At 50.5% G+C, this 115,343-nt stretch carries 105 protein-coding genes, 7 tRNA genes and 1 riboswitch (1 of these 113 cut by a window edge); of the genes, 47 read left to right on the top strand and 65 right to left on the bottom strand.

What is annotated here, in order from left to right; genetic code table 11:
- Positions 1–215: 215 nt before the first annotated feature.
- The 4 genes from L1278_RS09230 to L1278_RS09245 all read right to left on the bottom strand — a co-directional run bounded on the left by L1278_RS09230 (position 216) and on the right by L1278_RS09245 (position 3,148).
- Complete coding sequence (locus L1278_RS09230; protein ID WP_253403120.1) at positions 216–749, bottom strand: YceI family protein; 534 nt, start codon at positions 747–749, stop codon at positions 216–218.
- 98 nt (positions 750–847) lie between these two features.
- On the bottom strand, positions 848–1,312 hold the full coding sequence (locus tag L1278_RS09235) for an META domain-containing protein (protein WP_253403122.1): 465 nt from the start codon (positions 1,310–1,312) through the stop codon (positions 848–850).
- Between the two features lie 135 nt (positions 1,313–1,447).
- Positions 1,448–2,335: a hypothetical protein gene (locus tag L1278_RS09240; protein WP_253403123.1), complete on the bottom strand. Its 888-nt coding sequence runs from the start codon at positions 2,333–2,335 to the stop codon at positions 1,448–1,450.
- 120 nt (positions 2,336–2,455) lie between these two features.
- Complete coding sequence (locus L1278_RS09245) at positions 2,456–3,148, bottom strand: VOC family protein (protein ID WP_253403125.1); 693 nt, start codon at positions 3,146–3,148, stop codon at positions 2,456–2,458.
- 193 nt (positions 3,149–3,341) lie between these two features.
- Here L1278_RS09245 and L1278_RS09250 point away from each other — a divergent pair, with 193 nt between their 5' ends.
- From L1278_RS09250 to L1278_RS09260, 3 genes are all read left to right on the top strand, one after another.
- Entirely contained in the window at positions 3,342–4,991 is a 1,650-nt protein-coding gene (locus tag L1278_RS09250; protein ID WP_253403127.1) for a catalase, read from the top strand.
- A gap of 100 nt (positions 4,992–5,091) precedes the next feature.
- Entirely contained in the window at positions 5,092–6,504 is a 1,413-nt protein-coding gene (rlmD, locus tag L1278_RS09255; protein ID WP_253403129.1) for a 23S rRNA (uracil(1939)-C(5))-methyltransferase RlmD, read from the top strand.
- A 6-nt stretch (positions 6,505–6,510) separates the two neighbouring features.
- Positions 6,511–6,882, top strand: a complete 372-nt coding sequence (locus L1278_RS09260; RefSeq protein WP_253403131.1) for a hypothetical protein — start codon at positions 6,511–6,513, stop codon at positions 6,880–6,882.
- A gap of 151 nt (positions 6,883–7,033) precedes the next feature.
- Here L1278_RS09260 and thiL read toward each other — a convergent pair whose 3' ends face one another.
- The gene (thiL, locus tag L1278_RS09265; protein ID WP_220625894.1) at positions 7,034–8,059 is read right to left on the bottom strand and encodes a thiamine-phosphate kinase; all 1,026 of its coding nucleotides are present in this window, start codon (positions 8,057–8,059) and stop codon (positions 7,034–7,036) included.
- A gap of 192 nt (positions 8,060–8,251) precedes the next feature.
- Here thiL and L1278_RS09270 point away from each other — a divergent pair, with 192 nt between their 5' ends.
- Complete coding sequence (locus L1278_RS09270; RefSeq protein ID WP_253403344.1) at positions 8,252–9,061, top strand: SDR family oxidoreductase; 810 nt, start codon at positions 8,252–8,254, stop codon at positions 9,059–9,061.
- Positions 9,062–9,199: 138 nt separating this feature from the next.
- Here L1278_RS09270 and L1278_RS09275 read toward each other — a convergent pair whose 3' ends face one another.
- The gene (locus L1278_RS09275) at positions 9,200–9,937 is read right to left on the bottom strand and encodes an SH3 domain-containing protein (RefSeq protein ID WP_253403133.1); all 738 of its coding nucleotides are present in this window, start codon (positions 9,935–9,937) and stop codon (positions 9,200–9,202) included.
- 69 nt (positions 9,938–10,006) lie between these two features.
- Between L1278_RS09275 and L1278_RS09280 the strand changes: the two genes are divergently transcribed.
- Together L1278_RS09280 and L1278_RS09285 are read left to right on the top strand one after the other, a co-directional pair.
- Positions 10,007–10,079, top strand: a tRNA-Lys gene (locus L1278_RS09280).
- Between the two features lie 57 nt (positions 10,080–10,136).
- Positions 10,137–10,209 (top strand) — tRNA-Lys (locus L1278_RS09285).
- A gap of 253 nt (positions 10,210–10,462) precedes the next feature.
- Here the strand turns inward: L1278_RS09285 and L1278_RS09290 are convergent.
- From L1278_RS09290 to L1278_RS09305, 4 genes are all read right to left on the bottom strand, one after another.
- A complete protein-coding gene (locus tag L1278_RS09290; protein ID WP_253403135.1) occupies positions 10,463–10,807 on the bottom strand; it encodes a hypothetical protein in 345 nt (114 codons plus the stop codon).
- 12 nt (positions 10,808–10,819) lie between these two features.
- Positions 10,820–12,415, bottom strand: a complete 1,596-nt coding sequence (locus L1278_RS09295; protein ID WP_253403137.1) for an FAD-dependent oxidoreductase — start codon at positions 12,413–12,415, stop codon at positions 10,820–10,822.
- Between the two features lie 102 nt (positions 12,416–12,517).
- Positions 12,518–13,177 (bottom strand): sigma-70 family RNA polymerase sigma factor, encoded by a 660-nt coding sequence (locus tag L1278_RS09300; RefSeq protein ID WP_253403139.1) that lies wholly within the window; start codon positions 13,175–13,177, stop codon positions 12,518–12,520.
- A 194-nt stretch (positions 13,178–13,371) separates the two neighbouring features.
- Entirely contained in the window at positions 13,372–14,223 is an 852-nt protein-coding gene (locus L1278_RS09305; protein ID WP_253403141.1) for a cyanophycinase, read from the bottom strand.
- Positions 14,224–14,374: 151 nt separating this feature from the next.
- Here L1278_RS09305 and L1278_RS09310 point away from each other — a divergent pair, with 151 nt between their 5' ends.
- The 4 genes from L1278_RS09310 to L1278_RS09325 all read left to right on the top strand — a co-directional run bounded on the left by L1278_RS09310 (position 14,375) and on the right by L1278_RS09325 (position 16,499).
- Positions 14,375–14,923 (top strand): DUF4142 domain-containing protein, encoded by a 549-nt coding sequence (locus tag L1278_RS09310; RefSeq protein ID WP_253403143.1) that lies wholly within the window; start codon positions 14,375–14,377, stop codon positions 14,921–14,923.
- Positions 14,920–15,264: a plastocyanin/azurin family copper-binding protein gene (locus L1278_RS09315; RefSeq protein ID WP_253403145.1), complete on the top strand. Its 345-nt coding sequence runs from the start codon at positions 14,920–14,922 to the stop codon at positions 15,262–15,264. The genes L1278_RS09310 and L1278_RS09315 overlap by 4 nt, the downstream gene beginning before the upstream one ends.
- Before the next feature lie 316 nt (positions 15,265–15,580).
- On the top strand, positions 15,581–16,195 hold the full coding sequence (locus L1278_RS09320; RefSeq protein WP_253403147.1) for a DUF4403 family protein: 615 nt from the start codon (positions 15,581–15,583) through the stop codon (positions 16,193–16,195).
- 231 nt (positions 16,196–16,426) lie between these two features.
- Positions 16,427–16,499: transfer RNA gene (locus L1278_RS09325), tRNA-Lys, on the top strand.
- 64 nt (positions 16,500–16,563) lie between these two features.
- On the opposite strand, the gene L1278_RS09330 is transcribed toward L1278_RS09325, so the two are convergent.
- The 3 genes from L1278_RS09330 to L1278_RS09340 form a co-directional block, all read right to left on the bottom strand.
- Positions 16,564–16,953, bottom strand: coding sequence for a hypothetical protein (locus tag L1278_RS09330; RefSeq protein ID WP_253403149.1), 390 nt, complete (start codon positions 16,951–16,953; stop codon positions 16,564–16,566).
- Between the two features lie 76 nt (positions 16,954–17,029).
- Positions 17,030–18,388, bottom strand: coding sequence for a hypothetical protein (locus tag L1278_RS09335; RefSeq protein WP_253403151.1), 1,359 nt, complete (start codon positions 18,386–18,388; stop codon positions 17,030–17,032).
- A gap of 56 nt (positions 18,389–18,444) precedes the next feature.
- Positions 18,445–19,206: an ABC transporter ATP-binding protein gene (locus L1278_RS09340; protein ID WP_253403153.1), complete on the bottom strand. Its 762-nt coding sequence runs from the start codon at positions 19,204–19,206 to the stop codon at positions 18,445–18,447.
- Positions 19,207–19,576: 370 nt separating this feature from the next.
- Here L1278_RS09340 and L1278_RS09345 point away from each other — a divergent pair, with 370 nt between their 5' ends.
- A complete protein-coding gene (locus tag L1278_RS09345) occupies positions 19,577–21,829 on the top strand; it encodes a TonB-dependent receptor (protein ID WP_253403155.1) in 2,253 nt (750 codons plus the stop codon).
- A gap of 137 nt (positions 21,830–21,966) precedes the next feature.
- Positions 21,967–22,048 (top strand) — tRNA-Leu (locus L1278_RS09350).
- 754 nt (positions 22,049–22,802) lie between these two features.
- Here L1278_RS09350 and L1278_RS09355 read toward each other — a convergent pair.
- The 5 genes from L1278_RS09355 to L1278_RS09375 form a co-directional block, all read right to left on the bottom strand.
- The gene (locus tag L1278_RS09355) at positions 22,803–24,374 is read right to left on the bottom strand and encodes an NFACT RNA binding domain-containing protein (RefSeq protein WP_253403157.1); all 1,572 of its coding nucleotides are present in this window, start codon (positions 24,372–24,374) and stop codon (positions 22,803–22,805) included.
- Positions 24,375–24,532: 158 nt separating this feature from the next.
- Positions 24,533–25,294: an MBL fold metallo-hydrolase gene (locus L1278_RS09360; RefSeq protein ID WP_253403159.1), complete on the bottom strand. Its 762-nt coding sequence runs from the start codon at positions 25,292–25,294 to the stop codon at positions 24,533–24,535.
- Positions 25,291–25,566, bottom strand: a complete 276-nt coding sequence (locus L1278_RS09365) for a hypothetical protein (RefSeq protein ID WP_188499640.1) — start codon at positions 25,564–25,566, stop codon at positions 25,291–25,293. Before L1278_RS09365 ends, L1278_RS09360 begins: the two co-directional genes overlap by 4 nt.
- The gene (locus tag L1278_RS09370; protein WP_007653774.1) at positions 25,567–25,950 is read right to left on the bottom strand and encodes a response regulator; all 384 of its coding nucleotides are present in this window, start codon (positions 25,948–25,950) and stop codon (positions 25,567–25,569) included. It abuts the gene before it with no gap.
- A 12-nt stretch (positions 25,951–25,962) separates the two neighbouring features.
- On the bottom strand, positions 25,963–31,173 hold the full coding sequence (locus tag L1278_RS09375; RefSeq protein ID WP_253403161.1) for a PAS domain S-box protein: 5,211 nt from the start codon (positions 31,171–31,173) through the stop codon (positions 25,963–25,965).
- 133 nt (positions 31,174–31,306) lie between these two features.
- Between L1278_RS09375 and miaA the strand changes: the two genes are divergently transcribed.
- Positions 31,307–32,239, top strand: coding sequence for a tRNA (adenosine(37)-N6)-dimethylallyltransferase MiaA (gene miaA, locus L1278_RS09380; RefSeq protein ID WP_253403163.1), 933 nt, complete (start codon positions 31,307–31,309; stop codon positions 32,237–32,239).
- Positions 32,240–32,309: 70 nt separating this feature from the next.
- On the opposite strand, the gene pfkA is transcribed toward miaA, so the two are convergent.
- Positions 32,310–33,281 (bottom strand): 6-phosphofructokinase, encoded by a 972-nt coding sequence (gene pfkA, locus L1278_RS09385; protein WP_188499643.1) that lies wholly within the window; start codon positions 33,279–33,281, stop codon positions 32,310–32,312.
- A 319-nt stretch (positions 33,282–33,600) separates the two neighbouring features.
- Between pfkA and L1278_RS09390 the strand changes: the two genes are divergently transcribed.
- Positions 33,601–34,029, top strand: coding sequence for a TerB family tellurite resistance protein (locus L1278_RS09390; protein WP_253403165.1), 429 nt, complete (start codon positions 33,601–33,603; stop codon positions 34,027–34,029).
- A gap of 10 nt (positions 34,030–34,039) precedes the next feature.
- Positions 34,040–34,375 (top strand): hypothetical protein, encoded by a 336-nt coding sequence (locus tag L1278_RS09395; RefSeq protein WP_253403166.1) that lies wholly within the window; start codon positions 34,040–34,042, stop codon positions 34,373–34,375.
- Positions 34,376–34,379: 4 nt separating this feature from the next.
- On the opposite strand, the gene L1278_RS09400 is transcribed toward L1278_RS09395, so the two are convergent.
- The gene (locus L1278_RS09400) at positions 34,380–36,140 is read right to left on the bottom strand and encodes an SLC13 family permease (protein WP_253403168.1); all 1,761 of its coding nucleotides are present in this window, start codon (positions 36,138–36,140) and stop codon (positions 34,380–34,382) included.
- 145 nt (positions 36,141–36,285) lie between these two features.
- Entirely contained in the window at positions 36,286–37,473 is a 1,188-nt protein-coding gene (locus tag L1278_RS09405) for an aminotransferase class III-fold pyridoxal phosphate-dependent enzyme (RefSeq protein WP_253403346.1), read from the bottom strand.
- 143 nt (positions 37,474–37,616) lie between these two features.
- On the opposite strand from L1278_RS09405, the gene L1278_RS09410 reads away from it, so the two are divergent.
- A complete protein-coding gene (locus tag L1278_RS09410; protein WP_253403169.1) occupies positions 37,617–37,793 on the top strand; it encodes a hypothetical protein in 177 nt (58 codons plus the stop codon).
- Positions 37,794–37,858: 65 nt separating this feature from the next.
- On the opposite strand, the gene L1278_RS09415 is transcribed toward L1278_RS09410, so the two are convergent.
- Entirely contained in the window at positions 37,859–38,947 is a 1,089-nt protein-coding gene (locus tag L1278_RS09415; RefSeq protein ID WP_253403170.1) for an MBL fold metallo-hydrolase, read from the bottom strand.
- A gap of 307 nt (positions 38,948–39,254) precedes the next feature.
- Here L1278_RS09415 and L1278_RS09420 point away from each other — a divergent pair, with 307 nt between their 5' ends.
- The 3 genes from L1278_RS09420 to pepE all read left to right on the top strand — a co-directional run bounded on the left by L1278_RS09420 (position 39,255) and on the right by pepE (position 40,733).
- Positions 39,255–39,515, top strand: coding sequence for a hypothetical protein (locus L1278_RS09420; protein WP_253403171.1), 261 nt, complete (start codon positions 39,255–39,257; stop codon positions 39,513–39,515).
- Between the two features lie 83 nt (positions 39,516–39,598).
- Complete coding sequence (locus L1278_RS09425) at positions 39,599–39,847, top strand: hypothetical protein (protein ID WP_253403172.1); 249 nt, start codon at positions 39,599–39,601, stop codon at positions 39,845–39,847.
- A gap of 151 nt (positions 39,848–39,998) precedes the next feature.
- The gene (gene pepE, locus L1278_RS09430; protein ID WP_253403173.1) at positions 39,999–40,733 is read left to right on the top strand and encodes a dipeptidase PepE; all 735 of its coding nucleotides are present in this window, start codon (positions 39,999–40,001) and stop codon (positions 40,731–40,733) included.
- A 122-nt stretch (positions 40,734–40,855) separates the two neighbouring features.
- On the opposite strand, the gene L1278_RS09435 is transcribed toward pepE, so the two are convergent.
- The 8 genes from L1278_RS09435 to L1278_RS09470 all read right to left on the bottom strand — a co-directional run bounded on the left by L1278_RS09435 (position 40,856) and on the right by L1278_RS09470 (position 47,580).
- A complete protein-coding gene (locus L1278_RS09435; RefSeq protein ID WP_253403174.1) occupies positions 40,856–41,305 on the bottom strand; it encodes a hypothetical protein in 450 nt (149 codons plus the stop codon).
- A 7-nt stretch (positions 41,306–41,312) separates the two neighbouring features.
- On the bottom strand, positions 41,313–41,747 hold the full coding sequence (locus L1278_RS09440) for a hypothetical protein (RefSeq protein WP_253403175.1): 435 nt from the start codon (positions 41,745–41,747) through the stop codon (positions 41,313–41,315).
- Positions 41,748–41,790: 43 nt separating this feature from the next.
- Positions 41,791–42,330, bottom strand: a complete 540-nt coding sequence (locus L1278_RS09445; protein WP_253403176.1) for a sigma-70 family RNA polymerase sigma factor — start codon at positions 42,328–42,330, stop codon at positions 41,791–41,793.
- A 133-nt stretch (positions 42,331–42,463) separates the two neighbouring features.
- Positions 42,464–43,417 carry a transketolase family protein gene (locus L1278_RS09450; RefSeq protein WP_253403177.1) on the bottom strand — a complete coding sequence of 318 codons (954 nt, stop codon included), beginning with the start codon at positions 43,415–43,417 and terminating at the stop codon, positions 42,464–42,466.
- Positions 43,418–43,433: 16 nt separating this feature from the next.
- On the bottom strand, positions 43,434–44,294 hold the full coding sequence (locus L1278_RS09455) for a 1-deoxy-D-xylulose-5-phosphate synthase N-terminal domain-containing protein (protein ID WP_253403179.1): 861 nt from the start codon (positions 44,292–44,294) through the stop codon (positions 43,434–43,436).
- 209 nt (positions 44,295–44,503) lie between these two features.
- Positions 44,504–44,956 carry a thioredoxin-dependent thiol peroxidase gene (gene bcp, locus L1278_RS09460; RefSeq protein WP_253403181.1) on the bottom strand — a complete coding sequence of 151 codons (453 nt, stop codon included), beginning with the start codon at positions 44,954–44,956 and terminating at the stop codon, positions 44,504–44,506.
- A 133-nt stretch (positions 44,957–45,089) separates the two neighbouring features.
- Positions 45,090–46,982: a M23 family metallopeptidase gene (locus L1278_RS09465; RefSeq protein WP_253403183.1), complete on the bottom strand. Its 1,893-nt coding sequence runs from the start codon at positions 46,980–46,982 to the stop codon at positions 45,090–45,092.
- Positions 46,969–47,580, bottom strand: a complete 612-nt coding sequence (locus tag L1278_RS09470) for a fumarylacetoacetate hydrolase family protein (protein WP_253403185.1) — start codon at positions 47,578–47,580, stop codon at positions 46,969–46,971. The genes L1278_RS09465 and L1278_RS09470 overlap by 14 nt, the downstream gene beginning before the upstream one ends.
- Before the next feature lie 390 nt (positions 47,581–47,970).
- Between L1278_RS09470 and L1278_RS09475 the strand changes: the two genes are divergently transcribed.
- Positions 47,971–48,765 (top strand): M48 family metallopeptidase, encoded by a 795-nt coding sequence (locus L1278_RS09475; RefSeq protein ID WP_253403187.1) that lies wholly within the window; start codon positions 47,971–47,973, stop codon positions 48,763–48,765.
- A 21-nt stretch (positions 48,766–48,786) separates the two neighbouring features.
- Positions 48,787–49,395, top strand: a complete 609-nt coding sequence (locus L1278_RS09480) for a hypothetical protein (protein WP_253403189.1) — start codon at positions 48,787–48,789, stop codon at positions 49,393–49,395.
- 81 nt (positions 49,396–49,476) lie between these two features.
- On the opposite strand, the gene L1278_RS09485 is transcribed toward L1278_RS09480, so the two are convergent.
- Positions 49,477–50,289 carry a 3'-5' exonuclease gene (locus tag L1278_RS09485; RefSeq protein ID WP_253403191.1) on the bottom strand — a complete coding sequence of 271 codons (813 nt, stop codon included), beginning with the start codon at positions 50,287–50,289 and terminating at the stop codon, positions 49,477–49,479.
- A gap of 11 nt (positions 50,290–50,300) precedes the next feature.
- Positions 50,301–51,680, bottom strand: coding sequence for a UDP-N-acetylmuramate--L-alanine ligase (gene murC / locus L1278_RS09490; protein WP_253403194.1), 1,380 nt, complete (start codon positions 51,678–51,680; stop codon positions 50,301–50,303).
- A 133-nt stretch (positions 51,681–51,813) separates the two neighbouring features.
- Between murC and dnaB the strand changes: the two genes are divergently transcribed.
- Positions 51,814–53,385, top strand: coding sequence for a replicative DNA helicase (gene dnaB / locus L1278_RS09495; protein ID WP_371927339.1), 1,572 nt, complete (start codon positions 51,814–51,816; stop codon positions 53,383–53,385).
- 167 nt (positions 53,386–53,552) lie between these two features.
- Here the strand turns inward: dnaB and L1278_RS09500 are convergent, their stop codons facing one another.
- Positions 53,553–54,137 carry a nitroreductase gene (locus L1278_RS09500; protein ID WP_253403196.1) on the bottom strand — a complete coding sequence of 195 codons (585 nt, stop codon included), beginning with the start codon at positions 54,135–54,137 and terminating at the stop codon, positions 53,553–53,555.
- A gap of 191 nt (positions 54,138–54,328) precedes the next feature.
- Between L1278_RS09500 and L1278_RS09505 the strand changes: the two genes are divergently transcribed.
- Positions 54,329–55,576, top strand: a complete 1,248-nt coding sequence (locus L1278_RS09505) for a PAS domain-containing protein (RefSeq protein WP_253403197.1) — start codon at positions 54,329–54,331, stop codon at positions 55,574–55,576.
- Between the two features lie 47 nt (positions 55,577–55,623).
- Positions 55,624–55,977, top strand: a complete 354-nt coding sequence (locus L1278_RS09510; protein ID WP_253403199.1) for a histidine kinase — start codon at positions 55,624–55,626, stop codon at positions 55,975–55,977.
- A gap of 60 nt (positions 55,978–56,037) precedes the next feature.
- Here L1278_RS09510 and L1278_RS09515 read toward each other — a convergent pair whose 3' ends face one another.
- Together L1278_RS09515 and hppD are read right to left on the bottom strand one after the other, a co-directional pair.
- The gene (locus L1278_RS09515) at positions 56,038–57,771 is read right to left on the bottom strand and encodes a phospho-sugar mutase (protein ID WP_253403201.1); all 1,734 of its coding nucleotides are present in this window, start codon (positions 57,769–57,771) and stop codon (positions 56,038–56,040) included.
- A gap of 555 nt (positions 57,772–58,326) precedes the next feature.
- Complete coding sequence (gene hppD, locus L1278_RS09520) at positions 58,327–59,421, bottom strand: 4-hydroxyphenylpyruvate dioxygenase (protein WP_253403202.1); 1,095 nt, start codon at positions 59,419–59,421, stop codon at positions 58,327–58,329.
- Between the two features lie 151 nt (positions 59,422–59,572).
- On the opposite strand from hppD, the gene L1278_RS09525 reads away from it, so the two are divergent.
- From L1278_RS09525 to L1278_RS09565, 9 genes are all read left to right on the top strand, one after another.
- Entirely contained in the window at positions 59,573–59,971 is a 399-nt protein-coding gene (locus L1278_RS09525) for a hypothetical protein (protein WP_253403204.1), read from the top strand.
- Positions 59,972–60,408: 437 nt separating this feature from the next.
- A complete protein-coding gene (locus tag L1278_RS09530) occupies positions 60,409–60,891 on the top strand; it encodes an SMI1/KNR4 family protein (protein WP_253403206.1) in 483 nt (160 codons plus the stop codon).
- 74 nt (positions 60,892–60,965) lie between these two features.
- Positions 60,966–61,454 (top strand): hypothetical protein, encoded by a 489-nt coding sequence (locus L1278_RS09535; RefSeq protein ID WP_253403208.1) that lies wholly within the window; start codon positions 60,966–60,968, stop codon positions 61,452–61,454.
- Between the two features lie 111 nt (positions 61,455–61,565).
- Positions 61,566–61,994: a DUF5655 domain-containing protein gene (locus tag L1278_RS09540; RefSeq protein ID WP_253403210.1), complete on the top strand. Its 429-nt coding sequence runs from the start codon at positions 61,566–61,568 to the stop codon at positions 61,992–61,994.
- A gap of 156 nt (positions 61,995–62,150) precedes the next feature.
- Positions 62,151–62,567: a DUF6157 family protein gene (locus tag L1278_RS09545; protein ID WP_253403212.1), complete on the top strand. Its 417-nt coding sequence runs from the start codon at positions 62,151–62,153 to the stop codon at positions 62,565–62,567.
- Positions 62,564–63,016, top strand: a complete 453-nt coding sequence (locus tag L1278_RS09550; RefSeq protein ID WP_253403214.1) for a DUF1569 domain-containing protein — start codon at positions 62,564–62,566, stop codon at positions 63,014–63,016. Before L1278_RS09545 ends, L1278_RS09550 begins: the two co-directional genes overlap by 4 nt.
- 96 nt (positions 63,017–63,112) lie before the next feature.
- The gene (locus L1278_RS09555) at positions 63,113–64,459 is read left to right on the top strand and encodes a hypothetical protein (protein WP_253403216.1); all 1,347 of its coding nucleotides are present in this window, start codon (positions 63,113–63,115) and stop codon (positions 64,457–64,459) included.
- Positions 64,460–64,472: 13 nt separating this feature from the next.
- Positions 64,473–65,207: a YqjF family protein gene (locus tag L1278_RS09560; protein WP_253403218.1), complete on the top strand. Its 735-nt coding sequence runs from the start codon at positions 64,473–64,475 to the stop codon at positions 65,205–65,207.
- Positions 65,208–65,278: 71 nt separating this feature from the next.
- Positions 65,279–66,118, top strand: a complete 840-nt coding sequence (locus tag L1278_RS09565) for a sulfurtransferase (RefSeq protein ID WP_253403219.1) — start codon at positions 65,279–65,281, stop codon at positions 66,116–66,118.
- An 88-nt stretch (positions 66,119–66,206) separates the two neighbouring features.
- Here the strand turns inward: L1278_RS09565 and trpS are convergent, their stop codons facing one another.
- From trpS to L1278_RS09605, 8 genes are all read right to left on the bottom strand, one after another.
- On the bottom strand, positions 66,207–67,181 hold the full coding sequence (trpS, locus tag L1278_RS09570) for a tryptophan--tRNA ligase (RefSeq protein WP_253403221.1): 975 nt from the start codon (positions 67,179–67,181) through the stop codon (positions 66,207–66,209).
- Positions 67,182–67,268: 87 nt separating this feature from the next.
- Positions 67,269–67,829 (bottom strand): copper resistance protein NlpE N-terminal domain-containing protein, encoded by a 561-nt coding sequence (locus L1278_RS09575; RefSeq protein ID WP_253403223.1) that lies wholly within the window; start codon positions 67,827–67,829, stop codon positions 67,269–67,271.
- Positions 67,830–68,225: 396 nt separating this feature from the next.
- On the bottom strand, positions 68,226–69,137 hold the full coding sequence (locus L1278_RS09580; protein ID WP_253403225.1) for a DMT family transporter: 912 nt from the start codon (positions 69,135–69,137) through the stop codon (positions 68,226–68,228).
- A 204-nt stretch (positions 69,138–69,341) separates the two neighbouring features.
- Positions 69,342–70,133 carry a queuosine precursor transporter gene (locus tag L1278_RS09585; RefSeq protein ID WP_253403227.1) on the bottom strand — a complete coding sequence of 264 codons (792 nt, stop codon included), beginning with the start codon at positions 70,131–70,133 and terminating at the stop codon, positions 69,342–69,344.
- A 72-nt stretch (positions 70,134–70,205) separates the two neighbouring features.
- A complete protein-coding gene (locus tag L1278_RS09590; RefSeq protein WP_253403229.1) occupies positions 70,206–71,123 on the bottom strand; it encodes a ribonuclease Z in 918 nt (305 codons plus the stop codon).
- A gap of 13 nt (positions 71,124–71,136) precedes the next feature.
- On the bottom strand, positions 71,137–71,514 hold the full coding sequence (locus tag L1278_RS09595) for an STAS domain-containing protein (protein WP_007657896.1): 378 nt from the start codon (positions 71,512–71,514) through the stop codon (positions 71,137–71,139).
- A 55-nt stretch (positions 71,515–71,569) separates the two neighbouring features.
- Complete coding sequence (locus L1278_RS09600; RefSeq protein WP_253403231.1) at positions 71,570–72,517, bottom strand: phosphoribosylaminoimidazolesuccinocarboxamide synthase; 948 nt, start codon at positions 72,515–72,517, stop codon at positions 71,570–71,572.
- A gap of 177 nt (positions 72,518–72,694) precedes the next feature.
- Positions 72,695–74,179, bottom strand: a complete 1,485-nt coding sequence (locus L1278_RS09605; protein ID WP_253403233.1) for an SDR family oxidoreductase — start codon at positions 74,177–74,179, stop codon at positions 72,695–72,697.
- A gap of 256 nt (positions 74,180–74,435) precedes the next feature.
- Positions 74,436–74,538: riboswitch (SAM riboswitch) on the top strand.
- A gap of 291 nt (positions 74,539–74,829) precedes the next feature.
- On the opposite strand from L1278_RS09605, the gene L1278_RS09610 reads away from it, so the two are divergent.
- From L1278_RS09610 to L1278_RS09625, 4 genes are all read left to right on the top strand, one after another.
- Entirely contained in the window at positions 74,830–76,164 is a 1,335-nt protein-coding gene (locus L1278_RS09610) for an O-acetylhomoserine aminocarboxypropyltransferase/cysteine synthase family protein (RefSeq protein WP_253403235.1), read from the top strand.
- Positions 76,164–77,222 (top strand): homoserine O-acetyltransferase, encoded by a 1,059-nt coding sequence (gene metX / locus L1278_RS09615; RefSeq protein ID WP_253403237.1) that lies wholly within the window; start codon positions 76,164–76,166, stop codon positions 77,220–77,222. The genes L1278_RS09610 and metX overlap by 1 nt, the downstream gene beginning before the upstream one ends.
- Positions 77,203–78,465 carry a homoserine dehydrogenase gene (locus L1278_RS09620; RefSeq protein WP_253403239.1) on the top strand — a complete coding sequence of 421 codons (1,263 nt, stop codon included), beginning with the start codon at positions 77,203–77,205 and terminating at the stop codon, positions 78,463–78,465. Before metX ends, L1278_RS09620 begins: the two co-directional genes overlap by 20 nt.
- Before the next feature lie 266 nt (positions 78,466–78,731).
- On the top strand, positions 78,732–79,421 hold the full coding sequence (locus tag L1278_RS09625; RefSeq protein ID WP_253403241.1) for a hypothetical protein: 690 nt from the start codon (positions 78,732–78,734) through the stop codon (positions 79,419–79,421).
- A gap of 99 nt (positions 79,422–79,520) precedes the next feature.
- Here the strand turns inward: L1278_RS09625 and lysA are convergent, their stop codons facing one another.
- The 9 genes from lysA to bioB form a co-directional block, all read right to left on the bottom strand.
- The gene (gene lysA / locus L1278_RS09630) at positions 79,521–80,666 is read right to left on the bottom strand and encodes a diaminopimelate decarboxylase (protein WP_253403243.1); all 1,146 of its coding nucleotides are present in this window, start codon (positions 80,664–80,666) and stop codon (positions 79,521–79,523) included.
- The gene (locus tag L1278_RS09635) at positions 80,659–81,990 is read right to left on the bottom strand and encodes an aspartate kinase (protein WP_253403245.1); all 1,332 of its coding nucleotides are present in this window, start codon (positions 81,988–81,990) and stop codon (positions 80,659–80,661) included. Before L1278_RS09635 ends, lysA begins: the two co-directional genes overlap by 8 nt.
- A gap of 180 nt (positions 81,991–82,170) precedes the next feature.
- Positions 82,171–86,421 (bottom strand): T9SS type A sorting domain-containing protein, encoded by a 4,251-nt coding sequence (locus tag L1278_RS09640; RefSeq protein ID WP_253403247.1) that lies wholly within the window; start codon positions 86,419–86,421, stop codon positions 82,171–82,173.
- 456 nt (positions 86,422–86,877) lie between these two features.
- A complete protein-coding gene (locus L1278_RS09645; protein ID WP_253403249.1) occupies positions 86,878–88,077 on the bottom strand; it encodes a beta-ketoacyl synthase N-terminal-like domain-containing protein in 1,200 nt (399 codons plus the stop codon).
- Positions 88,078–88,151: 74 nt separating this feature from the next.
- Positions 88,152–89,480 carry an adenosylmethionine--8-amino-7-oxononanoate transaminase gene (gene bioA, locus L1278_RS09650; protein ID WP_253403251.1) on the bottom strand — a complete coding sequence of 443 codons (1,329 nt, stop codon included), beginning with the start codon at positions 89,478–89,480 and terminating at the stop codon, positions 88,152–88,154.
- A 49-nt stretch (positions 89,481–89,529) separates the two neighbouring features.
- On the bottom strand, positions 89,530–90,099 hold the full coding sequence (locus tag L1278_RS09655; RefSeq protein WP_253403253.1) for a hypothetical protein: 570 nt from the start codon (positions 90,097–90,099) through the stop codon (positions 89,530–89,532).
- 189 nt (positions 90,100–90,288) lie between these two features.
- Positions 90,289–90,903 carry a dethiobiotin synthase gene (gene bioD / locus L1278_RS09660; RefSeq protein ID WP_253403255.1) on the bottom strand — a complete coding sequence of 205 codons (615 nt, stop codon included), beginning with the start codon at positions 90,901–90,903 and terminating at the stop codon, positions 90,289–90,291.
- Positions 90,900–92,042, bottom strand: coding sequence for an aminotransferase class I/II-fold pyridoxal phosphate-dependent enzyme (locus L1278_RS09665; protein ID WP_371927348.1), 1,143 nt, complete (start codon positions 92,040–92,042; stop codon positions 90,900–90,902). Before L1278_RS09665 ends, bioD begins: the two co-directional genes overlap by 4 nt.
- Positions 92,043–92,125: 83 nt before the next feature.
- Complete coding sequence (bioB, locus tag L1278_RS09670; protein WP_253403259.1) at positions 92,126–93,124, bottom strand: biotin synthase BioB; 999 nt, start codon at positions 93,122–93,124, stop codon at positions 92,126–92,128.
- A 311-nt stretch (positions 93,125–93,435) separates the two neighbouring features.
- Here bioB and L1278_RS09675 point away from each other — a divergent pair, with 311 nt between their 5' ends.
- Both L1278_RS09675 and L1278_RS09680 read left to right on the top strand, forming a co-directional pair.
- Positions 93,436–94,182: a multidrug transporter gene (locus L1278_RS09675; RefSeq protein ID WP_253403261.1), complete on the top strand. Its 747-nt coding sequence runs from the start codon at positions 93,436–93,438 to the stop codon at positions 94,180–94,182.
- A 54-nt stretch (positions 94,183–94,236) separates the two neighbouring features.
- Positions 94,237–95,379, top strand: coding sequence for a DEAD/DEAH box helicase (locus L1278_RS09680; RefSeq protein ID WP_253403262.1), 1,143 nt, complete (start codon positions 94,237–94,239; stop codon positions 95,377–95,379).
- A 43-nt stretch (positions 95,380–95,422) separates the two neighbouring features.
- Here the strand turns inward: L1278_RS09680 and L1278_RS09685 are convergent, their stop codons facing one another.
- The 6 genes from L1278_RS09685 to L1278_RS09710 all read right to left on the bottom strand — a co-directional run bounded on the left by L1278_RS09685 (position 95,423) and on the right by L1278_RS09710 (position 102,171).
- Positions 95,423–97,090 (bottom strand): alpha-amylase family protein, encoded by a 1,668-nt coding sequence (locus L1278_RS09685; protein ID WP_253403264.1) that lies wholly within the window; start codon positions 97,088–97,090, stop codon positions 95,423–95,425.
- A gap of 92 nt (positions 97,091–97,182) precedes the next feature.
- Positions 97,183–97,629: a GNAT family N-acetyltransferase gene (locus L1278_RS09690; protein WP_253403266.1), complete on the bottom strand. Its 447-nt coding sequence runs from the start codon at positions 97,627–97,629 to the stop codon at positions 97,183–97,185.
- An 11-nt stretch (positions 97,630–97,640) separates the two neighbouring features.
- Positions 97,641–98,708, bottom strand: coding sequence for a hypothetical protein (locus L1278_RS09695; RefSeq protein ID WP_253403268.1), 1,068 nt, complete (start codon positions 98,706–98,708; stop codon positions 97,641–97,643).
- 260 nt (positions 98,709–98,968) lie between these two features.
- Positions 98,969–100,297 (bottom strand): toxin-antitoxin system YwqK family antitoxin, encoded by a 1,329-nt coding sequence (locus L1278_RS09700; protein ID WP_253403270.1) that lies wholly within the window; start codon positions 100,295–100,297, stop codon positions 98,969–98,971.
- 35 nt (positions 100,298–100,332) lie between these two features.
- A complete protein-coding gene (locus L1278_RS09705; protein ID WP_253403272.1) occupies positions 100,333–100,863 on the bottom strand; it encodes a HEAT repeat domain-containing protein in 531 nt (176 codons plus the stop codon).
- Positions 100,864–100,986: 123 nt separating this feature from the next.
- Positions 100,987–102,171: an acetyl-CoA C-acyltransferase gene (locus L1278_RS09710; protein ID WP_253403274.1), complete on the bottom strand. Its 1,185-nt coding sequence runs from the start codon at positions 102,169–102,171 to the stop codon at positions 100,987–100,989.
- A 281-nt stretch (positions 102,172–102,452) separates the two neighbouring features.
- Between L1278_RS09710 and L1278_RS09715 the strand changes: the two genes are divergently transcribed.
- Entirely contained in the window at positions 102,453–105,359 is a 2,907-nt protein-coding gene (locus L1278_RS09715) for a S9 family peptidase (RefSeq protein WP_253403276.1), read from the top strand.
- Positions 105,360–105,435: 76 nt separating this feature from the next.
- On the opposite strand, the gene L1278_RS09720 is transcribed toward L1278_RS09715, so the two are convergent.
- Entirely contained in the window at positions 105,436–105,894 is a 459-nt protein-coding gene (locus L1278_RS09720; RefSeq protein WP_253403278.1) for a PaaI family thioesterase, read from the bottom strand.
- Positions 105,895–106,099: 205 nt separating this feature from the next.
- On the opposite strand from L1278_RS09720, the gene L1278_RS09725 reads away from it, so the two are divergent.
- Genes L1278_RS09725 through L1278_RS09735 form a run of 3 tightly spaced genes read left to right on the top strand, consistent with a single transcriptional unit; the run spans position 106,100 to position 107,338 of the window.
- The gene (locus L1278_RS09725) at positions 106,100–106,441 is read left to right on the top strand and encodes a zinc ribbon domain-containing protein YjdM (RefSeq protein WP_220624703.1); all 342 of its coding nucleotides are present in this window, start codon (positions 106,100–106,102) and stop codon (positions 106,439–106,441) included.
- 38 nt (positions 106,442–106,479) lie between these two features.
- Positions 106,480–106,917: an SRPBCC family protein gene (locus L1278_RS09730; RefSeq protein ID WP_256488538.1), complete on the top strand. Its 438-nt coding sequence runs from the start codon at positions 106,480–106,482 to the stop codon at positions 106,915–106,917.
- A gap of 10 nt (positions 106,918–106,927) precedes the next feature.
- The gene (locus L1278_RS09735; protein WP_253403281.1) at positions 106,928–107,338 is read left to right on the top strand and encodes a VOC family protein; all 411 of its coding nucleotides are present in this window, start codon (positions 106,928–106,930) and stop codon (positions 107,336–107,338) included.
- 169 nt (positions 107,339–107,507) lie between these two features.
- Here L1278_RS09735 and L1278_RS09740 read toward each other — a convergent pair whose 3' ends face one another.
- The 4 genes from L1278_RS09740 to L1278_RS09755 are packed head-to-tail and all read right to left on the bottom strand — an operon-like array spanning position 107,508 to position 110,663.
- Positions 107,508–108,014 carry a thioesterase family protein gene (locus tag L1278_RS09740; RefSeq protein ID WP_253403283.1) on the bottom strand — a complete coding sequence of 169 codons (507 nt, stop codon included), beginning with the start codon at positions 108,012–108,014 and terminating at the stop codon, positions 107,508–107,510.
- Between the two features lie 51 nt (positions 108,015–108,065).
- The gene (locus L1278_RS09745; protein WP_253403285.1) at positions 108,066–108,674 is read right to left on the bottom strand and encodes a TetR/AcrR family transcriptional regulator; all 609 of its coding nucleotides are present in this window, start codon (positions 108,672–108,674) and stop codon (positions 108,066–108,068) included.
- Positions 108,675–108,726: 52 nt separating this feature from the next.
- Entirely contained in the window at positions 108,727–109,695 is a 969-nt protein-coding gene (locus L1278_RS09750) for an aerotolerance protein (protein ID WP_253403287.1), read from the bottom strand.
- Positions 109,692–110,663, bottom strand: a complete 972-nt coding sequence (locus L1278_RS09755; protein ID WP_253403289.1) for a VWA domain-containing protein — start codon at positions 110,661–110,663, stop codon at positions 109,692–109,694. Before L1278_RS09755 ends, L1278_RS09750 begins: the two co-directional genes overlap by 4 nt.
- A 320-nt stretch (positions 110,664–110,983) precedes the next feature.
- Between L1278_RS09755 and L1278_RS09760 the strand changes: the two genes are divergently transcribed.
- The 3 genes from L1278_RS09760 to L1278_RS09770 all read left to right on the top strand — a co-directional run bounded on the left by L1278_RS09760 (position 110,984) and on the right by L1278_RS09770 (position 111,403).
- Positions 110,984–111,070 (top strand) — tRNA-Ser (locus L1278_RS09760).
- Between the two features lie 114 nt (positions 111,071–111,184).
- A tRNA-Pro gene (locus L1278_RS09765) sits at positions 111,185–111,258 on the top strand.
- A gap of 71 nt (positions 111,259–111,329) precedes the next feature.
- Positions 111,330–111,403: transfer RNA gene (locus L1278_RS09770), tRNA-Arg, on the top strand.
- A 221-nt stretch (positions 111,404–111,624) separates the two neighbouring features.
- Here the strand turns inward: L1278_RS09770 and pbpC are convergent.
- Positions 111,625–113,973, bottom strand: a complete 2,349-nt coding sequence (pbpC, locus tag L1278_RS09775; protein ID WP_253403291.1) for a penicillin-binding protein 1C — start codon at positions 113,971–113,973, stop codon at positions 111,625–111,627.
- A 37-nt stretch (positions 113,974–114,010) separates the two neighbouring features.
- Here pbpC and L1278_RS09780 point away from each other — a divergent pair, with 37 nt between their 5' ends.
- Positions 114,011–114,337, top strand: a complete 327-nt coding sequence (locus L1278_RS09780) for a GIY-YIG nuclease family protein (protein WP_371927341.1) — start codon at positions 114,011–114,013, stop codon at positions 114,335–114,337.
- A gap of 126 nt (positions 114,338–114,463) precedes the next feature.
- On the opposite strand, the gene L1278_RS09785 is transcribed toward L1278_RS09780, so the two are convergent.
- Positions 114,464–115,343, bottom strand: partial view of an alpha-2-macroglobulin gene (locus tag L1278_RS09785; protein ID WP_253403293.1) — the 3' end only. The gene runs 4,556 nt beyond the window's last position; 880 of the gene's 5,436 nt are visible here — the last part of the coding sequence; its start codon lies beyond the right edge, outside the window — the gene reads right to left on this strand; it ends in the stop codon at positions 114,464–114,466.

Raw genomic sequence — 115,343 nt, forward strand, 5'->3', positions numbered from 1 at the left:
GGAGGATTCATGCAAGCTGGCATGCTGAGGTATAGAGCGGCCATACAGCCGGATAAAGCACAAGCAAGGTTTACCGGATAGAAATACCGGTAGAGGCGCTTGCCAGGAGTTGGCGGGCTAAGCGAACGGGAGTGTTCTATTAGGGTCGGGTAAGGTATAGGGCTAATGTGGCAGCCGCACCGGCCGGGGCGCCAGTGGCCAGTACGCCTGGTATGCTATTGTTTCACGAGCTGTATCTCGCAGTGAAGGCGAATTTCGTCGCTCACCACTACGCTGCCGGCTTCAGTGACGGCATCCCAATTTAGACCGAATTCTTTTCGTTTGATCTTGCCCTCCACACTGAAACCTGCTTTGGTCTGACCGTAGGGGTCTACCACGGTGCCGTGATATTCCACATCCAGCGTAATGGGCCGTGTGGTGCCGCGGATGGTGAGGTCTCCTTGTAGCTTCTCGAAGCCTGGTTTCAGCTCATCGTAGTTTTTGCCTTCAAACCGCACCTCTCCATGATTATCGGCATCAAAGAAATCGGCCGATTTTAGGTGCGTGTCGCGTTGCTCGTTGTTGGTGCTGATCGAATTCACATCGGCTGTGAACACAATCTTTTTGGTGCTGTGAAAGTCCTCGCCATCGGTATCAACTTCCACATTGAACTTCTCGAAATAGCCGGTCACTGTCGTGATCATGAGGTGACGTACTTTGAACTGCACTTCGCTGTGCGTGGGATCTACAATCCATTTAGTTGTTGCCATAGGTATACGTGTTTTAGCTGCTCAATTAATACATGACTGCTGGTGCCTTTAACATACTGCTTACATGGTAATATGGTTATAATCTGATAGTTATTCTGTCATCGTATAGCTGGCATGTTGGGTTCTGAACCTGTCTTGAAGGTGGCCACGGCTGTTTTTTGGTGGAAGAGCGTGAGCACATCGCCCGCGATCTCGTAGGAGTCGACCTTCTTGAGCACGGCCATCAGCAGGTTTTCCTGCTCTATGATCGGGCACATGGCTCGGGTGGTGGCCAGATTGGTGAGCTGCAGGGAACCTTTATTCAGGCTATACCTGCCCATCAGGCGGTTGCAACCCGTGAAGCCCGTTAACTCATTTTCACCTGCCTCGAAGCGTATGTAAGCCGTCTGGTTTTCGGGGTTATCTTCAAACTGCTGGTCCTGCAGGGAAAGCAGTATCCAGTAAGAACTTTTGAGTTCTGTGTCTCCCTCAACGCCGTAACGTCTGTTTTTCTCGCTCAGGTTACAGGCGCTCAGGCAAACAAGAAGTAGTAACACCCAGCTGTAGTGTAATATTTTTTTCATAGTGTCTTATCAAAGAGCTTGCGCTATACCTGTGCTTTGTCCGGGTATGGAATAGCATACGCATAAGCGCACAATAAGGTAGCTTGTTGGTGTAAAGCAGGAAGTCCACCAGGCAGGTGGACTTCGCTTTAGGTTTTATTTCTGATAACCGCGAACTCCGGGTCCATAATTGGTGATGGGGGAGTTGGCCGAGTAATCAGGGCCGGAGGGGTAGCCATAGCCGCGCGGGCTGCGGCTTGGAGAGTCATCCTGGCCTGAACGGCTGTGTCTTGCCATGCGATTAGCCTCGTGGTGGTCATTGCGACCTTCGCGGTTACTGTTGCGGTGCTCGTAGTTGCTGCCATACTGCTGGCCGTAGTCATTGTCGCTGCTACTGCGGCTGTGTTCCCCACGGTCGTAGTAGCTGTCGTCCAGGTTTTCAGGATTGTCAATAGTTCTGCGTCCGTCCTGCCGGCCGTGTGCGTAGTTGTAGCGCTCATCCGTACCATACTGGTCGAAGCGACGACCGTGGCCGGTCTGGCGGTAACTGTTTTCCTGCCGCTCATAGCGACGGTTGGCATGGTCTACATCGCTCTCTCTGCGCCAATCGGTGTCGCGGTCACGCTCGTAGCCTCCCTGGCGCTTGTAATTCATGTAAGGGTTCGGGTCTCCATAATGGTAATGGTCGCCTTGCGAACTTCTGCTGCCTGAGCCATAGTTGTAGTTGTCTCTTTCACGGTTGCTGTAAGAGCTGCCGCTGTCCCACTCGTTCTGGTGCATTTGCCCCTGGGTATGGCGGTTGTCCTGGTCGCGGTTGCTGCGCCAGCTGCTGGCCCCGTAGCCGCCTCCCGGTCCGGAAGAAGAGCCGCCATAGTTTCGGCCCTGGCTACTTACGTTGCGGTACGTCTGGCCCTGGTCCGGCATGCCATAGTAATTGCCTCTGTTCTCGTAGCGGCTTTGGTAGTTCGATAGGTTATCACTGTCACCGGAGCGGTGGCCGCGGTTACGGTTGTCGCTGTCGTAATTTCTTTCGTTGTGTCTCATAGTTTTAAGTGTTTTGGGTTGATGTACCTTCTGCCTTATAAACGGGCTTTGGGCCGGAGTGTTCTCTTCGTTCGCCAATACCGGCGGCGGCTTTCCGTAAGCTGCACAGCGGTCAATTTGCTATACCTGTCTACCTGTCCTCTCTGTTTCGATCACAAAAGGCCCATGTGCTATACGGCCGGAGCCCGGAGCCTGCACCTGCATACGCAAGGGCATCGGTAGGGCCGGGTTCTGCGTGGGAAACCAAGGCCTTTGCTCCTGCACCACAATAAAAAGGCCCTCCGCATCGCCCACAGCTTCGAACAAAGCAGTGGTCGATTTCCAGCGGGGGAGATCAAATCTCTCGCGGAGTTCCTGTGCAAATCCCGCCACATCTGTTACCGGTAGCCCCACTTCGGCTATACCTGTCAGTTGCGCTGAACCAAAAGTAGTGCTGCTTGGAGGAGTAGTACGATGAGCGATGAACTCCAGCAGATTGAATTCGGGATCATAGAAATAGAGTGCATTCGCCCGCCAGCTTTCATGTTCGACTACGGGAGAAGCAGCGCCGGGAGCATGCAGGAACGCCACCCGATCCCGCAGCCACGAAGCAGCTTCCATAATCCTGTTGCCAGGTACATGAAACGCCAGATGATAGCCACCATTTTTCGGTGCTTCTGCTTCTGCAGTCCGGATGGTCAGCGTGCTATACCCTGCCTGCACGCTAAACGACTCGTCGTCTTCTGACAGCAGGGGAAAACCGAGCAATTGTGTGTAAAATGCTTTCTGCTCTTCTGGTTGGCTGGTTTTCAGTTCAAGTGCGGTTATTTTCATCACGATGCTTCATAAGGTAACAGTAGTAAGGGGTATACGCGGGATGAAGTAACTCAGACGGTGCTTCTAACAAAACGGTGTATATGTGGTTGATATGTAGAGAATAACAGCGGTTTCAATGCGAATTCATGAACCCTTCGATATTGGTTCCGTTAAATACTATCTGGAAATCAATCAAAAAAAGCAGAGAGTCATGAAGAAAGATGAAAGTAGGAAAGGCAATGGCCAGGATAAGTCAAAATACGCCAAAGCCGAAAAATCCCGTAATGCCAGCAAAGGCAGCACCCTCACCACCCGTCAGGGACACCCTGTCACCGACAACCAGAATATCAGAACGCTTGGTAGCAGCGGCCCGGCTACTATGGAGAACTACCACTTCATCGAAAAGATATCGCACTTTGATCGGGAGCGCGTACCGGAGCGCGTGGTGCACGCCCGCGGTGCCGGTGCGCACGGCGTGTTTGTGTCTTACGGCACAGTAGGCAACGACCCGATCGAGAAGTTTACCCGCGCCAAGGTGTTTAAAAAAGGAAAGGAGACTCCTACTTTCGTGCGTTTCTCTACCGTTGGTCATGGCACACACTCACCGGAAACCCTGCGCGACCCACGTGGTTTTGCCGTGAAAATGTATACCGAAGATGGCAATTGGGACCTGGTAGGCAATAACCTGAAGATTTTCTTCATCCGCGATGCCATGAAATTTCCGGACCTGATCCACTCGCAGAAGCCGGACCCAGTGACCAACATACAAAGTGCCGAGCGCATTTTTGACTTCTTTTCTGGTTCTCCGGAGGCTACCCACATGGTCACTTTTCTGTACTCGCCCTGGGGTATACCTGCCAACTACCGCCAGATGCAGGGCTCTGGTGTGAACACTTACAAGTGGGTGAACGAAGACGGCGAGGCTGTGCTGGTGAAATACCACTGGGAACCGCTGCAGGGTATCCGAAACCTGACCCAGAAAGAGGCACAGGAGGTGCAGGGCAAGAATTTCAACCACGCTACACAGGACCTGTACGAAGCCATTGAACGCGGTGATTTTCCGGAGTGGGAGCTGAACGTGCAGCTCATGAGCGACGACGACCATCCGGAACTGGACTTCGATCCGCTGGATGATACCAAACTTTGGCCTCAAGATCAGTTTCCATGGCATCCGGTAGGTAAAATGACCCTGAACCGCAATCCGGTAGACTACTTTAACGAGGTAGAGCTTTCAGCTTTCGGCACTGGTGTGCTGGTGGACGGGCTCGATTTCTCGGACGATAAGATGCTCCAGGGCCGTACCTTCTCCTACTCCGACACACAGCGCTACCGCGTTGGTGCCAACTACCTGCAACTGCCGATCAACGCGCCCAAAGTGCATGTAGCTACTAATCAGCGCGGTGGTCAGATGGCCTTCGATACGGACTTTGCTGAAGGACAGAATATCCACGTGAATTACGAGCCTTCTATACTGGGCGGGTTGAGTGAGGCACCGAAGCCGGCAAAGGAATACACTCCACGCTACGAAGCCAACCTGGTGCGCCAGCCAATTGAACGGGCCAATCCATTCAAACAAGCCGGTGAGACATTCCGCAACTTTGAGGATTGGGAGCGGGAAGAGCTGATCAACAACCTGGGCAACGACCTGGCCAAATGTGACCCGCGTATTCAGGAGAAAATGCTGGATCATTTCACGCAGGCCGACGAAGACTATGGCCGGTTGGTGCGCGAGCGTATAGAGCAGGCGACGCAGCAGATGCATAAGATGGACAAAGGTATGGATGGCCCAATGGGCAACGTGACAGGAGAGGAAGGTGTGGAAGATGCCCAGCAGAAGTCACACAAAGCCAAGCCTTACTGAGGAGTAATTTTTTAGGTATAGAAATGCCGCTTCCGAACAGGGAGCGGCCTTTTTAGTTAACTTCTCACATCTCCCGAATTTTAGTTAATTTTGCGGCACTGTGAGAAAGCAAAAGAAGAAGACAAATTTCGAGATACTCGAAAACATCCGGATTGAGGAGATGGTGGCGGAAGGTAAGTGCCTGGCCCGCCACGACAACATGGTGGTATTTGTGGGCGGCGTGGCTCCCGGCGATGTGGTAGACCTGCGTGTGACCCGCAAAAAGAAGAGCTTTATGGAGGCTGAAGCGATCAACTTCCATGCTTACTCCGATGTGCGCGTGCAGCCTTTCTGTGAGCATTTCGGTACCTGCGGCGGTTGCAAGTGGCAGCATATCGGCTACGACACCCAACTGTACTACAAGCAGAAGCAGGTACAGGATAACCTGGAGCGCATCGGTAAAGTGGCGCTTCCGCCTTTTGACCCGATCCTGGGCTCTGCCAAAGACAAATTTTACCGCAACAAACTCGAATTCACGTTCTCCAACTACGGCTGGCTGACAAACGAGCAGATCAAGTCAGGGGAGGAGCATGAGCGGCGGGCGCTGGGTTTTCACATGCCGGGTCGCTTTGATAAAATCCTTGACATTCAGAACTGTTATCTGCAGCCGGAGCCTTCCAACAGCATCCGACTGGCTGTGCGCGACTATGCCCACGCCAATAACCTGGTGTTTTTTGACAAGATGCGTATGACGGGCTGGTTGCGCAACCTGATCATCCGGACGGCCAACACCGGCGAGCTGATGGTGATTTTGCAGGTATACCACGATGACCAGGAAGCCTTGACAGGTATACTGGATCATCTGGCGGCAGAATTTCCGGAGATTACTTCGCTACAATATGTGGTGAACGGCAAAGGCAACGAAACTTTCCATGATCTGCCGGTGATCTGCTACAAAGGACTGCCTTATATACACGAGGAGATGGAAGGTATACGCTTCCGGGTGGGGGCGAAATCTTTCTATCAAACCAATGCAGACCAGGCCTACGAACTTTATAAACTGACCCGCGAGTTTGCCGGCCTGACCGGAAACGAACTGGTATACGACCTCTATACCGGAGCAGGTACCATTGCTAACTTCGTTGCCCATCAGTGCCGCGAAGTGATAGGTATAGAGTATGTGCCAAGTGCCATTGAAGACGCGAAGATCAACTCCCAGATCAACGATATTACCAACACCACCTTCTATGCCGGCGACATGAAAGACATCCTCTCGGATGAGCTGATCGAGCGGCATGGCAGACCAGATGTAGTGATCACCGACCCGCCGCGCGCAGGTATGGATGAGAAGGTAGTGGCGAAGCTGCTGCAGGTACACGCAGACCGCATTGTGTATGTAAGCTGTAACCCTGCCACGCAAGCCCGCGACCTGGAGTTGCTTTCTGAGAAATATGATGTAGCCCGTGTGCAGCCCGTGGACATGTTCCCGCAGACGCACCACGTAGAAAATATTGTTCTGTTAACAGCTAAATAAAAGCCTATGCAAAACGATCCAGAATTGAATGGCAAGTACCTCGGCACCATCTCCAGAGATTTTGTGGTGGTGGCTGAGACCCTGCGTGAAGCATCGTACCAGGTGCGTAAGCGTCATATTTCCAAGTACCCGATCTTTGTTTTTGCCCGGACGGAGGTGCCTGTTGGCTCGCTGTTCCTGGCCAAAGAAGAGCTGGCGCTCGAATGGAATATCAACGCTTCATACCTGGAAGACTTCATTAAGCACAGACTCGTAGACGAAGATAGAGTTGCGGATTTTGCAGCCGCCTATAAAGACCCGGATGAGTTCTGCTGCCTCTTTGTAGTAGACGGAGAGAGCTTCACCAACTTCGTGTTTATACCTTATCCGGAGGATTGATTTTTGGACAAAGGACTTTGTGACAAATGACAAAGGACTGCTAGTGTATTCCTGAAAATAAAAAAGAGAAGCGATACCGCTTCTCTTTTTTATTTATATCTACAAAGGGAAAGTCTTTTGTCCTTTTTCTCAATATCCTAGGTCAAAGCCCTTAAAAATGCTGCCAGCCCTGTGCCTGCAGCGGGAAGGACTGACCGTGCTTGTTGGCCAGGTTGATGCCTTCGCTCTTGTCGGTGATTTTGCCGATGATGCTGATATCCGGGTGGTTTTTCACTTTGTCGTAATCTGAAATAGGCACTGTGAACAGCAGTTCGTAGTCTTCGCCACCATTCAGGATGCAGGTGATCGGGTCGAGTTTGAATTCCATGGCTGCTTCCAATGTCTGCTCATCCACAGGCAGGTTGTCTTTATAGATTGTAGCACCCACACCGGACTGCGCACATATATGGAACAGCTCTGAGGCCAGTCCGTCTGATACATCGATCATAGCAGTTGGTTTAATGTCGCGCTCTTTCATATCGTGGATCACATCCATGCGGGCCTCCGGGCGAAGCTGACGGCCCACAATGTATTGCCTGTCTTCGAGTTGCGGCTGCATTTCCGGATCGGCCATAAAAGCCTGCTTCTCACGCTCCAGAATCTGAAGTCCGAGGTAAGCAGCACCCAGGTCGCCGGTCACGCAGATCAGGTCATTTTCCTTAGCTCCGTTGCGTAGTACAGCTTCGCCTTTGGCCACTTCACCAATCGCTGTAATGCTGATCACCAAACCGGTGCGGGATGAGGTCGTGTCACCACCTACCAGGTCTACGTTGTAGTTTTCGCAGGCCAGGCGCATACCTTCATAAAGTTCTTCCACAGCCTCCACGGTATACTTGGCACCCAAGGCAATGTTCACCGTAATCTGCGTCGGTTTCGCAAACATGGCCGCAATATCCGATACGTTCACCGCCACTGCTTTATAGCCCAGGTGCTTGAGTGGGCAGAAGGTGAGGTCGAAGTGCACACCCTCCAGCAGCATATCGCTGGTTACGACGATCTGTTTTTCACCCGGCTCCAGAATGGCGGCATCATCACCTATGCCTTTGATAGTGGATGGCTGCGTAAGCTCGATCTTTTCATTCAGGCGCTTGATCAGGCCAAACTCGCCTAATTCACTTAGTGAGGTATAGTTGCTCATCTTGTTTCTGCTTTATACCTGCAAAGGTACGCAAAATCTGAGGTATAGGCGTAATCTGCCCCTGCCGGAATTCCTGAACGATATTTAGCGCAGAAGTAGTAGTTTTGTACCTGATTCCTGCACAGTGTGGGAAGCTAACTAATGAATTGTCCGCCAGGCGATGTGGGCAAGGTATAAGCTGATCTGACAATGATGAAAAATAAGGTAGTGCTCGTTACGGGTGGTACATCAGGTATAGGCAAGGCGCTGGTGTTTGCTTTTGGTAAGGCAGGAGCGAAGGTGGCCTACTCCGGCCGTAACCAACAGAACCTCGACCAGACTGCACAGGAACTGATGGCGGCAGGTATAGATAATTTGCCTATCAACGCCGATGTGAGTGTCGAGTCCGACTGCGAGCGCATGGTGGCTGAAACGGTGAGCAGGTATGGCAAACTGGATGTCCTTATCAACAACGCGGGTATCTCCATGCGCGCACTTTTCGAAGACCTCGACCTGGACGTGTTGCGCAAGGTAATGGATATTAATTTTTGGGGGACAGTATACAGCACCAAGTTTGCGTTGCCTTATATACAGGCTGCAAAAGGTTCTATTATTGGTATTTCCTCTATCGCCGGTTACCGTGGGCTTCCTGCCCGCACCGGCTACTCGGCTTCTAAGTTTGCCATGCACGGCTTCCTGGAAACGCTCCGCACAGAGTTGCTTCACTCCGGTGTGCATGTACTGATTGCCTGCCCGGGTTTCACAGCCTCCAACATCCGCAATACTGCCCTCGCCGCCGATGGCCAACAGCAAGGCGAAACCCCGCGCGACGAACAAAAAATGATGAGCGCCCAAGAAGTGGCAGACCGCATTTTGCAAGCCACCATCAAACGCAAACGCGACCTCGTGATGACGACACAAGGAAAAATGGCCGTATGGGTAAACAAGCTCTTCCCAAGCCTGGCCGATAAATTGGTATACAATGTGATGGCGAAAGAGAAAGACTCACCATTGAAAAAATAGACAAAAGACTATTTGACAATAGAGGAAGAATTTAAGAATTCTTTAGTAAGGCAAAAGAGAAGCTCTCGGGCTTCTCTTTTTATTTATATCGATAAACCAAAATCCTTTATCAAGTAGTACTTTGTCTTATGTCAGAAACTACGGTAGTTCCAGTAAATTGTGCTTGCGCACATAGGCTTTTTCACCTTTCCACTTAATCTCGTACCAGATATCCTGCTCGCCCGTGATAGGCACTTTGTGCCCTTGAGAAACGGTGGCTACCCAGGTTGCTCCGGCCGAGGGCGCTGACATGATCGCTACCTGGTCGTTGCGGATAATGCCTGCGTCGCCGAGGTTCAGGAAATTGATGTAGTACAGGATGAAGATCAGGTATAGCATAAACCCCAATTTGAATGTCTGGCTGAACCGGTGCCCTTTGCGCCAACTTACAAACATAACCGTGACAGTCACTACAGCGACCAACAGCATCAGTTCCAGAATCCGCATGTAGTGTTTGCTGAACTGTGTTTTGAAGAACTGCAGGTCGTTGTACTCATAACCGCTCAGGCGATGTGTTTGCCCAAGCTCCTCCATCTTTTTGAGGACCGAACGGCTTGGTTGCTTCTTGTAAAAGAGATGCAGGTAATACATGGCCCCGGTATAGTCGCGCGTGCTTTCCTTGATGTAAGCCATTTTAAGGAGCATCTGTGGCGTGTATACCTGTTGGTGCTGCAACAACGAGTCGTAGAGCGTGAAAGCCTCTGTATACTGCAGGCTGTTGAAGAGGGAATCAGCTTGTGAAAGCGCTTTATTATCTGTCTGACTATAAACTGGTTCGGTGTTTAGCGCCAAAAAAAGGAGCAAAAAACCAGAGATTTTGAACCAAAGATTTTGCATTTAAACAGATAGCTATTACTTTTGCAACGCAATTAAGGGAAACGTCCCTGAGAATGCAAGTTAGTAAAAGATTCTGTAGCTCAGCTGGTAGAGCAATACACTTTTAATGTATGGGTCCTGGGTTCGAATCCCAGCGGGATCACAAATACAAGCGCTTTGTTTCGATAAAGCGTTTTTTTACCTACTAACACATAGTGCCGATTCTGTAGCTCAGCTGGTAGAGCAATACACTTTTAATGTATGGGTCCTGGGTTCGAATCCCAGCGGGATCACAAATAGAAAGCTCCATCTTAACAGATGGGGCTTTTTTTATGCTCAGCGGGATCATAACGGTTGAGAGTAAAATTGATCCTTCATCCGGTCAGTTGTATAACAAAAAGCCTACAAGTGAATAACTTGCAAGCCTTTTTATAATCCTTCTGACACTTTCTGTTACCTGAATGAAGGAAGGTATAGCGGGAGAACCAGAGACAGACTCGTTCCAAGAGCCTTGATGTTTTGTAAAAGCTTAGCTCCTTTTCCCGCTTAATTCCCGAACGCGAAAACCAGCAACAGTACAAAGCCACCCACCGCCAGCAACCCATGCCCGACGGCTAACACTTTAGGTATAGGGCGACCTGTAAGGTCCCGGGAAACCATGTACAGACCTCCTAGTGCAGCCAGCACAAAGAGTACTAAGCTCTCCCAAGGGTTAGGGCCTCCTTTGGCAATGTAAATGATCAGTAGCACCAGTCCGACGACCGCCATGGGGCCATGGGAGAAGACAATGGCCTTCGGAGTCTCTTTGCCACGGAGCACAAAGGTGAGGAGGTACATACCCAGCAACGCGGCCAGCGCGAAAAAACCAATGGAGGTATAAATCAGATTCATGGCTTTCGGAGTTTATGTGATAGGGTTATTGATTTCGCGTTCACCTGAGGTTTTGCCACCTGAATCGACTAAGTGACCGGTTCTGGGATCAATCGCTTTCCGTTCCAGATTGAGAATAGCAGGCCCCTCAATCACACTCCCATCTATCATGAAGCGGCTTCCATGGCAGGGACAGTCCCAGGTCTTCTCAGCGTTATTCCAGTTCACGATGCACTTCATGTGGGTGCAGACTGCAGAGCAGATATGCAATTGGCTATGCTCGTCACGGTACACGGCCAGCTTCTCTGAATCCACCTCTATGGTTTTGCCCTCGCCCGGCTCTATGTCAGAGAAATGGCTGGCCTGCCCGGCGGGTATGTCTTTCAGGTACTGCGCCGCAACGTTGGCATTTTCCTTGATAAACTGACCTGCAGTTGCCAGGTTGGTGCCTCTGGTTGCGTCAAATGCCCCCAGCCATGGACTTTTCTCGCCCGCTATCATTTCGGCTAATTGAATGCCGGCTACGGTGCCGTAGGTGAGCCCATCTGCGTAGAAGCCGGTGGCAATGTACGTTCGCTTCGCCCCTTTGTGGGTAAGCCCGATATAAGGTACCCCATCCCCGGAGCGGTAGTGCTGTGCCGACCACCTGAACTCCACAGAGGCCACATCAAAGTGCTGTCGGGCATAGGCTTCGAGTTCGTTGAAATAATGCTGGTACTCCTGGTGCGAAGCCTGTCCGGTTTTATGGTGATTACCGGCTATCATCAGCATATCCAGTTCCATGGAGTTAGTGCTGTGAGTAGTAATGGCGTGGTGGGTCTTGTCGTTGTGCCAGTAGTAGGCATCCGGGTAGGTACCCGATTTCAGGCGCATGGCTACTACATAACTTCGATAAGGAGCGGCCACGGTTTGCACTGTATGGATACCAATGGGAATGTGTGTGGCAATGATCAGTTGGTTGCAGGTCACCGTACCTTGTGTTGTCGTCAGCAGGCAGTGGTCATCTTCCTCCTTCAGGTCCAGCACAGTGGTGTGCTCATAGATCTGGCCGCCCATTTGAGTGGTTGCCTTTGCCAACCCCAACACATACCGCAAGGGGTGGAAACGCGCTTGTCCATTCATTCGGACAGCCCGTTTAACGCTGTCAAAACTGAGACCTGGTACCTGCGTCACAAGTTCAGCGGCCATACCTGCCTGTTGCAGTGTCTCGGCCTCCTTTTCAATGGTAGACGCCATGTCTTCCTCCTGCGTGAAGAAGTACCACGGCCGCCGCGCAAAATGGCAGTCAATGCTATACTGTTGGGCGTGCTGCTCAATAAAATTCAGGGCTGTGAACCTTGCCTGCGCAACGGTACTGGCCACCTCCTGACTTCTGGTTTTGGCGATGTGATGGAGATAGGGGCCCACGGGTACATACAGGTTGCCAGTAGACCAACCAGTGGTGCCGCCTCCCACTCTGCGGGCCTCTAATACCGCCACGCTCTTGCCTGCCCTGGCAAGCTGGTGCGCAGCAGTAATGCCGGTTATGCCGCCGCCAATAATGGCTACGTCTACCTGAAGGTCACCCTCCAGGGTAGGGTAAACAGGTCGTTGGGGAGTAGTGGCTTCCCAAAAAGATCGTGTTTCCATGGATGATTGGTAAAAGTATAAGTATAAGAATCAATATTAGAATGTATTGTCACCTTGCATTTTTGTGTCCATCCGGTTTGATCTGCCTGGCAGTCAGGGACTTCATATTCTCTGGAAAACCCTCTCTACTACCTGGTCGCAGTAGATGAGGTTGAACTCATACACTGCCGCCTTCGGATACCAGCTCTCCAGCTTCTTACGCAGCATGCTTTTCGCTCTGTTCAGACGCACTTTAACATTTGCCTCTGTGATGCTCATCACAGAGGCCGTCTCATTTACATTGAGGCCCTCCAACTCACGCAGTACGAACACAGTGCGGTACTCCGGGGCAAGCTGTTCAATGCACTCCTCCAGCACCCGACCAAGCTCACGGTTCAGCACTTCTCTATGCCCATCAGAGGACGTATTCTTCTCCGTGAAATTTACCTCTCCGGTATGGCTGACCTCCGAGAAGTCGGATTTGGATTTATGCGATTTTTCCATGGTCAAGTGATAGCACTTGTTGAGCATTATTCTGATCAGCCAGGTTTTGTAGGCGGCGCGTGACTCAAACTTCCCCAGATTCAGGTAGGCTGCAATATGAGCCTCCTGCATCAGATCCTGCACGTCATCATGCAAAAGCCCGAAAGAACGGCCCACTTTATAGAGCGCTCCGTTGTGGCGCCTGATCAGGACTTCAAACAGATCTTTCTCACCGGCCTTTATCTTCGAGACAATTTCGCTGTCCGGTGCATAGCTGACCACGGCTTCTGTTTTATGCATGATTTTTAAGATTGTAAGTGAATGTAACTGGTACTGTATCAGGTGTATACCAGAATACCACGCCCACTTATAAATAGTTGTCTTTTAGAATGAATGCTTTTTTGATTTAGAGTAAGAAGAGAAGCCATTGGTTACAAAATCGCAGCTAAGTACTTATTGCGGCTATAGCAGAAGCAATGAAGTGTGCGAAGCTTTTAGATGAGAAGGCCGGATTGTATCTCGAACTTCTTTCCTTTGGGCAGCACATGCATGATCATATTCTCCAGGCAGATCGGTTCGTCGTGCGCCAGGTGACCATAGTTATTTTCCTTTAAGTGCCTGCCGTCAAACAGTACCACCAAACCCGAGCCAATGGTCTCCAGACAATTCCCATCTGTGATGAGTACAGCAGTGTCTTCTCCCAGCCCCACTCCAATCAGGGTTGGATGGGCGGCCAGACTTTCAATCATTCTGGGAATGCGGCGACGGTTCACAAAGTGGGTGTCGATCATCACATTTTTCAGGAACCCTAATCCGTTGCCTAGCTCGACGGCCCCTTTCACCAACACGTTTTGTTCTGCGGCACCCAAAATCATGATTTCGGCCATGGCCATAGCGCCTGCGCTGGTCCCCGAGATCAGGAATTTTTCCTCCTGCCAATATCTTTCCTGTAAGATATTCAACGCCTGAGAGTCTGCAAAAACCTCCGTAATCCTGCGCTGATCGCCTCCTGTGAACATGACGGCATCTGTTTTTCGCAACCGCTCCAGGTTCTCCGGTCTGGTTATGTCTTCTTTTGTTTGCAGGTGCAAGGCGCCCACGTTGTCGCAGCCCAACAGCAGGAAACCATCAAAGTAGGCCTGGGCCATCTCTTCCGGTATATGCGAGGCTGTGGTGATGACCTCGATGCGAGTGCCGATTCCGTGCAGCTCATCATGAATGCGTTTCAGGATGCCAGTCTCAAAAAAGAGCACCTGATCACGCAGGTGGGCTTCGGCAGGCGAGGGCAGGGTGCCTTTGTCCTCGTTACCGCCTATCGCCACGATTTTGCCTTTTGGTAGTCCCATGGGTTCTTTTTAAGTTTTAGAGTGCCCATGGCAGGTATAGGTTACAACATGGGCTCTTTCCTGCACCGTCCCAAAATACGATGATCACTTTTGTAACTTATTACGAGCCAGCTACTCCAATGATTATCTAATCACTTTTAAATCAGAAAATATGAAACGTTTTGAGAAGATTACCATTAAGGCCATGGCACTTTTACTTAGCGTGTTCGCCTTGGAGTCCACGGTGCTGGCGCAGGGGAACCCGACTCTATCGGATGCAGAGGTAGCTTCGGCAGCCGTGACGGCCAACCAGATTGACATTGATTTTGCCGCTATTGCCAAAGAGAAGTCTAAGGATACCCAGATATTAGAATTTGCCCGGACCATGGCTAATGACCATCAAGCCGTAATCGATCAGGCGGTCGCGCTGACGGAAAAGCTATCCGTTACTCCTAAGGACAATGCGGTCAGCAAGCAGTTGAAGGCCGACGCGGAGAAAACCAAAGCGCAACTGCGTGCTAAGTCAGGAAAGGCTTTCGACAAGGCTTATATAGACAATGAAGTGGCTTACCATACTGCCGTTATTTCTGCGGTAAAAGATCTCCTAATTCCGGAGACAGAGAATGCAGAGTTAAAGGATTTACTGACGTCTGTGGTGCCGGCCTTGGAGGCACACCTGGAGCATGCAAAAATGATACAACAAAAAATGTCCAAAAAATGATGACCCCCATGCTGGTGGCCATGCATAGGGTACTGTTTCCGTGCGCGCTGCTTCTGCTGACGGGATTCCCCACCTTACAAGAAAGGCCTGCAACTAAAACGCACCGCTTAGAGATTGTGAGGATGAAGTTCAGCCCTTCCAATCTGAGCGTGCAGCCCGGGGATACGGTGGTTTTCATAAACCTTGATATGGTTACCCACGACGTGACTGAAGCATCCGGCAAGACGTGGAAGTCGCCGCCTCTGGCAGCCAAAAGCTCATGGAAGAAAGTTATGAAAACCAGCGCCAGTTACTATTGCAGTTTTCACCCCGTTATGAAAGGCACGATAACGGTCAAGTGATGGCAAGGGGATAGTAATTCTGTTTGTGGATGCCTGATTTGACAGATGGCGCCCGGGTGTATTATTTGGTTTTAAGGATTTAATCTTAACTTTATGTCTCGGATGTGAGGTAGCCTATTCGAGACCAGGTTAGTATATCTAAAATTTGATCATTGATTTATAAAGCTTTGTGTGCTTTAATATAATCCCAATGGGATCACTTCTAAAGAGCCTCAAACCTGCGTTTGGGGCTCTTTTTATTTCTACCGTTTTCTATCACCTCAAACCCTTTGAGCATTTTTGAGTTTAAATGCCTTTGTATACCTAAAGTCTATACATGGAAAACTTTGTCAAAATTCAGGTGCCGGTTACTATTTCTTACCCTGCTTTGGAGAGTGTGCTCAGGAAGCAATTGGTTGGCGAATACATACCCAAGCCCTCAGAAGATACAGATGCAACTCCATACGCGCAGATCCTGGATGTCGGGCTGGCCGGCAGCAGCTCCGGTACAGGTGACATTATCCTGCGAGTCAGGATCCGGATTTTGCGAACCATCCTCAAGCGCGACAATGTGGAACTCTTTGTGCAGGCAACACCCGGCTACGACAATGCCACGCAGCAGGTATACATCCACAGATTCAACATGCAGGCCCAGACTTCCAGCCGCTTTTATAATTCTTCACTCGAGGTGTTGGTCAACAAGGTGGCCTACAACCAGATCATCCAGAAGGCAAGAGTAAATCTGGCCGAAATAATTGGAGGTGAACTGATCAAGGCAAACGGTATGCTGGGAACAGGTATGGAACTGAAAGGTCTTAAGCTTACCGGTGCAGTAGAGGAGGTGCGGGTGCATGACATCACACCAAAAGCCAACCGGATGTTCCTGAACCTGGAGCTGCGGGCAAAAGTAGAAGTAGATGTGTTTGACTTGAGTGCACTGCTGCCTGCTTAACCAGTGATTCAAGTCCGGAAAAGATTTTATCCGGTATGACGCGCTTTATTTTGCTGTAGAGATATTTTTTTAGCTTGCCGGTAATTGCTTGATGCTTAGGGAGATTAAACCAAAATGAAACACCAGCGTTGTATACATTTACCGTAAGTAGAATGAATAAAGAGAGTAGGCTTTGGGAATTAAAGAAAAAGGCCTACTTTTGCACTCCCAACACGGGGAATAAAAAGTACTGATTCTGTAGCTCAGCTGGTAGAGCAATACACTTTTAATGTATGGGTCCTGGGTTCGAATCCCAGCGGGATCACTTAAAAAAAGAAAGGCTTCTTACGAAACGTAAGAAGCCTTTCTTTTTTGTTCCTATAAGGTATTCAAATATCGGCACTGGTCATATTCAGATTGGTCTTTTGAGTGGTTAGTTCCTTTGTTCCCAACTTGTCCTGCTCCACCTTTTCCAGGTATTGCACCAATTCCAAAGTGCGGTTAATTACATCCATGTCAGGACGGTATACCTGTTCATCGGGAGCACTATGCTCCTGAGGCGTAAACTCGTTGTGCAGCACTTTCAGGTACGTAATGTAGCTGTCTACCTGGCTACCGATGTAGGTGAAAAAATCCGGATTTTCGGTGGCCTGGTCCAGAAAGCCAGCCTTTTGATTTTCAGCATCCCGTATCTCTTGGTAAACCGCTTGAGCAGCTTCTTCTTTAGAAAGCTCCTTTGCTTGCAGTTCGGCTAAAAATTTGTCGTAATCGAATTCCATCTGATAGAGTTTGCCCGTGGGGTGTGTCAGGCTATTGCAATGACAATATTGCTACACACTTAGTTCGGTGTGCGGTTTATTCGGTTTTGTAAAGCGTTTCAAACAGCTTGTACTTGTATTGCTTGTACTCCTGCAGTACCGCTACCATGGCAAAAATGGTCAGGGCAATCACGACCGGGTATACCATGTACAACATGGGGTGCAGCAAGGGCAAAAACAGCAAACCCAGCAGCATGATGGAAATGAAACTGTATAGGTATGAGGTTTTGGCGCTGAAGCTCAGGATACCGCCTTTCACCATTTTAGGGCTGGTGAACGAAGCGATGATACCAATGGGAGTCAACACAAGCACGGCGGCGCTGTACATCAGCAAAATAAAGGTAGCCTGCTTGTGGTTAAAGAAAGCCACATACAGCACCACAATGGCCGCGTCTATCAGAATGGGCATACGCAGCGGCAGCAGACTGGCCTTCAGGAATTCTTTGTAGCTTCCGGTGGCTCGTTCTGTTGTCAGCCACAGGTTTTTATAGAATCCCCATACATTGTTGAACACGTAGGTATAGATCACGAGAGGACCCACAAACAGCCAGAGCGATATGTTCTTGTCGAGCATGTGGATGCCCTTGGCCGAGTATACCGTTGCGTCGATGCCGAGCATGAGCACCTTAAAGCCCAGCCCGAACAGTAGCAGTTGCTTCGCCATTTTGTGGTTTTTGAAAAGGCGCCATCCCAGGCTGCGACGGGCATCGTTGCTGTAATTCACAGTGCGGCGCTTCGGCTCGTAGGCAGCCTGCTCCAGCAGGTAGTTCGCGAGCAGGAAACAGGCAAGCGAAGCCAGGTGCACTACCAGCATCATCACAGAAGTCACTGGCTCAAACATGGGCGCGCGGGCCTCCAAGGCTATAAAGGCGCCCACCATCACCACGGCTCCCCAAAAAGCGCTGCCGCGCCAGTTGATGCGTCGCTCAATAAACACCTGCAGCGACCGCCTCGTAATGTGGGCCGTCAGAAACACCAGAAAGCTCTGCGTCAGGTGCAGCAAGGTATAGTCAGGTGACATCATGCAGAGCAACAACAGAAAGTTGAGCAGCACAAAGTAGAAGGGTGATACCAACTCCACGATCAGTTCGGTCCAGAAGCGCTTGAGCGGTTTGATGGGGTAGATGCGGTTAATAAAATCCGCTTTCGGGATATAGGCCGGGAAGAAACCGCGCAATATCGTGAACGACAGCAGCAGCAGGTTGGTGTAGCCCAGCATCTGGCTGACATCCATATTCAGGCCGCCTTCACTGGCCTGCTGTAGCAGAAATGTAATCAGCCAGGCATAGAAAGCCGACAGCACAATGCCCAGCGCAAGCAGGAGTACCCGTTGCATTTTCTTGTGCCGGAAATAGCTGTTTAGTCTCGCCTTGCAGGAATATAAAATCAGATCCATTTTTTGGTAAAAGCTGAAAGTTAAGAGCTATGAGTTGGATAACTTTTAACTCTTCACTAGTTAAGCATCCAGTCGATGTCGGCGTCGGCAGCGGTGTGGTGCGGTAGCAGCAACTGGAATAAGGCCTGGTCGATCAGCGCCTCACCGTTCATAGTAAACTCCTGTACCGATCCGTTGTACATCAACTGTCCGTCGTTGAGCACCCCGATGTGCGTGGCAACACGCTCTACATAGTTCAGGTCATGCGACGAGATAAGTACCACACGGCTTGGCGTGCTGTAGTTGCGGATCAGTTTCACCAGCAGTTGCGCCGCGATGGGGTCGAGGCCTGTGAAGGGCTCGTCCAGGATAAGCACACGTGGTTTGTGCAGAATAGCGGCTACAATGCCTACTTTCTTTTTCATGCCGGTAGAGTAGCCCGCAATATTTTTATGTAGCGACTCACGTTCCGTAAAAAAGTAATTGGTCAGGCTGTTGATGCGCTGCTGCGCTTCGTCTTCAGGCAACTTATACAGTTTCGCCACAAAGTTGAGATACTCCAATCCTGTAAACTCTTCGATAAGCGGATTGTCTTCGCAAAGAGCGCCCAGATCCTGCTTTACCTCAAGCGGGTTACTCAAGTAGTCTTTGCCAAAGAGCGAAATAGTGCCCGAGTCAGGCTTTATGAGATCGAGAATGCTGTTGAGAAAGGTACTTTTGCCAACGCCGTTTTTGCCGAGCAGGCAGTAGCACTGGCCTTGTTCTATTGTTATGTCTAGCGATTGCAATACATGTTTGTTGCCATACGCTTTGGATAGTCCCTTTATCTCTACACTCATACACTCCCTGGCTAAATATTGTAATATAACTATTCTTTATGAAGGTATAAATTTAGCTATACCCCAGGAATAGTCCAAACATTAAATGCGAAACTTAAGCTTGAGGGCACCGACATCCTCAAAACTTTATGCGCTTTGATTTTAAACCAACATTGGTAGCTATGCATAAGGTTTCGGTACTTCTCAAATGTTTCGAGTTTTTTCAAAGTTAATTCCGCAAGCCTTTCACTACCAAAAACTTGCAACGGGTATGTTGCCTAAACAACGATAAAGAAATTATGTTTTTAGAGTAATCTAAAAAATAAGTATAAGCAAATCTAAACTTTCATTTAAGTTTGTCTCGTATTAACGAAGATAAGCCTATTAAAAAATGAAGAACCTATACCTGATTTGTATCTTGTTAGTGATTCCCACCATTGTGAATGCTCAAACCGGCAAAATAAGGGGACACGCAGTGGCGGGTGAATCGCCTGCTGCCTTTGCCAGCATTGGTCTGGTTGGGAGTAATGTTGGGACTACTGCTGATGAGAGAGGGTGGTTTGAACTGGACCAAGTGCCGGCCGGCGAACAAAAAATTAGCGTATCCGCAATCGGGTTTAGGGCGCAGGAATTGGCAGTAAAGGTAGAACCTGGCGGTGTAGCGACTGTGAAAGTCCGGTTGCAGCCCCAGGATGCCCGTTTGCGCGAAGTGGTCGTATCTGGCACCATGCGTGAAACGTATCTGCTGGAGTCGCCGGTGCCGGTGGAGGTCTATACCTCCAAGTATTTTCAGAAGAATCCGACCCCGGCCATTTTCGAAGCGCTTGAAATTGTGAACGGGGTGCAGCCTCAGATCAACTGCAATGTGTGCGGCACCGGTGACATCCACATCAACGGCATGGAAGGAGCCTATACCATGGTGCTGATAGACGGAATGCCGATCGTAAGTGCCCTCTCCACAGTATATGGTCTGAGTGGTATACCAAACAGTCTGATTGAACGGGTAGAGGTAGTGAAGGGACCAGCCTCCACGCTGTATGGCTCGGAGGCGGTGGCAGGGCTCATCAACATCATCACCAAAAGTCCTGCTACGGCGCCTCGTCTTTCTGCCGACCTATTCTATACCTCACACCGGGAACTGAACGCCGATGTGGGGTATAGCAAACGCTGGAATGGTGTCTCGACCATGCTGAGCACCAATTATTTCCGTTTTGATGACCGGCGCGATGTAAACAAAGATACTTTTACGGATATACCGTTGCAGCACCGCTTTTCGATTTTCAACAAATGGAGCCTGAACCGTCCCCAGAACCGTGTGGCCAACCTGGCAGCTCGCTATTATTACGAAGACCGTTTTGGTGGAGAAATGCCCTGGCAGCCCGTGCACCGTGGGGGAGATCAGGTATACGGCGAGTCGGTGTATACGAGTCGCTATGAAGTGCTGGGTAGTTACCAGTTGCCTATACCTGAGAACTTGCTGTTCAGCTTTTCTTATAATGATCATCAGCAGAATGCCGCTTACGGCGAGACAGCTTACAGAGGGCACCAGCGCGTTGGCTTTGGGCAGCTGGTATGGGACCGTGATCTTGGGGCAAAGCAGAAGCTGCTGCTGGGTGGAACCTACCGCTATACCTGGTACGATGATAACACACCCGCCACGCATCGGGGCGAAGATGACGAAAATCAGCCTGATCGCACCTCCCTGCCAGGGGCTTTTGCCCAGCACGAGTTCAAGGCTTCTGATAAGTTTACTTTGCTTTCCGGTTTGCGCTACGACTTTCATTCGGAACACGGGGGTATTTTTTCTCCACGACTAAGCATGCGCTGGGCACCTGACGAAGACAATATCTTCCGACTGAGTATGGGCAATGGCTATCGTGTGGTCAACCTGTTCACCGAAGATCACGCCGCCCTGACGGGTGCCCGCGAAGTAGTTATCCGGAACGAGTTGAAGCCGGAGCAGTCTTACAACGCCAACCTGAATTACCAGCGCTACATTCCGCTTGGCAGTGGATTTCTGAACCTGGAAGGGTCGGTTTTCTATACCTATTTCACAAACAAGATCATCGCTGATTTCCTAACGAAAAACACGCAGATCTTCTACGACAACCTGAGCGGGCATGCCATTTCCAAAGGTATAGCCCTGAACACAGAACTGGCTTTTACGTTCCCGCTGCGCCTGCATGCTGGCGCTACCCTGATGGATGTATACCAGGTGCAGAACACAAGTGAGGGGAAGAAAGAGCGTATTCCGCAATTGCACGCACCACGTTTTTCGGGCACTTTTACCGCATCCTACCAGCTCAGACATCTCGGCCTCACGCTCGACTACACGGGCAGTGTAAAAGGCCCAATGTACTTGCCGGTGCAGGAAAAAGATTTCAGACCTGAGATGTCACCCTGGTTTAGTCTACAGAACCTGCAAGCTACCAAGACCATGGGAGAGGGGTTGGAGGTATACGGCGGCGTGAAAAACCTGTTCAATTTCATGCCCAAGCACCCGCTTATGCGCCCATTTGATCCATTTGACAAGCAAGTGGAGGTAGACAACCCTTACGTCTACAGCTTCGACACGGAGTACAACTATGCGCCTATGCAGGGTCGGCGGTTTTTCCTGGGCATTCGCTATACCTTACCGCAATAGCTATCAGCCTGACTGTTTGGGGAATAAGCTATAGACTGCGATTGAGAAGCTGATCGTGTGTTAAAAAAGTGTACTTGTGAGAGTCTGGCAGTTGCAATTCTCAATTCTGCAGTATACTTTTGCAAACCTAATCAGCTGCGCACGTGGTGAAACTGGTAGACACGCCATCTTGAGGGGGTGGTGCCTTCGGGTGTGGGAGTTCGAATCTCCCCGCGCGCACTCTAAAAGCTCTGTTCTTAACTGAATGGGGCTTTTTTGCTTTTAAGGCCTGTTCAGGTATAGCTTATGGCGCGAGCGTCCTCGCTCGTGACTATTATAGCGAGGCCTCTGGCCTAGGTATAGATTTTTAGCTTTTGCCTTTCGCAGGTATAGGAACCTATGTTGTTCTATAGCTTGCCCTGGCCGGGCGGGCCTCACTTTTTGTCTTGACACAAAAAGTAAGCAAAAAGGTCAAGACTCCCCAAACTCGCTGAACGCTCGAACAGTGGGTAGTCGTAATGGTGCACCTGGCTAAAGCTTTCTGTTTCATAGCTTAAGGGGCAAGTTAGTCTTGCTATACCTGCAAGTGGTGCGTGAAATATGTGTCAAATCCTACAGCACTTATACCTGTAAAATAGTAGTGGGTGAGATTCCCCTCTGGGGAGGGGCAGGGGTGGGTATAATCAGAAGGAGTAGCAAATTGCGGCAACTACAAAGCTATACCTGTAAGGTAGTAACGGCGGAAAGTCCCCCTTCGAAGGGGGCAGGGGGATGTTAATCGTGCACACAAAACCGGACCTACAACGCCTTTGCCTGTCAGATGGCAGCGGCAGGCTCCTTTCCCTGTTTTGGGGGTAGGGGCCCTCGATAAAAGGGCAAGGTTGGGATGGGGTGAAGTCCACAGGGGGTAGGGGCTCTATATAAAAGGAGGGTTAGGGAAGGTAATTTAATCCTGTTAATCCTTGAAGAAGGGGCCCTATGTATAGATTTTGACTTATACCTTCCTTTCGAACGGATTCTCAGGCTTCACCAGCATCACCTGTTCACGCTCTACAACTACAGCGCCTGCGGGGGCGCCTTTGGGCTTGCGAACCCATTTCTTTGGAGTATAAAGCACAGGGCAGAGCGAGTCGCTTTTGCGTTTGCTGTAGTAGGCGGCCAGTTGAGCGGCTTTTTCGAGCACGGTGGCAGGTATAGCTTTGCCAGCCTGGTACTTGATCACCACATGCGAGCCCGATACGTCTTTGGCATGCAGCCAGATGTCCTCTTTGTAGGTATGGCGCTGCGTGAGCAGGTCGTTGTTCTGGGCGCTTTTGCCAACTAGTATCTTAAAACCTTCTGTCTCAAATAGGCGGAATGGCGCTTCCTGCTGGGCTTGCTGTTTAGTGGTGAGCAGATGGGCGTACTCTTTCAGGTATAGCTTGAGCGCTTTGTAGGTCTTGGCCTCATCCAATGCCTGCAGGGCGTCTTCCAGTACAATGGCTTCCTCAAGTTTGCGCTCTTGCCGCTCCTCAAGTTGATTGATCTCCACGTGTTGCTTCTTGGCTTTGCGGTACAGGCGCTCGGCTTGTTTCTGGGGTGTCTCCGTGGCCTTGAGCTTGAACTTACGCTGTCGGTCGGTATAGAAGTCGTAGAGCTCTACTTCGGTGGCGCGCGGCGGAATATTGGTCAGATTAGCCATGATGATATCGGCGATCTGGGAGTAGGAGCGGCCGTGGCGTAACTCGTGCAGACGGGCTTCTGTTTGCTCCAGTATCGCCTGTGTGGCGCGCTGCTTTTTAAGAAGCTGCTGCTGCGTCTGTTCAAAGAGCTGTTCAAAGCCGGTTTCACTCAGGTAGCTGCGGGTAAAGCCGTTCAGGGCCTCGATTGGGTTGTCGTATACCTGCAGCACTTCACCTAATTGGAGCAGCGAGAGCCGCAACTTGCCGTTGAGTCTGATGACGTAGTATGCTTCCGGTGCCTCAAGTTGCTCGAGCATGGCCTGCACCAGTTCCCATTTTTCTTCGAGCGATGCGTTGCTATACCCTAGCTGCTCCAGGTATAGTGCGGGCAGGTCGCCGAAGGTCGGGTATACTTTCTTGAGATTTCCATCAACAGCGACAAATGCCTCAAAGTTCTGTCGGATGGGCCGGTTCATCTGCAGTGGGTTTAGCTCCAGGTCGGCACCGAATTTTTTGTGAAAGGGCTTAAGCGGCTCGTCGCCACGAAAAAGCACGATGTTAGAGCGGTTGCCGAAAAGTTTGAAAAGTAAGATATAGCCCTTGCTTAACTTCAAATAGAAGCTTCGTTCGTTCAGGTGCTGCACCACATCCTGCACGGTTTTTTCAAGTAGCTCACCAAACAGATTGATCGTATTAGCCCTGGCCCTCTTAAATTCAGTCGGAAAGGAAAGTGACGAAAAGTGCGAAGTAAGTGCAGCACGGATGTACAGCTCCTGCTCACCAGCAGCAAAACCAATGACCAATTCGTCCTTGTTCTGACTGAAGCAGGTAATCACTTCCATCCCCACCAGCTGACTTCGCAGTTGTTCGGAAAGTTGCCTTAAAAAGTAGTAATTCTGGTGCATGAGCTAAAATGACAAAGGACTATTTGACGAAAGACAAAAGATAACTGCCCGAAAAAGGAAAGTAGAAAGAATCCGATTAGACATTCTATCAAGACTTATTCTTTAATTCTTTTGAAATAGTCTTCTGTCTTATGTCAGGAAGCCAAAGAATCTCCAAACTATACCTCAATCTGCAGACCGTCGTAGCCTAGTCGGATAAAGTCGGGGAGGGTGAGTTCTACTTCGCGGTGAAGGCCCAGGAGGTGACTGATATGGGTCAGGTAGGCGCGTTCCGGTTGCAGGTCCTCGAGCAGCTCAACAGCCTCTTGTAGCGAAAAGTGCGAAATGTGCGGCTCTTGGCGCAGGGCATTGAGCACGATCACTTTGGAGCCTCTCACTTTTTCTTTTTCAGCTTCCGAAATGTAGTTGGCGTCGGTAATGTAAGTGAAGTCCCCCACACGGTAACCCAGCACGGGCAGTTTGTAGTGCTTCACCCGAATCGGTATAAAATGGACGCCTTCCACTTCGAAAGGTTCCTCCGTAATCGGGCGGAGCTCCACCCGGGGGATGCCGGGGTACTGTATACCTGAAAAGATGTAGGCAAACTCCCGTTTGAGCTGTTCCAGCACACGTTCCTCACCGTAGAGGGGCATGTCTTTGTGCTGCGAGAAGTTGTAGGCGCGGATATCGTCGAGACCGGCGGTGTGGTCTTTGTGCTCGTGGGTAAACACCAGGGCATCGAGCGTGCGGATACGTTCGCGCAGCACCTGCTGGCGGAAATCGGGACCGGAGTCGATGATGATGCTCTTGCCGTTTACCTGCAAATGCACCGATACCCGTAGCCTTTTGTCCCTGTAATCAACAGATCGGCACACTTCGCAGGAGCAACCGATAACCGGTACGCCCTGCGAAGTGCCCGTGCCTAAAAGCGTTACTTTCAATTGGTTCTTTCCTGGTTGCGAATGTCCTGGTAAAGCTGTCGGTTCTTTTCGCTCAGCAGGCTTTCATCTACCGTGATGGTTCTCAGAATGTCATACAGGCAATTGATCTTCCCCTCCAGACTGAAGTACTTGTTCACGACAGCCACCTTCATGTCTTTGAGCACACAGTAGCCCGCTTTAAAATTTCCCTTCTCGTAGCGCAGCACAAAATCCGACTCCGCAAAAATATCCTCCAGCTTATTTAAAAATGGCCGCGTGTACTTCAGCTCCATCTACAACTCGCCGGTGTGCTTCTTTACGGTCTGTACCAGCATGTCGAAATCAAGTGGCTTTGGCAGGTATTCGTTGATGCCCACTTCCTTGAAGTCTTCCATGGTATAGTTGTTGGCGTTGCCGGTCACCGCAATGATCGGAATGTTGGAGATTTGCTCGTCTTTGTGCGCGCGGATTTCCTTAGAGCACTCCATACCGTTCTTGATCGGGATGTTGAGGTCCATCAGGATGGCGTCGATCTTGTTGTTTTCTACCTGTTTGATCACTTCGCTGCCATTCTTGGCCGTGAGGATCTTGTAGTTTTGAAGCTCCAGGATTTTCTTTGTCAGGTTCAGGATCACGGAGCTGTCCTCTGCGATCAGGATGGTCTTGTTGTCTGCCATGGGATTAATAAACTATATAATGATCTCTTTATAAGTTTTGCGGTAGTTTTCGTATTGGGCCAGCAGCTTCGCAAAGTTATTTCCTACGTTATCGTACTGGTCATGTTTGATATCATGCTCCAGGATTTTGGCTAGCTCGGCCACCTGGTTGATGCCAAGTGTAAAGCCGGTTCCCTTTAGCTGATGCAATGTACTTAAAATACTTTTGTATTGTTGTGCCTCCAACTCTTTTTTGGCCTCTTCGAGCAATTCGCCGGCTTCCTGCTCAAATTCCACATACAGTTGGAGGGCAAACTCCGATCCACCGATCTCTCTGAGCTGCTCTGTTATGGCCAGGTCAATCACAGGTATAGCATCAGCCCCGGACTCATCATTAACTGCAGTAGTTAATCCGGCAGCGTCGTCGCGCCTATAATTCTGCTCGTGCCAGCGCATGATCACTTTATAGAGATCAGAGCTCTTGACCGGCTTGGAAATGTAATCGTCCATACCCTGGCTCATGAATTTCTCAGCGTCTTCACGCATCGAGTAGGCAGTCATGGCTACTATGGGCGGACAGTCCCTGCCAAGTTTCTCTTTGAGGATGGTTGTGGCCGTCACGCCGTCCATCTCCGGCATCTGGATGTCCATGAACACCATGTCATAGCCGTTGTTAAGGGCTCTGTCGATGGCCTCGTAGCCGTTGGACGCCACATCTGTGCGGCAGCCTAGTCGCTCCAGCAGCTTAAAGGCCACCTTCTGGTTGATCTGGTTGTCGTCTACCAGCAGCACGTAAGGAGAGAATTCCAGCACCTCGGCTTCGGCATTCTGCAATTGCATACGCTGCAGCTGTGCCTCCACTTCCTCATTGTTGGCTTTTTTTACTTTTATCGTGAACCAGAAGGTACTGCCATCGTTTGGTTTGGACTCTACCCCGATATCACCGCCAAGTAAGTGCGTGAGCTGCCTCGAGATGGCCAGACCGAGACCAGTGCCGCCAAAGGTTTTGGTAGAGGAATTGTCAAGCTGCGTGAAGTCTGTAAAAAGCAGTCGCTGGTCGTCTTCGGATATACCTATACCGGAGTCTTTCACGCGAACCTTCAGTTTATATTCCTGGCCGTTTTTCAATGGCTCGGCATCTACGTGTATGCTCACCTCGCCCTCGTTCGTAAACTTGATGGCGTTGGAGGTGAGGTTGGAAAGCACCTGTAGGAAGCGTGTCTCGTCAGTGAGCACGTAGCGCGGCGTTCTCGGGGTAACGGTATAGGTAAAATTCAGGTCTTTCTGCTGGGCCCGGTTCGCAAAGAGTGAGTGAATCTTATTGAGCGTGTCGTGCACATCCACACCGCTCTCGTGCAGCACGAGCTTGCCGGCCTGCATTTTCGAGAGGTCCAGTATGTCGTTCAGTATCGCGAGCAGGGCATCCGATGATTTGCGCAGCGTATCGATGTACTCTTTTTGCTCCTCGTCGCTGACGATCTGGCTTAGCAGGTCGATCATACCGATGATGCCGTTCATTGGTGTGCGCAGCTCGTGGCTCATGTTGGCCAGGAATTGTGTTTTCACCTTCAGCAGGTTTTCCGCTTCTTCCTTGGCTTTGAGCAGGGCTACCTGCGTGCGCTTCAGTTCTGACACATCGCGCAGCACACCCTCCATACCTGCCGGATTTCCCTCCTGGTCATAGGTCAGGCGTGCGTCGAGCAGTACGGTTTTGGTGGAGCCGTCCTTGCAGATCATCTCAATCTCAAAGTCACGTATGCTCTCTTGTTCCAGTACCCGCTCTTTTACCAGCACCCGGTCAGCAGCATTGGCATAAAGCTGTTCCGATGAGATACGCTGAACCTCCTGTTCGTTATACCCCAGCAAGTTGTATACAGAAGGGCTGACCAGTTCAAACGCACCGCCCATGGTGGTGCGGTAGTACACATCCTGGAAGGACTCGAATATACTGCGGAATTTCACTTCACTCTGAGCCAGTGCCAGCTGCGAGCGCTTCTTATCCGTGATATCGAGGGCTATACCTGAAATCTCTTCAAAGCTTCCGTCCTCCAGGTAGATCGGGTTGAGGTATACCTCGCGCCAGCTTTCCGGATTGTGCAGATGTATCTCAAAGTGCTGTGGCTGCCCCTGAAAGGCCTGTAAGTACTTGTCTTTCCAGAACTCAAACGAGCTTTCGTGGAAGTTGAGCACCTCGTCGTCATTCAGCTTGCTGTAAAGCTCCAGTTCATGGCCGCTTCGGTTGAAGAAGGCGGTAGCAAAGTTCTTGTTAAAGGAAGTAAGCTCAAACTCCCGGTTGAGGGACCACATGTGGTGGGTCCCGGATTCAAAGATAGCGTTGAGCCGGGCGTTCTGATTGTTGATCTGCTCCTCGTTACGCTTGCGCTCAATGGCGAGTGCCACCTGGTTCGAGATAAAGTGCAGAATCTCGATGTCGGTGTGCACATAGGCGTTCGGATCCTGGTAGTCCTGCAGCGTGATCACCCCGATGATGCGGTCGCCGATAGCCAGCGGTGAGCAGAGGATCACTTCAGGTATAGCACCGTGTAAAGTAATGTCCTGCTCTTTGGCCAGTTCCAGCAGCTCTGCCTTCTGCATGTAGAGCGGCTTGCCCGTCTCAATGATGTACTCTGACAAGCCATGCGAAAACGGCCGGCGCATCTGCGTTTTCGAGGATTTGTCCACAAACTGGTCCACCAGATAAGCGAAGTGCAGGTGGCGGTGGCTATCGTCGCAGAGGGCAATGTAAATGTTGCGTGTCTCGATGATCTTGCTCAGCTCGCGGTGGATGGCCGAGTAGAGCGAGTTCAGGTCCTTGCTGCTGATGGCCAGGTTCGCGATGCTGTAGTATACCTTCTGCAGGCGCTCCGCCTTGATGCGGTCGGTGATGTCGTGCAGGATGGCGCGCGTAGCCACCGGGCGGCCATCCTGCCAGCTGCAGGTAATGGAGCCGATCAGGTGCACGGGCTTGCCAGCCTTGGTCAGGAATACGGTCTCCATCTTGTTCACGTTCTCGCCCTTGTACAAATTGCGCAGCTGGTAGATCAGCTTGGCCTTGTAGTAAGGGTGCACAATGTCGTTGAGCGTGAGCGACTCAATGTCGTAGTCGGTATAGCCCAGTCGGTCTTTCCAGGCCTTGTTCACGAAGATGAACTTGTTGTCTACCGAGATGTTCTGGATCAGGTCATGGGCATTGTCGAAGAGGTCCTGCAGACGGATTTTGTTGTCTTTCAGGGCTTCCATCGCGATGCGCTTGTCCGTCATGTCCTTGCCCACGCTGGTCAGCCCGACCAGTTCGCCCTCCGGTCCGTATTCGAACATGCAGTTCCATCGCACGGTCTTCACCTGTCCGGACTTTGTGATCAGATCGCGTTCGTAATAAGAGTTCAGTTGCCTGGTCTCCATTGATCGCCTGAAGTCGGCAAAGCGTGCCTCCTGATCGGTTTCTGGCACCAGCAGTTCGTAGAAGTTCTGCCCGATCAGTTCCTCGCGGCTATATTCCACATAGGTCAGGAAGTAGTCGTTGGCGTAAGCAATGTTGCCTTCTTTGTCGAGGCTGTAGTAGATCAGGTTTACCTTTTCGAGGAAGCTGCGGAAGTGGGCCATGGACTCGCGGGCGATCTCTTCGCGGCGCTTTGAGCTCTGCACCTGCTTGCGCTGCGTGATATCGCGCTTAAACACCAGGATGTGGTAAGCACCATCGATCACGACCCGGTTCAGGTTGAGTTCGGTGTCCATGGTGGTGCCGTCTTTGCGGATGTTTTTCCAGTCCACCGTTACCGCCTTTCCGGTCGCCATCAGCTGATCGATCAGCATGGCGGTTTTTTCGGTCGAACGCATACCGTCTGGCTGATATTCCGGCGAATAGTCTGTAGGGGACTTGCCAATCAGATCCTCACGGTTGCAGCGGAAATACTCCAGCGCCTTCTCGTTGCAGTCTACCACAATACCATCCCGGAAAAGCAGGATCGCGTCGTAAGTAGACTCAAACATGATTTTATACTTATCCTCGGTATAGGTGAGCTTTTGCTGCAGGTCATGCTTGGCAATGTAGTTACCAATGGCGCCCCCGATAAAGTCGAGCAGCGACATAAACGACTGGGTGATTTTGGCATCGTGCCCCGGCCACACCAGCATTAGTGCCGTCAGTCCTGCCTCCGAACTGACAGGCAGCACCGTCAGGTGCTGGCCCAGCAGTTCTTCCATCTGCTGTATGATGTTGTGCAGGGCCTGGTGGCGATCCGGTTGGATGAGCTGCTCAGCCTGTGTTTGCGGCATCGGGATCGAAGTCGGGAGGCTGCCCGAAAGCATCTCGCCTTTGCTGAAGGAAAGAAATATTCTGCCCGCTTCGGCATCGTAGGTATAAACGGCACCTCCAATAACATCGGTCTTGTCCAGCAGCTCTTTCAGGGTATAGCGCAACACATCTTCACGACTCTCAGCACCCGATAGGTTGGTGATCAGCTGGTTGACGAATTCAAGCTGGTGATTACGGAAGCGCACGTTGCGTTCTGCACCAACCGCTTCGTAGAGGTTTTTAGCAGAACCGAATATGACCATCTGGCCATTGAAGCTCCCTTTTTTCAGGGAAATCTCCACCGGCATCAGTTGCTGATCTGTCTCACGAAGCCACCATTCGAAGCGCTGCGGCTCTCCCTTCAGCGTGTTCTGCAGTTGATTGCGCAGGGCGACGCGCTCAAACAGGTTAAGTTCAAACTGTTTAAAAAGAGACTTGCCCCTGATCTCTTCTTTTTTCAACCCTACCAGGTTCGAGGCGCTCTGGTTGATGTCGATGAAGACACCATCGCGATCGAGGATGAAGAGCGGCTCAGCGCTGTCGTCAAACAGGTTGTGGTAGCTCGAGTCGTCAGCTTCTGCCGCTACGCTCTCCGGAATATCGAAATACAGAAATGGCTGCCCCTGAAACTGCAGTTGCTGACAGTGGAAGGTACACACATTGCCCTGGCGGTCCTTTAGTTCGCCTGACACTTTCTCCTGGCGGGCCAGCGATACCTTAAAGGCAGCGAAATCATCTTCATCAGCCAGGCCGATGAGCGGACGAATGGCTGTGCCCTGCTCCATGGGGAGTATCGTATCTGCTTTGGGGTTGGCAGCCAGCAACTCCCCTGTGGCAGAGGCAACCAGCAGGGCGTGGCCAGCAGGGTATAGCTGACTGAGCACCTGTAGCAGGTTTTCGGCCATTGTTGTCAGGTTATCAGTTGTTTGTCTGGTAGGTATCAGTGGCATCTGGAGTAAATCAGTTCTCGTTTAAACCCATAAATTAGTAAAAAAACAGAAGCAAAGGCACTTTTGCTTCCTGAATAAAAAGAAAGGAGGTTAATTTGTGGCAAATTCACGAAGTAAAATCTCTGTTCCGTCCATGTCTGCAGCACAAGCCCCCCGTTTTCTGATAATGGTAGTTGGCCCTACTGCCGTGGGCAAAACTGACCTGTGCGTGCGGCTGGCGCAGCATTTCGGTACCGAGATCATTTCGGCCGACTCCCGCCAGTTTTACCAGGAGATGTCGATCGGCACGGCCAAGCCCACGCCGGAGGAGCAACAAAGTATAGCCCACCATTTTGTGGACTCGCACCCGATCACAGAGACGTACAATGCAGGCGCCTACGAGCAGGATGTGCTGGCGCTGCTCGGGCAGTTGTTTCAGCAGCACGAGGCCGTGATCCTGACGGGCGGCTCGGGATTGTACGTGCGGGCCGTCACCGATGGCATGGACGAAATGCCGGAAACAGACCCAACCGTGCGGGAAGGCCTGACCGCCCGCTATCAGCAGGAAGGACTACAACCCCTGTTAGAGAAGCTGCAGCAACTCGACCCGGCCTATTACGAGCGGGTGGACAAGGCCAACCCACAGCGTGTTATACGTGCGCTGGAAGTATGCCTTTCAAGCGGACAGCCTTACTCCGATTTCCGGAAAGCGGGTGCCCGGGAGCGCCCTTTCCATATCATCAAGATCGGCCTGACCCGTGACCGGCAGGAACTGTACGAGCGCATTGACCGCCGCATGGACCTGATGCTGGCGCAGGGGCTGTTGGATGAGGCCAAAGCCCTATACCCTTACCGCACACACAACGCCCTGCAAACGGTTGGCTACAAAGAGATTTTCGATTACCTGGAGGGCCAGTATGATTGGGAGGAAGCCGTACGCCTACTGAAGCGCAATAGCCGGCGCTATGCCAAGCGGCAGCTCACCTGGTTCCACAAGCATGCCGACTATACCTGGTTTCATCCGGAGCAGTGGGATGAGCTGCTGGCTTTCATCACAGACCAAATGCAGCAGCCCAGACAGGTATAGGGATAGGTATAGAAACAGTGAAGCCGGCACTTAAAAGTACCGGCTTCACTGTTTTGCAGGTATAGCGAAACTATACTGACAAGATATCCACCATCTTGGTGAAGTTCGGGTTGATCAGTTTCTGTTTGGTAATGGTTTCGATGAAAGGGGTATACACCAGTTCTCTGTTGATGATACCGGCCATTTCATTCGTGCGTCCCGCTATCAGGCCTTCCACGCAGGCAATGCCTAACTGGCTTGCCAGCATGCGGTCGGCTGCGGAAGGAGCTCCGCCACGCTGCACGTGCCCGAGTATGGTAACGCGGGCATCCATGTCCGGGATGATGCTGGACACCTTGGCTGCGATCTCCGTGGCGCTTCCCTCTTCGTCACCTTCAGCCACAATCACGATAAAAGATGTTTTGGAACGGCTCCAGCCTGCTTTCAACTGGTCGATCACGTAATCAATGGACGTGTCCGTTTCCGGGATCATCACAATCTCAGCGCCCCCGCCAATGGCGCAAGGTATGGCAATGTAGCCTGAGTCGCGGCCCATTACCTCCACAAAAAACACGCGCTCGTGGCTGTCAGCCGTATCGCGGATCTTGTCGATGGCATCGAGGGCTGTGTTCACGGCGGTGTCGTAGCCGATGGTATAGTCAGTGCCGTAGAGGTCGTTGTCAATCGTGCCGGGAGCGCCGATGGTGGGGATGCCGTACTCCTCGTAAAAGATGTTGGCCCCGGTAAAGGTACCGTCACCACCGATGGCCACAAGTCCCTCAATTCCGTGCGCTTTCAGTTGCTCGTAAGCTGCCTGGCGTCCTTCCTTGGTTGCGAATTCCTTGCTGCGTGCCGATTTCAGGATCGTGCCGCCTTTCTGTATGATGTTGCTCACTGTCAATGACTCCATTTTGAAAATGTCGCCTTTGATCATGCCGTTGTAGCCTCTCCTGATACCGTAAACCTCCAATCCGTTGTACACGGCTGTTCGTACGATCGCCCGGATGCAGGCATTCATGCCCGGTGCGTCGCCTCCTGATGTAAATACTCCAATCCTCTTCATAAAGAGTTGCTGTTAAATGTGTTCCCTGTGGAAGCCGGAATCCGGCCCCATTCGATAGATAGCCGCGGTATTCGTTGCGGTTTTAATGAATCCGCAAGGTAGCCATTTGTTAATTTAAGTGGAAATAAAAAAAGAATACAAAATCATAACTTATAAGATAGCAAAAACCGTATGTAAATGCACCATCATCTGCAGACTTAAAGCCGGGAAAATTCGTTTCTACTATAGTTGCTGCAAAATTAACTGCCTGGGTATAGCAATACTTAGTGCAGTAGTTATTAATTTGTTATGAATTTGTACATAGTCAAAAGGGAGCCATATGTTTAGTTTTTTTGAAAGCGAGGCAGAGAAAAAATTAAAGAGCCATATCACCAACCTTGGTGCTCTCGCCAGGGCAGATGGCCACGTGGACCCAACCGAAATGGAGTTTATCATTTCCATCGGCAAGCGCCACGGCATGAAATCAAGCCAGGTGCGCAACCTGCTCTCGAATGTGGAATCCATAAAACCTCAGATGCCGTCCAATGATACGGAGCGCTTTGACCAGATCTATGACCTGGTGGAAATGATGCTGGCCGATGGCATTGTAGACGAAAATGAGATGGAGTTCTGTGTGAATATGGCTGTTCGGCTCGGTTTCAGGAAGTCTATTGTTGGGGTGCTCGTGCGCAGAATCTCCATCGGCGTAAAAGACGGGCTCACCCGCGAACAGATACGGGAGGATGCACAGTCCTTCCTGAATTACTAATTAACATTGCATGAAAAACCTGCGCGTGTGGAACGGCGCCATTTTGGTATCTTATGCACTGGCGCTGTTACTGCTGGCTTATTTCTTTTTTGCCCACGAACTGCACCTCATCTCCTACGAGGCTACCTTTCTCTCCGAAGACTTCATGCTGCGCTTTTTTGCCTTCTGGTTCATCAGCTTTCTGCTGACGGTCATGGTATACCTGCTCAACCTGAGCCTGAATTACCTCTGGCTGCCCCGCGCCGAGAAAACGGTGGCCATGCAGGCGGGCAAACTGATTTTGGCGGTAGGTCTTTCTGCCGCTTTCTTCGCCGTCGTCATTGTCACGCTCAGCCGCCTGCAGTAATCCTCTACAGAGGCCAGAACACAGGCACTAATACCATGATCACGGTTATAAGCAGGACAGTGAGCGGCGTGCCGATCCGAATAAAATCCAGGAAACGGTACTTGCCCGGGCTGTAAACCAGAATGCAGGCCGGCTCAAAAGGGGTCACCAGCGACACAGAGGCCCCCAACATAATCGCGATGGCAAAGGCACGCGGGTCTGCGCCAAGCTCCATGGCAGCACGCAACGCCACAGGCAGAATCACCAGCGCCGCTGCCGCATTTGACATAGGCTGGGTCAGAAGCACGGTCAGGATCACAAAACCCGCCAGTATACCGACAGTGCCGCCAATGGGCTCCATCACTTGCACAATTCCCTGCGCCAGAAACTCGGCAGCGCCGGAGTTTTCCATGGCCGCTCCAAAAGCCGTCATACCGCCTATAAGTATGAGCAGGCGCCAGTCGATGGCGTTGTAGGCTTTCTCCGCGCTGATGGCCCTCAGCAGGATGCTCGCGACAGCCGCCGACAAAAATGCGATGGAGAGCGGCAGCAACTCCAGCGTTCCTGCCAGTATGGCCAGCGCAAAACAGGCAATTACGATCAGGCCCTTTTTCTTTTTGAAGAATACCGGCTCAAACTCGTCGAGCACGGCGATGTGGTTCGAGTTACGAACCTGCTCAAAGCGCTCAGGAGCGCCCTGCACCAGCAGCACGTCACCCATGTGCAGTTCTATACTGCCCAGCTTGCTTCGCAGCGTTTCGCCGTGCCGGGATACCGCCAGCACCACCAAACCAAAGCGTCGCAAAAACTCTGACTCCTTGATCGTGTGGTTGATCAGGTTAGACTGCCGCGGGATCATAATTTCCGCCAGCCGAATATTCTCTGTTTCCAGGTCTTCGGAGATAAGCGCGTCCGCCATGATCTGTATACCCTTGGTCTCCTTCACTTTCATGAGCGTGTCTACGTCCCCCTCCACCAGCAGAATGTCGTTGGCGCGGATGCGGGTACGGAAGTCAGGAAGGAAGTTTTCTTTGGCGCGGATAACGTTGAGCATGCGCAGGTTCAGTGTGGTCAGTTCGGAGGTAAAAACCAACTGCCCTATGAGCGGCGAGTCAGGCAATACTACTACTTCGGTCACATACTTCTGCAGCTTATACTCTTCAGCCAGTTCCTGGTCAGCATGGTCCGGTAACATGCGCTGCCCGATGGTCATCATGTAGATCGTGCCCACCAGGAAAATAACAAAGCCTATACCCGAGATCTCGAATAGCCCGATCGGCTCCAGACCCGCCTTGGCGACGTAACCACTCACGGCCACGTTGGTAGAAGTGCCGATCAGGGTGCAGGTACCCCCCAGAATAGCGGCGTAAGCCAGCGGCATCAGCAGTTTGGAGGCACTCATGTTGATGCGCTTGGAGAGACCTACCAGCGGCGTAATGAACATGGCTGTCACGGTGGTGTTGTTCATAAAAGCCGAGACCATGCCCGTTATCAGCATGATGGTGAGTAGCATGAGGTTGTTGCTCTTATCTGCGAGCCGCGCGAGACGCACCACGGCAAAATCGAGTATGCCGGTCTCCTGGAGTGCGGCACTAAGTATGAAAATAGAGGCGATGATGATGATGAAGTCGCTACTGAAGCCGGCAAAAGCCTCCTCGGGACTGATGATGCGCAAACCCGCAAGTATGATCAGCATGGTCAGGGTGACCAGTTCGATGGACACCTTTTCGGTTGCGAACAGCACAACCGCTATTAACAGCAAGGTCAGTACAATGGCTATTTCCATAGGAGCAGATTGGGAGATACACCTGATGTAAGGTATAGCAACGGCTTTTACGTGACAAAGCCGTTGCTGATAGCATCTTGCTGAAAAATATTTTCCCTATACCTGATCAGGGTAGCCTGCGGGTATACCTGTCAGGTATAAGAAACTAAGCCACCGCCTCGTCAATAGAGGCCAGGATGATCTGGCAGGCTTCGCGTATCTGCTCTTCCGTAATGGTGAGCGGCGGCGCGATGCGCATGGAGTTGTCGCAGAACAGGAACCAGTCAGTCAGCACGCCGTTCAGGATGGCCTGGTCGATCACCGCCTTGAGCACCTCAAACGACTCAAACTCTGCCGCCATCATCAGTCCTTTGTTGCGGATGCCCTTGATGCGCGGATGCACCAGCAGGTCCTTGAATAATTGCGCTTTTTCTTCCACACCCGCCAGCAGGTTCTCTTCCTGTATGGTTTGCAGCGTGGCCAGCGAGGCAGCGCAGGAAACCGGATGCCCGCCAAAAGTGGTCAGGTGGCCCAGAATCGGGTCGTTTTTGAACACAGCCATGATCTCCTGTGGGGCGATGAAGGCCCCGATCGGCATGCCTCCTCCCATACCTTTGGCGCAAAGCAGGATGTCAGGCTCGATGCCGAACTGCTCAAAAGCCCAGAAGGTGCCGGTACGTCCAAAGCCGGTCTGTATTTCATCTAATATAAGTAAAGCGCCTACTTCCGTGCAGCGTGCCCGCAGGGCCTGCATGTAGCTCACCTCTGGCACCCGTATACCTGCTTCGCCCTGCACTGTTTCGAGGATGATGGCGGCTGTGCGCTCCGTGATCTGCTCCAGGTCAGGTATAGCGCCGTGGTTGATGACGCGCACATCGGGCAGGAGCGGACGAAAAGCATTTTTGAAACTCTCGCTGCCATTAACAGAGAGTGCACCCTGCGTAGAGCCGTGGTAGGCGTTGCGGCAGCACACAAATTCGGTGCGACCGGTGTAGCGCTTGGCCAGTTTCATGGCGCCTTCTACTGCCTCAGCGCCGGAGTTGAGCAGGTATACATTGTTGAGCCGGTCGGGCAGTGTACTGCACAGCGCCTGCGCCAACTGCGCTTGCGGCCCCTGCACGAACTCCCCGTACACCATCAGGTGCATGTAGCGGTCGAGCTGGTCGTGGATGGCCCGTAACACTTTGGGATGGCGGTGCCCCACGTTACTCACGCCTATACCTGAAATCAGGTCGATGTAACGGTGGCCATCGCTGCCGTACATGTAAATACCTTCTGCCTTCTCCACTTCGATCATCAGCGGAAAGTCACTTGTCTGTGCCTGGTGCTGCAAAAACAGCTGTCTCATTGAAATCATGTTGCAATTTAGTCATTTTGGAGCTTTGACGGAGCCATGTCCGCTTTCCGCTTATTCACAATTGCCTGATTTGCGTACAATAGGAGGGGCCGGCGAAAAAGCCCGGCCTGAGATGTTGAACTTTAAAAAAGGAGGATCAAATGCCACAAGGAGATAAATCGTCTTACACTGACAAACAAAAGCGTCAGGCGGAGCACATCGAGGAAAGCTACGAGAAAAAGGGCGTAAAGCACGATGAAGCCGAGAAGCGTGCCTGGGCTACAGTGAATAAGCAGGACGGGGGCGGCAAGAAAAGCGGCTCTGGAAGAGGCAAGTAAGGTATAGGAACTTAAATTAAGGTATAAAAGAAAGGCCGGAAGCGTTTGCTCCCGGCCTTTCTTTTTTATGGGTAGTGATTGGTGTGCGTAATCGGGTCGTCTTCGTCCAGCGTGGCAGGCACTGTGGGCGGCATACCCTGCATCGGCCTGTTGTGTGAGAAGGGGCGTTCCCGCATGGCACGCTCATGCTGTTTCAGGTTGCTGTCTCTGTTCCGTCGGGTGTAGGCCACCAGCGCCACCCCAGCCAGCGCCACCAGTCCAGTTGCAGCCATCACTTTTGGGATGGTGTTGTCGGTTGCCGGAGGGACGGAGAGCACGCCCTGCTCATCGGTAATGGCGGGCTCGTGCACGTAGCGACCATGGGCTGGCACCGCCACCGACCAGAAATCCTTTACAAGCTCTTCCAGCTGGCGCATGAGCTGTGCCCCTTCCATCGGTAGTCCGTGACCAGCCCCCACCACACTTGGGTTTAGCTCCATCAGTTTCTCCACCGAGTGGTGCGCTGCTCCCCAGTCGGAGGTATAGTATTTGGGTGGGCCATGCACCTCCCGCTTCTGCGTCATCACAGCCAGCATCGATTCCCCGTCGCGCGTGATAAAGGCGTCGCCTGCCAGCAGTACGCGGTCGCTCTCGCGGAAGAAGGAAACGTGCCCCGCTGTGTGTCCCGGCGTGTGGATCCAGTGCCAGTCTGGCAGACCGGGAACTGACCCATCGGTTGGCAGCAACTCCAGGTACTCATGAATATCGATCGGCTTTTTAGGGTATAGGAACGACATGTACGCCATGCCCCCGCCGCCCACGCTCGGGTCTGGTGGTGGATAGGACGACTTTCCGTTCAGGTAGGGCATCTCCATCGGATGGGCGTACACAGGCACGTCCCATTCCCGGGCCAACTCTTTTACGGCGCCGATATGGTCAAAATGACCGTGCGTGAGCAGGATGGCTTTGGGGCGCTTCCCGCCGAAGAGCTCATCCACCACTTTTCTGATTTTAGGGGCGGCTCCGTACATGCCGGTGTCTACGAGCACCCACGAGCCATCGGGCGAGGCCACAAAAAAGAGGTTGACGAACATGGTCTTGAGTCCCCATACTCCCGGCGCAACCGCAAAAGCTTCCTTGCTATCGTGGGTCGAGGTACGATAAGATGTTTCCATAGGCATTTACTATGTTTTGTTTTTAAATGATAACGGGCGGAATATATACTACGGCTGTAGTAGCAATTGGCTGCAGAAAGCCTGCACATTTAACACCCACTTGGCTGATTGTCATTTATTAAATCGAGAGGAGCTTGTATTGCTGCCATAACGCCAGGGTTGGCCGATGTAGGGTATTGGAACTTATACCTTGAAACAAAGGCATACTTTTTGTGTTAATTCTTAAGCAGACATCCACTAAAATTAATGTGGACAATGTTTCCTGATTGACAGGAATTATTTATCTTTCTGAAAACGTTACATACACATGGTAAATTTATTTGTTCCCCCAAGCTATATGTCTGTCTACGCGAAGTGTGTGGATGCGTCGATGCCCGCTTTCGAACCGGAAGAGTGGATAGAGGAAGGGAGAGTGTATCCTGTGAAGCACTTTACTGAGCCCCTCAACCAGGGTGACGGCTTTGCCGTGACGATCGTGGATGAGGACGGTGTTGAGATCCATCCTTCTTCTTCGCACTGGAGTTTTGCCTCCACCAGATTTGAATTGTATACCCTTCATTTGAATTAATATCAAAACCGTCGATATTTTCGTTAACCAAAAGGCTGCCCCGGCAGCCTTTTTTCTTTGCATAAGGTATGGAGTAGATTTTTATGTTGACTATTACTGAGTTTAATTCGCTCTCGTCCCGGGAGCAGGCCGCTATGGTGTTAGAACAGGGACGCTATCTGCATCACATTATCCGTGGGTGGTGCAAAATTGATTTGTACTGGTTTCACAACTACTATGTGGAGGTCTGGTTCCTGTACGATCTGAAAACCATCGGGCTGGTTCGCGCGCTCACCAACAAGGCCTCGCTCGACCCCTACCTGGAAACAATCAAGCTCAGAGTCAAAACCTGAAGGTATAGCCAGACTCTCATTCAGTGAGCTCCCGCGCAGTTTACTCCGACGCAGGTATAGCGGTTGTTTGCAGGAGGATATCGACGGGTGTTCGCCGGAATTTGATACTTTTGCAGGTATACGCGAGCCGTACCATTCAAAATAGAGACAAATGAGAAAAGCCTTACCAAAGAAGCATATCCTTTTAGTGAGTACCTCCACGACCCACGGCACAGGGTACCTGGAACATTGCCAGAACGAGATCAAAGAACTGCTCGGCGACCGCCAAAGCATCCTGTTTATACCTTATGCACGTCCGGGCGGTATCTCCCACACCGACTATACGGCCAAAGCACGCGAGGCCTTTGAAGCAATGGGCATCAAATTAAGTGGTGTGCACGAGGCGGAAAACGCGGTTGCGGCTGTGGAGCAGGCCGAGGCGGTGTTTATTGGAGGGGGCAACACGTTTCTGTTGCTGCGCCAATTATATGCCAACAAACTGATTGAGCCGCTGCAGAAGCGGGTAGAGCAGGGCATGCCGTACATGGGCACCAGCGCTGGCACTAACGTGGCAGGCAAAACCATAGGTACTACTAATGATATGCCGATCGTGTTCCCCAAATCATTCGACGCACTACAATTGGTGCCTTTCAATATCAATCCCCACTACCTTGACCCGCTACCTGATACTACTCATATGGGCGAAACGCGCGAAACGCGCATTCAGGAGTTTCATGTGCACAACCGCCAACCTGTAGTAGGTTTGCGCGAGGGCAGCATGCTGCGCATTACGGGGGAGAAGATCAACCTGCTGGGGCCGCACCCGGCGCGCATCTTTCTGCAGGGACAGCCCGCTATGGAATTTAAGCCGACCGACGATATAAACTTTTTGCTGGAGGTTTACTAAACCGAAACCCACTGAAAGTCAAAAGCCCCTGCTAAGGTGTAGCAGGGGCTTTTTGTTTGAAAAAAACAAGGCAAAATGCCAGGTCCTTTTGCTGTTCTCACTATAATTATCTATTCAAAAAACTACTGTACTTTGTTATTGGCCTCCAGCTTTTTCAGGAGGAGCTTGGTAAACTCCCGCTCACTGCGGTAAAGTTTGATGATCTGATTCGAAGAGATCACACGCTGATAACGGGCCACGTATTCTTTCTCCAGTTCCAGTTCCCTTTCTTGGGTATTGAACATGCCATCCAGGCGGGCTTTCGCCTCTTGGTCGCTCAGTTGGTCCACGTCTTCGCGGTAGCCGCTGCGGTAGGAGCGAACCAGTTCGCGGCGCTTGGTCTCATACTCGTTATAGAGCGGCCAGAACTTCTGCGACTGCTCTGCGGTCAGTCCCATTTTGTCCGTAAGGAAGGCCACTTTGGCAGCTTCCACGTTCTCTCTTCTGTCCTGCGAACGGCCACTTTGGGCCATGGCCACAGTACCGCCCAGGGTGAAGGCGCAAAAGAGAAATAAAATCAGTAATCGTTTCATCAGTGCTTTAATAGTCAATCGTATCCAGTTGGTAGTACTCCAGCTCTTCTTCGGCGGCCTTGGAGCTCACGTTCAGAAATTCAGAAGTCATCTCCCTATCTGAAACGGTTTGCAACTCGGCAAAATCAGAACTCTCGAGCACAGCATAGGTGCTCAGGTAATTCAGTATATCTTCGTCCTGAATGCCAGCCAGGTTCACATTTTGCTGATCCGCCTTGTTATTCAGATTCGCAAAGTAAAGCACACCCAGCACCAATACCAGCATCAGAGGAGCCAGTGCCAAACGCAGCGGCTTCCAGGCGGCGGCATACCAGGGAGCAGGGCTATACCCGGCGCCGGCAGTGCGCTCCATGATCTGCGCAGGCAGTCTGTCGAAGTACTTCTCCGGTACCTCGTAGATGTTGCGCTTGGGCAGGTCGCTTAGTTTAAAATCGTCTTTCATGGTTAATGTACTTATGGGTTAGATGGGCATAGCGCGCTAAAGTTTAATCCCGTTTAATAAATTCTTCAATTTTTTTTACTGCGTGGTGGTAGGATGCCTTCAAAGCACCCACCGAAGTACCCAGAATCTCAGACATTTCCTCGTACTTGAGCTCGTCGTAATACTTCATGTTAAAGACCAGCCGTTGCTTGTCTGGCAGCTTTAGCAATGCTTTTTGAAGTTTGAGTTGTATCTCGTCTCCGTCAATGTTGGGCGAGGAATCGATCTTTTCGGTGAGTTCTGCGGCCACGTCGTTTATGGGCAGAAAGAATTTTTTGCGCTTACTCGAAAGGAAGGTAAGGCACTCGTTTGTGGCGATACGGTAAAGCCAGGTATAAAGCTGCGCGTCCTGCCGGAAATTCTCCAGGTTCTTCCATACCTTGATAAAGACCTCCTGCGTGAGGTCATCCGCATCGTCGTGGTCAATCACCATTTTCCGGATGTGCCAGTAGATCTTCTGCTGGTATTTCCGGACAAGCTGATTGAAGGCCACGTTGCGGCTATCAGGGTTGGCGAATTTTTCTAGAATCTCTTTGTCTTCCACGCGTCAGGTAGCAGGGGCAGGGCGGTTATACCTGTCTGAATATGCAATATAATGCATAAAAACAGAAGGGGCTGCACTTTAACAGTACAGCCCCTTCTGTTTTTGAAAAAAAGCTAAGGTATAGCCTTATGTATTACTTGCGCCTGATTACACGCTCAGCGGCGGCCACAATATTCTCAGTGCTCAGGCCATACTTCTCCATCAGCTGGTCTGGCGTGCCAGACTCACCAAACGAATCGTTCACAGCTACCATCTCCAGTGGAGCAGGCAGTTGGCGGCCCAACAGCTGCGCTACTGAATCACCCAGACCACCATTCATCTGGTGCTCTTCTGCCGTCACCACACACTTGGTTTTGCCAACTGATTTCAGGATAGCTTCGTCGTCCAGCGGCTTGATGGTGTGGATGTTAATTACTTCAGCATTGATGCCTTTCTCAGCCAGTTTGTGACCCGCCTCGATGGCTTTCCATACCAAATGGCCTGTAGCCAGAATGGTTACATCGGTACCTTCGTTCAGCATCACCGCTTTGCCGATCTCGAACTTCTGGTCGGCAGGAGTGAAGTTAGGGACTGCCGGACGACCAAAACGCAGGTATACCGGACCTTCGTAGTCGGCAATTGCGATGGTGGCGGCTTTCGTCTGGTTGAAGTCGCAAGGGTTGATCACGGTCATGTGTGGCAACATTTTCATCATGCCCACATCTTCCAGAATCTGGTGTGTGGCACCGTCTTCGCCCAGCGTCAAACCGGCGTGCGAGGCGCATATCTTCACGTTCTTGCCCGAGTAAGCGATCGACTGACGGATCTGGTCGTACACGCGGCCTGTTGAGAAGTTCGCAAACGTACCTGTGAAAGGAATCTTGCCACCGATCGTCATACCTGCTGCCAGACCCATCATGTTGGCCTCGGCTATACCTACCTGGTAAAAACGCTCCGGAAACTCTTTTTTGAAGGCATCCATTTTAAGCGAACCGATCAGGTCAGCGCAAAGGGCTACTACGTTCGGGTTGGTGCGGCCAAGCTCCAGCAAGCCTACGCCAAAACCAGAACGGGTGTCTTTTTTCTCTGTATATGTATACTCTTTCATTGCTGTGTTTTAAAGCTTAGTAATCTGAAGCTGCCTCTACGGCTAATTGCTGAAGTGCGATCTCGAGCTGCTCGTCGTTTGGCGCTACGCCGTGCCACTTGTGCGAACCCATCATGAAGTCCACGCCAAAGCCCATCTCGGTGTTCATCAGGATCATCACTGGCTTGCCGTTGCCGGTAGCTTTCTTCGCGTCTTCGAGTGCAGGTAGCAAGGTTTCAAAGTTGTTGCCGTCCGCCTCCAGTACATGCCAGCCGAATGCTTCGAATTTGGTACGCAGGTCGCCCAGCGCCAGTACTTCTTCGGTGCCGCCGTCGATCTGCTGGTAGTTGCGGTCAACGGTTGCGATCAGGTTATCCACTTTATTGTGAGCAGCATACATGGCCGCTTCCCATACCTGTCCTTCGCCCAACTCGCCGTCGCCCATCAGCACGTATACCAGGTTGTTGTCCTTGTTCAGCTTCTTGGTCTGAGCAGCACCAACTGCCACAGACAGTCCCTGGCCGAGTGAGCCAGAGGCTACGCGTATACCTGGCAGGCCTTCTTCCGTAGCCGGGTGGCCTTGCAGCCTTGAGTTGATTTTGCGGAAAGTAGCCAGTTCTGACACTTCAAAGAAGCCGGCGCGAGCCAACACACTGTACCATACCGGCGAGATGTGTCCGTTTGACAGGAAGAAAAGGTCTTCGCCTTCGGCGTCCATGTTGAAAGGTTTTGCCTTGTAGTTCAACACCTTGAAGTACAGCGACACGAAATAGTCCGTGCAGCCGAGCGAGCCGCCCGGGTGGCCGGAGTTTACCGCATGCACCATGCGCACGATGTCACGGCGAACCTGTGCCGCAATTTGCTTCAGCTCGTCGATGCTTTTGTTGTGTGGGTTCACGTTTTATGAATTGTTAAATTGTTAATTGCTAAATTGTTTAATTTTTGATTGCTGAATTGTTCATTCATTATAACAATCAAGTGTATTTTCTTCCAGCACACTGGTCAGGCTATACCTGAAATGCTGTTGCCAAGTGTCTTGTCTCTCTTCTGGAAACAAATATACAACGAAAAAAGCGCAGCCGTCTTTTCGGACAACTGCGCTTTGCGTTAGTTTTTCAAAATCTGGGCGGCGTGGTCGGCCGTTTTCACTTTCGTGATAATGTCCTCGATGGTGCCGTTCTCGTCAATGACGAAGGTGTAGCGCATGGTGCCCATATACTTGCGGCCATACATCGATTTCTCTTGCCAGACCCCATATTGCTCCACCAACTTTTTATCAGTGTCGGCCAGCAGCGTAAAGGGCAGTTCAAATTTTCCAATGAAATTCTGGTGTGACTTCTCGCTATCGATGCTCACCCCGATCACTTCGTAGCCCTGTGCCTGCAGCTCACTGTAGTTGTCGCGCAGGTTGCAGCTTTGGGCGGTGCAGCCGGGCGTGTTATCTTTTGGGTAGAAATACATAACCACTTTTTTGCCGCGGTAGTCGCTCAGTTTCACCGTGTTGCCGTGCTGGTCTTTTGCCTCAAACTCCGGCGCTTTATCTCCGATTTTCAGTTCCATGGGTTTCTGTTTTTTGCTGGCTCCACAGGTATAAGCTATACCTTATAATACCAGTCTTTTCAGTTTTATCCAGTAGGTAATGTCCTGTGCAAGTAGTTTTAGGCTAGCAATTGTTGCGCGAGTCAACCCGATGCTAGATAGTGGTCGTAAACACGGCCTCGTTTCCGGCATTGTCTTTTACCTTCAAGACTACTTTCCCAGACAAAGGTAGGCTTTTATCTAATTTTTCGGAGTATATGGTGGCAGTTTTATGCTCGTATTTCATCAGCAACCACTTGCCGTTCACTTCGCAGCGGAAAGAGTTAACGCCCGACAGGTTGTCGCCAATCCGGAATTTGATCTGCGTCGGGCTTTTACTGAGTAGTTTAATAGTAGGAACTTTCACGTCCTCGAGCACCTTGAACTTGCCCATCGCTCGAGCCGAAAAGGTGATGCTGTTGCCATCCCAAACGCCACCCAGCATACCGCGGCCTTTGCCTAAACCGAGATAGTAAACAGCAGCCTTGCTTTTGTCAGTTACCGGGGTGCCCGGCGTAATGGTCACTTTGATAGGCTTGTGCAAAGGCGTGTAGTAGTCGCCAATGGTATACAAATCGCCTTCTTTTTTGGCCTGCAGGTATAGCGTGTCGTATAAACTCTCTTTGCCGAAACGGATGGCCATGTCACGGTTTGTAAAGCTGTGTTCCTGCCCCGCGGGTATAGCAGCCTGCAGGTCGAGTAGGGTGGTGGTACCACAGTACTCGAGCGACTCTGGCAGACCGCCGCTCAGGTCGTACAGACTCACCGAGGCAGCACCTTTTGTATAGCTAGGCACCAGCATCAGCCGTTGGTTGTTCACCACCATTTCCACGTTGCGCGGTGTAGATGATGTATCAGATGCGTTCACTTTCAGGATGTTCCCGATGATCTCGTAGCTCAATTGCGGTTTAGTTACTTTGCCATTTGCCGCCTGAGTGAAAGTCGGTTTCTGCCCCTTCATTACAAAAGTCAGGGTAGACGCATTGTTATAAGTGTCTTTCGCGACAAGCCGGATGTGATAAATCGAGTCGGCCTGCACATTGAGCCTGCCCCGGTTCTGCGGTGCGGTATAGAGAGGCAGGTCGTTGCCGTAATCCACGTACGCTTTCTGGAAAGTGCGGCCTGTGCGGCGGTACACGTTGTAGTTCACGTGCTGCGACACCTGCTTCGAAAGCTCAAAAGGCACGCGGTCGATGTGGTGGTTGTATACCTGCCGGTCGTTCACATACACGGTCACATCCTGCGTGCCGTTGCGGTTTTGGGTATCGTCATAGCGGTCGATGGTCTGCAGCTCAAAGCCGATCAGGCCGTGTGCGAACACCGTGTCCGGCAAGGTATGGACGCCATTGGTTTTCTTCGGAGTATACTCCTTCCGCGCAAATTCCTGGTTGATGCGGGCATGGATGTTCAGCGGCTGTATACCCAGTCCCAGCAAATCGGGCGGGGTGGTATCGATGACTTCCTTAAAACCCCAGCGAAGCGGATTGTACAGGCGGTCTTCGGCGTCACGGATCTCAAAATGCAGGTGCGGGCCACCGGATCCCCCTGTGTTACCTGACAAGGCGATAATCTGCCCTTTCTTCACCGGAAACAGGTTCTTCTCGGGGAAGAGCTCCAGTTCAAAAGTCTCCTTCTCGTACTGTTTCTGCAGCACGTAGTCAGCCAAAGGGTCGTAGAAAGCAAGCAGATGCGAGTAAGTAGTGGTGAGGCCGTTCGGGTGCGTCACGTAAATGATGTTGCCATACCCGTAAGTCGACATCTTCACACGTGAGATATACCCGTCAGCAGCAGCGTATACCGACAAACCTTCGCGCTGGTCGGTTTTAATGTCGAGGCCGCCGTGGAAGTGGGTGGCGCGTATTTCGCCCATGGAGCCGGACAGGAAGTTGCGCACTCCTGGTTTTATGGGGAACATAAAGTAACCCTGTTCCGGAGCCGGTTGGGCGGCCAGTCCGAGGGTAGTGAAAATGTAAGCGAAAAGGAGCGCGAGGCGCTTATTTAATTTCAAAATCAAGTAGTTTTTTATCTTCAACATAGCCTTCCAATCTGTCGCCGATCTGCACCGGGCCCACTCCCTCAGGCGTACCTGTAAAGATAATATCGCCTTTCTTCAAGGTGATGAAGCGGGAGATATAGGCGATGATGTCATCGAACGTGTTGAGCATCATCTTCGAATTGCCATTCTGTCTTGTCTCGCCATTCACTTCGAGCTTGAAGTTGATGTCCTGCAAATCCTCAAACTGATCAAGCGGCAGAAACTCAGAAATAGGAGCCGAACCGTTAAAACCTTTGGCCAGCGTCCAGGGCAGTCCTTTGGCTTTGGCTTTGGCTTGCAAGTCGCGGGCCGTGAAGTCTATACCTAGGCCAATGGCATCGTAGTATTTGTGGGCAAACTTCTTGTCAATGTTTTTGCCTTCGCGGCCGATTCGAAGAATCAACTCTACTTCGTGGTGGATGTCCTGGCTATATTCCGGGTAGTAAAAAGGCTCGTTGTTGCGGAGGATGGCTGTGTCAGGCTTAAAAAATATCACCGGTTCGTCCGGCACTTCGTTCTTCAGTTCGGCTATATGATCGGCGTAATTGCGGCCGATGGCTACTATTTTCATAAAATGTTAAGGGCGTTTTCATTATCGATTCTCAAAAATAGGCTATATCCGGTTTTCATGCAGCATGATTCTGCAAAAAGAATCTGTTTCAGGACAATTTTTTAAGGCATCCCACACCTGCGAACAGCTACAGCCATTTTTATACTTTAACAAGAGAAGTTCCGCTTTATTGTGCATACGGGGCGCACAACATTTTATAATACAGCGTTCGTATACCTCCATAATGCCGGACAAGGTGACAGGCTGTGGTTTTGTGTCAGTTTGCACTTTGTTTTATCGATTAAAGTATAGTAATTTTATCATATTAAACGATCCACTCTATCCTGATTCTTAAAAATTGGTTCAAAATTTGAAAAGCCTTTTTGAAAGAGTCATTTAAATTTTAAAACTATGTACAAGAAGTTAATTGCCTTTTCAATAGCGGTAGTGATGATGGTCGCCTGTACGACGGTGCCAATTACAGGCCGCAGACAGCTGAGTCTCGTGTCAGACGCGCAGATGATGCAAATGAGTTACGACGCCTACGACCAGTTCCTGAAAGAGAACAAGCTATCGCGCGACGCACAGGCCACGGCTATGGTGAAGCGCACCGGACAGCGCATTCAGCGTGCAGTGGAGCAGTATATGGCTGCCAACAACATGTCAGACCAATTGCAGGGCTTCGCGTGGGAGCATAACCTGATCGAGGATGAGCAGGTGAACGCCTGGGCTATGGCCGGTGGTAAAACCGTTACTTACACAGGTATACTGCCAATCGCTCAAAACGAAACGGGCCTTGCCGTGGTAATGGGCCACGAAATCGCCCACGCCATTGCCAAGCACAGTAATGAGCGCATGAGCTTACAATTGGCGCAGCAATTCGGTGGACAGACGCTTTCTGCGCTGGCCGGTGCTCAGCCAGGTATAGCGCAGCAATTGCTCATGACGGCCTATGGCGCAGGTTCCGGACTTGGTGTGCTGAAGTATGGCCGAGATCAGGAGAGCGAAGCCGACCGTTTGGGTCTGATCTTTATGGCCATGGCAGGTTACAATCCGCAGGAGGCAATCCCTTTCTGGGAGCGTATGGAGGCGAAGTCTGGCGGTCAGGCACCACCGGAATTCCTGAGCACGCACCCGAGCGCCGGTACGCGCCGCGCTAACCTGCAGAGCTATATGCCGGAAGCGCTGAAATACTACAAGAAATAATCACTAACCCGATAAACCTACATGACTCCATCACCCTTAGCCAATGGCCGGCACTTGCTGCTGACCTGCCTGCGCTGGTCGCTGGCCCTGACTCTGATCCTAGTGGTAGCCGCTGGCTGTTCGCGCCGCGAAGCTTTCCCGGAGGAAAGTGAAGAGATGCCACTCGACGAGGAGGCAGGACCTAAGTATGACGGGCAACTATTGGCACAAGTGGTGTTGGATGAGATCGATTTTGTAGTGTCGGAGCAGGAACTGGTGCAGCCTTTTATAAAGGAGTTTGGCAACGGCACGGTGGTGAATAAAGTAACGATCCACAAAGTGCAGGACAATAAAAACCTGCCTGCTACTTATTACCTGGTGGGTCTGGGCATGTACAACGGCTCTTTCCGCTCAATGGCGCTGGAGTTGGATGTGGCTTCAGACAATAGCCTATACCTGAGCAGTAAGTCGGTGAAGCACATTTGCGAAGCCACTGCCGGCTGCGATTTCTGTTATTTCTCCTTCGAGGACAACAGAATCACCGGTTGCCAGTGTTCGATCCGCGCCGCCGGTTACGACTGCCGTCATAAAGTGCAGGAAGGCAACAACCTGCTGCAAGGTGTGAGGTTGAAGAATTCGGGACAGAAGTAGTCCAGAGTATAACCAAAAAAGAGCGGGCTGTCAGTTATCTGGCAGCCCGCTCTTTTTTGTGTCTGTGTTTCGCTAATAGTGCTAAGACACACTACTCTGCATGTTTCTCAATCTAATGCGGGTCAGGATTTTTTTGGTATAGAGCGGGAAGTCGCCTTTCATCATCCAGTCGTAGTAGCTTGGCTCTTTGCTCAGTACTTCCTCTACGGGCACATTGCGGTGCTTGCCGAAGTTAAAAACTTCCTGCCCGGCGTTGTTGTACACAATGCGGCCCGCCAGGTCGGCGGACTTCTCAAATGCGAACTTGTGGAGCTGGGCCATGTCGTTCTGAATCGGGGTATCTTCTATACCTTCGGCTACCTCTACCACGGTGTTTTCGTAGCGTTCCAGTTGCGCTTTGAGGATGTGGTAAGTGGCCAAGGTGTCGGCCTCAGCGCTGTGGGCGTTCTCGAGCGTTCTGTTGCAGTAGTATTTATAGGCGGCCGAGAGTGTGCGCTTTTCCATCATGTGGAAAATACGGCAGGCGTCCACCACATGGCGGTTGTCGATGTCGAAGTCTATACCTACCCGCAGGAACTCCTCGGCCAGCAATGGTATGTCGAAGCGCACCAGGTTGTAACCGCCCAGATCGCAGCCCTCCATAAACTGGTGCAGGTTGCGGGCCACCTGCTGGAAAGTAGGAGCATCCTTCACGTCCTCGTCGTATATTTTGTGTATCAGGCTGGACTCCAGCGGGATTGGCACGGTCGGGTTGATGCGACGCGTTTTGAGGATTTCCTCGCCGTCTGGTTTTACTTTCAACACGCTGATCTCAACGATACGGTCCTTACAAATGTCGGTACCGGTGGTTTCAAGATCGAAGAATACGATGGGGCGCTTCAGGTTCAATTGCATGGTTGGGTGGTTTACAGAACCGCTTTTTTTAGCGCCTCCAGGTCAAGATTTTGATAAGTGCCGGAGCTCATGAGCAGCAGGTTGGCGTTTTGCCAGTCCATCCCTTTCAGGTGCTCGAGCAGGGTGGTTGAGTCGGTATATACCTGCAGCTTCGGGTTGCCGAAAGCATTGCGAAGATCTTCTTCTGAGAGCATCTCCATGCGCTTGTGTTCCACCGTTTTAGGGCTGAAAAATACTATGGGTACATTAGCTCTGTCAAGTGAGCGGGCATACTGCGGCAGGAAGTTCTTGTTAAGACTGCTGAAGGTATGCAGCTCCACACAGGCCACCAACTTGCGTTGCGGGTACTGTGTTTTTACGGCTTCGGTCGTTGCTTTTACTTTAGAAGGCGCGTGGGCAAAGTCACGGAAAATCACGGTTTTGTCGTTTTCGCCGAGTTTCTCCAGTCTCTTGGCAGCCCCTTTAAAAGTCTTGAGCGCTTCGTAAAAGTCAGGTGCCTTAATACCAATCTTCTTACAGACTTCCCGGGCTGCGCTGATATTCCGGAGGTTGTGCTCCCCGAAAAGCGGGATCTCCACATCACCCTCTTTTTTCGTGTGTAGAATGGTCTTGCCGTTAACGATGCTGTGCGGATGTACTGTATAGCCAATGTAGTTGATGTCGGCGGGGTTGCGTGGCACGGCTACCAGCTGTACCTGCTCGTCGTCCTGGTTGTAGATGAGGGTGCCGGCCTTTGGCGTCATCTCCGCGAAAATGCGGAACTGCTCACGGTATATTTCGGGCGTTGGAAATACGTTGATGTGGTCCCAGCTGATGCCGCTGATCACACCGATGTGGTGGTGGTACAGGTGGAATTTCGGTACGCGCTTGATCGGGTCGGAAAGGTACTCATCGCCTTCGATGATAATGATCGGGGCGTCATCCGTGAGCCGCACCATGCGGTCGAAGCCCTGTAGCTGCGCACCTACGGCGTAGTCGAACAGGCGGCCACAATGCTGGAGCACGTGCATGATGATGGAAGTGATGGAAGTCTTGCCATGGCTGCCGCCGATCACGATGCGCTGCTTGTGCTTGCTCAGCTCGTAAATGAAATCCGGGAAAGAGTAAACCGGTATACCTAGTTCCTGAGCGCGAAGCAGCTCCGGGTTTTCGGCGCGGGCGTGCATACCTAAGATAACAGCATCCGGGCGGTCGTCTAGTTTCGCCGGAAACCAGCCTTCCTCAGCCGGCAGTATACCTGCAGCAGCCAGTCGGCTTTTGGCCGGCTCATAGATCTCATCATCCGAGCCAGTCACTCTTATACCTTGATCGTGCAGCGCCAGCGCAAGGTTGTGCATGATGCTGCCACCTGTGGCAATCAGGTGAATGTGTTTAAAATCCGTTCTCTCCATAATCCGTGCTATCCATTTAGCGAACCGACAAATTTATCATTCCTGACTTAAATGTAAATAGCTATACGCTAATATGTGGATATCTTCCGTATTTTGTGGATTACTTGGGCGGCTTACTTTTTAAATTTGTGGTATGGAGGAGATGAAAATGAACGTGCGGCCAACTGGCAACCGTGGCACCTGGAGCAAAAAAGCGCCTGCCGTGGCAGAGTTGGGTAAAAAACCGCCGCAGGCACTTGATTTGGAGGAGGCCGTGCTAGGCGCTCTGATGTTGGAGAAGGATGCGCTTACTACGGTTATCGACATTTTGCGACCCAACTCTTTTTACAAAGAGGCGCACCAACGAATTTTTAAAGCGATCCTGGCCCTGTTCGACAAGTCAGAGCCAATCGACATTCTGACCGTAACGCACGAACTTCGCGAAAACGGTGAGTTGGAGCTGGCAGGAGGTGCTTACTACGTTACACAGCTGACAACCCGCGTTAACTCGGCGGCCAACATCGAGTACCACGCCCGTATTATCACGGAAAACTCGATCAAGCGAGACCTGATCTCGATCTCCTCAGAAGTACTTTCGAGTGCTTTTGAAGATACAACCGACGTATTCGAACTCCTCGACAGAACCGAGGCCAAGCTCTACGAAGTATCGGAGTCGAACATCCGCAAGAACTTCGACGACATGCGCTCATTGATGCATGCCGCCATCAAGGAACTGGAAGAGAAGCGCAAGCAGACTGACGGCCTAACCGGCGTTCCAAGTGGCATGACGGCCCTGGACCGTGTCACGTCCGGCTGGCAAAAATCGGATTTGATCATTCTGGCTGCCCGTCCCGCGATGGGTAAGACGGCCTTCGTGCTTTCCTGCCTGCGCAACGCAGCCGTTGACTTTAAAAAGGGTGTGGCGATCTTCTCGCTGGAGATGTCCTCGCTGCAGCTGGTGAATCGTCTGATTTCTTCGGAGGCCGAACTTGATTCAGAGAAGATCAAAAAAGGCAGCCTGGAGGATTACGAATGGGCGCAGCTCAACCACAAAATAGCAAAACTGACCGAAGCGCCGATCTTTATTGACGATACGCCGGGCCTTTCTATCCGTGAACTCCGTACGAAGTGCCGCCGACTAAAGGCGCAGTACGACATCCAGATGGTGATCATTGACTACCTGCAGCTGATGAGCGGTAACGCGGAAGGCAAGGGTGGGGGTAACCGTGAACAGGAAATTGCTTCTATCTCACGGGCCATGAAGATGCTGGCCAAGGAACTGAACGTGCCGGTGATCGCGCTTTCGCAGTTGAGCCGTGCCGTGGAGACCCGTGGTGGTGACAAGCGACCGCAGCTGTCAGACTTGCGTGAATCTGGTTCCATTGAGCAGGACGCCGACATGGTGCTTTTTCTTTACCGTCCGGAATACTACGGCATCACGGAGGATGAAATGGGCAACCCGACAGCCGGAGTGGGAGAGGTAATCATAGCCAAGCACCGTAACGGCTCGCTGGAGAACGTACAGCTGAAGTTTATCGGCAAATACACCAAGTTCACAAACCTGGACTCTGATTTCGGTGGTGACGGCGGTTTTAATGCCTTGCCTAACAGCAGCTTCGACACCGAAACGCCAGGCGCCATCCGATTGGGTAGCCGCATGAACGACGGCGGTAAGGGTGGGGGAGGATTCCCTGCCTCAGGCTTCGACGACGAACCACCGTTTTAAGTTTTAGACAAAAGACATTTTTGACAAAGGACAAAGGACTTTGATAAAGAAAACAGACGAACGGGGAATTAGCCCTGTTCTAGCGTTCATTCTAAATGAAGTCCTTATAAAATCTTAAGCCAAAGGAAGAAAAGCCGCTGCGCCCCAGAGCCGGCGGCTTTTCTATTTTACATCCACTCCACTTTCTCATCCAGTGGCACCGTGCGTTTGCCTTCTCCGGCAGAAGCATCCGCATAGCCCAAGTATAGAATGCCCAGCACGACATCCTCATCGCGAAGGTGCAGCATCTCTTTCATAGGTGGTTGATACGCCATGCCGCCAGAGCCCCAATAGCTCGCTATACCTAAAGCCGTAGCACCCAGCAATAGGTTTTGGATGGCGCAGGAAGTGGCAGCAATCTCCTCTAGAGCGGGAATTTTGGGCAAGTCACCACGCTGCATGTACGCCACGAGCACATGCGAAGCCTGGTCGCCCATGTGTAGCAATTTGTTATAACGCTGCTGCAGGAAATTCTCTTCTTCCACGTGCTTTTTGTACAGCTCAGCATGCGCCAGGCAAAAGTCCTGTACTTTGTCGCCGGCGTATACCTTGAAGCGCCAGGGCTCCGTGTGGCCGTGCGTAGGCGCCCAGTCTGCCAGTTCGAGTAGTTGCTTTATCTGCTCGTCAGGTATACGCTGTCCGTTCATTTTGCCGGGCTTCGTCGTTCTGCGATTTTGTATGATGTGGCTTATTTCAGAGAATGATGCGTTCATAGTGATGGCTTTTTGATTACTGCAAAGGTACGGACTGATATTGCCCCTTCCCAACTGTTACTTACTACTGTCAGAAACAGCTGGATAATTTGAAACAATACTGATGCGGGAATAGCTTTAGTTCGGTGCACCACAGTATCTGCACAAGTTTCACTATCTTTCAGACCCTTTTCAGACGTTAGTAATTCTCTATGGACTTTAATCTATTATTTGATAGCATACCTGAACCTATTGTGGTGCTTTCCCGGGAGTACAAAGTTGTGGCAGCAACGGATGCTTTTCTGGAAACAAGCCTGCGTACAAGAGAACAGCTAATAGGATCACATTTTCTTTTGGAGGCATTTCCAGAGAAAGAACTCGCTTACCAGGACAACCTGGTCAGAAAAGGGTTAGATCAGGTGCTGGAAACCAAACAACCCGTCCGGCTGGGGGTAATGCGCTACGATATTCATACACCTGGATCGAAAGAAGGTGCCTATGAAGTGCGCTATTGGGAAATAAACCAGACTCCGGTTCTTGACAGCGAGGGGAATGTAACATACATTATCCAGAAACCCTTGGATGTAACAGAACGCGAAACATCACAGGCAGCTTTGCAAAAAAGTGAAGGGAAGTTCAGGTTTATGGCAGATGCCATGCCACAGTTGGTTTTTACTGTAGATCAGGATGGAAGCATATCCTATTTCAACAAGCGCTGGGAGGAGTACACAGGCAAAAGTTTGCAGGAGCTGATGCAGACTGGATGGCAACAGGTCATTCACCCTGATGATCTGGAAAATACGATGGCTAAATGGGAGACGGCTGCCAACTCAGGCACCGAGATGCAGATAGAGTTGCGCAAGCGCGATAAAAACGGCACCTATCGCTGGCATCTGTGCCGTTCCATACCTATGAAAAATGCTGAGGGCAACATTACGATGTGGATAGGCAGCTCGACTGATATACACGATACAAGAAAACTGGTGCAGGAACTGCTGGACTCCAACGAACAGATGGTACTGCTGGCAGACCAGGTGCAGCATGCCTATGAAAAAGCTGAATCAGAGCGTAAAACACTGGAAAGACTTATTATGGAAGCCCCTGCTATGTTTGTCATACTCAGAGGTGCTGATCACAGGTTTGAGCTGATGAATGACAGATACAGGCAATTGTACCCGGGGCGCGACCTGATCGGAATGCCATTAGGGGAGGCGCTGCCTGATATTAAAGCGCAGGGCTTTACCAAATTGCTTGACAAGGTATACCAGACGGGTGAAACTTATATCGCTGAGGGCGTACCCATCATTTTGCCTAAGGGCGGTTCCGATGAGATGGAAGAAAGGTTCTTTAACTTCTCTTATCAGCCTATATATGAAGCTCAGAAAATTGCAGGTATACTGGCTTTTGGCTACGATATAACAAATGAAATACTGTTCAGGAAGAAGTTGGAAAATCTGTAGCCCATTATTTTCAGTTTGTTACAAATACAACCGAGGAAGTTAGGTAGATGGAGGCAGCACGACTGGATTTTCAACAGCTCAGAATAAAGCATATTCTGTATAAGTCGAAGGTGCGCTCATTTCTGTACGGCGGAACATTTGACAATACTTTTTTTTCCGCTGCGGGGCCTATAGACATCTGGTTTTCTACAGTAGGTACCATACGCTATGCACGTGAGCCCGAAATCCTGCAGCTTATCCGGCTTCACCAGCAGCTAACCACGCTAGTTTTAAACCTGCATAAACTTTATAGTAACGGGCAGATTGAACAGGCTCACGATGGTCTCAAGGAAGTGGACTTCAAGTCGGACCAGTTTATTCAAATTCTCTCTGGTTTAGACGAGCGGCTCAAGCAGGTATAGGTATAAAATAAAGGAGGCCGGTTATACAACATAACCGGCCTCCTTTATTTTGATAGAAGCTTATTTTAGCTTCAAATCCACCAGAATCTGTTCTATCTTCTGATTCAGCTGCTGGTCAACGGCATCAAAATCTTCCTTAGAAGCCAGTGGCTCGTTTACGCTGATGTAGAACTTGATCTTCGGTTCGGTACCGGATGGGCGGGCTGAGATTTTGCTGCCGTCTTCCGTCAGGTATTGTAGCACGTTGGAGCTTTCCAGGTCAAGCTTCGATTCTTCGCCGGAGATCAGGTTTTTACGGGTGCTATGTTTGTAGTCGCTTACTTCAAGTACTCTGGAACCTGCAATAACCTGAGGCGGATTGGCGCGCATGTCGGCCATCATCTGCTGGATTTCCTCCGCGCCACGCTGTCCTTTTTTGGTGAACGATACCAACTCTTCTTTGTAGAAGCCATGCTGTGTATAGATTTCCACCAGCATTTCCATCAGGCTCTGGCCTCTGTCTTTTGCCACGGCTGCCATTTCAGCGATGAGCGCGCAGGCCGAAATCGCGTCTTTGTCGCGCACGAAGTCACCGATCATGTAGCCGTAGCTTTCCTCGCCGCCGCCAATGTATAGCTCATTGCCTTCCAGTTCGCGGATCTTCTCGGCGATGTACTTAAAGCCTGTCAGCGTTTCATACATTTTTACGTTGTAGCTGTCGGCAATATCCTTGATCAGGTCGGTGGTCACGATGGTCTTCACGATGAACTCCTTGCCCGTCAGTTTGCCCGCTTTCTGCCAGGCCAGCAGTAAGTAGTTCATCAACAAAGCGCCTGTCTGGTTGCCGTTCAGGAGCTCGAATTCGCCTTTCAGGTTTTTCACGGCTATACCTACACGGTCAGAGTCCGGGTCGGTGGCCATTACGAGATCGGCGTCGATTTCCCTGGCTTTGTTCAGGGCCAAAGTCATGGCCTCTTTCTCTTCCGGGTTCGGGTATACCACCGTTGGGAAGTTGCCGTCAGGTATAGCCTGCTCTTCTACGATGTGCACGTTCGTGAAACCGAAGCGCTTGAGCACTTCCGGTACAAGCGTTATACCTGTGCCATGGATCGAGGAGAAAACAATTTTGAGATCATGCTGGTTGCGGATGGCTTCCTGAGAAACGGAAAGGCTCTGCACTTTGGCCATGTAAGCCTCGTCCATCTCCTGGCCAAGCATGTGGATGTTGCCAGACTTCGTTTCCCACTTCACCTCATCAATAGAAGTGATTTTGTTCACCTCGGCGATGATATTCTTGTCGTGTGGCGTGGTTACCTGCGCGCCATCGTTCCAGTATACCTTGTAGCCGTTGTATTCTTTCGGATTGTGAGAAGCTGTTACGACCACGCCGCTGTGGCAGCCAAGGTGACGAATGGCGAAGGACAACTGCGGGGTAGGGCGGAGGGCCTCAAACAGGTATACCTCAATATCGTTAGCCGAGAAAATATCAGCGGCAATGCGGGCGAACACATCAGAGTTGTTGCGGCAGTCGTGAGCGATAGCCACTTTTACGCGCTCTCCCGGGAAGTTCTGTTTCAGGTAATTGCAGAGCCCCTGCGTGGCCATACCTAAGGTATAGCGGTTCATGCGGTTGCTGCCTGCACCCATAATGCCACGCAGACCGCCTGTGCCGAACTCCAGGTCCTTGTAGAATGCGTCGGCAAGTGTCTCGTGCTCGTTGCGTTCCAGTAATCCGTTTATTTCTGATTTGGTTGCCTCATCGTAGTTGCCGCTCAGCCAGGCGTTTATTTTATGCTGTATAGCTGGTTCGATCATAGTTCTTATTGGTAATGTATGTATTGATGTTAATGTCTTTTGTAGTATGATGTAATATGGCGCGAGCGTCCTCGCTCGTGTCTACTATGGTGGGGCCTCTGGCCCAGGTATAGCTTATTTTGCTTTTTAGTAACTGCTATTGCAGGTATAGCAAACTTTATTGTTTTATAGCTTCACCTGTGCGGCGGGCCCTACTTTTTGTCTTGACACAAAAAGTAGGCAAAAAAGTCAAGACCCTCCAAATCGAGGGCCCCTACCCCCACTCGCTGAACGCTCGAACAGTGGAGTGTCGTAATGGTGCACCGGGCTCAAGCTATACCTTCGTAGCCAGCGTGCAAGTTAGTCTTGCTATACCTGTCAGTGGTTTATTAAGAAAGAAACTAGAGTGTCTATACCTGGACTTTACTCACTCTTTTCCGCTTAATCACAGAACCCACAAAAAATCACACCAGCCCTTCGTTTGCCGCGTAGCGGTTCTGAGAACTGGTGTGATATTGGTATATCAAAATAGAGGTATCTGATTCGGTTTACACCGTGCTATACTTTGCTTGCGGTCTAAAGGTTGCCGCGTAGCGCCTGCTCACGCTCGATGGCTTCGAACAGGGCTTTGAAGTTGCCTTTGCCGAACGATTTGGCTCCTTTGCGCTGGATGATTTCATAGAAAACAGTTGGTCTGTCCTCCACTGGTTTCGTAAAAATCTGGAGCAGATAGCCCTCATCGTCGCGGTCTACCAGGATGTTGAGTTTGCGCAGGTCTGCCATATCTTCGTCGATGTGGCCGATACGGTCGATCAGGTCTTCGTAGTAGGTTTCCGGCACACGCAGGAATTCCACGCCACGGCGGCGCAGCTCTGCTACGGTATGCAGAATGTCGTTGGTGGCTACGGCAATGTGCTGCACACCGGCACCACGGTAAAACTCGAGGTACTCGTCGATCTGCGACTTCTTCTTGCCCTCAGCCGGCTCGTTGATCGGGAATTTGATGTAGCCGTTCCCGTTCGACACCACTTTAGACATAAGCGCAGTATACTCCGTACTGATGTCGTTGTCGTCGAAGGTGAGCAGCAGCTTAAAGCCCATCACATCCTCGTAGAACTTCACCCACTCGTTCATACGACCCAGTTCTACGTTGCCTACGCAATGGTCTACATACTTCAGGCCAACCGGCTCAATGTCGAGTTCGCTCTGGCGTGGCACATAACCCGGCATGAACGCACCGCTATAGTTTTTGCGCTCCACGAAGGTATGGATGGTATCGCCGTAGGTATGGATGGAGGCTACTTTCACTTCGCCATGCTCGTCGGTTAGTGTTTTCGGCTCCAGGGCTGGTTTTGCTCCACGACTTACCGTCTCACGGAATGAGGCTTCGGCATCGTCCACCCACAGGGCCAGTACTTTTACGCCGTCGCCGTGCAAGTGCACATGCTGGGCAATATCGGAATTCGGGTCCAGCGAAGTAGTCAGTACCAAACGGATTTTCTCCTGCTGCACCACATAAGAAGCACGGTCGCGCACACCCGTTTCAGGGCCTGCGTAAGCTACCAGCTTAAAGCCGAAAGCTGTCTGATAGAAGTGAGCAGCCTGCTTGGCGTTACCCACATAAAACTCGATATGGTCGGTGCCGTTCAGGGGCAGAATATCTGTTGCCATAGGTATAGATATGGTTTAAATCATAAGATGCTGTAAAAATACAGCTTTTAAACGTTTATCAAAACCCAAGGACTCTTGCGGCAAATTATCATTGTTAATTCTTGCAATTACTAGAGCATGTTTCCAACTTTGTAAAAAACAGAACGACGCTATGAACGCAAATGCACTAAACAGTTCGCTGGTGGCTATCATCAGCAAGAAAGAAGAACTGAATGCGCTGGATTACAACGACGAGCGCTACGATGATATGGAAGAAGAACTCCACGACATGGAAGACGATTTCAACGAGGAGTACGGCGACTACCTGGAAGACGCGCTGGAAGAAGTGCACGGCAAGCTGCGCTCTGACGCGGATATCCTGCTACCCACTGCCTACCTGGCCAATACGCTGGAAGGTGGCATCCTGAACGCCAATGGCGAAAAAGAGGGTGTATGGGTAGAGTCAGATGAGTTTCCGGGTACAGAGATGCGCCTGGTGCTGACCGCCAACCCTGCCCGTTTCGTGGTGCTGATCGGCGACCAGGAGCGTGAGCTTTGGAAAGCTGAGTAAGGTATAGCTTCAGAAAAAAGTAGCAGGCTGCGGTCTGCTTTGTGATAAAACCACACGTGCTCTTAGGTATAAAGGGCGGGTGTGGTTTTTTCGTGTATAGTCACGAGCATCCGTTTTTTGAAACGTTCAGTCACGCTTGGGTTCGTTAAGTGAAAGGCTTTGCTAACTCTGTGCAGGAAGCGGCGCATTAAAATAGTGGTTCTAAAGATTAACACAGCTGACTAAACGGGTAGAGCATGCTTCGGGATTACAACATGCCATGATGCCATAAGAAACTTTGTTTCTATGCTTGGGCTACTGCTAACATTTCTTATATTAGTATTATGCTATGGTTGAGTGGTTCCATAAAGGAATTGCAGGTATAATAAACTAACCTCCGCATATAGTGCCAATAACTGGAATAGCTCCTTATATACTATAGTTACATGTAATTTATAATGAATAAAGAAACAGAAGAAACAATTGATAAAATAGTCTCAATCCTAAAGCAGGATAATGAAGATCTTTTGAAGGAATTTCCAAGCATTAAGCTCCCTCTAATCTTAACTACTTATAAAGAGACTGACTTACTGGATATTGAAAAGAAGTATAACATAAGGACTCCAAAAAGTCACAGGGATTTCATTGAAAGGTATTCACCTGAAAGATTCCACATCATGTTTACTGATATTTATGGGATTTCTAGTTTAGAGAAAGAATTAGAAGACTACATTCCAGATGAATTATTAAAAGAGGGATACTTACCCTTTGCAGGAAGTGATGGTAATTACTACTGCTTAAGTATGGAAAGTGATGATGATCGAGTTTATTTCTTTGATCATGAAGAGTACAACATATCTAAATCAGGGTTATCTTTTGGCTCTTTCTTTAAGGATTTGCTCGCAGCAAAAGTAGAACTTGACAAGAAAAACAGTATGTAACAATGTGCAGCCTGTAAGCTCGGCTACGCCAGCCCATCGGCTGCACGAGTACCGTTAGCAGGAATAAGTAATTTATGAAGAAAACAATTTTGGTTTTTTTTATAGTATGTGTTACTGTACTATCAGCCAAGGGACAGGACACACCGATAAAAGATAAACCAAAGTTGATTTTATCACCAGGTATATCATATCAGGGACAATTCCTTGGAGAGATAAACTTGATGTATGCAAGCCAATACATTGGGCATGGTGGCAATGCCATTTGGGGACCTAGAGTTGGTATAGAAGCTAACATAAACAAGGACAGATTTATCTATGCTCCTAAGCTTGGTTTTGAACTTTCAGGCTTATTGATAGCTGTGCGTGGTAATGTAGTTGGCTACATAGATGATAAAAGGTTGGACTTGAGATTATTATCAGAAGCTGGAATAAGTTTATTGGGTGCAGTTAATTTAACTTATGGGTACAATTTACCAGTACTTAACTTTAAATCACTAGAAATAGCAAGTCATAGAATCATGCTTACAGCTAATGTACATCGTGAAATTTGGCATGCACTATAAAAGAATTACTGACTGCTAACAAGGCATAGAAGGCATACTTTGGCTATGACTCGCTCGCCTTTTACACAAACACGTAATACAAGCCCGGGTGATAACTAAACGCTTCGAACTATGGCGGACAAAACTGAGGATGCTATATTAGAATTCTTCAAGGGGCGAGAATCCTCATTAAAATTGTTCAGACTACTTCGTCGGGTTATCGAAAGAAATTGTTCTCCCGAAATAAAAGTATCCAAGACACAGATATCATTTGGGGAGATCTATAAATACATTTGGGTATGGCTTCCTCAAGTGTGGGTTGCTAATAGACCGGAGGGCAGTTTAGTGCTAACGATTGTTACCGGCGGAAGCTTAACGAGTGACAGAATAGTTGAATCTGTTCAGCCGAAGAAAGGTTATTGGACGCACCATATTATTATTGAAAACGAAAAGGACATTGACACCCAAATCGAGGACTTGATCAAAAAAAGCTACGACTTTTATACAGAACGTCTGGATCACAAAAAGCAACAAAGGGCGAAGAAAAAGACCCGCGAATAACAGCGCATATAACGTATGGCGGGAAATTGGTAAATTCAGATTTTGTGCTTTTAAGCAAGTTTGTTGCAAGCCCTCAGGAGTTACTTCGAAAGCCGTTACAAGTCACATGCGAAGACCGTCAGCGGATTCTACAAACAGCAACCTCATCAAACCAAAATGAAAGTCCACACCACAAATTATTTTAACACTTTTATTCAAGTGGCAGAAGATACAAAAGCAGGTTGTGGGATAAAGCCGACATCTAAAGGTGATAAAAAAACGATTGCCGAAATGCAATATGATTTGATCGCCAGGCATCCGTACAGGTATACTTCTGACGATGTGCTATTTCAGGTTTTTGCAGCCAGAAATGATTTGTATGAAGCCGAATACACCCAGGAAAGGGAACAATTCTTCTCGAAGGGGCAAGCCTGTTTCAGAGCATCGCCTCTGACAAAAACCTACGGCTTTGGCGTCCATTGCGACAGCGAAGGTAAAATTGCCATCTATGGGGTGGAAACGGCAGAATATGAAAAGTTTGCTGCCGACCCAAATCTAAAGAAAGTGAAAGCTATGAAATCGAGCAGAAAATGAAATCCATTTTTGACAAGTCAACCCGGGACGAAATCATTGCCAGAGTAGCGTCCATCACTGCTGACAGCAGCCCTCAATGGGGCAAAATGAATATTCACCAGATGGTTGAGCACAATACCTACTGGAACGGTTGGATACTGGGAAAGGACAGTCATACCTACAAGCAGGCTTTTCTGGGTAAAGTCTTTGGTAAAATAGCGTTGCGGAAAATGATAAAGGACGAGCAGCCTTTTGATAAGAATATACCTACTTCCTCCCAGTTCAAACCGAAAGAAACGGGCGGAGATCTGGAAGCAGAAAAATTGAAATGGATATCACTGACAGAAGCTTATAAAAATTACCACAACCCAACCTTCATTCACGATTTTTTCGGGAAAATGACGAAGGAGGAGATTGGCATACTGGTATACAAACATTCGGACCATCATCTTAGACAATTCGGTAAATAAGCAAGGCAACGAGCCGCTAACCTCACCTAGTTGTGAGCCGGATAGATTGCTGTTTAGCTATTAGCAGCACATAACCATTTCAACAATCTAAAGCTTATGATGAATGTAAGTGATTTAAAGCTCAAGGATGAGGTGCTACCATGCTTCGACTACACAAATAGTGAGCAGGCTGCCTTACGTCTTCTTTCTCTGCTTCAGGAAATACCATCCACAGAAACTGAAGTCCTGGAAAGGCAGGCTATCACGAAGGGTTTTATAAGTAACTGGGCTGTTTTGGAGAACTTCACCTACCGACGGCTTGACTTGCATGAGGTCTTTGCTTTCTTAGAAAGTATCGCAGTAAATAACACCTTGCCGAATGATGGAAAACTCAAGATCACTTTAAAGCTAAGGCTGTCAGGATCAGAGCGAAAAAGGCTAAAATCGAAGCTGGTACAGGCTGTGCTGCTTCTAAACGGAATCTACGTGCAGTACCTGAGTCGGATAGACAAGGATGCTTTTCCTGCAGGCTACCAGGTGCAGCTACAAAGGGCTCTTTTATTTCTCAACAAACTCAACTTAGAGGCTTCTGCAGAGCTTATAAAGGAAGACCGCTTTACCGTTACAAAAATAGTTGAGCTCTCCCGCCGGTTAAGCACTCTTGCTCAAAACGAAATCAGAGGCTTCTGGGATTTCTTCTTCACATTCGAAGCGTTCTGGTCAATAGCCAAAGGGGCACTTGCAAATGGCTTCACATTTCCTTGTTTTGGCACCGACGGCATCCTGATGGAGGAATTCTACCATCCAACACTCAAAACCCCTATAAAAAATTCTTTAACGATGGAAACGGAGCAGAATGTGCTGCTTCTCACAGGGCCGAATATGTCTGGTAAATCAACACTGCTGAAAGCCTTAGGACTTTGCGTATACCTGGCCCGGGCTGGATTTGCGGTTCCTGCATCGCGTTGCGCTGTTCCTTTCTTCAGTTCAATTGCTATAGCCGTTAACCTTAATGACAGCCTCCAGGATGGGTATAGCCACTTTATGGCAGAAATTATGAACCTGAAATCAGTTGTTCAGGCGACGGAAGGGGAAGGAAGATGCTTTGCCGTTTTTGACGAAATCTTTAAAGGAACGAATACGGATGATGCGCGTGATATTATCCAGACAACCATTAGTGGATTGACAAGAAGAAAAGGGTCTTTTTTCCTTATCTCTACCCATATGCTGCAATTGGATGAGCAGTTGAGTAGTGACGATAGCAGAAATGTTAGAAAGTGCTATATTGAATGTGCCCTTGACAAAGGCTTCCCGAAGTTCTCATACCGACTGAAAGGAGGTTGGTCACAGCTCAGGATAGGAAAGATTCTGTTTGAAAAGGAGGGCTTAACGGAGCTACTTACATCCAAAGATGAAACATGGCAACATCCAACAGTGTCAATCAGTAGCTATACCCAACGATAAGCCGGCCCCTTACATGATCCCAAAAATGAGTTTCCTGAAAGCAGATTGGCGTAAGTTAGTGTTGACAAACTACGAGGTGGACCAGTCGGTGCTTGCGCCATACCTGCCGTATGGCACAGAGTTGGATTTATGGAACGGCAAATGTTATGTCAGTCTGGTCGGATTTATGTTTTTAAACACAAAGCTGCTGAACATCCGAATTCCCTTTCATGTAAACTTTGAAGAGGTCAATCTTCGGTTTTATGTCCGTCGACTGGAGGACAAGGTATGGAAACGGGGCGTCGTGTTTATCAAAGAGATCGTTCCGAAACCTGCACTGACCTTTGTTGCCAACACGGTATATAAAGAGAATTATCAAACGCTGCCGATGCGGCACGAGTGGCGTGAAACTGCAAGCGAACAGCTCGTTTCGTATAGCTGGAAAATGAACGCCAAATGGCAAAACATCAGTGTTCAAGCGAGTACACAAGCCACTGAAATTACTCCTTTAAGTGAAGCAGAATTTATCACGGAGCATTATTGGGGCTATGCCAAAGCAAGCAACACGAAAACGAACGAGTACGAGGTAACTCACCCGAGATGGCAGGTATACGAGGTGCTGGACTATAGCATAACAGTTGATTTTGGGCAGGTATACGGGCCCGGTTTCGGTTTTCTGAGTAGCCAAACACCTGCTTCGGTGATGCTGGCAGAAGGCTCAGAAATAACCGTTGAAAACAAGAAGAGTATAAAGAAGCCCTCCACGTGATTGCGTAAGTTTACGCATCGTAATTTTGCATATCTGATACCGTAGCCTTTCACCATCAAACACACCATACCATGTCTCCAATCATCACCGCCCAAGAACTTGCTTCTATCCTCAAAAATGAAAACCTGGTATTGATCGATGCCCGCTCCGGCCCCAATGGCAGTACCAAGTATGAACAAGAGCATCTGGCCGGGGCACTGCATGTAGACCTGGACAAAGATCTGGCTGACATCAAACCAGACGCAGCCCAGGGGGGACGCCACCCGCTGCCAGAACCTGAAAAATTTGCCGAACTGCTGGGTCGCTTAGGTATAGCGCATGGCAGCCATGTGGTAGTGTATGATGACATGAGCGGTGCCAATGCCGCTTCCCGGTTCTGGTGGGTGCTGCGCGCTTCCGGACACACACAGGTACAAGTGCTCGATGGTGGCTACCAGGCGGCTATAGCGGCCGGTATACCTGTGAGCAGCGGAGAAGAACATCCAAAGCAAGCCGAACCATACCCATTCAAGGCTTGGGAACTGCCGACCATCTCGATGGAGGAAGTTGCGAAGGCTGCTAAGGACCCAAACTATTTAGTGGTGGATGTGCGCGATGCAGCCCGTTATCGTGGCGAGACCGAACCAATTGACCTGGTGGCTGGACATATTCCGGGAGCTACGAACATTCCTTTTCAACAAAATCTGGCAGCAGATGGTACTTTCTTGTCACCTGAAGTTTTGAGGGAAAAATACGAAGCTGTATTGGACGGTCGCGATATGGACCATGTAGCGGTTCACTGTGGCTCCGGGGTAACGGCCTGCCACACAGCGCTTGCCATGGACTATGCCGGCTTAGGTATACCGACACTCTATGTAGGTTCCTGGAGCGAATGGTCGCGCAACGACCGCCCGATCGGAACCGGAGCCTGAGATAGGTATAAACTTAAGGTATAGGTATAAACACAAATCGGCTGCTGAAATCACTCAGCAGCCGATTTGCATTTGGCAGGTATAGCGCTTAGTAGCCCAGCTTCTGGCGCACGCGCTCCAGAACTGGCGTGGCAATGGCTTTCGCTTTATTGGCGCCTTCCAGCAGTTTTTTGTCTATTTCAGGCAGGTTGTTCATGTAGTAATTGAACAGCTCACGCTCTTTGGCAAACTTGCGCACAATCAGCTCATACAGCGCCTGCTTGGCATGTCCGTAGCCGTAGCCACCGTTCTGGTAGTTGTTGCGCATCTGCAGAATCTCTTCCGGGGAAGCGAGCAGACTGTAAAGCTTAAAGGTAGTATCCTCGTCCGGATCTTTTGGATCTTCCAGCGGAGTGCTGTCCGTTACAATGCTCATGATTGTTTTGCGCAGCGGCTTGTCGGCCTCAAAAATATCAATGATGTTGCCATAAGACTTGCTCATTTTCTCGCCGTTAACGCCAGGCACAGTCATCACTGTTTCATCCGTTTTCGCATCCGGCAGCACAAACGTATCGCCGTAGATGTGGTTGAACGAGCTGGCAATGTCGCGGGTGATCTCGAGGTGCTGCACCTGGTCTTTGCCTACCGGTACGATGTTGGCGTCATACATGAGGATATCAGCCGCCATCAGCACCGGGTAAGTGAACAGACCCGCATTCACATCAGCCAATCCTCTGCGGCTCGACTTGTCCTTAAACGAATGGGCGTTGGCCAGCATCGGGAAAGGAGCGAAGCAGTTGAGGTACCAGTTGAGCTCGGTCACCATTGGCACGTCCGACTGGCGGTATAAGATGTGTTTATCGGTGTCGAAGCCACAGGCCAGCCAGGCGGCAGCTACCGAGTAGGTGTTGTGGCGCAGCACCTGTGGGTCGCGGATGGTAGTAAGGGAGTGCAGGTCCGCTATAAAGTAAAGCGCCTGCTCCTGCGATGCCTTCGAAAGTTCGATGGCGGGGAGGATAGCACCCAGCAGGTTGCCCAAATGCGGACGGCCTGTGCTCTGAATGCCCGTAAGGTATCGTGCCATAGTCGGGGAAATGTTTACAACTGCAAAAATAACGCAAATTGCTGAGAACACGTCTAGCCCAACTACGACAATTCTATACCTGTAGCCCTAAAGTTTCCTGAGTGAGTGATTTTTTGAGCTTCCGATCTCGTCCTGCGTTTTGGTCAGCAGCTTCACCTCCGTATCGCTCACCTGCAGAAAATACATCGGGTCTATGTCGCCGGCGGTAGGTATAAGTTGCAGCACCACGGCGTCGGGGTTTTGCTTGTTGCCTTTGGCCAGGAACCACTTGCCGCTGCTGTTCACCACACTCTTATCTGCCGGCTTACCCATGTAGATTTGCTTCATCGTGAACGAGCCTTTGGAATCGCCATTCAGAGTGAGTTCTGTTTTAATACCCTGGCAGTCTTTGCAGGCCAGTGTGCCCCGGAAAGTGCCGCTTGGTGACGCCAGTACAGGAGCTGCCTCCAGGGCAGGCTCTGCAGCTGCAGTGGCCTCGGCTTTCGTAGGTTTGGCTTTGCTTTTGGCCGGGGCTTTTGCTGTCGTTTTCTTACCGCCGGCACGGTTTTCCTCCAGCCACTCCTGGTAGCTTTTACCTGACTGTGCCTGTACCTGCTGCAAGCCAAGAGTAAGAGAGAATAGGATGAAAAGGGCGATTATTGCTTTCATGTCGTTTCCTGTTTATCGTTCGGGCTGATCCTATCAGAAAATATACCAGTTTTTCAGAAGCATGAATCTGAGCCGACTGTATCTGATTTAACTGTTGAAAATTTAATTTATTGTGTGCTGTAGCGAAGGCGATGCAGCGGCGGCTGACACTTGGCCTTGTGCCCGGATGTGAGATACGAAAGCGGTGCGGCGGGGTTGAGGGAAAGGTAGACGTCAGGTACAAATTGCACTAGTTTGGTGGCCATGGACTACCCTTAAAAAGCAAATGACCAGGCGCTTCACTTAAGAGCAGACACCCAGCCATTCAAAAAAATCAAATCAAATCTTATTGTTTTATGTCAATTACATCATAGGCTTGCTCGGGGTTAAGTAAAAAAACAGTCAATCTTATAGGGTTTAGGCTGTTGCCAGCTTTTTATTTTTCTGCGACCGGTATAACCTGTTTAGGTTGCTTATAATAATGGCCAGGAGGATCAATGCCACCCCCAGCCATTGTACCGTCCACACTTCTTCCTGCAGCACGAAGTACGACATGGCCACCGCCACCGGCAACTCTGCCGAGCTGAGGATGGCACTTAGTGCCAGACCGGTTTTAGGTATACCGTAGGCAAAGAACAGCGGCGGAATAACCGTGCCGAACACACCCAGTAGTAAGCCCCACTTGAACAAACCATCCCCCAAAGCCCCGTTAAACAGGAACATCGGCGGGAAAATGCTCAGCACCAGTATGGTAGCACCCGTTAGCAGGAGCGCACTTTTGGTGGTCGGGTGCAAGTGGTTGCCAGCCGCCCCATTGATCATCAGGAATACCGAATAACACAAAGCCGCCAGCAGTCCGAAGCCAATACCTGCCAAGTCGAAGTCAGGTATAGTGCCTGAGAAAAGCCTGCCTGCCATGGCCGTGCCCACCAGCACCAGCAGTACCATTATCACCTGCGACAGTTGTGGCATTTTGCGCTTGATCACCGACTCCAGCAAGAGGCTGATCCAGGTAAACTGCATCAGCAGCAGAATAGCGATAGAGGCCGGTACCGCCTGCACACACTTGTAGTAGAAGATGCTCACCATGCCCGTGCTGGTGCCCATGGCCACCAGCTTCAGTTTGTCCATGGTTGAAACGCCGAGGGTGCGGTGGCCCATTAGGTGGCGAACCAATACGATGCTCCAAAGTATAACGAAGCCAAAAGAGACCTGCGTGCCGGTAACGTCACCCAAGGTATAGCCTTCCTGGTAAGCCAGTTTTACGAATGTGGATAGTATGCCGAAGCTACACGCTCCGAGGAATACCAAAAGGATGCCTCTGAACATAGATGTTCCTTTAGAAAATGAAATAAATTAGGAATAGGAGGGCTACACGGGCCCAATTTTAGGAATGGCGACTGTTAGAGATCGTGCAGGACGTACCCGGTAATGAAAATTTGTGTATGTGCTAAGTGTGCAGCCATTTTGTTTTGCAAGACCACAAAGATAGGGTCCTATTCAGCTCAAAAGCAAATTTATTTAAAACTCAGGCTATTCCTCGCTTTCTTTGGCAGCTGCTTCTATCATGGCTTCAGTGGTGCGATGGCCCAGGTAACCGTCTATCAGATAGTGTGCTAGGTATAGGAGCGGCGTGAGGGCGATGGCAATGAAAAATTTATAAATGTAATTGATAACAGCTACCGACATCACCAGCGAAAGCGGCCAGTTGCCGAAAATGTAGAAGGCCACAAAAAGCACCACCACACTGTCGATTAGCTGCGACACCAGCGTAGAGCCCGTTGCCCGCAGCCAGATCTTGCCGCTGCCTGTAAAAGAGCGCAGCCAGTGAAACACGGTAGCATCCAAAAACTGCGAGATCAGGAAAGCCACCAATGAGCCGATAATGATCCCCAGCCCCTGCCTGTAAATGGAGTTAAAGGCATAGTCGATGTCAAAAGGATTGCCAGCTGCATCCTGGTTGTTGAGTTCCAGCCAAAACGCAGCAGGTGGCAGACCCGTCACTATCGTGATCACCAGGAAGGCATACAGGATCAGGATGACAGTGAGGATACTGATTTTCTGGACGCCCTTTTTGCCAAAATACTCATTGATGATGTCGGTGGTCACAAACACGACAGGCCAGATGATAACGCCCGCCGTGAGGTTGAAGTCGAACTTCTCCCCCATGAGCCCGATCTGGGCACCCGGCATACCAAAAAGCGCTTCGGCCGAAAAAATCTTCACACCGATCAGTTCTGCCAGCAGGGCGTTGGCTAGAAAGATGCCACTCAGGACAAGGAACAGATTCGTGCGTTTTTTCTCGAGGGAAGGGGTTGCCGCCATAGGTATAGAAATGGTGCAGCAAGATAGGGATTTTGCAATTAAGAAACCTGCAGGTCGCAGGCGTTCCTGCGCTTATTCCTGCACACAGAAAATGCTGCCTTCGGTAGCTAGATCCGTTTTCGGGAATACTTCCTTTGCCTCCTCCAGTAGAGGCGTCAGGTCTTTGTAGCGCACCGAAAAGTGGCCGAGCAACAGGTGGCGTACCTGCGCGGAGGCGGCCATCTCGGCAGCTTGGCGGGCGGTGCTGTGGAAAGTATAATGGGCGCGCTCACGCAGCTCGTCGGTAAAGGTGGCTTCATGGTAAAGCAGATCTACGCCCTTTAAATAGGGAAGCAGGTCGGGCTTATACCTGCTGTCGGCGCAGTAGGCATAACTGCGGCTGCGCTTGGGCTCTAGTGTTACCACGGAGTTGCGCACCAGCACATGGCCCTGCTCGTCGCGCACGTCCTCCCCCCACTTCAGGCGCACGAGTTGTGGTGGCGTCAAAAAGCCGGGCAGGTTCTCTTTGATCAACGGTCGTGGCTTTGGTTTTTCGCGGAACAGGAAACCACAGCAGGGCACGCGGTGCTCCATAGGTAAGGTGTGCACCGTAATCTTCTTGTCTTCATAAATTTTGCGGTAGAGGCCTGTGTCAAGCTCATGAAAAATAAGCTTGTAGCACAGGTTGGTGCCGGAGTATTTGAGTTGCAGACTAAGGATTTCGGAAAGGCCGGGAGGGCCGAAGAGATGCAGCGGCTGCTGGCGGCCCTGCAGGTGCATGGTAGAAAGCAAACCTGCCAGACCAAAGTAATGGTCGCCGTGCAGGTGGCTGATGTAGATGTTAGAAATGCGCTGATGCTTTATTTTGTAAAGCATCAGCTGCATTTGGGTTCCTTCTCCGCAATCAATCAGATGAAGCTGATTGTCGATGGTCAGCAACTGGGCGGTATGATGCCGGTTTGCCGAGGGTGTGGCCGACGAACTGCCAAGTATTCTGAGTTCGAAATCCACAAAGTAGGGTTTGCTAGTCTTCCTTGTTGGTCAGGTCCTGCTCGATCTCGTGCAGAAACACACGGTCAATCGCCTCTTCCACCGTAGGAAGGATGTTAAGCACAGACTCCAGTTTAGAGATCGTGATCAGTTTCATCACGTGGTCCTGCAGGCTTGTCAGAATCAGCAAACCGTTAGAGGAGTTGCAAAGTCTGTTCGCAATCAGGATAGAGCTCAGGCCTGAAGAGTCAGTATATTTTACGTTATTGAGGTCAAGAATCAGGTTGGTGATCCCTTCGGCATTCAATTTCACGAACTCAGATTTCAAATCCGGAGCGATTGAAGTATCAAGTTTCTTCTCGTCTATCGTGATAATCGTGTAGTTTTCTTTCTTATCAATCGTGTACTTCATAGATCTACCAGTAAAGGATTTAAACGCGAATGTACCAAAATCCACGTTAATAATTCTAATTTTTCTCGTTAAAAATGTTTTCTACGATGTGATTCTCCATGCGTGAGAGCACATTATCGTAACTTTCTTTGTGAAACGGCTGCCCCGTGAAAACCTCGTAAAGCTCAATGTAGCGGTCCGAAATACTATGCACCACTTCGTCGGTCATTTCAGGCACGGTTTGCCCTTCTTTTCCCTGAAAATTGTTCTCGATCAGCCACTGACGCACAAACTCTTTCGACAGTTGCTTCTGCGATTCGCCGTTCTGCTGGCGCGCCTCGTAACCTTCCAGATAGAAGTAGCGCGAAGAGTCCGGCGTGTGGATCTCGTCAATCAGGTATACCTCGCCATTGTAATTGCCGAACTCATACTTGGTATCCACCAGTATCAGTCCGCGCTGCGCGGCCAGTTCCGTGCCTCTCGCGAAGAGTGCCCGGGTATAAGCTTCTAATTTAATATATTCTTGCTCAGATACAATGCCTTTTGCTATAATTTCTTCGCGCGAGATGTCTTCGTCATGCCCTTCGTCAGCTTTGGTGGTAGGGGTAATGATCGGCTCCGGCAGTCTGTCGTTTTCACGCAGACCTTCAGGAAGCGCCACACCGCACACACTGCGTTTGCCTTCTTTGTACTCGCGCCAGGCATGCCCGGCCAGGTATCCTCTGATCACCATCTCTACTTTGTATGGTTCGCAGCGGTAGCCAATGGTTACGTTCGGGTCTGGCGTCGATAGCACCCAGTTCGGCACCAGGTCCGAAGTAGCTTTCAGGTTGATGCTCGCTATTTGGTTTAATACCTGGCCTTTATAAGGTATAGCTCTTGGCAGCACCACATCGAAAGCCGAAATACGGTCTGTTGCTAAAACGGCTAGTCGGTTTTCAAAATAATAAACGTCGCGTACTTTGCCTCTGTAAAAACCGGTCTGCCCGGCGAAGGAGAAATTCGTTTCTTTTATGGCCTCCATTAGGTCTGTTAGGTTTGAGAAAGGCAAAGTTAAAATATTTTTTCTCGGTGAGCGTGATAAGGTATAGGTATAAATGTAAAATGCCTGCGCAGAAGGGGTAAGCATCTGAGTAAAGACACTGCTATATACTCTTAAGTATAGTGATAGTTTTATATTATGAAATCTATTGTTTGTACATTATCGAGAATGTTGTGTTGGCGGTGATAATTTGTCAAGAAGAGGTTCCTGGTAATGAATGATGTTGTGCGCCATTCCTTTAAAAATGACAAAATGAAAAGGCAACATGGCGTACCAGTATAGCCTGCCAGCCAACCCATCCGGGCGGAAAGCGGCCAGTTGTTCTAGGTAGTTGCCCTCGGCCTCGCGGCTTATTCTAAATTGTAACCAGGCCTCTCCTGGAAGTTTCATTTCAGCATAAAGCAACAGGCGCCCGACTTTGTGGTCTACTGCCAGCACGCGCCAGAAATCGATTGAATCGCCGGTCTTTACGTCGATTGGGTGTCTTCGACCACGCTGCAAGCCAACGCCGCCCACCATTTTGTCGAGCAGGCCACGTAGCTCCCACAGGAAATCAGTCTTGTACCAACCACGCTCACCGCCGATACGCAAAATGTTATCCATCACCTCCTCAGGGGCTCTGTCGAAGCGCATACGCTGCCGGTCGGTGAGCACGCCGTGTTCTGGTATTTGTACAAAATCCATAAAATCGAGTTGCATATTTCCACTCACCAGTGCATCCTTCCAGCTCGAGACCACCATATTCTGCTCCATCTTGGTAAAAGCCAGATTAAGCGCACTCTCGTAGCTCAGGCACTTGTGCGGGATTAACTGCTGTATGCTGCTGTCTTTCACAACCGCATCGTTGCGCAGACTCTCCACCAGGCTGCGGGCCAATGTGTAATTGGTGCTCGTAACAAAGTACAACCAGTAAGAGGAAAGCTTGGGTGTGAGCACTGGCAAGGTATAGATGCGTCGTTTCAGGTTTCGGACTTTAGCCAGTTGCAACAGCATTTGCTTGTAGGTGAGCACATCGGGCCCGCCAATCTCGAAACGCCTGTCATAACAGTCCGTGCGGCCGAGCACCTCAATCAGGTAAAACATGACGTCGCGTATGGCAATGGGCTGACAGCGGGAGTTGAGCCAGCGGGGTGTTACCATTATCGGAAGCTTCTCCACCAGGTCACGGATGATCTCGAAAGAAGCGCTGCCCGAACCGATGATAATAGCGGCGCGGAGTACCGTTAGCCTCGCTTTGCCCTGGGCAAGTACGTCCTCCACCTGCCGGCGTGAGGTCAGGTGCTTCGACAAATGCGCGTCGTTGGCAATGCCACTGAGGTAGATCACCTGCTTGGCACTAGTTGTATCAAGGTAGTTGACGAAGTTCAAAGCAGAAGCTTTCTCGGCCTCCCCAAAGTCTGCGGAGCCGGAGCCCATGGAGTGCACCAGGTAGTAGGCGGCGTCTATGTTGCGGGGTAAATCCTGCAGACTTTCCGGCTTGAGCAGATCTCCTTTTACCACCTGTACTTTGTCCTGCAGACTTTCCGGCAACTCGAAGCGACGCGGGTCCCGGACAAAGCAAACGACCTCGTGTTGTGCCTCTATCAGCACAGGCAGGAGTCGTTTGCCAATGTAGCCGTTTGCGCCGGTCAGGAGTATCTTCATCAGGGTTTGTCAGGTATTTTATACCTGCACAACAGGTATAGCTTCGTATTGTTATGAGAAAGCAATTATACTTATTCAAAGATAGTAAATTAACAGGTATAAGTGGTTTGTATTATACAGCATGTAAGTTGCTGATAGGCAGATGTGTGAAATTGATTTATTAGAGGAACTTGCAATTATTTTAAATAATTATTTGGATTATTTAAAATGCTGCTCTAGCTTTGCATCATCAAGTCTGATATCCCTTGTGGGTATCGATTTATAAAGAAGCGCGGAGAGACAGGCTCTGTGAAGCGCTAGCAACCAGCCCCGAGCAAGGTGCTAATTCCTGATTCCGGAAGTCCGGATGTATATAAATTGATAACGTTATGGAAAAGGGAACCAAGCCAACACAACTTCTTTTATTTTTTACACCGGCAGCTCAATGCCCGGTTCTTTCGCATGCCTATACCTGTGCTACTACCTGCTGTGGCCGAATGTGCATGTGTTGCTGCTGCTGTTGCTAGCGCGACCAACCCCCAAACTTTTTGCTGCAATGCCGTCGTGCCTCAGGTAGATCCTGTGAGCGTCCGACTGTAGCCATTTCATTGTTCTTGTCTTAAAACAAGCTAATCTATTCTATATTTTTCAAAATTTTAAACAGCACGACTATGTCTAATACACTTCATTTCGAAACGCTTCAACTACACGCCGGCCAGGAAATCGACCCAACTACTCGTTCCCGCGCTGTGCCCATTTACCAGACTTCTTCCTATGTTTTCAAAGACGCCGAGCACGGTGCCAACCTGTTTGCGCTGAAGGAGTTCGGTAACATCTATACCCGCATCATGAACCCGACCACCGATGTTTTTGAGAAACGCATTGCCGCTTTGGAAGGCGGTGTGGCGGCAGTGGCGGTGGCCTCGGGTCAGGCGGCGCAATTCATTGCGCTCAACAACATCCTGCAGGCCGGCGACAATTTTGTATCCTCCAGCTTCCTTTACGGCGGTACTTACAACCAATTCAAGGTATCCTTTAAGCGGTTAGGTATAGAGGTGCGCTTTGCCGAAAGCGACGAACCGGAAAGCTTTGCGCAATTGATCAACGAAAACACAAAAGCGATCTACGTGGAAACGATCGGCAACCCTCGCTTCAACATTCCTGACTTTGAGGCCATTGCTGCAGTGGCCAAAGCGCACGACATTCCGCTGGTGGTGGATAATACTTTTGGGGCGGGTGGCTATCTGTTCAGACCAATTGAGCACGGTGCTAACGTGGTTGTAGAGTCGGCCACCAAATGGATCGGAGGCCACGGAACCAGCATCGGCGGTGTGATTGTGGACGGCGGCAATTTCAACTGGGGCAATGGTAAGTTTCCGCAGTTCTCGGAGCCATCCGAAGGTTATCACGGACTCAACTTCTGGGAGGTATTCGGCGCTGACGGACCATTTGGCAACATCGCCTTTGCCACCAGGGCACGAGTAGAGGGCCTGCGAGATTTTGGTCCGGCGCTCAGTCCGTTCAACTCTTTCCTGCTGCTGCAAGGCCTGGAGACACTCTCACTGCGGGTAGACCGCACGGTGCAGAATACACAGGCGCTGGCCGAATGGCTGGATCAGCACGAGCAGGTAGAAAGTGTGAATTACCCGGGTCTGCCTTCCAGCAAGTACCACAGCCTGGCCAAGAAGTACCTGAAAAGAGGGTATGGCGGCGTGCTGTCTTTCAACCTGAAAGGCGACAAAAAGCAGACGGAAGTTTTTGTGAACAGCCTGCAGCTGATCAGTCACCTGGCCAACCTGGGCGACGCCAAAACCCTGATCATACACCCGGCCTCTACTACCCACCAGCAGCTTTCGGAGCAGGAGCAGCAGAGTGCGGGTGTAACGCCAACGCTACTGCGCCTGTCCGCAGGTATAGAGCACCTCGATGATATAATCGCTGACCTGGAACAGGCTTTTGCTAAGGTAGGTCAACAGAACAACCAAGCCGTTTTGAACGAAGCATAATGCCTGAACAATTAAATTTTCATTACCAGAAACAGTTTCAGCTGGAGTCGGGAGCCTCGCTTCCCGGCTTCCAACTGGCCTATACAACCTATGGACAACTCAACAGAGAAAAAAGCAATGTGGTGTGGGTATGCCACGCCCTCACGGGCAGCTCGGACTTCACCGATTGGTGGGGCGAATTATTTGGCGAGGGAAAACTATACGACCCGGCGGACTGGTTTGTGGTTTGTGCGAACACCTTGGGTGGCTCCTATGGATCCACGGGACCACTTTCGGTTAATCCGGAAACGCTGCAACCCTTCTACCACAGCTTCCCGCAGCTGACCAACCGGGACATTGTGCGTGCATTTGATCTGCTTCGGCAGGACTTAGGTATAGCGCAGGTGCATACCTTGCTTGGTGGCTCGCTGGGCGGGCAGCAGGCACTGGAGTGGGCCATTTTACAGCCGGAGGTTTTCCAGAACCTGATCCAGGTAGCATCCAATGCGCGGCATTCGGCCTGGGGCATCGCCTTCAATGAAAGCCAGCGCATGGCCATCCGGCAGGACCCAACCTGGGCGACTAATACACGGGAAGCAGGTATAGCGGGACTCAAAACGGCCCGTGCCATCGCCATGCTTTCTTACAGGCACTATACCTGCTACGAGGAGAGTCAGCAGGAGCCGGGCAACAGCATTACCGACGATTTCAGGGCGGCCTCTTATCAGGTATATCAAGGTGAAAAACTGGCCAATCGCTTCAATGCCTATACCTACTGGCTGCTCTCCAAAGCCATGGACTCGCATAACATCGGCCGCGACAGGGGAGGAGTCGAGAAGGCCTTGGGTCGCCTTCAGGCCAAAGCGCTTTTTGTCGGGGTGGACACCGACCTGCTCTTTCCGATAGAAGAGCAACAGCAGCTGCACCGGCTGGTCCCGGGCTCCCGCTTCGCACTCCTCCACTCCGGCTACGGGCACGACGGATTTTTAGTGGAAACGGCACAACTCACGCAGGCCATCCGGGAATTTTATGAAACAGAAACAGTAAAGCACATTCACTATGAAAATACAGAAGTTTAAAAAGCGCATCGGGCTGATCGGCTTTGGCTGCGTTGGGCAGGGATTGTATGATGTGGTAGAAGCCAACCGGCACCTGGGCTGGGAGATCGGCAGTATCTGCGTAAAAGACAAAGAAAAACCACGCTCCCTGCCAGCCTCCGCCTTCACCTACGATGTGCAGGAGGTGCTGCAGGATCCAAGCCTCGATATCATTGCAGAGTTGATCAGCGATCCCAAAGAGGCGCTTGTCATAATCCGGCAAGCCCTGCAACAGGGCAAAACCGTGGTGTCGGCTAACAAAAAAGTGGTTGCCGAAAACCTGCCGGAACTGATCCAACTGCAGCAGCGGCACGGAGGTGTGTTGTTGTATGAAGCCTCCGTGTGCGGCAGTATACCTGTGCTGCGCACACTTGAGGCCTACTATGGCTCGGAGCCGCTGGTTGAAGTGCGCGGGATTCTGAATGGATCTTCTAATTATATATTAAGTAAGCTGCACGCAGAGCACGGTAATTTTCAGTCTGCCCTGGCGCAGGCGCAGGAGCTGGGATTTGCGGAGGCCGACCCGTCGCTGGACGTGGAGGGAACGGATGCGTTGCACAAACTTTGCATTATGGCGGCGCATGCCTATGGTTTGCTGGTGCACCCGGATGAGGTGCTGCACTTTGGTATCCAGCACATTACCTCCGAAGCCGTTGAGCTGGCCGATGCATTAGGTTGCCGGATCAAGCTGGTCGGGTCTTTAAAAGCTGCCGCAGACGGAGAGGTTGCACTACAGTTGCTGCCAACGTTTATACCTGAGGGTGATGCTTTGTATGAGGTGGAAGCGGAATTTAATGGACTGGAGATAGAGGGGCGGTTCGCCGGGAAGCAGTTCCTGAAAGGGCGTGGTGCCGGCAGTCACCCGACCGGATCGGCTGTATGGGCCGATGTTGCAGCGGCTGTGCGCGGCTACCGCTATACCTACCCCAAGCTTTGCACCAGCCAGGTGTCTGCCACATCCGGAGATGAGCAGCTCACTGTTTTGCTACAAGGCACGGAAGAGCGTGTTGCGGAGTTACTGGAATTGCTGAAGCCTGCCATCCAGCACCAAACGCCAGACCAAAGCCAGGTCATCCTGTCACTGACGCCACAGCAACTAAGGCAACACCAGGACCTGCTGAACCAACGAGGTATTTTCGTAGCGGCCATACCGGCAAGTGTACCGCTTGATATAATACCAGAAGCGTTTAGTCAAACAGAGGCTATACCTATAGGAAGCTTATAAGTTTAACTTATGCTCAGCTAAGCGAGCTAATTTGGAAAATTTATTTAAGGTATGTCGGTTGTATAAGAATAATTCAATTTGTATTATTTAATAATTGTAATTTAAAATTGTACATTAATTGTATATATATCATGCAATTAATTGGTTTAGAGCTTTTGTGATAGTATTATAGAACATTTATATAAATAACGCTGTCATTTTCATCTGTTTATGGTTTGTCTATCGTACAATGAATATTTATGGACGATTCATAATACCTGAAAGCAATGAAAATCTATATACCCTGGCTCAGCTCTCTACTTCTGATAATTATATTTTCATCATGTAGGAACGACAACGTATCGCCTATCCGGAACGTGCGTTTTGACCCCGGTCTGTTAAATCCGCTGCAAGCGGCCGGTAGTATACCCTGCACTGCGCATACCTATTATTATAATGGTGCGGAAAAGTCGCTGGGCACGGTTTACAGTGGCATGATTCTTCTGTCGTTCAGCGACGAACTGAGTCATGAGCAGGCCACGGCCGCAGCGGCACGTCATGGGTTTATAGAGCAACTCGGACAGCCGATCCAGACAAACTCCGCCCGGCTGTATCCGGCCAAAATGGCTCCGGGCCTCAACTGCCGGCAGGTAGAAGTGGCGCTTTCTGAAATTTCAAAAGATCCGGCCCTGGACTACGCCGCCCCTTATTTTGAATCGGCAGGCGGACAGCTGCTAGGTGTATCAAACGAATTTATAGTGGTGGTAGAAGAGGGCAAGCTACCAACTGCACAGGTGCTGAAGCGCCTAAGTGGGGCAACCGGAACTGAAGTGGTGAGCGCCCTGAGCGAAGATACCTTTGTGCTGCGCGCCAATAAGAACTCCCAGGGCAATGCCCTTGAAATGGCAAACTTTTTCAACAAGCATCCGCTTATAAAACATGCTGAGCCAGATTTTGTGGTTTCGCTGGCCATGTAAAATACTTGATTGTGATGGTTTTGGGTTAAGAGTGAGAAAGCCCCGCTTCCGTAAATTGGAAGCGGGGCTTTCATTTTGTAGATGGGGTACGTTTAAGAGCTACCCTAGGTATACGGCGGCTGCCTTCTCTCTCAGATTGTATGACGAAGACATCACCTCACCATAAGCACCTGCCGTTCGGATCGCGATTAGGTCACCGCGGTTTGTCTCAGGCAATACGACCGCTTTTCCGAAGCAATCGGACGACTCGCAGATGGGGCCTACCACATCGTAGCGCTCTTCAGCACCTTTGCTGGTCAGGTTTTCTATTTTGTGATACGACTGGTATAGCGCCGGACGGATCAGCTCGGTCATGCCGGCATCCAGGATGGCAAAGTTCGTCGACACGCCTTTTTTAATGTAAAGGACCTTGGAGATAAGCGTACCGCTCTGGGCAACCAGGGCGCGCCCCAGTTCAAAATGCACCTGCTGGTTCGGGCGCAGTTCCAGAAACTGGTTGAACAAAGAAAAGTATGCCTCAAAATCAGGTATAGGCTGCTCGTCCGGGCTGTAGTAATCCACCCCAAGTCCGCCGCCCACGTTGATGTGCTCCAACTGTACCTGCTGCGATTCAAACCACTCCTGAAACTCGTTCACGCGCGTGCACAGGTTGCGGAAAGCCGACAAATCTGTAATCTGCGAACCAATGTGAAAATGCAGGCCGATCAGCGACAGGTTAGGCAGCGTTTTGAGCAGCGCCAGCACATCGGGTAGTTCCCAGGCATTGATGCCAAACTTGTTTTCTTCGAGCCCAGTTGTGATGTACTTGTGTGTATTGGCATTTACGTTCGGGTTGATGCGCAGCGCGATGCGGGCCGTTTTGCCTTTGGCCTCCGCCAGTTCGTTCAGCACGATCAGTTCGTGGCTCGACTCGCAGTTAAAGCAGAAAATGTCCTGATCCAGCGCAAAGTTGATTTCAGCATCCGACTTGCCCACGCCTGCAAATACGACATGGTGCGCCGGGAAGCCATTTTCAATAGCGCACTTCACCTCGTTACCGCTCACGCAGTCAGCTCCGAAGCCCGCAGCGCGCATTTCGTCCAGGATCGGGCCGTTTGTGTTGGCCTTCAGGGCATAGTGTACCTGAAAATTATACCTGGCGGCCTCCTGGCTGACCTGCTGCAGGGTTTGGCGCAACAGGTTGAGGTCGTATACATAAAAGGGAGTAGCGTGCTGCTGCAACTCCTGCACAGAGAGATTAAGCATTTTTCTGGTTCCTTTCAAAGATGCCCTCGTTCAACAGGATCAGGGATCTTTCTTTATCGGTTGTATTGATCAATAAGCTGATGTTGTTCTTGCTCCCGCCATACGAGATCATGCGCAACGGAATGTCTTTGAGCGCCTCAAAAATCTTCAGTCCCGAGCCACTGCGTTCTGCAATAAAATCGCCCACCACACAGATGATGCTCTGGTTCTGGTCAACTTCCACCTGGCCGTACTCCTGCAATTCGCGGGTAATTTCGGTCAAAAACTTCGGGTTATCAATAGTCAGCGACACAGCCACCTCGGAAGTCGTGATCATGTCGATCGGAGTCTTATACCTTTCGAACACCTCGAACACGCTGCGCAGGAAACCATAGGCCAGTAGCATACGCCCTGACTTGATCTTGATCGCCGTGATACCGTCTTTGGCCGCTACCGCCTTGATGCCGCCCTTTCCGGTCTGGGCCGAGATAGTAGTGCCGTGCGCCTGAGGCTGCAAGGTGTTGAGCAACCGCACCGGTATGTTCTTCTGCTTGGCCGGCTGTACGCTGGAGGGGTGCAGGATCTTGGCACCAAAATAGGCAAGCTCAGCTGCCTCGTCAAACGACAGTTCTGCGATCGGGAAGGTGTCTTTGACAACACGCGGGTCGTTGTTGTGCATCCCGTCAATATCGGTCCAGATCTGGATTTCGGAGGCATCGGCTGCCGCACCGATCAGGGAAGCAGAGTAATCCGATCCGCCTCGCTTCAGGTTGTCTACTTCACCAAAGGAGTTGCGGCAAATGTATCCCTGTGTGACAAACAAGGTGGTGTCTGGGTACTTCTCTAGTTCCAGTTTCAGGTTCTTGCTGATATAGGCGGTGTCCGGCTCCTCGTTCTCATCGATCTTCATGAAGTTGAGGGCAGGCAAAAGCACCGATGCTATACCTTGTTCTTCGAGGAAGAACTGAAACAAAGCCGTTGACAGCAATTCGCCCTGTGCCAGCACCGAACGCTCTTCGTAAATGGTAAAGAGGTCGAGCGTGAAAGAACGGATATGATCAAAATGTAGGGAGATCAGTTCGAACGCCTGCTTTTTCTTTTCGTCGGTTTGGTAGAGCGCTTCTACTACCTGTTTATATTTATCGTGTAGCGCGTCAATGAGCGCATTGGCTTCCTGGTTGGCATTCTGGTAGAGCGTTTCAGCTATCTGTACCAGCTGGTTTGTGGTACCCGACATGGCCGAGAGCACCACTATTTTAGGCGACCCATCGTTGATGAGGTCCGCCACCGCTTTCATTCTTTCAGCCGAGCCTACAGAGGTGCCGCCGAACTTTAAAACTTTCATCTAATCAGTCTGAAATAAAGGTATAGTCGGGAGATGGTCAGGTATATCCTTTTGCAAGGTATAATATGAGCAAAATCCGGCTGCAAATTTAATGAATTCAGGGCAGATGTGTCATAAGCAGTCAAAAAAGAAAAGGCAGCCATTTGCGGCTGCCTTTTCTGTGGTTGTTATACCTGGTTCTTAATTCTTCATGATTCGGGTGGTGGATTCCATACCTTCGCCCACCACTTTCAGGATATACATGCCCGACTGTAATTGGCCTAGCTGAAGCTCCAGCACGTTCACCCCAGCATCCAGATCCAGGTCTTTGACTATGACGCGGCGACCATTGATGTCGTAGATGGTCATGGCGGCGACCTGTGCCTCCGGTACTGTGAGTGTTACCTTGATCACGTCCTGGAACGGATTCGGATAAGCCTGCGTGGCCAGCTCGCGCGCCAGTCCTTTGGCATTTACCGCAATCACATTGCTGTAGGCGAACTGTCCATCGGTATCCACCTGCTTGAGGCGATAGTACACGGTGCCCTGCACTGGTGTGCGGTCAGTGAACTGGTACTTGGTTTCCAGACTGGTCGTGCCTTTGCCTTTCACCGTGCCAACTTTCTCGAAGCTCCTTGCATCTAGGCTGCGCTCTATCTCAAAGCGGTCGTTGTCCAGTTCCGAGGCCGTGAGCCACTCGAGGTGAGCCTGGTTGTTGCGGACCGTGGCTGTAAAGTATACCAACTCGACTGGGAGCGGGATGATGATCGGGGAGTCTTCATTGATCAAAATTGTCACTACCAGGTTTGTAACATCGCCCAAGGCGTCCACCAGTCTGACGTTAAGTTCATAGATGCCCGTTACAAGTAAATCTGGATTGCCCACTGTGATGTTACCGTTGGTAGGCGAGAGCACAAAGCCCGGAGGCAGCGTGCCGCTCAGCAGCGTAGCAGCCGTAATTCCGCCGTCAGTGTCCACTGTGTATGCCAGGGTGTCGCCGCTGATGTACTCATCCCTGTATTTAGGTGGCAACACCACATATGAGGCTTCACAATTCACTGTGATTCTGACAATATTAACTACTGGAGGAGTTGGTGTGCCGCCGCAAGTGGTCACCACCGACCATTGGAATTCATAGATACCTGAAACCAGACCACTGACAGTAGAGTTCGGGTTGTTTACATTAGCAAAAGTCGGATCGGCACTTCCTGCAGGTTTGGTCACGGTAGACCACGTGCCTACACCCGGTGCAGCCGATTGTGCTGCGAGAACAGCATCGCTGCCACAGACTTCCTGGTCTTCGCCGGCATTGGCTATACCTGGGTTGTTTGTAACTTCCACGGTGGCAGTTTGCAATACCCTGCGGGCCAGGCAGGAAGGACTCGACACTTCCACATAGAAGGTATAGGTGCCAGGTGTATTCAGAGCGGCTGAAGGTACGGTGATTATGTTGCCTGTGCCCTGTATTTCATCTCCAATCTGAGTCAGCGAGTTTCCAGGACCGACTTGAAATACATCATAAAGATAGTCGGCATTGGCTTGGGTAGACACATTGATTATTGCTGGTCCTCCAACGCATACCCTGTCATTGGTGGCAAACACCGGCCTGTCGATGGCTGGTCCGGAGATATTTGCCGTGTACCGTGCCGCATCTATCAGCACACACTGGTTGGTGTTATTGGTAATGACAACACTGTACGTCGCATTGAAATTAACCGGACCGGTTGATAAGTTGATCGTCGAGCCAGTGCCAGCAATTGGGTCACCTACCAACTCACCGGTTGCCTCGTTCAGTAGTTGATAGGTATAGCCTGATGCAGAGGTGCTGAGCTGCAGTAGGACAGTGGAACCTGCGCACACATTGCTTGTAAGCGGCACAACAGTATAGTTGGTTGGTGCCTGTGGCAGCACTGATTGGGTGATGGTTCCATTCAGGATAGCTTCACAGCTTGCAGGCAAAGCCTCTCCTGTAGCACCCATGATCCTGCGGGCTCTCACCGACAGCACTACATCTCTGTTAGCGTTTGTCGTGTTGCTGATCGGTCCTGACGTGATGGTAATCGCATCGCCCGTACCCATCACAGAAGCACCTGACTCTACTCCATCAACCAGTAAGGAGTAGATCACTCCAAGTTGCGAGGAGGCCAGGTCTACGACTACAGGTGTACTTCCTCCACAAATGGTGGCCGGCGTGCTTGATGTTACTGTGAAGGTGGTTGTCAGTGGTTCACATTCCACTATCACGCTTTCAGCAAATTCACTCTCGCACTGCCCGGTAGCCGTCACCGTAGCGCTTATCTCAGCACCTGGAAATATCTCCGTACGTGAGAAACCGGAGATGCTCCAAGTTCCATTCTCAGGTATAGAGATTGGGGTGAAGGGAGTACCGTCAATGTAGAGTGTCAATTGTGTGCCACCCGGGCCTGTTCCTGAGATCGTAGTGGCAGCTTCCAGGATGGGGCTGTTAATGGTCAGGCCTTCTGCCGATGTTTGTGGAGTAGCGGTGACAGGCTCAGAATCCGGACTTTGAGTTCCACCTGGGGCAGTGGCCCGCGCCGTGAAGGCTGTGCCCTGTGATATAGAGAGTCCGGTTACTGACCAGAAACCGTTCAGGTTAACAGTAGTCGGGGAGCCAACCGCTGTGCCACCAGCGTATACTTGGATCGATGTGCCGGCAGGTTCTGTTGATGTACCGGTTACAGTAGTCGTCACGCCGCAGTATTCCCCTGTGATGATGGGAGCTGTAGTTGCGCAGCTTGTTACGGTTACGCTTGATGACTCACCATAATAAGTAGTTGCCGTTCTGGCTCGGGCTAATAATGTGTTTCCGGCAGTGAAACCTAAATTGCCTGTGAAACTCCAGTTACCAGCAGCATCTGCTTGTGCTGTGTAGGCGTTGTCTGCTGTTGATACAAGGTATATTGGGCGGCTGTTAAGGAATACAGTCACGAAAGCGTTTGGCGCTGCTGTACCGGAAACTGTTGACGAACTGACGCAGACCGGAGTTGTAATTGTGGTGGCTGGGTTGGTAGCTGTCGTCAGACCATTTACGAACGGAGCGGATGGGTTTGACTGACAACCCGTGCCTATCTGTTGTGTTGCAGTAAACACGCCATTGCCAATACAGTTACTAGGTGCCTGTTGGGGAGTACAAATAACAAATTCCCATGTACCAGTGTTGCTTGCTGTTGTCGTTGTAACACCACCTACTAATGTTGAGAGAAGCACTCCATTTCTGTAAACGCGAATTGTAGCACCGGGTGCCGATGTTCCTCTTATAAGTCTTCTAGATCCATCTGCACCTGTGATTGTTGGAACTGGTGCATTACAAATAGTGCTTGTTACTATAACTGCACTGGATACTTCAGAAACCGGGCGGTTTGGTGCAGTGGCTGTTGCTGTGATGCGGTTACCTTCTGCCAATGTCACGCCACTAGGTAATGTGAATGTCCAATTTCCAGTAGCCGTTACAGCCGTATTGCCCAGCGCGGTGCCGTTTCGCTGCACCTGAATAATGGTACCGGCCGGTTCACGGGAAGTACCTGAGATGGCGGTTGCAGCAGTAGTTATTGGGAAATTGATAACCGGTGCAAACGTTCTAATCTGAGCAATTTCGTTTGCTACCAGGTTGTTGAGCGTTACAGGAGGCGTGACGCCAATAATATCACGCCAGGCTGCAAGCGCTTCCTGGTTATAGGTTCTGAAATCTACTCCCGCTACGTCAGCCACTAGGCTTAGATCTGAAAGTGCGCTGCGCCCAAGATTGAGGGTACTGGCTACCATGCGCAGGGGGGTGCTGGGAGTGATCCCATTGCCAAAAGCGATAATCGGGACATAGAAATCATAGAAGTAATCCGCGTCGCCGCCGCCAACAGAAGCTGCCTGCGCTCGTTGCGAGAACTGAGTGACTGCGCCACTAAAGAGTGTTCGTGATGAAGTGCCAGTGTGACCGATGAGCCTCACCTCAGAGTTTGAGAAGAGCACCACTTCATACTCAAAACCCGGATTTGCGCCAGTGCCTGCAAAAGTATTGTCTGAGTCGATGAGGACACTGTACCCTCGCGCAGCTGATGAGATACCGCCCACCCTCAGTCTGAACATGAGGTTTCTGCCAACAAAATACACCTGTAGGGGAGAAGGAGAGGCAAAGTCGGTGTGGCTACCGGCTGTTCCGTTTTTAACATCCCCCAAAGGCTCTGATGCCAGCGTAGGCAATGCCCGGTAGGGAATTTCACTGATCCCTTCTCCAATATCATTGGTGCCTGAGAATCCGGTGGCTGTTGTCGATATATAGTCGTCACCGTTTGGATCTAATATAACCTCCCCACCGTTTCTGGCTGACTGTACAATCATGCCAGGCGTTTGCGCAAAAGCGCTTGCGATCGTAACTACGAGTAAAATAGCAACCAACAGGCTGCTCCGTAGAAACGAGACTTGTATAAATTTTTTCATAGTCTGGGTAAAAGTTTGTTATGGCAAGTATTTAGTTAAAAGGTAATTAATACAAAAAAGTTAGTGTGAATCAGGCAGGTCATGCCCTATTCGCACTTTTAGATTGTATTGAGTTATACGTGCCTGTGCTATAAAACTTTAGTGTGCAATTGGACTGGAATCGAAAAGTAAGGCAGTGGTAAATTGTATTAATAAGTTCCTATATTAATATACCTTAATCTTAGTGTAGGCAAAATTTAGTTTGTTTCCTGTGTTATGCTCGATTTCACAGAGAAGGATAAGAGAAGAGTAAACTATAAAAAAAGCAGAGGCTACGTAATAGCGTTGAAACTATGCAATTTTAGAAATGGGGTCTAAAGGAAGATGTAGTGGAAATGTACAATAATTGTACTATATAGAAGATGTCTATGGATTGAATTAAAACAGTCTCATAAATTGTATTTTTACAATTTATTTCTAAACTATACAAAGGATAATGCTGGCGGCATTTCCGCCGAAACCTGCCGCGTTCATCATAAGGCGTTGCATGCCTAAAGGGGGTGAAGTTGGGAATGATAAAGGGTAATCAGGTGGAGTAATTTGTTGTCGATCAAGTAGATGCAGTGCATACTGTAGACTAAGGGCACCGGAGGCGCCTAATGTATGACCAAGCAGGTGTTTATTCGTGGTGATAGCGGGGGGATTATTTTTGAAGATTGCTTTAATTGCATTTAATTCAGCCGTGTCTCCCGCCCTGGTGCCGGGCGAATGCGTAATGATGGCATCAACAGATTGCTTTTGAAGCGGGAGCTGTGACAAGGCATGCTGCATGGATTGTTGAAAATTGAGTCCTTCAGCGGATATGCCTGTTTTGCTTTTGATTGGCTCAAAACCGAAACCAACTGCTTCGATCACCATATCGCCTTTCATAAGCTGAGAGGTAGTTGCTTTCTCGAGGGCCAGAACGGCTGCACCTTCGCCCAGCACAAAGGTATTCTCGCCGGAAGTACCATAGGGTTGGCAAGGAAAAGGCTGGTCGTGCATGGAAGAGTAAATTCCGATTGCTTTCATTTGGGCAATCGTGAAATCGGTGAGGGGTGCTTCGGTGCCACCGGCCAGAAAGCGGTTGGCCATACCTGCCCGCAGCCAGGCTACTCCGTTTGCTATGGCCATCAGCGCCGTGCTGCAAGTAATGGAGTGGCTGATCTGCGCACCGCCCGCATTCACGGCGTGACCTACCCAACTGGACAAATTTCCCAATGTAGTGGTAGGCGAGGCAGAAGCCGAGAGTCGCTCTTGCTGAAAAGCCTCAAAATGCTGCTCAAATAAGCCGGTAGCCCCTCTGGAGGAGCCGATATTCACAGCCAGGTCTTGCTGTGGTACTGAAGAAGCATTCAACCAACCCGCCTGATCTGCTGCCTGACGGGCAGCGTAGATGGCCATGAGCACAGAACGGTCCAGTTGACGATAGCTGGGGTTCTCAGCCTGGAGTTTTCGTAATGCGCTTTCGCCAGCTGCTGAGAGGGCGGCTACAGGGGTTGGCTGCTGCAGGTGTTTTATAACAGAAAAAGAAGGCCTGCCGGAAAGATAGGCTTGTGCCGCAGATTGCGCATTTATACCTAATGCAGAGATTGCCCCGCAGCCCCTGATCACGATATGTTCTCTTTCAGCTTCCAAATCAATCGCAAAGGTAAAGGGTTTCAGACGAAATTTCCTCAGGTGTTGACCGGGACTATGGAAGTCAGACAGGATTAATCATGCAAAGTAGTCTGAGATGACGGCTCAAAGTAACGTGCGCCGGTGATCAGTTCGCGCATACCTTGGATGGTCAGGTATACCTGGTCAAGCTGTGCATCGGTAATGCAGTAGGGAGGAATCACATAGATAATGTTGCCGAGCGGACGCAGAATCACACCTTGTTCCAGGGCAAAGCTGTAAAGTGTATCGCCCAGTTTGTTGAAGTAAGAAGTGCCGTCGGCTTCGAACTCCACTGCCAGAATGGTGCCTCGCTGCCTTACATCCACTACTTTATCCATTGACCTTAACTGCTCGGCAAAAGCTGCGTGGCGCTTGCTGATGCGGTCGATGTGTTGCTGGGTTTCTTCCTGTAGCAGCAAATCCAGGCTGGCCAGACCAGCGGCGCAGGCAACGGGGTTGCCGGTGTAGCTGTGCCCGTGAAACAGGGTTTTGCGCTTGTCATCGCTCAGGAAGGCTTCGTAGATCTTTTCGTTACAGGAAGTGGCACCCAGCGCCATCGTGCCGCCGGTGAGCCCTTTTGAGAGCGTAACCATATCCGGTTTATGCTGCAAATAATCGCTGGCGAATGTGCGGCCGGTGCGACCGAAACCTGTCATCACCTCATCGGCAATAGTCAGGATGTCGTGCTGCTGGCAGATGGTGAGCAACAGGTCGAGTACCTCCGGCTGATACATCACCATACCTGCCGTGCCGAGTACCAGTGGTTCGTAAATAAATGCTGCTACGTCGCCACCTCGGGCAAAAGCCTCCAGCTGTTTTACGGTTTCTTCTTCCTGCCCAGGTATAGGCACATCAATGAATTCCACCTCGAACAAATATGACCAAAAGGGGGCTGTAAAGGCGCTGCGGGCGCTCACGGCCATGGCACCAAAGGTGTCGCCGTGGTAGCTGTTACGGAAGGCGATGATTTTTCGCTTCGGTATACCTGTGTTCTGCCAGTATTGTATGGCCATTTTTAGCGCGACCTCTACAGCGGTGGAGCCATTGTCGGAGTAAAAGATGCGGCTCTGGCCCTGGGGTAAGATCCGTATTAAGCGTTCGGCAAAAGTTACCGCGGCGGGATGCGTGAATCCGGCAAAAATGACGTGCTCCAGGGTCTGCAATTGCTCCGCAACTTTTTGGGCGATGTAGGGGTGCGCATGCCCGTGCAGGTTTACCCACCACGAAGCTACTGCATCGATGTACGTCTTTCCGTCCTCTGCATAGAGTAAAGCTCCTTCGCCCCGCACAATAGGTATAGGGAGGGCGGCGGTTTTCATCTGCGTGTACGGGTGCCAGATGACCCGTTGGTCGCGGCTGGCAAGGTTATCAGAAAGGGGCATAAGTCAGGTATAGCTCTGGTGCGAAAGTATAAAACACCGGGGTATTTGCCTACCGATTGTGTGGAAAAAAGCGCTTTAGCAGCCTTTTGCCCCGGCTGAGCATGGCAGGGGAGCCGTCTTTCAGCAGAAATTCAATCTGAGCTTTCAGCTCGTCTTTTATCCATGGAAACTCATCTTGCAGGTATGCCAATACATCCAGGCAGTTAACCTTTACTGCTACAGGTGTGCGCGGATCGATCAACCACTCAAACATGGTTTCCACGACGGCTTCATGTTCAGGTATAGCGCTCCAGGCGGTGCTGTAGATAGGCCTTGCCTTGGGATTGGCGCAGCACATCAGTATTTTGGTGAAATGCCGCTGGCAACTCAGGTTATGCTGAGCAGACAATTGGCTGACAAAATCCGGCAGGTGAGGCACGAACTGTTCGGGGTAGGTATGGGCCACTTCTTCCAGCACCCAGGCAGCCCGAAAAGCAACAGCTGGTTTGTGCTGCGTGTAACAAAGACGCAGCAAATCCGCGACTGGCAGCTTGCCTGAATTCGCCTGAGCCGCCAAATGCTGTACCTGCGCTTTGCTCTGTATCTGACTCAAAACCTCAAAAAGTTCTTCTGTATGCATGCGCCATGTCCAGAATTTGGGAAATCAGGTATAGCACCTGACCAAATTTAGGTATAGAGAATAGCTTTTCATAGCACTAATAGCAAGGAAATTGCCTGGTGCCATGTCAGGTTTTAAGCGGAAGTTGTAATCGTTTTAGTAGAGTTTAACCAATAGGCAAGGTGTAGGTGTATCCTTTGTTATATGAACTTACAGGTATGGGGTGAAGCTCTTAGCATACTCAGCTACAGCCTCTTGGCAAAAGTCAGCTTCCTGCCGGATAGAGGGTAGACGGCGCAGTCCGGTATACTTGATGATGAAGTCTTCTGAAGTCTGGTTTTCTTCCCCGTTAAAAATGATGCCCGCCACCGGCACTTTGCGGTAGCGCAGCACCTCGGCCGTGAGCAAGGTATGGTTAATGCTGCCCAGGTAGTTCCTGGAAACCAGTATCACCTCCAGACCCAGCTGCTGCACCAGGTCCAGCACCAGGTAGCGCTTGTTAAGGGGCACCATCAGGCCGCCAGCTCCCTCCACGATTAGGTTATTCTGCGTTTCGGGGAGTTTCAGACCGTGCACATCTATTTCTATACCTTCGGCGGCCGCTGCTTTGTGCGGAGACGAGGCCATCTTCAGGCGATAAGCTTCGGGGTGAAACACAGAAATCTCATTCGACACCAGGCTTTTGACCATGTCGGTGTCCGTAAAATCGAGGCCGCCCGCCTGCACGGGTTTCCAGTAATCGGCGTGTAAGGCTTCGGTGAGTATGGCTGCGGCAACTGTTTTGCCAACGTCCGTTCCGATGCCTGTTACAAAATATCTTTTCATGTACCTTTCGCTATGGCCTGCACGAGGCCGTCAATTTCTTCTTCACTATTATAGGCATGCACGATCACGCGGAGCCGTTCTGTGCCGGCAGGCACAGTTGGGGGCAACACGGGGCGCACATCAAATCCAGCTTGTTGCAGCGCAGCCGCAAGCGTCTTGAGTTGCCGGGGCTCTTGCGGGAAAACAGATAGGATCACACTGTCTTCCGGGGTGCAGCGTATGCCGCTAAGTTTGTTCAGTTTTTGGTACAGTCGGGTTGCGAGTTGCTGCACGCGCTCACGCTGGGGCGCGAGTTCGGGCAGCAGGGTATAAGCACACTTCAGAGCTACCAGCGCATGCGTCGGCAGACCCGTTGTGTATATAAATGCTCTACTATAATTGATCAAAAAGTCGCGCAGCACTTGTGGACCGACCACAGTTGCTCCATGTGCGCCCATGGCTTTTCCATAGGTGATGACCTGCGCAAATACTTGTTTTTCCAGCCCAAGAGCCACTGTTAATCCTTCGCCTTTATCGCCATAAAGACCCACGGCATGGGCTTCGTCCACAATCAAAGCGGCCCCCTGCTCGTTGCATACCTGAGCCAGTTCTTGCAAAGGTGCTTTGCCGCCATCCATGGAGTAAACCGATTCTACCACCACGTATACCTGTCCGGTCGCGCGCTTCATTTTTTGCCGGAGGTCCTCTACGCTGTTGTGCCTGAAACTGTAGGTTTTGGCAAAGCTCAACCGCAGCCCGTCCTTCATAGAGGCATGGCTGGCCTCGTCGTAAAACACCGTGTCTCCACGCTGCGGCAAAGCAGACAATAGCCCCACATTGGCCGTATACCCCGAGTTGAAAAGCAGCGCTGCCTCCCCCTTGTGGAAAGACGCAACTATACCTTCCAGCTCTTCGAAAAGGCCGTGGTTGCCGGATAGCAGTCGGGAGCCCGTTGCTCCCAAAGGCAAATGTCTGTAGCGTTCCTCTTCCTTACGGATGAGCGCCCGCAATTTCTCACTGCGAGCAAGGCCGAGGTAGTCGTTGGAGCAGAAGTCAATGAGCCCGGCGGTAGTTTTAAGCGAACGCAATGTCCCCTGCGCCGCCCGCTCCGCCAGGTTCTGCTGTAGTTTATTTTTTAATGGACTATTAGACAAAGGAATTCCTGACAAAAGATTGAATGACAAAAATCAAGTTACAAAAAAGTCTTTTGTCTTATATCAGATAGTCTTTTGTCAAAGAAAAACTAGCAAACGTGTTGTGCTTCTTCTTTAAAAGACTTGCGTGGCGTCAGACCCAGCATTTCGAACATGGCTTTGTCTGCGTCGAAGTCCGGGTTTGGCGTTGTCAAAAGCTTTTCGCCTGTGAAGATAGAATTGGCGCCGGCCAGGAAGCAAAGGGCCTGGTCGGTTACGCTCATGCGCTCACGGCCTGCCGATAGACGTACCATCGTTTTTGGCATCAGGATACGGGCCGTGGCAATCATGCGCACCATTTCCCAAACTGTAACCAGCGGCTGATTTTCCAGGGGCGTACCTTTTACCGGTACAAGCGCATTCACGGGCACAGACTCCGGGTGCTGTACCAGAGTAGATAAGGTATGGAGCATACCAATGCGATCTTCGTCTGTTTCGCCCAAACCAATTATGCCGCCCGAACAAACCGATATACCTGCTTTGCGCACGTTTTCAATCGTGTCGAGGCGGTCATCGTAAGTACGGGTTGTGATGATGTTGGAGTAATTTTCTTCTGACGTGTCGAGGTTGTGGTTGTAGGCGTACAGACCGGCTTCTTTCAGCTTCTCGGCCTGGTATTCGTTCACCATACCCAGGGTACAGCAAACTTCCAGGCCCATTTCGTTCACGCCCTTTACCATGTCCAGCACCTTGTCGAAGTCGCGGTTGTCGCGCACCTCGCGCCAGGCCGCACCCATGCAGAAACGGGTAGAACCACCGTCTTTGGCACGCTGTGCCGCCGTGAGCACTTGCTCCTGACTCAACAGTTTGTGCACATCCACATCCGTATGGAAACGGGCCGCCTGCGGACAATACGCGCAATCTTCCGGACAGCCACCGGTTTTCACTGACAATAAAGTACATACCTGTACCTCACCGGTTGCCTGGTGCTGCTTGTGCACATTGGCTGCCTCCACGATCAGTTCCAACACTGGTTTATTGTAAATCGCTTTGATCTCCTCTAATGTCCAGTCGTTTCGAATAACTGCGTTTAGTCCGTCTTGCGTCATAATGCTTGGGTTTGGATTACGAAGATAATTTGAAGATTTAGGAATAAAAAATCAAGTCTGGGGGTATGTTCGGTGGATAACTTGTTAACTATTTAAGCTACTGCATTATTTCTGTGGATAAAATGGTTTGTTAATTTGTTAGGAAGCTGAATTTGACGGATTAGGGTTGGAACACAGGTATAGCTGAACAAAATGATCAGGCATATTTGCTTCCTGCGAAGACCAGTAACCCGCACACGGCAACAGAGGAAGTCGTTTTAAGGTATACCTTAATCTGTAAAATTTAGAGTCCTGTTCTGACATGCTGACTTATGCTGCTAACTTCTACTTCCCCGACCACCACACCCTTGCTTCTTTCTCCTGAAAATGTGCTTCGGAAGCTCAGCATAATTATTTTCGTGCTGCTGCTCGCTGATATTGCCGGGATTGTACTGGACAGTGTTTTGCAGTACGACTCCAGATTGACGCGGATATTGATGTATTACTTTACCTTCAACGGAGAGAGTAACATCCCCGCCTTCTTCTCTTCGGTAATGTTACTGGCCGCAAGTGGGCTCCTTTTTCTGATTTACATTCAACACAAACGATCTGCTCAGGAAAACTATACCCGTCATTGGTTTATACTGGGGTGCCTCTTTCTGTTCATGGCCATCGACGAGAACACACAGGTACACGAAAGAGTGGCGGATTTTGTGCGACCTCGCCTAACGACTGACTTGTCAGGTATGCTACATTGGGCCTGGGTGGTGCCATACGGTGTGCTTACGCTGGCTGTGGTAGCCTATTTCTTGCGTTTTGTGCTCCGACTGCCTGCCTATACCCGTAACCTGATCCTGGTGTCGGGTGCGCTGTTTGTGACAGGTGCCCTGGGGCTGGAGTTTTTTGAGGGTTATCTGTACAAGCGCTATGGGATCGACCACCTGTACAACCGAATCCTCTACTGCCTGGAGGAGTTGATGGAAATGTCTGGAGTAGCACTCTTCATCTATACCTTACTCGACCACCTGGCAAGGTATGGCACCCAGATCGTGCTGGCTCCGGAGGACAGCGAAGCATAATATTCGTACCTTTGCAGGTATACGGGCAATTGCCCGCGACTCATACCTGTATTTATGTCATTTTCTGCACTGGGCCTTTCGGCGCCACTTCTTCGTTCCATCCAAGCCCAGGGCTATACCGCGCCCTATCCGATACAGACACAGGCTATACCCTCCATCCTGAAAGGGAAGGATGTGCTGGGTATAGCGCAAACAGGTTCCGGCAAGACGGCTAGTTTTGCGCTGCCTATACTGGAGATGTACCAGAAGAAGCAAGCCGGCCGCAACCGCTATGTGCGCACGCTGGTGCTCGTACCTACTCGCGAATTGGCGGTGCAGATAGAAGAGGTGTTCCGTGCTTTCGGTAAGGAGCTTGACAGACCGGTAAAGACGCTGGCGGTGTATGGTGGCATCTCCATCAATCCGCAGATGATGAAACTGAGCGGTACCGATGTGCTCGTCGCAACGCCTGGCCGCTTACTCGACCTGGTCGAGCACAAAGCGGTGCACCTTTCGGAAGTGGAAACGCTGGTGCTGGACGAGGCTGATAAAATGCTGCATCTGGGTTTTCAGGAGGAAGTGAACAAGTTGCTTTCCATGTTGCCAGCCAGGCGGCAAACCCTCTTGTTTTCGGCTACTCTGAGCCAGGATGTAGAAGACCTGATAGCGAAGTTGCTGACTGACCCTGTGCGGGTGATGGTGCAGGAAGAAGCTACGGTGCCGGAACTAATCAAGCAATCCGCTTACCAGGTGGATCCTGAAAAGAAGGGACCTTTGCTGCGCTACCTCATCCGGCAATACGACATGCAACAGGTGCTGGTATTCGCTTCGTCTATTCGGACGGCCGACAATGTGGTAGGCAAGCTCAAGAAGCATGGGATAGAAGCAGCAGCCTTTCACGGCGACAGAAGCCAAGGCGGCAGAACAGAAGCGCTCCGGCAGTTTAAGGCAGGCAAATTGCGCGTACTGGTTGCCACCGACCTTGCCTCCCGGGGTATAGATATCAAGTTTTTGCCTTATGTGATCAACTACGAACTGCCCCGTTCCCCGAAAGACTACGTGCACCGCATCGGGCGCACGGGCCGCGCCGAGGCCTCCGGCGAAGCCATCTCGCTGATTACGACAGAGGATGCGCACCACTTCAAGATCATCCAGAAGAAAATGGGCGTACGAGTGGAGATCCTGCCTACAGATGATATCGACCTGCAGGGGCAGTAAGGTATGGGGTATGGCGCGAGCGAGGATACTCGCGCCATAAAACTTAACTCTTCTTCAGCAAATGACTCAGGTCGCCGGCACGGAACCAGCGGTAGCCGTATGCGTCCAAAGTGATGTAGTGCCTGCCTTTCGCATCAGCTTTGCTTTCATAGCTCACCATCAGGTCAATCAGCTTGTACTCTTTTTCCTGGTTGTCTTTTCTCTCCTGTTTCAGGTCGAGTACAACTTCGTGGACCATCTCGTCGAAGTTGTGCAAAATGATCAGTGAGCTGCCTTGCCAGCTGTAGTGCATGCAGAGTACTTTAGGCTTGTTCGTTTTGAGGATTTGCCATTCGCCCCAGCCAATCTCCGTACACTCTTGCCGAAGCCGGATCAGGGCAGTCATCCAGTTCAGAAGCGAGTTTGGGTCGCGGCGTTGGTTCTCGACGTTTACGTGATGATAGGAGTAAGGGCCTTTGTCGATGACAGGATGTACCAACTTGTCGGCTTTCGAGAAACCAGCCTGGTGATCGTCCGTCCATTGCATGGGGGTGCGCACGGCATCGCGCTCCTTCAGGCTCTGGTCGTCGCCCATGCCGATCTCGTCGCCATAGCGGATCACGGGGGTGCCGGGCAGCGAGAACATCAGGCTGTAGGCCAGCTCGCTTTGCTGTCTGTTGCCCAGCATGGTAGAGAGGCGGCGTCGTATACCCCGCTCGTAGAGCAGCATATCTTCATCCGGCGCGAACCGGGCGAACACCTTCTCGCGTTGCTCGTCGGTGAGGCGGCCCAGGTCCAGTTCGTCGTGGTTGCGCAGAAAGTGTGCCCATTGCACGTTCGGGAAGTTGGTGCGGGTGGCCTCCAGTGCTTCGATCAGCGGATCAATTTCGGTGGTAGCCAGTGCGTAGAACATATGCTGGTTCACATAAAAATTGAACATCATGTGAATGCCATTTCCTTCTTTCCCGAAATACTTTTTGTTTTCTTCGGGCAGCACGTTGGCCTCGCCCAGCAAGATGGCATCTCCCCGGCGCCACTGTACAAAGCGGCGGATTTCACGGAGGTAATCGAAGTTGAGCTCGTGTTTACTGGTGTTCGGCTCAGGCGATTCGATCATGAATGGAACGGCATCCACACGGAAGCCAGCTACGCCCAATTCCAGCCAAAAACCAATGATGCGTTTGATCTCAGCGCGTACATCCGGATTATCCCAGTTCAGATCGGGCTGGAAATGGTGAAAGCGGTGGTAGTACCAGAATTTGGCTTTTTTGTCGTAGGACCAGGTAGAGTCCTGTACGCCGGGAAATACCATACCTTCGTTCCAGTCAGACGGTTTCTTTTTATTCCAGACATACCAGTCTCGGTATGGTGCGTTTTCGCTGCTGCGGGCATCCTGAAACCAGGGGTGCTGGTCAGAAGTATGGTTCACTACCAGGTCGATGATCACTTTGATGCCGCGCTTTTTGGCCTGGTGCATAAACTCCACAAATTCACCGCTGGAGCCGTGCCTTGGGTCCACCCCGTAATAGTCGGAGATGTCATAGCCGTTGTCTTTGTTGGGAGAGGGCTGGAAAGGGGCGAGCCAGATGCAGTCGATGCCCATAGCATTGAGGTAATCCAGGCGACGAGCAAGCCCTTCGAAGTCGCCCACCCCGTCGCCGTTCAGGTCCATAAAGGTTTCGAGATCGAGACTGTAAATGATTGAGTTTTTATACCATAGCTCTTCCAGCATAGCGAATCGGTTTTGGTTGGTTAAAAATGATTCGTCTATACGGGAGAAGCCGGGCAAAAGTCGGGACGTAGACTTAAAAGGAGGTGAACTGTTCAGGACTTTTTCTGAGCCAGCCACTTGTCGTAGCGCATCTCAAATTTGATCTCGGAACGGCCGTGTATACCTGTTTCGCGCCAGCCTTGCTTTCGGTAAAAAGCTTCGGCCCTGGTGCCGGGGTCTGTGCCCAGCCAGATGGGTTCTGGTGTTTGCTGAAAATACCAGTCGAGCATGATGCGGTGGAGTTGCTTGCCTATACCTTGTCCTTCAGACTCAGGCAGCAGAAACAAGGCCCACACATTATAGTCTTGCAGGTCGACGATAGCAAAGCCCACGACTTGTCCTTCCACCTCGCATACCCAGCCTTTTCCACGCTCCGTCAGGTATAGCACACAGAGTTCATCGGTTACCAGTGTCGGGTCAGAGAGGATGTTTTCCTTTACCGAGTGGCGGATGATCTGGAGTTGGGGAATGTCGGAGGTTGTGGCTTCGCGGAAGAGCATAATGAAATGAGTCAATCGGAAACGAAGAACCAAGGAATATTGAACCAACCATTTTGAAAATATATGGTTACTTGATCTCCGTTCTCAAATTGATTGTAAAATTCTTGTTTTACGGACACCTCCTCGTTTTTGTCTTGGGTGCCCCATTTGGTAAGTTCAAGATAATAAGAAATATTCTTGCCCGTGCTGATGCGTTTATTTACTATGGTTGCCTTGTATATTTTGCTATCTGATTTATCGTAATAGCAATTAAGAGTAATGATTGCACCATAACTATAACAAACCACAGCTATTAAAATGCTGGATGCGGCTAGGTAATCTTTCGCTTTTTTAAAATTAAACTCACGATTGCGTAAAAAAATAATGTTCAATAAAGCGACAGCTAAAATTGAGGTAAACAGCCCTGCATTATTGAAATCGTAAATTTTAAAATCTAGAAGTGCTCTTAACCCAAGCGCGAAGCTAGGGGCAAATATAGCCCAAGACAAAGATGGATGAACGCTCTCATTATTTTCGTCAATTCTGAAAAGCCCACTTGAGAATTTTAAATTGATAAGAGTTAGAACAGGTATGGCAATGGAAGTGAGTATAGCGAATTCGTATGGAATTGGGTAAAAAAATGTCCAGACACCAGCCAATCCGCCTGTCCAATTCAATATTTTAGCTTTCTTTTGAGCTGATCGAAATTTAGCCGCTCTTGCCTCAAGCGTGTGCCCGTACTGTTCATTAGATAAGATCTGCTGTGTGTCCGCTTCTATTTTCAGATCATCGAGGTTAGGGTAATATCTGGTGAGTAAATCCACTAGTTCAGATAAGTTCTTAATGGAGGAATAGAACTTAAGGCTTTTCTTATCCGATGTGGCTGATTCAATGATAATATTATTAATTGTGACTTTAAATCCCTTTATTTCATCAAAATAAAGTTCTCTATCAGAAAATGTTTTAATCACCTGAATTCTATCGTCATGTACAATGATTCTACCATTAATCGTATTAAGTAACCCGATTGTAGAGAATCCAATTATGAACAAACCCATTGGCCACAATAGAAAAATGAGTGGCAAGTTATTGTCTTGCATGAAGGGTACAATTAGACTCAAAATACCCAGCAAAATGATGAGTGGAGCAAAAATGAAAACGAAAATTGCTGGGCCCTTCGCCGTCTTGTATACCTGCATTTATGACGTGAATTTCTGATTTGATTTGCGAAATTAAATATAGGCATTGTAGCTAAAAAACTGCATGTGCGCTAAAGACAATAAGTTGAAGAGAGCTAATTCAAACAAAAAGTCCCCCACTCACATTGAGCGGGGGACTTTCCTATACCTGTAGCTATACCTTACTTTTCCTTCTCTTCCACAACCTCACCATTTCGGTAAAGGCGGGTCTTGTATACCTTGCCTTCTGGGTTGTGGTATTTCCAGGTACCGGTGGCTTTGTTGTTGCGATGCTGACCGGTTACTTCTACTTTGCCGTCTTCGAAGTACTGCTTGTATGGACCGAAGCGCAGACCATCTTTATAGCTTGTCTCAGATTTCAGTTTGCCGCTTTCATAGAATTCCTGGCTGCTCACGATTTTGCCATCGCCTTTGCCGTAGGTATACTTCGCTTTGGCCTGACCGTTTTCATAATATACCACTCGCTCACCAATCAGTTTGTCGGCGTTGTAGGTTTCGGCTACCTCTACTTTTTTGCCGGGGGCGTCGTAGTAAGCTTTCCAGTTTCCGGTGCGTAGTTTGTTTTTGTAGTGCTCCTCCGCTTTTATGTTGCCGGAAGGGTAGTAGGTTGTGATCTTGCGGTCATCGCCGTTGTTGCTGTACTGCCCTTCTTCCTTCAGTTTGCCATCTTCGAAGTATACCTGCGAAAGCCCCTGTACCTGCCCGTTGCGGTAAGTGATCATGCTGCGCAGGTTGCCGTTCTCAAAATAGGCTTTGGACGGTCCGTGCATTTTACCTGACGCGAAGCTTCCCTCGGTGCTCAGTTTGCCACTGCGGTAATAGCTCTTGAACGTGCCGTTGCGTTGACCCGCCACATTAATCACTTCTGTCTCCAGCTGACCATTGTCGAAATACGTTTTGTAAGAACCTTCCAGCATACCGTTGCGGTAAGTGGCCTCGGTCTCCAGGTTGCCGTTCTCGAAGTAAGTTTTAGCCGGACCGTTCTGTTGGCTGTTCTGGTAGGTAATCTCCGATTTAAGCTTGCCGTTCGGGTAAAACTCACGTACCAGTCCCTCCGGAAAACCGTTCACAAAATTGGTCTCCTTGCGCACCTTGCCATCAGCATAAAATGTCCTGAACACGTCGCTCTGCTGGTCTTTGTCGTAGCTGCCTTCCTGCAACAAGCGCCCATCCGGATGAAAAGCTTTAAAAGGTCCCTGCTTCTGATCCTGCACATAGGTTACCTGCATGCGGGGCTGTCCGTTCTGGTAATACTCCGTGAACACACTATCCTTTTTGCCTTCCACAAATTTGGCAAACGCCTCCCGCTCACCAGTCGGGTAATAGCGGTTGTAGTAGCCCACAATCGCCGAGTCGGGCGTCATGTAGTATACCTCTTTTACGCTCGTCATGGACTCGTCGTGGTAGGTGACTACTTTGCGTTGCGCCTGCCCGAAAGCTGAAGCACTGACTAGCAAAACAGCGGAAAGGATGAAAAGTGATTTAAGCATGGGTACTATTGTTTGACTGTAGTGAAGGTATAGGGCTATACCTTCTTTTTGGTAATTTCTTTTGCTACTAACTTCAAAAACGGGTCAGCATCTCTCACGTATTGCTGTGCCAGTTCCATCGCCTTGGCACGGTTCACTTTGTTCAGGCTCAGCAAAGCACGACGGACCACATACTTGTCTTCGCCTTCAATCAATTGTAGCAACATTTTCTCGCGGCCTTCGACCTCCATATGACCAAGCAATTCGGCCATTTGCCACCTGGCTTGTGGTTGATCAGAGAAGATGGCCTTCCGTACAAAACGGAGCGGGTCTGCTAGCTTCTCCTCTACAATTTTTAGCACCACACCCGCTTCATTGTCAATGGCCAGCGCATACACCAGCTGTTGTGCCAGATCGTGGTTGAATTCTTGGTTGAGTTGCTCCAGCGCTTCATTGGCCGCCTTGTACAACGCTTCCCAGCCAGGATACCCGGCTTCCCACTCACCCAATCCTCTTTCATTGTTATAAGTGTCGGGCGTCATGTTGGCCCACTCCCAGAAGTTGGCCAATTTGGTTTCTAATGACATATCAGTCTAAAATGGATAAACACCAAAAATATGGGAAACAGTTTAATATTCAGGCAAGGTACAAAAAAGAAGCCCTACGAATAACGTAGGGCTTCCTGCAAAAAATATACCGCAAAGCGGAGATTACATTTTCTCGATCACCAGGGCAGAAGCACCGCCGCCGCCATTGCAGATACCGGTCACACCGATCTTGCCGCCTTTTTTGTCCAGCACGTTGCAAAGTGTGGTGACGATGCGGGCACCGGAAGCACCCAGTGGGTGACCCAGCGATACGGCACCGCCGAACACGTTCACGTTGCCGCCTTCCAGACCAAGTTTCTGATTGTTGGCAATTGAAACCACAGAAAAGGCTTCGTTGATCTCGTAGAAGTCTACCTCCTCAGGCGATACGCCAGCGTTTTTCAGCGCCTTAGGTATAGCCAGTGATGGTGTCGTCGTGAACCAGATCGGATCCTGCTCGGCGTCCGCAAAGCCACGGATCTTGGCAATTGGCTTCACACCCAGTTCTTCCGCTTTCTCTTTGCTCATCAGCAACAGGGCGGCAGCACCGTCATTCAGGGTAGAGGCATTGGCAGCCGTTACCGTACCCGCTTTGTCGAACACAGGGCGCAGGCCGGCTATTTTATCAAAGCTTACTTTTTTGTATTCCTCATCTTCTGACACTACGATCGGGTCTTTGCCACGTTGCGGAATTTCAACCGGCACGATCTCGTCCTTCATCATACCGGCCTCGGCGGCAGCGGCTGATTTCTTGTAAGAACTGATCGCGTATTCGTCCTGCATTTCGCGGGTGATCTTCATCTCACGGGCAGTGTTCTCAGCGGCATTGCCCATGTGGAAGTCATTGTACACATCCCACAAGCCGTCTTTCAACAGGCCATCCGTCATCTGACCGTGACCCAACTTCGCACCGAAGCGGGCTTTGTCCAGATAGAAAGGCACGTTCGACATGCTCTCCATACCGCCTGCCACAATGATGTCTTTGTGACCCAGCATGATGGCCTGCGCCGCAAACATGATCGCCTTTGTACCCGATGCGCATACCTTGTTCACAGTCGTACACTCTACTTCATAGCCCAGACCCGCCTTTACAGCCGCCTGACGCGCAGGAGCCTGACCCACGTTGGCCGACAGCACGTTGCCCATGATCACTTCCTGTACTAAACTCTTGTCAACACCGGCTCTCTCCAACGCACCTTTGATAGCGGCTGCTCCCAGTTCTGTGGCAGAAAGGCTGGCCAAAGCGCCGCCAAAGCTTCCGATCGGGGTACGTACAGCCGAGATTATATAAACTTCTTTCGTTTGCATAAGATTGTGTCTAATAGTTTTATAGTGTGAAATTATCAGGATTCGAGCGGAAAACCAAACAATCGTTAGGTAAATGACCTATGAATGGTTTAATGACTTCATTGTTAAATTGTTGATCCTTGGAAAGTGGATTCACAGCATGTAAATGTTGCTGCGAAACCTTGCGACTTTAAACCTTCTTGATAGAGCAACCTCTAAAGCTATAACGCGCGCACGCGCAAAATAATTTGTACATTTAGAGAACCAATCAAAACCGCTAACCGATAGTCAAACCTTTTACAATGAAGAAATTCTTATTGTTGATGGCGTTGTTCGGAGCCGGCCTCAGTCAGGCGCAGGCACAACAGCAAGCCACCAAAAAACCACTCACCCACGACGTATACGATAGCTGGAAAGGCGTAGCCGGAGACAAACTCTCTAACAACGGCCAGTACGTGCTTTTTAACGTCGATCCGCAGGAAGGCGATGGCGCCCTCTACATCCGAAACTACGCCAGCAAGGCCATACGGGAGTTCGCCCGCGGCACCAAAGCGGAGTTTACCAATGATAGCCGCTACGCTGTTTTCCAGATCAGGCCGGAGTATAACACCGTACGTGAGCTCAAGCTAAAGAAGAAAAAAGGCGATGACCTGCCGAAGGACTCCCTGGCGATCGTGGCACTGGAGAACATGAGCGTGGTGAAAGTGCCGCGCGTGAAATCCTACAAGCTGCCAAAGGAGGGAAACAACTGGGTAGCCTATCAATTGGAGAAACCGGCTCCGGCGAAAAAGGAAGCAGTTAAAAAAGGAGAACCGAAAACAGAGCCCGCTATACCTGAAACTCCGAAGACCGAGCCTGCCAAAACAGCTGCCGCAAAACCCGCTGCCAAGCCAAAGCAAAAGAAGTCAGAAGGCACAGAGCTGGTTGTGCGTAACCTGCAAAGTGGACAAGAGCACCGCTTCAACCGCGTGGTGGATTACGTGTTCTCCGAAAAGGGCAACATGCTCTACTTTGTGAAGGACGAACTTGACTCGCTGCACACGGCTGGAGTTTACGCCTTCAGCACAGCAGACCTCAAAGTAATGCCGATCGACACGGGCAAGGTGACTTACACAGGCATCAGCACCGACAAAGCAGGCGAGCAGCTGGCCTATGTAGCAACCACCGACACTGTAGGAGCGGAGCTGCGTTATTTTAACCTCTACCACTGGAACAAGAAAGATAATAAAGCAGTTACGCTGGCCGATACGGTAACCAAAGGAATGCCTGCGGCCTGGATGGTGAGCGAACATGGCAACCTGCGCTTTTCGGAAGATGGCCGCCGTTTGTTCTTTGGCACTTTCCCGCGCCCGACCCGCTTCGAAAAAGACACCACCAAACTCGAGGAGGAAAAAGTGAGCCTCGACATCTGGGGTTACAAAGATCCGCTGATCCAGCCGATGCAGCTCAAACAGTTAACCCGCGACCAGAAGCGTTCTTTCCTGGCCATGTACGACCTGCGCGGCAAGAAAATGCAGCAGCTGGCCACCCTCGAAATGCCCGACGTATACCTGGACGCTTATGGCCAGGCAGACGTAGCCCTTGGTGTGAGCGATGAGAAGTACAAAGTAACCATCGGGTATGACACCCCAACCCGCAAAGACGCCTACCTGATCGATCTGAAAAAAGGAACAGCCAAGCAGATACTGAAAGAAACAAGAGGGATGCCGCGCCTGTCGCCACAGGGTGCTTACGTATATTGGTACGAGCCAACCGACAGCAGCTGGCACGCCATGACAACCAAAGGCGGAGCTAACATTAACCTGACCAAGCGCATCGGTTTGCCATTTTATGAAGAGGACAATGACGTGCCTGCTTTGCCTGGCTCCTACGGAACAGCTGGCTGGGTAGAAAAGGACAACGCCTTGCTGGTGTACGACCGCTTCGACATCTGGAAGCTGGACCCAAGTGGCAAAAAAGCTCCTGAGAACCTGACCGACAAGTATGGCCGTACCAACAAACTGCGTCTGCGCTACGAACAACTCGACAACGAAGAGAAATTTATACCTGCCGATGCCACGCTATACCTGAGCGCCTTTAATCTGACTGACAAGTCCTCCGGTTTCTTCCGCGATTATGTAAGCAAAACAGCACAGCCTGAAAAACTGGTGATGAGCCCGCACGGCTATACCTCATTTAAGAAAGCCAAAAACAGCGACCGCATCACGTTCCGCCGTGGCTCTTTCCGGGAGTATAACGACCTCTATACCTCCGACCTGAGCTTTGCCAATGTGGAAAAGCTGAGTGATGCCAATCCGCAGATGAAGGACTACCTGTGGGGCAATGTGGAACTGGTGAACTGGAAGTCGACGGACGGTATACCTTTGGAGGGCCTCCTGTACAAGCCTGAGAATTTTGATTCGAAGAGAAAGTACCCGATGATGGTGTACTTCTACGAGCGCTCTTCTGACGGCATACACAACCACCGTATACCTGCGCCGAGTGCCTCTACCATCAACATCCCATACTTCGTGAGCAACGATTACCTTGTGTTCGTGCCAGACATCGTGTATACCGAGGGCTATCCAGGCGAGAGCGCCATGGACTGCATCATACCGGGTGTGCAGAGCGTCGTGGCACAAGGCTTCGTGGATGATAAGAATATGGCCTTGCAGGGACAGAGCTGGGGCGGTTACCAGATCGCTTACATGGTGACCCGCACCAACATGTTTAAGGCTGCGATGGCCGGCGCGCCGGTGTCGAACATGACGAGTGCTTATGGCGGTATACGCTGGGGTACAGGCCTGAGCCGTCAGTTCCAGTATGAGCGCACGCAGAGCCGAATTGGCGGTACGTTATGGGAAAAGCCGATGCAGTTCATCGAGAACTCACCGCTCTTCTTCGCTGACCGCGTGAAGACACCTTTACTGATCATGCATAACGACCAGGACGGTGCCGTGCCGTGGTATCAGGGCATCGAGTTTTTTATGGCGCTCCGCCGTCTTGAGAAGCCGGTATGGATGCTCGTGTACAATGGCGAAGACCACAACCTGGTGCAGCGCAACAACCGCAAAGACCTGTCGGTGCGCATGTCGCAGTTCTTCGACCATTACCTGAAAGGCGCTCCGGCACCGAAGTGGATGGACCAGGGTGTGCCGACTCTGCTCAAGGGCAAAGACTATGGCTTTGAACTGACGGAGCCGCAGGTCTCTTCTGCGCCAAAGGAATAGTTGAAAAACTTATACCTGAACTAGAAAAGAGCCGCCCCAGGGTGGCTCTTTTTTTATCCGTATACCTGCAAGGTTGCTATACCTGTGTGTCAGTTTCCCAGCCCGGCAAGTTCTCCCATGGCTGAGCAGTCCGCATAAACTGTCCGGTCCCGAAAGCTACTTCCTTACCGCGTTCATTGTACAAGGTAGCCTCTGCTACAAACAGACTTTTGCCCACAGAGCGCACCGTGCCCACGGCTCTCAGGGTGCCGGAATTTACCGGGCGCAGCAGATTGATCTGGAACGAAGATGTCACGATAAACACATCCGTTACGAGTGAGGCTACAGCAAAGTAGGCGGCGTCATCGAGCAGTTTGAAGTAGGTTGCCCCGTGGATAGCCTGAGCCCCATGAAAGTATTTTGGATCTACCGGAAGCGTAATCTCGGCCTTGCCATACGCCACCCCGATATCGCTGCCGCTAAATAACTGCTGTACATTGGCGCTTAGGTATAGCTGCTCTAGTTTCCGGTAATGCGCTTCGGGTATGGTAGACATGCTGAGTTTTTTGCGCAAGTATACGCAATGCAGATCAGGCAATTGCCCTTTTATGGAAGAAAGAAAAGGCAAGGAGTGATGGAATGTTTGTATCTTCGCTTTAGGTGAGGTATAGCTGTGTGAACGCATTGTGGAAACAGTAAAACGGAACAGGCATTCCTCTCTCAATTTTACGAAAGCAAAACAGGAATAAAAAAATACGATTATGTCAGAAGAATTGAAACAGTGTCCTAAATGTAGTTCACCTTATGGCTATGCGATGGGCGAAGAACTTTACGCTTGTCCGGAATGCGGCAACGAATGGAATCCGGCTGAAGAGGAACAAGAAGCAGGCTTGAAAGTAGTGGATGCAAACGGTAACCAACTCCAGGACGGCGACACGGTTGTGGTGATAAAAGATTTGCCGGTGAAAGGTGCTCCGAAACCAGTGAAAGCGGGAACAAAAGTGAAGAATATCCGCCTGACCGACGGTGATCATAACATCGACTGTAAAATAGATGGCTTCGGGTCTATGGGGCTCAAATCTGAGTTTGTAAGAAAAGCTTAATCAGTAGGCGAAAATAGGCGGGCTGGGGTCAGAATTATATGGTAAATGTTTTCACTGAAATAGACATTAATAGACCACTTTTCGAAGTGTCAGCTTATGCTGCGGATCCGGATAATGCGCCGGCGTGGTATGATAATATCAAGTCGGTGGAATGGAAGAAGTCGAAGCCCCTGGTTGTCGGTTCGCAGGTAGCTTTCGTCGCTCATTTTCTGGGTCGAAGGCTCTCCTATACCTACGAAATTGTAAGCTATGTTCCGGGGCAAAAAATAGTGATGCGAACGGCCGAAGGACCATTCCCGATGGAAACCACCTATACCTGGGAGGCGATCGATGCGGGCAGCACCCACATGACCCTGCGCAATGCAGGACAGCCATCCGGGTTCTCTAAAGTGTTCGCTCCCTTCATGGCAACCATGATGCGTAAAGCCAATGGCAAAGATCTGAAAAAGCTAAAGGTAATTCTGGAAAACAGCTAGATCTTATACCTTGAGCAAAGAAGCCCTACAGATGGAATACCCCTACGGACCCGGCATCAACCACATCGAATTCTGGGTGAAAAACCTGGAGGAAACGGTGCGGTTCTATAGCGAATTATTTCCTTTGATTGGCTGGCGTGCACTCAACCAAACTTCTTTTAGCAGCGGGCAGCAAGAAATCTATTTCAAAGAAATGCCAATCGCCCTTCATGAAAGTCTGGGTGTGCGGCATATCTGTTTCCATGCCATTAGCCCGGAGGTGGTAGATGCGGTGGGAGCGTGGTTGCACCGGCAAAACGCTGACATTATCCGGGGGCCGCTAGAGATGTCGCACTACAGCGCAGGTTACTATACCGTCGATTTTCGTGACCCGAATGGCTTTGTGCTGGAGGTAGCGCATACCCCCAATGCAAGGCTTTAAAGTAGGCTCGTCAGCAGTCTAAAAAAAACAAAGGCAGCTATTACTAGCTGCCCGTTTTCATAGTTATATTTTGTGCTATGAGTTCCTTATACTCCTATTCCAAAACTATGTTTTGACGAGGTCACGAATTATTGTTGACGAGCTTTTTTGCCTCGCCGGCATACCTTGTTTACGGCTGTAGCACAGGCGCCATTCGCAGTTCTTTTACGCGGTCCTCGAAGTACTCTGCAGGTTTTCCTACCCCCAATATTGCCACGCTGCTAAACAGGGTTGTGAGCTCTTCACTGTGCTCTGCTTTCAGACCTTTGCGTATGTCAACGTAAGTAAATCGCGTCCAGATCACCGAGATGATCGCACCTGTTTTCGGGTCAACCATCTGGCCTTCCATCATCAGGTCAGAACTGCTATACCAGCGCAGACAAGTCCTGATCGTCACCGTTTCCATAAACTTCACTTCACGCAGGTAAGCGAGCTGGTTAGAGGCGACCACCCAGGCCTTACCTGTCGTTTTCCCCAGTGCATAAATGTCCAGGTCATAGTTGTCGCGCAGCTGATCCTCCCGTGCATTCAGGTAGTAATCGATGTAGCGGCCATTGTTCAAGTGACCAAATGGGTCGCAGTCCTCGAAGCGGATCAGGGCCTTACTTTCCAATACTTTGGCATACTCTTTTTTCATAGAAATTGATTTTTAAAAAAGACCGATCGGTTTATTTAAGGTTAAAAAAAATTAGGTTAATAATTCAGACTCAAGCATGTGCTCCAACTGAGAAATAACCGTGTTGAGGTATTTGTTATCGCCGTAGGCTTTTGAAACCATCACACCGCCTTCAATCATGCTCACAAACAGAATAGAAAACCTCTGTGCGTCCGCTTCCGGTCTGAACTCACCACTCGCTATACCTTGCAGTACAATATTGGCGACGGCCTTATGAAGCCGGTTAAGCACTTTAACAACACTTGCCCGCAGCAGCGGATTGGTATCATCAGCTTCTACGGACGTGTTCAAAACAGGGCAACCCCCTTGAACAGGAGGCGAAAAAAGGTAGGTTCTATAAAACTGCAGAATAGCTTGCAGCTTATCCGAAGCGCTTTCCTTACTTGCTATTCGCTCCCCAATCATACGGGTAATGATGCCGGACGCATGTTCAAAAGCAGCCAGGGCAATTTCCTCTTTGCTCTCAAAATGACCATAAATTCCTCCTTTCGTCAGTCCGGTGGCAGCCATAATGTCCTGCATAGACGTGCCGGCAAAGCCCTTCTGGTTGAAGAGGGGAGCTGACTGCGTTATAATAAGCTGGCGTGTGCGTTCTGATTTAGATAAGGCTGTATCCATCATGCTTTTGAATACGCGAAATAAACCAATCGGTTTTTAATTTCCAAACAAGTGTTTACCAATCCGGTTTGGTAGGGTCAGGTTTTCGAGTCGCTTTTTTGGGTAATTGCTGGATATACTGTTGTTCTGCACTACGCATGGCTTCCAGCATCAAACGGGCTTTTTCGGGGTTGATGTTGTGCTGTTGCAGCCGGTTGTTTCTGGTCTGTGCCCGTTGTTCTGCATCAGAAAGCGGTTCTGCGCTTCGGCTCCGCTCCGGCCGTTTCGGGTCGAAGTTGCTCTCGGGGTTCATGCCTTGCGTCTCACCGGGTTCCTGACCGCTGATCTCCTGTTTCTCAGCCGACTTGCCATTTTCCTTTCCATCCTGCTCCTGACCAGCTCCTCCCTGCTCTTGCTGTTGCCCCTGGTCATCTTGCTCGGCTTTATCTACTTCGGCCTCCTGGTCGCCTTCGCTGTCGGGGTTTTTACGGGGCTGTTCCACCTGCTCTTCCTCTTCGGGTTTCTGTTGCTGCGGTTTCGGTTGGTTTTGGGCCGCTTGCTGATCGGCAGGCAAGACCTCGTCTTCTTCATCGGCCTGGGCCAGTTCAGGACGCTCTTCCAGTAGTTTTTGAATCAGCTCGAAGTTATACCTGGCCGCTTCATTGCCCGGCTCCACGATCAGCGTTTGGCGAAAGTAGGAGAGGGCCTGCTTGTACTTTTTGCTTTGCGCGGAAATAGCCCCCAGCTGTAGAAGCGAAACCGCTTTGATGTGGCGGGTGGCATGGTTGGCCAGCAAGGTATACTGCTGCTGCGCTTTCTGTAGCTCACCTATCCGGAAATAAGCATGCCCCAGGTTAAGCCGTACCTGGTCATCCTGCACATCGAGGTCTTCGAGCAGATATTCGTAGGAGGCCACAGCTTCAATGTAATTTCCGCGCTTATAAGCCGCCGCAGCCAGGTCTGCGTGTTCGTTCATGAGCGAGATAGAGCGCAGCCCCCCCGACAGAAACTCGATAAACAGTATAACCGCCACGAATGCCTTCATATCCTGATCAGTTTAACGGTGATAAGTAGATCAAGCAGGATGAGGACCAGGGCCAGGGCCAGTGGGTATATGTATTTGTTAGCGGTTACATCAATGGTTTTGCTTTCGCGCAGTTCCCCTTCTATGTTGTTGATGGCGTTGATGAGGCGGCTCACTTCGCTGATGCGGCCATTTACCTCGAAGTATTCGCCTTCTGTCGCATCTGCCAGCTGCTCCAGTCCCTCAGGGTGCAGACGCGTAACGACAGGATTGCCCTCCGGATCCTTTTTATAAGAAGCACCAACCGGAATCTGCGTACCGTCTGTGGTGCCGATGCCCAGAGCAAATACCCGTATGTTTTGTTCGCGTAGCCTGTCAGCCCAGTCGGAGGTTCGACCTCCGAAATCTTCTCCGTCACTGATGAGCACCAGAATGCGGGCCTTTTGCTCACTTGCCCCCGGCGAAGCGGCTTGCCCGAATTTTTGGGATACAAGCTCCAGCACAGGTATAAAACTGGTTCCGCCATGTGGCAGCAGACCCGTGCGCAAGGTTTGGGTATAGAGCGTGAGTGCTTGCTGGTCGTAGGTAAGAGGACTTTGCAGATAAGCTTCCGAATCGAATACGATCAGTCCGATTCGGTCGGAATTGAAGCGGCTGATCAATCGTATGATATCACGTTTGGACCGTTCCAGGCGGGAGGGTTGCACATCGTTGGCATCCATAGAGGCCGAAAGGTCCACGGCGATGTAGATGTCCTTGCCGATCGTTTTGATCTCTTTTTTCATGGCTCCAAAAGAGGGCCCGAGGATGGCAATGATGAGCAGGACCACATAGGCGTGTCGCAGCACGAACTTCACCCAGACACCATGCGGGCGCTGCCCAAAAAAAGCCGATACCCTCTGTACCCGCCACAGATACCCGATGTACAGCCCCAGGAAGAGGATGCCGAACAGGATTTCGAGCAGTGTTAGCGTTTGGTACCAGGTCATGTTGAGCAGAATCAGGCAATTGCCCGATGACAAATATAAGAAAGGAAAGCCAATGTACAGGACTTTTGCGTGGCGCAGAAAGCAGATACAGGTATAGGTGGCGGAGCAGATGCCGTGTGGCGTAGTGAAAAGAGGGTGTCAGGTTAAATTATTTAAAAAAAATCTGGCATCAGAAAGCTAAATAGAATCAGGTAGTTAGTTTTAGAAAAGGGAGTTTAGAGGTATACCAGGCGGGTTTATTTGCTAAAATTTTGGGGTATGCTATTGTGTGAGCAAATTTAATGTAGTATGTTTGCAATCTCTTCAGCAGGGAGAGACCCGGAGGGGTGGGTGAGTGGCTTAAACCAGCAGTTTGCTAAACTGCCGTACTGGAAACGGTACCGGGGGTTCGAATCCCCCCTCCTCCGCAAGCGGAAAAAATAAATTGAAAATGTTTTGACAATTTAAATTCTTCGCTTACTTTTGCACCGCGTTCAACATTAACGGCGACACAATCGCTGACCGGAGTTGGAAGCATAGTTCGGGGTGTAGCGTAGCCCGGTATCGCGCCACATTTGGGATGTGGAGGTCGTAGGTTCGAATCCTGCCACCCCGACTTAAAAAATTTCGGAAGCAATTCCGAAATTTTTTGTTTAAGGGTAGAGCTAACGCTCTCCTAAGGACGCTGGTCTCGTAGCTCAGCTGGATAGAGCAACTGCCTTCTAAGCAGTAGGTCTTTGGTTCGAATCCAAACGGGATCACTTTCACACAACGCCAGATCGTCAAAAACGGTCTGGCGTTGTTGTTTTCGGGCTTTTTGACACTTTTGCACCATTCCGTATCAGCGTTAGATATCTCCTTTTATGCGCATCCGGGGCACACCGCAGAAAAGCCATAATCACAACCCTTTTTTACCTCCACAACAAAGCTTACAACAAAGGCGAACGCCTGCTCTACGTGTAAATACGCCTGAGCGGTATACCTACAGAAACCTCACAGTGATATAACTGTCCGTGTTCCTTCCCCGGTCATCGGTGCAGGAAATCTTATACCTGCCGGACTTTTGTGGCTCAAAAAAAACCTTCTCGTTAGCGGGTGTGGCACGTAGAAATTTATCGTTGATATACCAGTATACTTGCTTAACTTCGTTGTGCGTGTTGCTGTGCAGCATCAGTTGCTGGCGTTCTTCCTGCTCAAGCAGATACTCCATACCTGCAGCCGGCGAGGTGATAACCGGAGCGTGCTCTTTAAAGATGCGGCGGCAACTGGGGTTGTGTGCCGGAATCTGCTGGTAAGGTATGCGCTCCGCATCGTAAAAGGTGAGTAGCTCCGGCGCATGGTTAGGGTACAACTGTTGCACAAAACCTGTTGGTGGCAGGCAGCTGGTGCAGTAGCTATACCGCTTGTCTCCGGACACGGTAATGTTTTTCAGGTGGCTGCACTTTTGCGTGGACGAGATGCCGGGTATAAAGTTATCCAGTACCTGATTTTTGCAGAAGCTGTTAACGGGGCTGCCGCTCTCTGCGCAAACCACTCTTAAACCAATGTCTTTAGGTTGTTGAAACCACCCGTCAGTGGAGTTATAATCGATGCTGTTGAAGATGTCGAAAAGCAGGGGAGTGGCCGAGTCGGTGCCGTTTAGTTCGGGTACGCCCTCGCCGGAGAAATTGCCCACCCACACGCCTACTGTATACTTTTTGTTGTAGCCGATGCTCCAGGCATCTTTACGGCCATAAGAGGTGCCGGTCTTCCAGGCGATCTTGGGCAGGTTCGGACTGTTGTGCGCATTGTGCGGCAGATCAGGGCGGGTGAGCTGCGTCAGAATTTGGCCCACCATGTAAGCCGATGCTGGCGAAAGCAGCTGCGTTTCCGCTTGCGTGGTATCCTGTTGCAGCCACTTAACAGGGCTATACTTCCCTTGGTTAGCCAAAGCGGCGTAAAACAAGGTCAGCTCTTCCAGTTTTACATCACATCCTCCCAGAATCAGGGAAAGGCCGAGCTGGTGGTCCATCTGCTTCATCTGCGAAAATTCTGCCTGCTTCAGCTTCTGCACAAAAGCATCCACACCCACCAGGTCAAGTACTTTTACGGCGGGCACGTTGAGCGAAGTGGCTAGGGCATGTTCTATGGTGACGTTACCATTGTAGTTGCCAAAGTAGTTCTGCGGGCGATACCCGGCATAATCCACGGGCACATCGGTGATGATGGTTTTCGGGGTGAGCGTACCTTTGTCGAAAGCGGTGGCATACAGGAACGGCTTTAAAGTACTTCCCGGCGAGCGAACTGCCCGAATGCCATCTACCTGCCCGTGGTGCGCAAAATCGTTAAAATCGGCAGAACCCAGGTAGGCCTCTACCGCTCTTGTTTGGTTGTTGATGACCAGTACCGCCGCGTTGTGGATGTTCAGGTGGCGAAGCCGCTGCATGTAGTTGTAGGCCAGTTGCTCCACTTTTTCCTGTACCTGCCGGTTCAGCGTGGTTTTAATGATGGCCTGATTCTTATACCTGCGGAACATGCGGTAAGCAAAGTGCGGTGCTACTTTCGGAGCATCCAGACGACGTGCTTCCAGCGGCTCCAGCAAAGCGTCTTCTATCTCCGAAGCCGGAAAAGCCTGTTGCGCCTGGTAATAGCGCAGCCACTTATTACGGAAGTCAACTATTCGCTCGTTCTGCTCACCGATCCGCAGCGAGGAAGGTTTGTTCGGAATAACCGTCAGCGTAACCGCCTGCGCCAAGCTCAGCTGCCTGGGCGACTGTTGAAAGTATAAAACAGAGGCAGCCTTTACACCTTCGATGTTCCCACCAAAAGGTACCAGGTTCAGGTATAGCTGCAGGATCTCGTCTTTGCTGTAGTACCACTCCAGTTGCAGTGCCCGGAACATCTCCATCAACTTGTTAGCATAGGTGCGCTGCTGGGGGTATAGCAGACGAGCCACCTGCATGGTAATGGTAGAAGCGCCGGAGGTTTTCTTATATTGAAAGATATTGTTGGTTAAGGCGCGCGTTATCGCAAAGGGATTAATGCCCGGGTGATAATAAAAGTATTTGTCCTCCTTCAGTAACACCGCTTTTTTGAGGACAGGATTTATTTCGTCCGGCTCCAGCTGCATCCGCCACTTATCATCCCGGCTCAAAAAAGCATTGATCACGCTGCCATCCGAAGCAGTGATAACGGGGGAGTAGGAGATGTTTATTTTGAGTGGGTAGAGGTAGTTAAGTATAACTAAGGTAAGGCAAAGCGTCAGCACAAAGTATAAAGTATACTTCAGCAAGGGCCTACTATACTTTAGCAGCCGCTGGCTTGGTTTATACTTTGGTTGTTGTGCTTGCATCTTGGGTTATGAATTTATTCGGATTACTTTTTGTAGTTTGAAAAATGAATTACTACTGATGATATTTCACAATTACTTTGTATACATTTTAACCAATCCGAAGAAAACTACTTTATACATCGGCATAACCAATGATATTGTCCGTAGACTGGAAGAGCATTGTGAAAATGCAGGTAATCCTGCAACATTTGCCGGAAAGTACTTTTGCCATCTCCTGATGTATTACGAACGCTTCAGCTCAGTTGAACATGCCATAGCGCGTGAAAAAGAGTTAAAGAAGTGGAGTCGGGATAAGAAAGACGCTTTGATTAATAGCACCAATCCTCATTGGTTTCCGCTTAATATAGAAGTCCAGGAGTATTGACCTCCAATTTTATCATTTTTCCCTCTTTGTCATTTCGAACGCAGAGAGAAATCTGGATCATTTCATGACCTCAAAATATTTCAGATTTCTCTCTGCGTTCGAAATGACAACACTGCTAGGACAATACTATTTTACAGTAACAACCCCACCCCCTGAATAACTATGATACTCCGCATTATACATGGCGTCTGCCCCAATTGGTCCTAACTGGAATGTACCCTTTGATACCGCGCGCACCTGATAGAAAAAGTACTGCTGCTCGGGTTTTGCGGTAGCGTACAGATTGATCCTGTCGTCCCTAATATCAATGTGGTCCGGGGTGGCGGGTTTTTGGGCTTCTATCCAGCCAAACTCGCGGGCAGTCATCAGGCGTGGGTTTTCTATTTCGAAACCGGCGGGTAGCATGTCGGTAATGGCGATGTTCGGCATACTTCTGCCATCCAGCGACTGCAGTTCCACACGCACCACCACCAGGTCATTTTGCCGGAACGTGTTGTTGGTGATCTCCCGGCCGTTGCGGTCGAAGAAGGTTTTGCGCACTTGCAGGTAATTGTCTTCGCGCTTCACATATCCGCTCTGGCTGATGCCTTCCAGTTCCCAGAAATAGTATAAAGAGCCTGTTCCCTTACCCCGAATGCTGATCGGGTCGCTGCCGATGTTGTTGGTCAGCGTCAGGTCCTTGCCTGAGAAAGTACCGATTTGTTTGTCATTTTGGTATACCTGCGCTGTCTGGTCGCCCTGGTTTCTGCTCGAAAGCTTGCCTAAAGCCATCAGCGCAAAAGCACGTTCCTGGGTGTTATACCAGCGTTTGGAGCGCAGTTCATCCGATAAGTGCCTTGCCATCGTTCCAACCTGCGGATTATCCGGGTCAGCTTCCAGCAAACTGTTCAGCGAGATTGCCATGTCGCGGATCGGGGAGTAAAAGCTGCCGCCGAGGGCACGCACTGAAGTTTCGCCGGAGAAGGAGCGGGGCAGGATCTGGTTGAAGCTCTCGCGACTGCCGTTC

Origin of the sequence: Pontibacter sp. HSC-36F09 (assembly GCF_024171605.1) — a bacterium.
In the GTDB taxonomy this organism is placed as follows: Bacteria; Bacteroidota; Bacteroidia; order Cytophagales; family Hymenobacteraceae; genus Pontibacter.

Bases quoted from the DNA above. Each gene is read 5' to 3' on its own strand.
- L1278_RS09370 (WP_007653774.1), bottom strand. From the start codon at position 25,950: ATGGCAGACAACAAGACCATCCTGATCGCAGAGGACAGCTCCGTGATC.
- L1278_RS09295 (WP_253403137.1), bottom strand. From the start codon at position 12,415: ATGGAAACACGATCTTTTTGGGAAGCCACTACTCCCCAACGACCTGTT.
- L1278_RS09695 (WP_253403268.1), bottom strand. From the start codon at position 98,708: ATGCAAGACAATAACTTGCCACTCATTTTTCTATTGTGGCCAATGGGT.
- L1278_RS09260 (WP_253403131.1), top strand. From the start codon at position 6,511: ATGCAAAACGATCCAGAATTGAATGGCAAGTACCTCGGCACCATCTCC.
- L1278_RS09740 (WP_253403283.1), bottom strand. From the start codon at position 108,014: ATGAAAAAAGAGTATGCCAAAGTATTGGAAAGTAAGGCCCTGATCCGC.
- L1278_RS09595 (WP_007657896.1), bottom strand. From the start codon at position 71,514: ATGAAGTACACGATTGATAAGAAAGAAAACTACACGATTATCACGATA.
- bioB (WP_253403259.1), bottom strand. From the start codon at position 93,124: ATGACGCAAGACGGACTAAACGCAGTTATTCGAAACGACTGGACATTA.
- L1278_RS09395 (WP_253403166.1), top strand. From the start codon at position 34,040: ATGAAAAACCTGCGCGTGTGGAACGGCGCCATTTTGGTATCTTATGCA.
- L1278_RS09250 (WP_253403127.1), top strand. From the start codon at position 3,342: ATGAAGAAAGATGAAAGTAGGAAAGGCAATGGCCAGGATAAGTCAAAA.
- dnaB (WP_371927339.1), top strand. From the start codon at position 51,814: ATGGAGGAGATGAAAATGAACGTGCGGCCAACTGGCAACCGTGGCACC.
- L1278_RS09435 (WP_253403174.1), bottom strand. From the start codon at position 41,305: ATGAAACGATTACTGATTTTATTTCTCTTTTGCGCCTTCACCCTGGGC.
- L1278_RS09400 (WP_253403168.1), bottom strand. From the start codon at position 36,140: ATGGAAATAGCCATTGTACTGACCTTGCTGTTAATAGCGGTTGTGCTG.
- L1278_RS09475 (WP_253403187.1), top strand. From the start codon at position 47,971: ATGTACAAGAAGTTAATTGCCTTTTCAATAGCGGTAGTGATGATGGTC.
- L1278_RS09275 (WP_253403133.1), bottom strand. From the start codon at position 9,937: ATGCAAAATCTTTGGTTCAAAATCTCTGGTTTTTTGCTCCTTTTTTTG.
- L1278_RS09310 (WP_253403143.1), top strand. From the start codon at position 14,375: ATGAAACGTTTTGAGAAGATTACCATTAAGGCCATGGCACTTTTACTT.
- L1278_RS09555 (WP_253403216.1), top strand. From the start codon at position 63,113: ATGATGAATGTAAGTGATTTAAAGCTCAAGGATGAGGTGCTACCATGC.
- hppD (WP_253403202.1), bottom strand. From the start codon at position 59,421: ATGGCAACAGATATTCTGCCCCTGAACGGCACCGACCATATCGAGTTT.
- L1278_RS09750 (WP_253403287.1), bottom strand. From the start codon at position 109,695: ATGAAGGCATTCGTGGCGGTTATACTGTTTATCGAGTTTCTGTCGGGG.
- L1278_RS09230 (WP_253403120.1), bottom strand. From the start codon at position 749: ATGGCAACAACTAAATGGATTGTAGATCCCACGCACAGCGAAGTGCAG.
- L1278_RS09330 (WP_253403149.1), bottom strand. From the start codon at position 16,953: ATGGAATTCGATTACGACAAATTTTTAGCCGAACTGCAAGCAAAGGAG.
- murC (WP_253403194.1), bottom strand. From the start codon at position 51,680: ATGGAGAGAACGGATTTTAAACACATTCACCTGATTGCCACAGGTGGC.
- L1278_RS09600 (WP_253403231.1), bottom strand. From the start codon at position 72,517: ATGGAGGCCATAAAAGAAACGAATTTCTCCTTCGCCGGGCAGACCGGT.
- L1278_RS09420 (WP_253403171.1), top strand. From the start codon at position 39,255: ATGGTAAATTTATTTGTTCCCCCAAGCTATATGTCTGTCTACGCGAAG.
- L1278_RS09410 (WP_253403169.1), top strand. From the start codon at position 37,617: ATGCCACAAGGAGATAAATCGTCTTACACTGACAAACAAAAGCGTCAG.
- bcp (WP_253403181.1), bottom strand. From the start codon at position 44,956: ATGGAACTGAAAATCGGAGATAAAGCGCCGGAGTTTGAGGCAAAAGAC.
- L1278_RS09605 (WP_253403233.1), bottom strand. From the start codon at position 74,179: ATGAAGATACTCCTGACCGGCGCAAACGGCTACATTGGCAAACGACTC.
- L1278_RS09480 (WP_253403189.1), top strand. From the start codon at position 48,787: ATGACTCCATCACCCTTAGCCAATGGCCGGCACTTGCTGCTGACCTGC.
- L1278_RS09300 (WP_253403139.1), bottom strand. From the start codon at position 13,177: ATGCATAAAACAGAAGCCGTGGTCAGCTATGCACCGGACAGCGAAATT.
- L1278_RS09675 (WP_253403261.1), top strand. From the start codon at position 93,436: ATGCTGCTAACTTCTACTTCCCCGACCACCACACCCTTGCTTCTTTCT.
- L1278_RS09235 (WP_253403122.1), bottom strand. From the start codon at position 1,312: ATGAAAAAAATATTACACTACAGCTGGGTGTTACTACTTCTTGTTTGC.
- L1278_RS09625 (WP_253403241.1), top strand. From the start codon at position 78,732: ATGAAAATCTATATACCCTGGCTCAGCTCTCTACTTCTGATAATTATA.
- L1278_RS09270 (WP_253403344.1), top strand. From the start codon at position 8,252: ATGAAAAATAAGGTAGTGCTCGTTACGGGTGGTACATCAGGTATAGGC.
- L1278_RS09635 (WP_253403245.1), bottom strand. From the start codon at position 81,990: ATGAAAGTTTTAAAGTTCGGCGGCACCTCTGTAGGCTCGGCTGAAAGA.
- L1278_RS09720 (WP_253403278.1), bottom strand. From the start codon at position 105,894: ATGTCTACCATACCCGAAGCGCATTACCGGAAACTAGAGCAGCTATAC.
- L1278_RS09685 (WP_253403264.1), bottom strand. From the start codon at position 97,090: ATGCTGGAAGAGCTATGGTATAAAAACTCAATCATTTACAGTCTCGAT.
- L1278_RS09320 (WP_253403147.1), top strand. From the start codon at position 15,581: ATGGAAAACTTTGTCAAAATTCAGGTGCCGGTTACTATTTCTTACCCT.
- L1278_RS09515 (WP_253403201.1), bottom strand. From the start codon at position 57,771: ATGATCGAACCAGCTATACAGCATAAAATAAACGCCTGGCTGAGCGGC.
- L1278_RS09580 (WP_253403225.1), bottom strand. From the start codon at position 69,137: ATGTTCAGAGGCATCCTTTTGGTATTCCTCGGAGCGTGTAGCTTCGGC.
- L1278_RS09655 (WP_253403253.1), bottom strand. From the start codon at position 90,099: ATGCATACAGAAGAACTTTTTGAGGTTTTGAGTCAGATACAGAGCAAA.
- L1278_RS09565 (WP_253403219.1), top strand. From the start codon at position 65,279: ATGTCTCCAATCATCACCGCCCAAGAACTTGCTTCTATCCTCAAAAAT.
- L1278_RS09440 (WP_253403175.1), bottom strand. From the start codon at position 41,747: ATGAAAGACGATTTTAAACTAAGCGACCTGCCCAAGCGCAACATCTAC.
- bioA (WP_253403251.1), bottom strand. From the start codon at position 89,480: ATGCCCCTTTCTGATAACCTTGCCAGCCGCGACCAACGGGTCATCTGG.
- L1278_RS09690 (WP_253403266.1), bottom strand. From the start codon at position 97,629: ATGCTCTTCCGCGAAGCCACAACCTCCGACATTCCCCAACTCCAGATC.
- L1278_RS09545 (WP_253403212.1), top strand. From the start codon at position 62,151: ATGAAAGTCCACACCACAAATTATTTTAACACTTTTATTCAAGTGGCA.
- miaA (WP_253403163.1), top strand. From the start codon at position 31,307: ATGTCTGCAGCACAAGCCCCCCGTTTTCTGATAATGGTAGTTGGCCCT.
- L1278_RS09485 (WP_253403191.1), bottom strand. From the start codon at position 50,289: ATGCAATTGAACCTGAAGCGCCCCATCGTATTCTTCGATCTTGAAACC.
- L1278_RS09425 (WP_253403172.1), top strand. From the start codon at position 39,599: ATGTTGACTATTACTGAGTTTAATTCGCTCTCGTCCCGGGAGCAGGCC.
- L1278_RS09550 (WP_253403214.1), top strand. From the start codon at position 62,564: ATGAAATCCATTTTTGACAAGTCAACCCGGGACGAAATCATTGCCAGA.
- L1278_RS09525 (WP_253403204.1), top strand. From the start codon at position 59,573: ATGAACGCAAATGCACTAAACAGTTCGCTGGTGGCTATCATCAGCAAG.
- L1278_RS09470 (WP_253403185.1), bottom strand. From the start codon at position 47,580: ATGAAAATAGTAGCCATCGGCCGCAATTACGCCGATCATATAGCCGAA.
- L1278_RS09535 (WP_253403208.1), top strand. From the start codon at position 60,966: ATGAAGAAAACAATTTTGGTTTTTTTTATAGTATGTGTTACTGTACTA.
- L1278_RS09585 (WP_253403227.1), bottom strand. From the start codon at position 70,133: ATGGCGGCAACCCCTTCCCTCGAGAAAAAACGCACGAATCTGTTCCTT.
- L1278_RS09575 (WP_253403223.1), bottom strand. From the start codon at position 67,829: ATGAAAGCAATAATCGCCCTTTTCATCCTATTCTCTCTTACTCTTGGC.
- thiL (WP_220625894.1), bottom strand. From the start codon at position 8,059: ATGAGCAACTATACCTCACTAAGTGAATTAGGCGAGTTTGGCCTGATC.
- L1278_RS09375 (WP_253403161.1), bottom strand. From the start codon at position 31,173: ATGCCACTGATACCTACCAGACAAACAACTGATAACCTGACAACAATG.
- L1278_RS09335 (WP_253403151.1), bottom strand. From the start codon at position 18,388: ATGGATCTGATTTTATATTCCTGCAAGGCGAGACTAAACAGCTATTTC.
- bioD (WP_253403255.1), bottom strand. From the start codon at position 90,903: ATGAAAAGATATTTTGTAACAGGCATCGGAACGGACGTTGGCAAAACA.
- L1278_RS09680 (WP_253403262.1), top strand. From the start codon at position 94,237: ATGTCATTTTCTGCACTGGGCCTTTCGGCGCCACTTCTTCGTTCCATC.
- L1278_RS09640 (WP_253403247.1), bottom strand. From the start codon at position 86,421: ATGAAAAAATTTATACAAGTCTCGTTTCTACGGAGCAGCCTGTTGGTT.
- L1278_RS09505 (WP_253403197.1), top strand. From the start codon at position 54,329: ATGGACTTTAATCTATTATTTGATAGCATACCTGAACCTATTGTGGTG.
- L1278_RS09415 (WP_253403170.1), bottom strand. From the start codon at position 38,947: ATGGAAACATCTTATCGTACCTCGACCCACGATAGCAAGGAAGCTTTT.
- L1278_RS09290 (WP_253403135.1), bottom strand. From the start codon at position 10,807: ATGAATCTGATTTATACCTCCATTGGTTTTTTCGCGCTGGCCGCGTTG.
- L1278_RS09560 (WP_253403218.1), top strand. From the start codon at position 64,473: ATGATCCCAAAAATGAGTTTCCTGAAAGCAGATTGGCGTAAGTTAGTG.
- pbpC (WP_253403291.1), bottom strand. From the start codon at position 113,973: ATGCAAGCACAACAACCAAAGTATAAACCAAGCCAGCGGCTGCTAAAG.
- L1278_RS09715 (WP_253403276.1), top strand. From the start codon at position 102,453: ATGAAGAAATTCTTATTGTTGATGGCGTTGTTCGGAGCCGGCCTCAGT.
- L1278_RS09355 (WP_253403157.1), bottom strand. From the start codon at position 24,374: ATGCACCAGAATTACTACTTTTTAAGGCAACTTTCCGAACAACTGCGA.
- L1278_RS09705 (WP_253403272.1), bottom strand. From the start codon at position 100,863: ATGTCATTAGAAACCAAATTGGCCAACTTCTGGGAGTGGGCCAACATG.
- L1278_RS09530 (WP_253403206.1), top strand. From the start codon at position 60,409: ATGAATAAAGAAACAGAAGAAACAATTGATAAAATAGTCTCAATCCTA.
- L1278_RS09340 (WP_253403153.1), bottom strand. From the start codon at position 19,206: ATGAGTGTAGAGATAAAGGGACTATCCAAAGCGTATGGCAACAAACAT.
- L1278_RS09245 (WP_253403125.1), bottom strand. From the start codon at position 3,148: ATGAAAATAACCGCACTTGAACTGAAAACCAGCCAACCAGAAGAGCAG.
- L1278_RS09710 (WP_253403274.1), bottom strand. From the start codon at position 102,171: ATGCAAACGAAAGAAGTTTATATAATCTCGGCTGTACGTACCCCGATC.
- pfkA (WP_188499643.1), bottom strand. From the start codon at position 33,281: ATGAAGAGGATTGGAGTATTTACATCAGGAGGCGACGCACCGGGCATG.
- L1278_RS09700 (WP_253403270.1), bottom strand. From the start codon at position 100,297: ATGCTTAAATCACTTTTCATCCTTTCCGCTGTTTTGCTAGTCAGTGCT.
- trpS (WP_253403221.1), bottom strand. From the start codon at position 67,181: ATGGCACGATACCTTACGGGCATTCAGAGCACAGGCCGTCCGCATTTG.
- pepE (WP_253403173.1), top strand. From the start codon at position 39,999: ATGAGAAAAGCCTTACCAAAGAAGCATATCCTTTTAGTGAGTACCTCC.
- L1278_RS09450 (WP_253403177.1), bottom strand. From the start codon at position 43,417: ATGAAAGAGTATACATATACAGAGAAAAAAGACACCCGTTCTGGTTTT.
- L1278_RS09755 (WP_253403289.1), bottom strand. From the start codon at position 110,663: ATGACCTGGTACCAAACGCTAACACTGCTCGAAATCCTGTTCGGCATC.
- L1278_RS09500 (WP_253403196.1), bottom strand. From the start codon at position 54,137: ATGAACGCATCATTCTCTGAAATAAGCCACATCATACAAAATCGCAGA.
- L1278_RS09730 (WP_256488538.1), top strand. From the start codon at position 106,480: ATGGTAAATGTTTTCACTGAAATAGACATTAATAGACCACTTTTCGAA.
- L1278_RS09345 (WP_253403155.1), top strand. From the start codon at position 19,577: ATGAAGAACCTATACCTGATTTGTATCTTGTTAGTGATTCCCACCATT.
- L1278_RS09725 (WP_220624703.1), top strand. From the start codon at position 106,100: ATGTCAGAAGAATTGAAACAGTGTCCTAAATGTAGTTCACCTTATGGC.
- lysA (WP_253403243.1), bottom strand. From the start codon at position 80,666: ATGCTTAATCTCTCTGTGCAGGAGTTGCAGCAGCACGCTACTCCCTTT.
- L1278_RS09365 (WP_188499640.1), bottom strand. From the start codon at position 25,566: ATGGAGCTGAAGTACACGCGGCCATTTTTAAATAAGCTGGAGGATATT.
- L1278_RS09610 (WP_253403235.1), top strand. From the start codon at position 74,830: ATGTCTAATACACTTCATTTCGAAACGCTTCAACTACACGCCGGCCAG.
- L1278_RS09305 (WP_253403141.1), bottom strand. From the start codon at position 14,223: ATGGGACTACCAAAAGGCAAAATCGTGGCGATAGGCGGTAACGAGGAC.
- L1278_RS09620 (WP_253403239.1), top strand. From the start codon at position 77,203: ATGAAAATACAGAAGTTTAAAAAGCGCATCGGGCTGATCGGCTTTGGC.
- L1278_RS09240 (WP_253403123.1), bottom strand. From the start codon at position 2,335: ATGAGACACAACGAAAGAAATTACGACAGCGACAACCGTAACCGCGGC.
- L1278_RS09540 (WP_253403210.1), top strand. From the start codon at position 61,566: ATGGCGGACAAAACTGAGGATGCTATATTAGAATTCTTCAAGGGGCGA.
- L1278_RS09390 (WP_253403165.1), top strand. From the start codon at position 33,601: ATGTTTAGTTTTTTTGAAAGCGAGGCAGAGAAAAAATTAAAGAGCCAT.
- metX (WP_253403237.1), top strand. From the start codon at position 76,164: ATGCCTGAACAATTAAATTTTCATTACCAGAAACAGTTTCAGCTGGAG.
- L1278_RS09745 (WP_253403285.1), bottom strand. From the start codon at position 108,674: ATGATGGATACAGCCTTATCTAAATCAGAACGCACACGCCAGCTTATT.
- L1278_RS09510 (WP_253403199.1), top strand. From the start codon at position 55,624: ATGGAGGCAGCACGACTGGATTTTCAACAGCTCAGAATAAAGCATATT.
- L1278_RS09315 (WP_253403145.1), top strand. From the start codon at position 14,920: ATGATGACCCCCATGCTGGTGGCCATGCATAGGGTACTGTTTCCGTGC.